The following is a 115,343-nucleotide window of genomic DNA, read 5'->3' on the forward strand; positions in this document are numbered from 1 at the left end:
CCTCACTCGTCGGCGCATCGGATTCCGTGGCTTCTGACGAAGGTGCGCACCTGGGCGGATTGGAGCTTGAGGTGCGTCACGCTCTGGCCGAGGACGTCCGCCCGCGAGGTCCCGCCGTTCCTGTGTGGTTCGGGGTTTGCGCGGCGCGGACCGCTGGGTCATCGAAGGGCCGCCCGCCGCACCGGCACCGCTTCGTCTCGCGTCTCGCGGGCGAGGAGGTGGTCGACGCCGATGCGGGCGGCGTAGCTTCGGTTGTGTTCGGGGTGCAGCGCGAGGCAGGCCACCGCCCCCGTCGTGGCCGGTCTCCGCCGGTCAGCGTGACCTGGTTGTGTAGAACTGCTCGGGATTGGACGGCGCGGGGTTGGGATAGATGTAGGAGTTCGGCATCGACTCCGGGACGTTGTGGAAGTCGTTTCGGACGATGCCGTAGCCGTCGACGGGTACGCTCACGCCCAGGACGTAGAACTCGTCCGCGGCGATCTGCAGGATCTCCTCCATGAGGCTCTTGCGGCGATCGGGTGCGACCGTGAGCGTCAACTCGTCGTACAGCTTCATCTGCCGCCTCGCCGGCTCCGGCGGTGTCTCCAGCGGTCCGCTCGGTTCGACTCCGGGTAGCCGGCGGTACCACGCCTGCCAGGCCGAGGCGTACACGGAGTTTCCGTCGAACGGAAAGTAGTAGCGCGGATCGAGCACCACGGCCTCGCTGACACCCCCGCCGAACCGGTGGATAGTGGCGTCGAAGTCAGCGTTCGTCCGTACGCGCTCCTCCCACAGGGACCGGTCCATGGCGGTGACGTGCACGTCGACACCGACCGCCTTCCAGTGCGCCTGTAGAAGCTGGGCCATGTCGACGAAGATCGGGCGCCCGTTGTCCAGGTCGATCCCGATGGTGACACGCTTGCCGTCGGGGCCCAGGCGGAAGCCGCTTCCGTCGCGTTCGGTCAGGCCAGCACGGTCGAGGTGATGGTTGGCCTTTCCGAGGTCGTGCTCGAGGTACTGCGTCGCCAGTTGTTCGTTGTAGTACTCCGAACCGGGAAGCGGGGCGACCTGAAACGGCTTTCCCTGCCGGAGCAGCACGATGTTGATGATCTCCTGGCGGTTCAGGGCGTGCGACAGCCCGATGCGGAAGTCCTTGTTGCCGAAGACCTTCCGCTTCGCCGGGTCCTTGTGGGTGAGGTTGAGTTGAATCGTGGCGACGTTCGGCTCGACGGGGGTCGTCTTGTAGAAGTCGTAGCCGCCCTTCTCCCGTCCTCTGGCAAGCACCGGCTTGTTCTCCGGGACTGCGAAGAACTGGTCCTCCATGTCGATCTCGCCATTGACCGCAATCAGGGTCAAGGTGTCGGTGCTGTCTCCCTCGAGGAAGCGGTACTCCAGGCGGTCGAGGTAGGGGAGTTGTCGGCCCTCGGGGTCGACCTTCCAGTAGTACGGGTTGCGTTCGGCGACTGCCCGGCCCGACGCGCCACCGGGCACCTGGGTGAAGGTCCACGGGTGCAGCAACGGCTGGTCGGCAACGGCGTAGCGAACGCTGTCGTCGTCGATCCCGCCCATGCTCTGGAAGAGGTGGACCCAGTCGGGGGCGCCGTGCTTCTTGGCGAGGTCGTCGACGTTGTCGTTGTACTTCTTGTGGAACCTGCTCAGGTAGTGCTTGGCGTACCTCACTGGGGCATCGGCACCTGGCTGGGCGAGCTTCTGCAGGAAGAGCCCATGTGGCCGGGGGAACTGGAAGATCACCGTGTGCTCGTCGAGCTTCACCACCTTGCCGACCTGGTTCTCGACCAGCATCCACGACGGCGGAACAGGCGTCAGCTCCTTGTCTAGGACCACGTCCTCGTACCAGAACATCACGTCGTCGGTGGTGAACGGTCTCCCATCCGACCAGCGCATACCGGCGCGGAGCTTGAAGGTGTACGACCGGCCACCGTCACCGATCTCGAACGACTCGGCCACATTGGGGATCGGTGTGGCCTTCCAGTCGGGGGTCCAGCGAACCAGGCCTTCGTAGCCCTGGAACCGGTTCAGTTGTGAGAAGGAGCCGGACCCGCCCGTCACCCCCATTCGCCAGGACCCGCCGTAGGTGCCAACCCTGTCGGCCGGTCGCACCACCATCGGCGTGGCTGGAAGGCGTTTGGCGACAGGTGGCAGGTCGCCGCTCTTCACTCGGCCGGCGAGCATGGGTGCTTCCTTGTCCCCGCGCGCGGCCGGGCCGCCTCCCCGGTCCTTCTGGTTCGGCTTGGTGGAAAGGGCTTCGCAGCCGGTGAGGGAGGCCCACGCGAACAACCCCAGTGCGCCCGCGCCTGCACTCACGAAGCGGCGGCGGCTGATGGGAAAGAGGGATCTACCACTGCTCGGTTCTTCGCTCACGTCGTGGCTCCTGACTTTCCGAGCGCGCGAAAACCCAAGATCGCTTCGGAACGTACTGTGCGTATGTTTGTCAGTCAATTTGTCATGTCTGGCAAGTTGCGGACATGGTCAGGCCGTCGCAGTGAGTGCTCTGCGACCATGGACCGGCGCGCACATGGCAGGAGGAACGCATGCGAGAGACGCTCCGTACCGTGTCTATGATCGACGCCGTGTGCGACGCGATACGCGAACGCATCCTCGGCGGACAGCTCGATCCGGAGGAAGTGCTCTACGAACAAGCGACCGCGGACCTTTACGGCGTCTCCCGGCCGACCGCCAAGGCAGCCATCGACAGGTTGGTGAGCAGCGGTCTTCTTCGGCGTTCGGCCAACAAGTCGGCTCGGGTGCCTCGTCTCACCGAGGAGGACGTTCACGACCTGTACGTCAGCCGCCTGATGTTGGAGAGCCAGGCGGTCGCACACCTCGCGGAGCAACGCCTGGATCCGGTCGCGGCGAAGAAGGCGCTGGCCGAGTTCGACCAGGCGGTGAAAGAGGGATCCGTTCAGGGGATCGTGCGTTCGGACATCGCGTTCCACTACGCGTTCGTGGAGCGACTCGGCAGCCCGCGAGTGCTCAGGATGTACGACTCGATCATCGGTGAGGCACACCTGTGCATGGTGGTGAAACAGACCCACCATCTGCTCGGCCCCAGGGTCATCGCAAGGGAACACCGAGAGATCTACGGCGCGGTGGTCGCTGGCGACGCGGCGACGGCGCAGGCGAAGCTGGCGAAGCACCTGAACCGTTCGGAGAACGTGATCCGCTCCCACTTCCGGGAGACCGACACATCGAGGTGACCAAGCGAGGCCGTGGACTCCTGGGGCGCCGCGGTGGCCCCGGAACTCCGCGGTCCGGAGAGAGGTGAGCGTGTTGTCATCTGCTGCTCTTCCGGCATTTCCCTATGGTGCTGTCTACTTTCGGAAGACCAACCCGCCCTGCGCCGACTGGGACCGCGACTACCAGACCGCGGCCGACGACGGACACAACGCGTTCCGGCACTGGTTCCTGTGGTCGGCTGTCGAGGTGACGCCGGGGGAGTTCGACTGGTCCGACTACGATCGGCAGCTCGATCTCGCGGCCGAGAACGGCATCCGGACGATCGTCGCCGAGATGATGACCTCGGCGCCGGAGTGGGCCTTCCGGTCGCTCGCGCACGCTCGGTACGTACGCCGCGACGGCACCCCCGTTCGTTCCGGGATGAGTCCGAGCTGCGCGGTCGGCGGGTTTCCGGGACTGTGTCTCGACAACGCCGACGCACGCGAACGCGCCGGTGCGTTCCTCACGGCCCTGGTGACGCGCTACCGCAACCATCCCGGCCTCGGTGGCTACGACATCTGGAACGAGTGCGGATACGCCGAGGACGTCTGCTACTGCCCGGCGACGGCGGCGGCGTTCCGTTCCTGGCTACGGGAACGATACGGTGACCTGCGGACGCTCGGCCAGGCGTGGGGGCGCTACAGCTACGCCGAGTGGGACGACATCGAGCCACCGCGGACGGTCGAGCCGTACGCCGACGTCCTGGACTGGCTCGAGTTCCGTCAGGACAACGCCTACCGCCTCATGCGGTGGCGCGCCGATCTGATCCGCGCGCTCGATCCCGACCATCCCGTCACCGCGCACGGTGTGGCCGGGAGTCTCACCCATGCCGCCCCGCGGGGGACCGACGACTGGCGGGCCGCCGCAGAGGTGGAGTCGTACGGACTGACGTGGGGGTCGAGCCGGCACGGCGACGAACCGTGGAAGCAGATGCACGCCATGGATCTCGTGCGCTCGGCGAGCCGCGGAAAACCGTTCTGGCATGCGGAGGCCTACGCCGGGCCGCTGTGGATGCAGCCGCAGGTGGTGGGAAAGCCGCGCGACGAGGGCCGGATCGCGTCGGTTGAGGACGTCCGCTACTGGAACCTCGCCAGCTTCGCCTGCGGCGCCTCCGGGCTCTTCTACCTGCGCTGGCGGCCGCTGCTCGACGGCCCGTTGTTCGGTGCGTTCGGGGCGTACGGCATGGACGGCTCGCGCACGCCGCGCTCGGACATGGTGTCCCGACTGGCTCGTTGGGCCACTGCGCCCGAGCAGGAAGGGCTGTGGCGATCCCGGCCGGTGCCCGCCGAGGTCGGCATCGTCTACTGTCCGGAGACGCAGATCTTCACCTACGCCCAGCAGCGCAGCACCGACTTCTATGCTCGTGCCGTTCAAGGCGCGTACCAGGGCTTCCTCGCCAACAACATTCAGGCGTCCTTCGTCCACGTCGACGATGTCGTTTCTGCTGCGGCTGACGCCGAGGGCGGTGAGACGCGAATCCCGAGCGTGCTCTACCTGCCGTACCCGGTCATGCTCAACCGCGCGACGACCGAATGCCTCGCAGCCTGGGTGGAGGCAGGTGGCACTCTCGTGACCGAAGGTTGCCCGGGCTATTTCGCGGACCTCGGACGGGTCGGGACTTCGCAGCCGGGCAATGGGCTGGACAAGCTGTTCGGCGCTCGGGAGACCTACGTCGAGTTCACCCCGGACCTGCTCGACGATCTGACTTTCTCGATCGACGGTTCGACGGCGCACGGCGGAATCTTCCTGCAGGCGTACGAACCCACCACTGGCACGCCCGTCGGATGGTACGCCGACGGTCGCGTCGCTGCCGTGGACCACCAGATCGGCGCCGGGCGTACGCGCCTGGTCGGCACGTTCCCCGGTGCGGGTTTCGGACGCCATCACGACCAGGGAACGCGGAGCTACTTCGCCCGCCTGCTGGAATGGGCCGGCGTTCGCCAGCTCGTGCGCGTCAGCGAGTCGCGGGTGATCGCGCGGGTGCACGACGGCGAAGGTGGCCGGTACCTCTGGTTGCTCAATCCCGGCCACGAACCGGTCCGGGTGACCGCTACCCTCGCAGCGCACGTACCCGGGTCAAGCGGGCTCAGCGTGCGGTGGGGCGACCCTGCCCGGGTTGGTCTCGTGGACGGGCGATCGGTCGATGCCACGATCGGGGCCCGCGACGCCGTACTCTGCGAGGTGTGAGCCGGGGCGCGGCGACTGCGAGAACCACGGCAGGGCGCTCCTGTTCCATGAACGGTGTCGGGTGCTCTATCGTGGCCACGCGGCCGATCACGCTGGCCGGACTCCGAGCCGTACCCCACCCACGCTGGGTTGCGGTGACGAGGACAAGGGTCACCGACTCGCGTGCTGCGCGCCGCATGGGATTGTCTCCGTCATCTGAGCCGGTGAGCGTGGGTCGTCGGCTGACAGGATGACGTCATGACAGCGGAAAGGCCCGCAAGAAGGCGATTCGCGCCCGCGTCGCCGCGACCGGTGACTCCTACACCCGGGCCCGCAGGAAGATTGCCGGTTCGCCCGGCAGGACTCGCCAACCACGTCGCGTCGCGGTGTTCGGCGCCGGCTACATCGGTCTGGTCACCGGTGCCTGCCTCGCCGAGCTGGGTCACCAGGTCGTCCTGCGTGACATCACGCCGGAGAAGATCCGGATGCTGCACGCCGGCGAAGTCCCCATCTTCGAGCCCGGCCTGGGCGACCTCCTGGCCGCCAACAAGGAGCGGCTGTCGTTCACGATCGATGCGGCCGAAGCAGTACGAGACGCCGATGTCGTGTACGTGTGCGTCGACACGCCCCCGACGGCGTCCGGTGATGCGGACCTGTCCCGAGTCTGGGCGGTCGTCGACTCGCTCAAGGGGGTGAGTTCGGAACGGCTGGCGGTGCTCGTCATGAAGAGCACTGTGCCGGTCGGCACGGGGGACCGCGTTCGCGCCGCGATGGATGAGGCGGGGCTCGCCAACGTCGGTTATGCGGCTAACCCGGAGTTCACTGCTGAAGGCAAAGCCGTGCACACCTTCCTGCACCCGGACAGGGTGGTGATCGGTGCGGCGGAAGCGGAGGCGGCGCGACTCGTGACGGCTCTGCACGAGGGCGTGGACGGTCCTGTGGAAGTGATGGAGGTCGCGGACGCCGAGATGGTCAAGCTGGCCTCGAACGCGCTCCTGGCCACGAAGATCAGCTTCATCAACGAGATCGCGACGGTGTGTGAGGCGACCGGTGCCGATGTCGAGGCTGTCGCCAAGGCCGTCGGGATGGACCACCGCCTCGGCCCGCACTTCCTGAAGGCGGGTCTTGGGTACGGCGGGTCGTGTTTCCCGAAGGACTCCCGCGCGCTGCGGGTGATGGCCAGGCCGGAGCTGACGCGGCGATCGTGATCACCGAGTGGCCGCAGCTGAAGGAGGTCGGCTGGCCAGCGGTACGGAACGCGATGCGTAATCCACTGATCTTCGATGGCCGGAACCTCCTCGACCCGAAGACGATGCGCGGCCTCGGCTTCACTTACGTGAGCGTCGGTCGGCCGTAGGGACTGGGCCGCGGAGTTCACCTGTTCGGCGCTGCACCACCGTGGCGCGCTCCGCTCGGAGTTCGCCAAGGTGGTGCTGCGTGCCGGCACGATCCCCTGGCCGAGTGGGGTGATGTCGCGTGGCAGGGACGGATCTACCACTGACCCGGCTCGCTTGTCGGCTGCCTGTCGAACGCGCTGGGTGGTTGGTCAGGTCGGTTCGTTGTCGAGGTCGACCCGGCGGTCGGTCGGGTGGGGAGGGTTGGCCCCGTTGGCCTGGGTTGGGATTCCGGTGAGCCGGCACAGGGCGGTGAAGCCGTCGTCGGTGCCGGGCCAGTGTCGGCGTACGGCGTCGATGCCGGCGCGACGGACGACCGAGCGGAGTACGGCGGCGACGATGATGGCGTCGTCTGCGTAGCCGAGGACGGGGATGAAGTCGGGAATGAGGTCGATGGGCAGCGCCAGGTAAGCCATGAGCAGGGTGAGCCGGATCCGGACGCCGCCTGGGAGGTCGGCGTCGGTGGCCAGTCGACGCAGAAGGCGGAGCAGGTCGGGCAGGATGCGCAGCGCTTCGGTCAGCAGTGAGCCCTTCGGGCGCAGAACGGCGAGCGCGGCGATGAGGAGCAGCCAGGTGGCGAGTAGGGCGATGCCGATCCCGATGGCGATGTTGATCCACACGTGAGGTTCCCGTCCTGGTCAGTCGTGGGTCGCGGCGGTCGGCTGCTGGTGTGAGGCCTCGGCCCGGTCGCGGCGTGCGGTTGGGGCGGTGTCGTCGGTGTCTTCGGTGTCGGCGTGGAGTGCGGCGGTTTCGAAGTCGGCGAGTGCTTGTCGGCACTGCTCGACTGCTGCGCGTGCCTTGGCGCCGGCCGGGGCGTCGAAGTAGTCGCGGGCCTGGATGGCGGCGAGCCAGCGTTCGAATCGTTCGAGGTCGGCCTCGGACTCCTCGACCTCGGTGTAGGTGGCTTTGCCTCGCGCGGTCTCGGTCTCGATCTCGGTGAGGAACTGGGGTACCCGTTGGAGAACTTCGGCGTACTCCTCGTCACGGCCGGCGCGTTGTTCTTCGACCAGGGCTGCGTGCTCGGTCGGGTCTGTCAGCTGCAGCCGGAGGACGCGGGAGTGTCCCCCCTGGGCGCGGACTCTGGCGTCGAGGCGGGCCACGGCGTTGGCGACGTGGGGGAGGTCGGGCAGTAGGCACACCGACTGTTGGAGGTAGACCGCGCCGAGCTTGCGGAGGTTTCGCCAGACGTGGACCCGTAGGCTCGCGATCTTGCCTGTGGACACGCTGACGAGGAGCCAGGTCTGCTCATCTGGGTCGGCCTGCATGTAACGAACGTAACAGTTGTCTGTTACGCTGGCCAGCGGCACTGGACTGACGGGGACTCCCAGTAGGGCAGGAGGCCTCACCGTGTCCGACCTGGACGTGTCACACGTGTTCGCGGCAGCGCCCGATCGGGTGGCGACCGATCGGGTGGCGGCCGATCGCCGGGAACCGGATCGGATGCTCGGCGGCGTCTGCAAGGCTTGCTCGGTGGCCCGACGTGTATCCGCCCGAATCTCGGTGTCGCACCCGCGCCGCCGAGGGCTGCAGAACGGTCACTGACATGTGGAACGACTTCGACAACATCCTCGAGCTGGTCATCGGGTTCACCGTTGGCGTCGCAGCCTTGTTGATCCTGCTCGGCTGGATCGAGGACCGCCTCAAACGCGACCCGGACCAGTACCCGCGCTAGCGTGTCGTGCCGACCATTCTCCTGGTGATCGTTGCGACGTTCTGTACGGCGCTGCTGTCGGCGGTAGCGGGGTTCGGCCTACTTGCCGATCACCTGGATGGAGCCTTTGTCTGAAGGTGGGAGAGGCTGTCCCGGATATCGGCGAGAGCTGGTGTCCGTACGAGATACAGGACCCCGAGGTATGACGCCAGGCAGACCGAGCTCGTAGTCCCGAGGGCGAGGAGAGCATGTACGGCGTTGCTCACCGGTATCTCCCGTACGACTAGCCAGCAGGCGGCGGTTGAGACTGCGGAAGCGGCCAGGACATCGCGTGTCGTTCGTCCCAGTACACGCAGCCCGACCGCCCGGTGCCGCCGGGCGGTCAGCACGCTGAGTACGGTCGCGGCCAGGAGCATCGACGCCGAGGTCGCGAACGCCAGACCTGTGACGCCGAAGCGGAGGCCGAGTGCGAGGTCGCCCACCACGTTGACGGCCATCGCGCAGAAGCCCGTCCAGACGGGGGTGCGACCGTCGCCGATCGCGAGGCAGGTGCGGGCGACGACCTCGCGCACGGCCAGCGCCACGAGGGAGACCGAGTACGTCGCGACGGCGACGCTGGTGAGAGAGACCGCACGCGCGTCGAAGTTCCCTCGAGCGAAGAGCAGGACGACGACGGGCTTTGCCGCGACCGCGAGCAGGATCACGACCGGACTGACGAGGACGATGACCACACCGAGGACACGGTCGGTTGCCCGGCCGAGTTGCTCCCTCCGCTCCGGCGTCCCGAGCGTGCTGAAAGCTGGGAACAACGTGGTCGTGAACGCGGTGACGATCACCACCTGAACCAAGGTGACCACCCGCCACCCGTAGCTGAGCGCGGCGATGGTCCCGGCGCCCTGTGTCGATCCGACCGCGCGGTCCACGATCGTGTTGAAGTTCAGGAGCGCGTTGCCCACCACCAGCGGAGGCATGAGCACCAACATCTCGCGGAACCCGGGGTCGCGGATGCGCAGCGAAGGCCGCAGGCTCAGCCCGATGCCACGTACGGCAGGCAGCTGGAAGGCCAGCCTGACCGCCGAGCCGGCCACGAACCCGACCGCGAGCGCGGCACCCCCGAACCTCGCACCGAAGAAGCCCGCAGCGGCGATCATGACGATGTTGAACGGAATACCCTGAAGGGCCGCCCAGAAGAACCGGCCGTGTGCCTGGGCGGCACCCGCCAACAGGTTCGTGGCGGCGATGAACAACGTCGCGAGCAGCACGATCCTGGTGAGCCGAACCGCTTCGTCCATGGCCGCCGGGTCGAATCCCGACGCGAGAACAGTCAGTAGAGGTCTTGCCGCGAGGAACATGATCACAGACCCCGCGAGCAGCACCAGCGTGGTGACGGTCATGGCCACGCGAACTGTCCGTTGGGCCCCGCGAGAGTCGCTCGCGTCCGCGGCCCGGGACACGGTGGGAATGATGGCACGCGACATGGCGCCTGATATCAGCCCGAGGACAAGGTTCATGAGGCCCTGTGCCACCAGAAAGGCGTCGACCGACGATGACGTGCCGAACACCGCTGCCATCACAGCGTCGCGGGCGAAGCCGAGCACCTGACTGACGCTGGTCAGTACCGCGATGAGCACGGTAGCGCGGACCACGGCTCTGCGGGTTGTGGTCATTCTGACGTGCCCCGGACGGATGCCGGGCCCCGCCCGAACCCAGCCGCAGGCCCCGGTATGCCGACCGGGGACGCGGCTGCCATCGATGTCACCTCTATGCACTTTCCGATAGCGCCCGACTCAAAACAGCCACCATGCGAACCCGGTCTGGCGCTGTCGGTCGCCGTGGACGGACTTCATGCCGGCAAAACGTCGCGCCAATTCGCGCCCTTCAACTGTCGCGGAAGTAGGGGGAGGGGGACCGGCCAATAATGCCCTGCACAATAATGCCCTGCACAATAATTCCCTCTACATTTGTCGCCGCAGCCATGCGAAAAAGCCCGTGCAGATTACGAAATCGCCGATTAGTTGACTCTCAGGCCTCATCTAGCCAGCAGTACTTAGGCTGCCCCTGGAAACTGGTACTCCTTGTATGAGGTGACAAATGGCAGTCGGCCAAGAAGCAGATCAATCGAGCGTGATCATCGTGGATGATCGTAGCTACCTGCGAAAACTCGTTCGGACTCGCTGGCTCGACGAGCACGACGACCTGGTCGCTGTCCTCCTCGAGTACGGCTGCGACCGCCACCCCGAGGACACCATCGTGGTGAGCGAGACAGTTTCTCTTCTCCTCACCGGTCGGTCGCTACTGGTGGAGAGTTTCCAACCGCGGTGGGATGCCAGGCTGCTTGCCCGGTTCGTCCGACCCCACCACGACACGCTTGGGCTGTCCATCCCGAGCAAGATGCAGTGGGTGCTGCACACCGTGGGCAGACCCCGGATCTACACCGCGGCAGTCGCAGCGGCTGTGACTAGGCTGTTCGGAGTCCAGGGCACCTTCTACCGGATCGCTGGTGACCCGGCACGACAGATCGACGGTGGATGCCCGCCGTATCAGGACCGACTGCTGCCGCCATTCCACCCGGCCGAAGCGGTCGAACTGTGCAACGAACTCCAGACAAAGCTCGGCAACCCCGTCGCCATCGCCGACATCAACGACTTCGGCGGCTCGATCCGGGCCGTGTCCAGCAGGTCTTTGCCGGCAACGACGCTCAAGCGGGTACTCGCCGACAATCCAATGGGCCAACTCCGACGCGGCACACCGTTCATCCTGGTCCGCGCCACCTGACACTCGCTTTCGCCCAATGACGCACCTGACACAGGGCTGTGTGATCAATCCGATCACTGCGTACCGGCCTCGGTCACCCGATGAGTGGTGTGTCGGTTATTGTGAGCCCGGCGGCCGGTAGTTGGTCGAGCGCTTTGAAGCTTCGTCGATCTGCTCCGGTGTCAGCAGCACGGTCGTTCTCACGGTGGCGCCGCCCGCTGCGTCCACGACCATCGCCACCGCTGCGGCCGCCTCGTCGTCGGGCAGGTCGAGGATGGCGAGTACGTCGTGCTTGCCGAAGCAGAAGTAGTAGGCCTCGAGCTTGCCGCCGAGGCTGCGAGCCAGGTCCGAGATGGCGTCTCGCCGGGCGATGCCTCCCTTGCTCCGGACTCCATCGGCGCCCTCACGGGTGTATGTCGACTGGGTGAGGTACTTCGGCATGTCCCCCCTTACGTTGTTCGGGTGGTGATCATCGGCCCGCCTCGGCCGTCGTCCTGGGCACGCGGTCGCAGGTGCTGCGAGAACCAGTCGACGGCGGCGCGAGCGGCGCGGTCGAGCTGGTCTGTGTAGGCGGCGAAATGACCGCCGGGGAAGAGGTCGAGCCGCTTCGGTTCGCCGGCGCGGTTGTAGGCCCCCAGCGCCAGGTCCGTCGGGGTCACCGTGTCGCTGTCGCCGACGAGCATCAGCAGGGGCGTCGGCGCGACCCGCTCGATGAACGAGCCGGGCTCGTACTCGGAGAACAGTTCGAGTGATCGCAGAGTGATCTCGTTACGCCACCTGCGAAATCGCCACTGGTCCTCCGGAGGTGACATCCGCCCGGTGAAGAACTCCCACGCGTCGGGGCTCGCGTGGGAGGCAGCGCCACCTGCCGCCGGGTCCGCAACCATCGGCACCATCTTCGGCGGTCCACCGCGGTAGCGCTCGAGGCGGTCGGCGTCGAAGGCGCGGCGCTGGCCCGCCAACGCCTGTGGCGGGATCCTGCGCAACGTCGACTCCCATCCGCTGATCGTCGGCACCTGGGAAACGACGCAGCCGACCCGACGATCAATCGCGCCCACCACGATCACGTGCCCGCCCGCGTAGCTCGATCCCCACACTCCGACACGGCCCGGATCGACGCCATCGAGGGTCTGGGCGAAGGTGATCGCATGACGGTAGTCCCGCACCTGTACCCACGGATCGAGCTCCTGGCGTGGCTCCCCGTCGCTGTCGCCGAAGTTGCGGTGGTCGTATGCGACCACGGCGTACCCGGCGCTCGCGACCGCAGCTGCGTACTTGTCGAGGTAGAACTCCTTGAGACAGTTGTAGCCGTGCGCCATGACCACCACCGGGGCCGTCGAGCCGCCTGGCTTGGGGCGATAGAGCCAGCCGCGCAGCGTGGCGCCCTCGGCGTCGAACTCGACGTCGCCTCTGTCGTAGGTGGCGCTCTCCTCGGTCACGGCAGAAATCCCGGCAGGCGAATAGTTTGCGCCCATCTGAACAGGGTGTGTCGGAAGCAACCATTCCGCATCCCCTGTCGGCACCCCGAATCCGGGACCGAAGCCCGTAAGGTCACGATGGAACGAAGTTCGCAGACGGTGAAACCTGCGCCATCGTTGTGTTCCAGTGACAAGCTCACCTTGTCAAGGACGGGCCGGTCAGCCGGTCGCCGGTTCGCCCATGCCGGCAGGGCGGGCTTGCGTCGTCAGCACCTCGATAGGACTAATCGCCGTCCGGTTTGAACGACACCCGCTCAGGATGAGGGGCCTCCTCCTATCGTGGACGCGCTGGACGCGCTGGACGCGCTGGACGCAATGGCCAGAGGCTTGCCGTGGCCGCTGTCATGTCCGCGTCATGACGCCGAGGGGGGCCGAGGTCGATGGTGATCTCGGCGCCGCCGGCGGGCGCTTCGCTGAGCCGGAGCGTGCCGCCGCTGGCGTTCGCGGCGCGCCGTACGATGTCGAGGCCGAGTCCGGTCGAGCCGGCACCGCTGGCGCCGCGGGTGGTTGGATCGCCGCTGCTGGACGAGAGTCCGGGACCGGCGTCGCGTACGACCAGCCTGGCGCCGCCGGAAGGCCGAGCAGACAGCTGCACGGCGAACGGTGTTCCATCCGGGGTGTGCGCGAAGACGTTACCCAGTACGGCGTCCGCGACGGCTGCGAGATCGGCTGCCGGCAGCGCGACGCATATGGGACCGTCGTGAAGACCGGGTAGGTCGAGCTCGACTGTCCGGTCGGTGTCGTCTGCGAGGGCCGACCAGAATTCCACGCGGTCGCGGACGACTGCGGCGGCGTCGCACGTCCTGGGAGAGCTGCCAGGTGTATCGGCCGAGGCGGATTCGGACCGGCGGGCGTCACGGATCGCCTGGTCGACCGCGCGCTCGAGCGCGTCGAGGTCGCTCCCGATCCGCTCGGCCTCTTGCGGATCGCGAAGAGACTCGGCGTCCAGGCGCAGGGCGGTCAAGGGCGTTCGTAGCCGGTGCGACAGGTCAGCGGCCGTTTCGCGTTCGGCTCGGAGCAGCTCACGGATCCGCGAAGCCAGGTGGTTGAGGGCGGTCGCGACGTCGCGGATCTCCGGAGGACCGGCCGCCGCCCGGGCTCGGGCCTCCAGGTCGCCGCGGGCGAGGCGGTGCGAGACTCGAGCGGCCTCCGTGATCGGTCCGACCATGCTCACCGCCAACCGGTCGGCTACGACGACACCCACAGCGACCAGCATGATTCCCAGACCCAGCAGGATCAGCCAGATCGTGGTCACGCCGCGGCGTAGGTCGGACTTGGGCACGACCGTGGCGATCACGGCCGGCCCGGTCGGCGCGCCCTGCACCGACACCAGGATCTGCTGACCTGCGGGCACGTCGACCGAGAGGCTCCGACCGCGTGCGGCCAACTCGACTGCGGGGGTACGAGCCACGGGTGCGCCGAGGACGGTTCCGTCCCCGAGAAGCACGGTGACAGGGTGCTCCGCCGTTGCGTTCACCTGCTCGACGGTGAGCCTGAGCGCGTCCGTGCTGGTGGCCGTCGCGACAGCCGAGGTCAGGGACTGCAGCTGGGAGATCGCGGCATCCAGGGCGCGGTCGGCCGCCACTGTCCGGACCAGAAGCGCCAAAGGCACCAGGAAGGCCACGAGCACGAGCGAGGTGATGGCCGCGGCCAACAGCGCCAGTCGTCGTCTCATGTCACCCCGCTCCGATCGGCTGCTCCCGCCCGACGATCAGTGCGGGGGGTCGGGTGTTTCATAAGTGGCGCCGGTGGAGCGAGCGGTCCATCCGCGTGTGGCTGGCTGTCGGCACCCATGTGAATCTCCCCAGACCTGCGCGCCGAAATCCCACCCGCGTGGCTCCCCGCATACTCCCCGCTCTCAGGTCCACCTGATCGCCGCCTGTTCGGCGAACACCATCAGGGCTGGTGAGGCGGAGGAAAGACAAGCCCATAGCGGCTTGTACGGCGCCGACGGCAACGCTGCCAGGCACGAAGCGGGGGACCGCGACTCAGGCGGTGGTTGTGAAACTGTCCCTAGTGCTCGGGAGCCACAAGCTTCACTCCGACGCCGCGCATCGTGTGCAGATATCGCGCCGAGGCCGCCGTCTCACCGAGCCTCCGGCGCAGCCAGGCCACGTGGACATCGACGGTCTTGTCCGCCCCGCCGTACGGGATCTGCCAGACCTCCGCGAGCAGTTCGCGTTTGCTCACCACCGTCCCGGCACGGGTGGCCAGGTAGAGGAGCAGATCGAATTCTCGTGGCCTCAACGTCAACGCTCGCCCGTCCAACGAGACCTCACGGGATCGCGGGTCGACCCGCAGGCCGCCGACCTCGACCGCCCGGTCCTCGGTGTCCGGCCCGGGCGCGCGTCGCAACACCGCTCGGATCCGAGCGTCAAGTTGTCCCGCGCTGAACGGTTTGACCAGGTAGTCGTCGGCGCCGCGGTCGAGCAGCCGTACGATCTCGCTCTCCGTGTCCCGGGCGGTCGCGACGATCACTGGGGTACTACTGACCGCGCGCAGCATGCGGAGCATCTCCGCGCCGTCGACATCCGGGAGCCCGAGATCGAGAACCACGAGATCGAGGCGATCGTCCAGTGCAGCCCGCAATCCGGACATCGCATCGGCCGCCGAGGCGACCGCGTGACCCCTCTCGGACAGCGCGCGACTGAGCGCGACCCGGATCGTCGCGTCGTCCTCGACCAGCAGCACCTGTGCCACGCCTGCACGCTAGCCGACAGGCCGGCCAAGCTCATTTGCCCACGCCTGTTCCTACCATTCGTTTAGCCAACCGTTAGCGTCCCGGCTGTCACACTGACGAACGTGAACGTACTGTCCCGTCGTGCGCGTTCTTTGCTCACCGTCGTCGGCTGGCTGGCCACCGCGGCCGGCGCCGCGACAGTGGGCACGTTCGTGGTTGGCGCGGCCAGTTCGAGCATTCTCGGCGGGACCACCGTGCCCCTCAGCCAAGATCAGGTCACCCGGGCCCTGGCGGCCGCTACCGCGAATCCGACCGTGCCCTCGGCCACCTCAGGTCCCGCCCAGGGCACTACGCGCGCGCTCGGGACGCCTGGCGGGAGCGTGATCGCACGCTGCTCGGACGACCAGGTGACGCTGGTCTCCTGGAGCCCCGCGCAGGGGTACGACACCGATGACGTCTGGCGCGGTCCCGCCACCACAGCCAGCCTGACGTTCGAAAACTACGAAGCCGAGCTCGACGTCCAGGTCACCTGCAGGGCAGGCGTGCCGGTCGCCCGCACCGACAATGACACCGACAGCAACTGACCGTTACAGGGTCACTCCAGCCTGAGGAGCTTCAGAGCGGGCTGGTCGATGATCCGCTCAATCTTGTCCGGGTCGAGCGGGGGAAGGCCGGGAATGCCGGGGACCCTGGCAACCGCACGGAGACCGTCGATGGAGTCGTTCACGGTGGTGAAGGGGTAGTCGCTTCCGAAGAGAAGCTTGTGGGTGACTCCATAGTCCTGGGCGAGCCGGAGGCTGTGCCACAGCTGGAACGGCCTGTAGTGCAGGGCGGACACGTCGGCGTAGACGTTCTGGTGCTTGCGGATCACGGCGAGGCACTCACCCTCGTACGGGTGGCCCATATGCGCGAGCACCATGGGTAGCTCGGGGTGCCGGATCGCGACCTCGTCGAGGTGGACTGGCCGGGCCCAGTGAAGCACCGCGGTCGAGACGAAGGTTGTCCCCGTGTGGACGAGCAGGGGCAGGCCGTGTTCCTCGGCGTAGGCGAAGAGTGGATCGTACGCCGGGTCGGCAGGATCGAAGCCGGCATACATTGGCATCAGTTTGATGCCTCGCAGGCCGAGCTCCTGGTGGCCGTAGCGCATCTCGTCCTGCCAGCCGGGCTGGGTCGGGTCGACCGAGAGGTAGCCGATGAGCCGGTCCGGTTCCCGGGCGACGAGATCGCGGATGGAGGTGTCGTCCACCCAGAGCCCACTGCGCCGTGCCTTGCCGCCGATGACGATCGTGCGGGTGTCGGCCGGGCTGGTGTTGCGGTAGTGCTCACGGTGTGTCGTAAGGTCCACTTCACCGCCGTGGGCGCGGGCAGACTCGGAGCGGAACGGCTCGCCGATGTGCTCGGCACACCCGAACGCGTGGCAGTGCACGTCGACGATCATGAGCGATCTCGCCTCTCCCAACCTGGGGCGAACATGTTCCAGAAGCCGGACCGTGGAGGGTGTTCTGCGAAGACGTCGTCGTCGAGCTCGATACCGATGCCAGGCTTGGCCGGCAGCTGGATGCGACCGCTGCTGATCGGCAGGGCGCCTCGCAGAGCGTGGGCGACGTAGTCCTCCAGCAGACTGTCGAACGTCTCCAGTACGAGAAGTTGTGGCATACCGAGGGCAGCATGGACGGTCGCCGTCGTACAGAACGGCGAGTTCGAGTTGTGCGGTGCGACCAACATGCCGTGCATCTCCGCAAGAGCTGCGATCTTGCGGATCTCCGTGTAGCCGCCTGCCATGCACAGGTCAGGCTGGATGATGTCGACGGCGTCGCTTGCGAACAGGTGTCGGTACTCGTAGCGATTGTGGAAGTGTTCGCCGCCGGCGATCGGCATGGCTGCGCGCAGGCGGAGCTCTGCGTACCGTTCGATGTGCGTCCACGGCAGGGGTTCCTCGAACCACCCGATGTCGTACGGCTCGAGGTCGCGCACGAGGCGCGAGGCGGTGGGCATGGCAAACCGGGCATGCCCTTCGACGAACAGGTCGACATCCGGGCCCACCGCTTCGCGAACCGCGGCCACGATGTCCAGGGAGAGGGTCCGCTCTTCGCGAGACAGCGCCTCAAGTCCGGTGCCGAAGGGATCGAACTTCAGTGCCGAGAAGCCCCGCCCGACGGTCTCCCGAGCGCGCTTGGCGAACGACTCGGGTGAGCGTTCACCGGTGTACCAGCCGTTGGCATAGACCGGAACGCTGTCACGGCACGCTCCGCCGGTAAGGCGGTACACGGGAACCCCCAGAGCCTTCCCCATGATGTCGTGGACGGCCTGGTCGACTCCGCTGAGTACGATCCCGCCGATGTCACCGCCTCGCAGGAAGTCACCCTGATACATCCGCAGCCATATCTCCTCGACGTCGAAGGGATCGGCTCCGAGGAGGTGTCGTTCACCCATCGCAACAACCAGGTCGCACGCCTGCTTGCCGCGGTAAGGATGGGTGATCTCACCGACACCGGTGAGCCCCTCGTCGGTGTGCAGGCGTACGAAGGAGAAGTCCCGCCAGGCCGTGCCGAGCGTCAGGGTCTCGACCCGGCTGATTCGTCCCGCGTGAGTTGTCGGCCGGCTCCTGTCGACTGTCAGCATCATCGGGTCACCCCACCCATGGTCCTCGCGACGCCGGCCTCCTCGACCCCGTCGAACTGCAGCGTCTCGAGCACAGCTTCGCGGGTTGCCTCGAGGAGCCGATCGACGTCGTCGTCGGTGTGGGCGTACGACACATGGCTGCGCTTGAGTTCGAGAGGGAGTTCGAAGACGCCACGCTTCACCAGTCGACGGCGGTACCCGACGAACAGATCCCCACGGTTTGCCAGTAGGTCTTCGTAGCTTCGCGGCACTCCGCCGGACATGAAGTACGTCACGAAGATGGAGCCGTACCCAGTGACAACGGCTGGTACTCCGATCTCGGCGTACAGGTCGCGCAGCGCAGTTCGGATGCGCCCGCCGAGTCCGAAGATGTGCTCGTGAACCGGCTCGTTGCGTAGCTTCGTCAGCGTGGCGACCGCCGCCGCAACCACGGCCGGCGCCCCGTTGTAGGTACCCGCGAAGAACGCCGGTCCGCCCGGGCGCGAGCTGAACATGTCCATGAGGTCCGCTCGCCCGCCGATGGCGCCGATCGGATAGCCGTTCGCGATCGCCTTGCCCAGGGTCGTCAGGTCGGGAGTGACCCCTGAAATCCGTTGCCAGCCTCCCAGGTCATGCCGGAACCCTGTGATCACTTCGTCGAAGACCAACACACTGCCGTGCTTCTGGGTTGCTTCGCGGAGGGTCTGCAGGAAGGAAGGCGTAGGCAGCAGACATCCCACGTTGTGCGGAACGGGCTCGACGATGACGGCCGCGATGTCTCTTCCGTGGGCCTCGAACGTCCTACGCACCGCATCCTCGTCGTTGAAGGGCAGCACCAGTGTGGCTTCGAGCACCTCGGGGAGAATCCCGGCAGAGATCGGGTCGTGGCGCCCCACACGCCCGGGAGCGGAGATGACGTTGAGGCTTACCGAGTCGTGCCATCCGTGGTAGCAGCCTTGGAACTTCACCACCAGACGGCGCCCGGTCGCGGCTCGTGCCACCCGAAGGGCATGGAAAGTAGCCTCGCTTCCGGTACTCGTCAGGAGGGCCTTTTCGATGCTCGGCACCAGGTCGACGAGGACTTCTGCCAGTTGCACCTCTGCGTCGGTCACACCGACGCCGCACAGGTCGACAGTCCGGGCGGCGTGGGCGACCGCGGCCGCCACGTCAGGATCGTTGTGCCCGAGGATCGGAGGCCCGAACGCAGCGTGGAAGTCGATGTACTCCTTCCCGGTATCGTCCTGGAACCGGGAACCTCTGGCGCGGGTGATCACGAGGTCTTCGAGGCCCGGGATGGAACGCTGACCGCTGTTCACACCGCCCGGCATGACCGAACGCGCCCGTGCGGCGGTCGACTCGGACACCCCTCGACCCGAACAGGAGCTTGCCATCCTGGATCCCTTCTCTTCGTTGCCGCACCCAGTTCCATTCCCCGGGTCTCATGCCAGCGGACTTTCCGTGCCGGGTTCGGTGCCGATGCCGGCGGTGAATTTCGTCGGGTCGGGTACGGCAGTCCAGGTGCCGCCCTGGTGGATGGAGGTCTCGGACACGATTCCGGGGAGGGTCATGTTCAGGGCGGCGTAGACGTCGACGGGTATCGAATCCTCTGGCGGCAGTCCCTCGCGTACGGTTTCGATGAAGTCGAGGATCGGCCAGGCGTCCGAACCCCAGTGCCCTGCGCTGGTTGGTGGTTGTGTGTAGCGGGCGGGTAGGAAGTCGGTGGCGTAGGTCTCCAGCGGTTCCCACGCGCCCTGGGCGCTGCGCCCCCGCACGTACACCCGCGGGGCCTGATCTGTCGCCCGTGCGGCCTCGTAGGCGCCGGTTGTTCCCTGGAGGGAGTAGTAGTCCATCAGGTGTGGCCGGTTGGAGAGCATGTCGAGCCGTGCGCGCAGTAGGGCGCCGCGGCGGGTGCGGGCGAGTAGGAGCACGGTGTCGTCGATCTCGTGCTCGGGTGCGGTGTGGTTTCCCGTGCCCACACAGCTGACGGAGACGATGCGGTCGTCGAACCACTGCAACAGCGGGCCGAGGCTGTGGGTGGGGTAGGTGAATCCGTTGCGGCCTGCCTGCCAGTACGACCGCCAACTGCGTTGCCCGCTTGGCGTGCGCTGCAGGTCGCGGACGTCGTGGAGGTATTCGCCCTCGCCGTAGTAGAGGTCGCCGAAGACGCCGGCCCTGGCCATCGACCGGACGATGAGGTTGGCGCGGATGTAGCAGTAGTTCTCCGCCATGGCGTAGGTGGCGGTGCTCCCGCGGACGGCACCGACGAGCGCCTCACTCTGCGGCAGGCTCACGGCGGCGGGTACCTCCGACAGCACGTGTACGCCGGCTTCGAGCGCGGCGATGGCCTGGGGCGCGTGGTGGTGTTGCGGTGAGGAGAGCACCACGGCGTCGACGCGTTCGAGCAGCTCCTCGAAACTCGTGCAGGCGGCCGGTACGTCGTGTTCTCGGGAGAAGCGTTCCACCGCGGAGGGATCCGGGTCGTAGACGGCTTCCAGCCGAGCCGTCCCGGTCGATTCCGCCGCCCGAACCCCGGCAACGAAACCGGCGCCTCGTGCGGCTCCGGCAATGCCAATCCGAAGTGAGTCTCCGCTCATCGTCCATTTCCTTCGCGGGCCGGGGTCCGAAGTAGGAGAACGTCTCAAGTGCCGTCTGCTGGGAGGACCCACAAGGTCTCCGGCTCAGCCATTGCGTCCCCGAGCAGCGACGGGAGGAGTCGATCCGTCGCCTACGAGGGCTATCCCCACGCCAGAGACCTTCGCTGAGTGGAGGGGATCTCCATTCATTGGGTGCGCCCATTCATGCATGATCGAGCAAGGGGGGTCAAGGAGATCGCGAGCCCGTTCCGGAGACGGTCAGTTGGAGCCTTCATCCATCCCCACCAATGTGACTCCCTCCTGGCCAAGAAGACGTGAGGGTCGTCCGGGCCCGACTACTGGTGGCTGTCAGCCTGTGTTGATGCACCGTGGAACGTGAGGCGGCCGAGAGATCAGTGGCCGACGCCTTGACAGCCGAGCCATTCCTTCGGTGTGAACGGGACCTTGAGTTGGGTGCAGATGGTTCGCCAACGCTCCAGCATGCCTTCGGCCCAAAGGTGCGGAACGAAGCCGACCTCGAGATAGGACTTCAGTGCAGGGAGTCGGAAGTCATCGGTTTGGAGGTAGATGCACCTTGCGCCGGCCTCCAGGAGTCGGGCTGTCGCGACCGCGGTGATGATCCGGCCCAGACCATGCCCGGCGTGGTCTGGGCTCGCAGCGATCCAGCCCACTTCGTAGCCCTCTGGGTACAGGTCTTCGACCGGCCGATGATGCCCCATGCAAGTGGCCACGAGTTGGTCGCTTGCCTCGTGGACGACCACGGTCCATCCGCCTGGAACCACTGTCGTGGTCCAGTGCAGGACCTTCTCGTCGTCCCATGTACCCAGCCCGACCCGTGTCATCAGGCGCAGGAAAGCCTCGGCGTCGTCATCGCCGCCACCTCGCAGTTGGTACCCACGGGGCGCGTGCATCAGTGCGCCGGCTGGTCGGAGGCCGGCCGGCCAGAGCATACGCAACTGGCGGTACGGAGGTTCGTCTGCGGGCGCGACGGATCCGGGCTCAGGAGGAGCGTCGGACTCTTCAGATGTCACGGCTCACCTCGTCTCGTGTCGTGCTGGCTGGTAGTCGAGAAGGGCTTCCAGGAGCTGAGCCTGAGCTTGGAGGGCCAGGCCGGTCTCATGAACCCGGTGGTGGGGGAGACGGTAGCTGGGTGCGCTGACACTGATCGCATAGCGCGCTGTTCCGCTCGCATCACGTATGGGTACGGCCACGCAACGAAGTCCTTCGACCGATTCCTCGTCATCGACCGCATAGCCGCGTTCGCGGATTTTCGCGAGTTCGCGGTGGAGGTCGTCGAGCCCGATCAGGGTGCGGTGAGTGAGTTCTGCCAACTCGTGTTCGAGCAGGATCCTCTCGGCGTCGGCCGCCGCCAGGGTACTGAGAATGGCCTTGCCGAGTCCCGAAGCGTGCCAGTTGTCCGTGTCTCCGATACTGGCGCCCTTCCGGATCTGCTGTGAGCTCTCCAGAGCGTGGACGATGACCAGGTCGTCGCCGGCCTTCGCGCCGAGATTCACCGTCTCGTCCAGTTCCTGGACCAGCCGGGCCATGACTGCTGTGGCGGCGCCCATGAAGTCGCGCGTCCCGATCGCGGCGCGCCCGAGCATGAACATCCGAAGCCCGATGCGGTACTGACGACTCACCGGGTCACGCTCGAGGAGCCCGTGAGAAACGAGGCTCCCGAGATAGCGGAACGTGGTCGCATCACTCAGACCCGCCTCCGACGCGACCCGGGACAGCGGCGCCGGCCCAGCAGCCAGGACCTCGATCAGTCGGACGACCCGGTCGACACCCTGAAGCCCGCGATCCTCGCGAGAGTCCGCAACTTTTGCCACTGATGCCTCCTCTGCTTCTACTCAGCGAAAGGAATTTCGGGCCCAGGCTACGGATGAGCACGGAACACCAGCGGCGGTGGGTGCCTTCGGAGCTAGGTGGTCTACCGGTCGGTGACCTTCGCGTCACCCCGGACGTACGTGAGTGCGAGGCCTCGCCGACGATGCGGGGTGGTGTTGGGCGCGCTGCCGTGGACGGTGCAGCTGTGGTGGAAACTCACGCCTCCAGGGGGCAGGACCACTGGAACGGCAGAGGTGAGGTCGACGCCCAGTACGTGCAGCAGGTGGTCACCTCCAGGCTCGTGGGGTAGGACGCCACCCTTGTGGGACCCAGGCACCATCCGCACGCAGCCGTTGTCCTCTGTGACGTTGTCTATCGCCACCCAGCAGGTGACGATCGCGGGTGGGTCGATCCATGGTTCGACGTTGGTCCAGTAGCCGCTGTCCTGGTGCCACGAGACGTGCGACCCATGGAAGGCAGGCTTCATCAGCACCTGGTCCTGTAGGTAGTGAACGTCCTCGGTCTGCATCAGTTGCCGTGTCACGTCCAGGATCTGCGGGTGCTGCGCGATCGACGCGATAACGTCGTCGGCCTGCGCCGCCATCATCAACTGCCAGACCTTGTCGCGACGGGACACACCCTCCAGGGTCGCCGCCGCCGTTTCCATTCGGACGGAGACCTTGGCCGCATCGCCTTCGGCCGACGCCAGGGCGTCGATCCGATCGCCCACAGTCGTGACCTCCTCCGGGGAAAGAAGAGGCCCATAGACGAGGAAGCCATCCTCGCGGAATCGTTCGCACTGCTCTGGTGTCAGCGTTGGCATCTCAGTCCTCCGGTGATGCTGCGGGAACTGCCCGTTCAAGGTCCGGGACTTCGGGTCTGTCGTGGAACGCGATGAGCTCTCCACGCTCGAACCTCCCGGCGTCGAGTGGAGTGATGTCGATTCGTTCGGGGCGTCCGAGTACGTCCGAGAGGTCGATGTCGCCTCGCCCCTCGACCATGAGTGCACGGATGGTGCGGGCCACACCCGCGTGGCAGGTGATGCCGTGGCCGTTCATGCCCACGGCGTGCCAAAGGTTCCGGACCACTCCGTCGCGGGAGACGATGGGAAAGCCGTCCTCTGTGGTCCCGTACACACAACACCAGCCGTTCAGGAACTCGCTCTTCGGCAGATGCCAGTAGCGGCGGTAGACGTCGGCGACATCCGCGGGGTAATCGTCGTCGTTCACCCTGTTGGCGTTGTCAGGGTCGACGGTGAAGCCGGGCTTGGTCATGTGGTGGTGCTGGCCGAACAGGAACGTTCCACCCTCTTCTCCGCGGCACCACACTCCTTCACCTCTGACCTGCTCGGGTACTCCGGTCAGCGGTCCGCTCTCTATGCCGTCATCGAAGGCGGTTGCCACGCAGACCTGGATACGTTGGGGCGTCAACGCGAGCTTCCGCCCAGCCAGAGCCGCCACCTTCGCGCCCCAAGGCCCGCCGGCGTTGAGAACTTCTCCCACATTCCATGCACCGCGGCGGGTCACCACCGTAGCTATCCGATCTCCGTCCGTTCGCAACTGGAGTACCGGTGTGCCATGTAGGACCTCGACCCGGCCCGTGTCGACAGCAAGTCGCTCGTAGAGATTGACGAGGCGGTAGGGATTGACAAAGCCGTGATTCGGATAGACGGCACCGCCGAGCACCCGGTCCGGTTTGATCCAAGGGAAGCGGCGAAGCAACTCGTCCCGGTCGAGGACCTCGCGGTGGTACAGGCTGTCGGGCCTGTCTGGGCCGAACCTGGTCGCGAAGGGATCCTGCAGAGGAGGAAAAGTGTTGCCCTCGTAATAGACCGCCAAGGATCCCCAGGGATGGAAGCCGATGTCGTAGCGACGTCTGAGCTCCCGGACCCGCGCGTCGCCCAGGAGTGTGTAGGCCGCGTAGATGTCGTGGAAGTCGCACAGACACAGGACACCCGCAGACCCTCCCGTGGTGCCGGACGCGGGTACCGACTTGTCGAAGACGACGATCCGCGCCGAGGTCGCCTGGGCGAGCTCGTAGGCGGCCGACAGACCGATGACGCCGCCTCCGATGACCGCGATGTCGGCGTTGGCAGTCATCGCCGTCTCCTTTCCACTCAGTGGAGAGCTGTCTTGCTGAGTGGTTGCATCAAACTCTCGCCTATGGGAGTCGTCAAGATCGGGGACCCGTTTCGGCGACCCTGAATGGCGAGCCGGCGGCGATGTCGCCTCCGGCGGAACCCCTGCATCTTGCTGCGGCGGGCTCTTGCTGACCCCGGGACGTCGCTGTACGCAGTCGTCGCATGGAGCCTCGGCGCGGGGTGGCAGCAGCCCCTCGCAAGAGGCGTCGCCCTGGCTCTTGCCAGCGCTGCGTACCGGGACTACCTTGAGGCCCACTTTCACCGGTTAAAAGTCATCTCCGGTAATCAGAGTTTGGGCGATGCGCCAAGGAGTGGCCATGGGTCCAAGGAGCGGCATGGGAACTGACAACCGGACCAGCCGTCGTCTCAGTCGGCGCCCACGACGCCATGCCACCGCCCGACGGAACCTGCGGAACGGGTTGCTCTTCATCTCTCCGTGGCTCGTCGGCCTGGTCGTGTTACAGGCATACCCCTTCTTCATGACGGCGTACTACGCCTTCACCGACTTCGACGGACTGAACTTTCCGCCACACTGGATTGGTACACAGAACTTCAGCACGCTCTTCAGAGCCGACCCACAGTTCTGGCCGTCGGTGACGAACACCCTGTGGTGGGTCCTCACCAGCGTGCCGACGTCAATCGTCGTGGGCGTGCTCCTGGCTCTGCTGCTCAACCGTCGAGTCCGAGGACTCGGAATCTTCCGGACCGTCTTCTACCTTCCGGCGATGGTTCCCTTCGTCGGAGGATCGGTTCTGTTTCTCTGGCTGTTCAACCCGGCCGGTGGCGCCGTCAACAGCATCTTGGGCGGGCTCGGCTTGGGGAGCCCGGGCTGGTTCTCGGATCCGGGCTGGGCCAAACCGACACTTCTCCTCCTGCAACTCTGGCAGGTGGGACCCTCGATGATCATCTTCCTGGCCGGCCTTCAGGACATTCCAGCCGAGCTTTACGAGGCTGCATCGATCGACGGCGCCAGCGCCTTCCGGAAGTTCTGCTACATCACTCTTCCCCTACTGACGCCCGCGATCTTCTTCAACCTCGTGCTCGGCACCATCTGGGCCTTCAGCTACTTCACCCAGGCCCTCGTAGTCTCGGCCGCGCCCTCCAGCCTCGGCGGCGCCCACGCCCCGGGTGGGCCGGCAGACTCCACCCTCTTCTACTCGCTGTACCTCTACACCCAGATCTTCCAGAATTTCCGCCTCGGCTACGGGGCGGCCATGAGCCTGCTTCTCACCCTGGTCGTGATCATCCTCGCGGCGGTTCTGTTCCGAACCGGAAGGCGGTGGGTTTTCTACTATGATCACCAGGCCTGACGACGCGAGCACTCTGGCGACCGTTCCTCAGCAACCACTCCCGCCGGCGCCGGCCCCGGGGAGGCGGCCCGGAGCGCTCATCCGGGCCGGAACGTACGCACTTCTGGTGGCCGCCGCCGTGCCGTTCCTGTTCCCTGTCTACTGGCTCGCCACCGGCATCTTCAAGCCAAGCAGCACGCTCCTGCAGACACCCCCCGTATGGTGGCCGCCCGCTTGGACCCTGGCCAACTTCCGATCCCTCGCCGGCTACACCGATGTCAACCTGGGCGATTACACGCTCAACACCCTCTACATCAGTGGCTTCAGCGTCGTAGCCACCCTGGTCTCTTCGTCGCTGGTCGCGTACGGGTTCTCCCGCATCAGGTTCACCGGAAGGAATGTGCTCTTCGGCATACTCATCGCGACGATGATCCTCCCGACGTGGGCCACGCTCATTCCGCAGTACGTCCTGTTCAAGTGGCTCGGATGGCTCGGAACCTTCAGGCCCCTGACCTGGCCCTACCTTTTCGGCGACCCGTTCACCATCTTCCTCCTCCGCCAGTTCATGCTGGGAATTCCGTCGGAGCTGACGGAGGCGGCAAAGATCGACGGCGCCAACGAGTTCACGATCTACCTGCGCATCATGCTGCCACTGCTGAAGCCGGCGCTCACCGTAGGTGCGATCTTCGTGTTCATCAACACGTACAACGACTTCTTCGGGCCGCTGATCTACCTGACCGACTCGGGAAGGTACACGCTGTCGCTGGCGGTCTTTCAGTTCGTTCAACTTAGGGGAGCGCCGGACATCGGTGCGATTGTCGCCTTCACCGCTCTGGTGACGACTCCCTTGGTGGTCCTGTTCTTCTTTGCGCAGCGCATGCTCCTCGCCGGAATCAAGTTGTCCGGCCTCAGGGGCTGAGCAGAAAGAAGGTCCGTCCCATGCGCCGGTTGCACATCCTTCTCCTCGCCGGGCTTCTCGCACTCCTCTCCTTGCTTGCCAACTGTGCTCCGTCACAGCAGGCAAAGAGTGAGAGCAATGACCTGACAGCGATGACCAACGCGAGTATCTTCGCCGGGCTGACACCGGCCTCCCTCAAGGAGAAAAGCACTATCTCCTCGTGGTATCGCATTTACCACCCTCTCTGGCAGAAGAAGTTCCCGAAGCTGAAGATAAAGGAGGTCAAGGTCGCCGACGACAATGCTGAGGTCACCAAGACTCTGCTCGCGGTCAACGCGGGCAACCCGCCCGACCTGATCGGCGTCCACGGGCAACTTCCGCAACTCGTCAAGCGCGGTGCCGTCGAAAACCTCGACAAGTACTACGAAGCTGCAGGTATCAAGCCCGACTATTTCCTCAAGCCGCTCGCGGACTATGTGCGCTACGACGGCCATTGGTATGGTCTTCCGGGCGCGAGCAACCCAACCACCGGTACGATTCTTTACGTCCCGAAGGTCGTTCAGGCGGCTGGTGTGGACCCGAACCACATGCCCAGGACCTGGGACGAGCTGTGGACAGCGACGAAGAAGGTAACCAAGTTCGACGCGAAGGGGAACGTCCAACGCATCGGCCTTCCTGTGGACACGGGGCTGACCTGGGTCAATCTGTACTGCGGTCGGCAGGTTACCTACGACCAGGCGACAAACAAGTTTCACGCTGACGACCCGTGCGTGAAGGACTACTTCCGATTCAACAAGCGCCTGGTCGACTTCTACGGCGGAATCCAGAAGTACACGAAGTTCATCAGCGGCGATCAGACGGTATGGAACTGCTCGCCGAAAGCCTACATTCCCACCGGGAAGGTTCTGTTCAGCCTCGACGCCTACTGGTCGGGTGCGCAGATGGATACCTGCTACGACGTCGTGTGGAAGCTGGCGGCGCCACCGACTCCGCACGGAAAGGCCAGTGAGTGGGCGGCTCTGGCCCCGGTGGCATGGGTGCTTGCGATCCCCCGTGGAGCTGACAACCCGCAGCTTGCCTTCGACTTCGTGAAGTACACCGTGTGGGAGCACGGCGATCTGCTTGGTCCGACAACGAACGGCTACGTCCGGCCGGAGCAGGCACAAGCCTGGGGCGACAAGCTCATCGAGACACAGGCGCAGATCCGCAACAAGAACGGCTACGAGGGCAACCCGATGGCAGACGCGATGAAGCTCGTGACCAAGGGCGCCGAGCTCGGCCGTGCGATCTACCCCAAAGACGCAGCAGCACCCTACTTCTCGGAGCAGATGGCGCGAGCTTGGGAGCAGGTGGCATACAACAGGTCTACTGTCGATGATGCTCTGGATCGGGCGCAGAAGCTGATCGAGGCCAACCAGAAGCAGAACGGGTCGTGACCCTCGTCCGGGATCGACGCCGGCTCGATGCTGGCGGCAGCGCGGCTGGACCATCCCGGCGCGCGATGCCGGCCGGGCGTCGGCGATGCTGTGGGCGTGGAGTACGTGTCCAGAGTGCCGCGACCGCCGCTGGACGGGCTGATCGACGACCTTTACTACCTGGAGGGTGCGTCGCCCTACGCCCGGCTGACGCTGCCGCCGATGCCGGCGGCGTTGCTCATCGTCAACCTTGGGGCACCGTTTCTCATCCGCGCCGGCACCGACATCGAGACGGCCGAGTACGCCGACGGCTGCGTGGTCACCACGCCCACCCGCGCGTTGGAGTTCGGCTACCCACTCCGGACCCGGTCCGTCGGCGTGCACTTCAAGCCGTGGGGGCTGGCGCCGTTCCTGCCGATGCCCGCGGCCGAGCGGTGTGACCGGCCGGTGACGGTGGAGCAGGTTTGGGGCCGGCCCGCCATTGCTGAGCTGCGAGACCAGCTGGCCGCGGCGGACGGACCCCACGAGATGCTGACGCTGCTCGAGGAGGAGTTGATGCGGCGGCTGTGCCAGACCCCCGGCTTGGGGCTGGTCCGCCAAGCGAGCGGCGTCATCGCGGCGACCGGCGGGGCGGTGGCGATCGGCGACCTGGGTGTGGCAGCCGGCGTCAGCAGCACTCATCTGGCACAGCGGTTCAAGGAACTCATCGGCGTCACCCCGAAGCGGCTGGCCCGCACCCACCGGTTCGCCGCCACCGTGTTCGCGATCAACCCCGCCGGACCGATCGACTGGGGCGACCTCGCCGGCAGGGCGGGCTACTTCGACCAGGCTCATTTCGGCCACGAGTTCCGGGCGTTCACCGGGCTCACGCCGACCCGGTACATCGAAATCCGGCGGCGGTTCCTGCGCGAACATCCCGGCCACGTAATGGACAGCTGGCCGCTGCCGGCCGATTGATTTCCTACAAGAGCGACGGCTCAGGACACGCTAATTTGGGGCATCCCCCAAGCAGAGGAGCGCCCCGTGGGCCAGGTGGTCATGTACAGCTCGGTGTCGGTCGACGGCTTCGTCGCGGACGAGAACGACCAGCCCGGACCGCTGTTCGACTGGTTGTCCAGCGGTGACGTGCCGTTGGACGAGAGCGGCGTGCTGAAGGTGTCGCAGACGTCCTACGACTACACCCGGCCGTACTGGGACCAGATCGGGGCGACAATCGTCGGCCGCCACGTCTTCGACATCACGGACGGCTGGGACGGGAAGCCTCCGGGCGGGATCGACCACGTGGTCGTCGTGACGCACCGGCCGGAACCCGAGGGCTGGGACCCCGAGGCGCCGTTTCACTTCGTCGACGGCGTCGAGGCAGCCGTGGCCAAGGCGCAGGAGCTTGCGGGTGACCGCATGGTCGAGGTCGCCGCTGGCGACGTCGGTGGCCAGGTGCTTGCCGCGGGCCTGGTCGACGAGGTGCGCATGGACGTCGTACCCGTCGTGTTCGGGTCCGGCAAGCGCTACTTCGGGTCGGTCGACGCGCAGCACCTCTTGGAGGATCCTGACGTGGTGATTCAGGGCAACCGGGTGCTTCACCTGCGCTTTCGGGTGCGCCGTTGACCGACTGAGCGGGTGCAGCCCGAACGTAGCGTTGGTTGGGCTATGGGGATAGAAGTCCAACCTCCCTCGAAACCCACCGCCGGGTTAGCGTCGGCGTCATGGGACAGGACACCGGCAGCCCAGCCGATCGCCATGCGGACATTCGGGACTTTCTCGCCGGTCGACCCGTTCACTCCACGGGTCGTGCAGCGACTCGGCGCCAAGACAGTGATCGTCGCGGGCCTTGTCTCCATGGCGCTGGGGCTCGCCGTGATCGCGTTGACGTCGACCACGACGCCCTTACCAGCCCTCGCGGCACTGATGGTCCTGGTCGGAGTGAGCGGCCCGCTGGTCATGCCCCCGGCCACGGCCATCCTGCTCGACAGCGTCCCGCCCCCCGGGGCGGTGTGGCGTCAGGGGTTTCAACACCAGCCGCCAGGTCGGCGGTGCCCTCGCGGTCGCCGTCTTCGGCGCACTCCTGGCTCAAGGAGCGTTCATGTCCGGGCTACGCGCCAGCCTCCTGACCGCCGCAGTTGTTGCGCTGCTCACCGCCGCTGCCGCGACCGTCCTGCGACCTGTCCGCCACCACACCGACAAAGACACCCCGCCGGCCGCACTGACCGCCGCACAGGCCGGCATGTCAAGGGAAGGAGCAGCCGCATGAGCGACTGGCCCGACGAACAGCTCGACCACATCGGCGCATCCGACGAGCTCGATATCACCACCCGCCGCGGGGACGGCTCCCTCCGCCCCTGGGTGCCGATCTGGGTCGTCCGCGTCGGCGACGACCTCTACGTCCGCTCCTACGGCGGTATTGACGGCGCCTGGTTCCGGCACGCCACCGCCAGCGGCACGGCCCGCATCCGAGCTGGGGGCCTCGAACGCGACGTCATCCTCGCGGAGCCGGCTGAAGCATCGGTGCATGAACAGATCGATAGCGGCTACCAAGGTAAGTACGGCCGCTACGGCGGCAGCCCCGTCACCCAGATGACCAGCCTGGCCGCGACCGCCACCACCGTTCGGCTGAACCCGGCATGACCACACCTGCGCGCACAGGGTCGCTTCCTGCCGGCTGCCCGGCAGAGGGGATGGCCTTCCACAACGGCCGCTTGCCGTCGCCGACCCATACCGACACGCAACAGGAGGCACCATGAAGTTCACCCGGAGCGGCGGCCAAACCGCCACCGGCCCCGCCGACTGGTTCACCGGCACCGTCTACATCGACAGCATCCGCAGCCCCGACGACCAGTCGGCTGTCGGCTGCGCGCACGTCAGGTTCACGCCCGGTGCCCGCACCGCCTGGCACCACCACCCCAAGGGCCAGACGCTCTACGTCACCGACGGCATCGGCTACGTCGCCCGCCGCGGCGCCGACGGCGCCTCCGAGGTCGAGGAGATCCGTCCCGGCGATGTCGTCTACATCGAGCCGAGCGAGGAGCACTGGCACGGCGCCACCCCCGACCGGTTCATGGCCCACGTCGCCATCCAGGAAGCCGACGAGTCCGGCGAAGTCGTGACCTGGCTCGACCACGTAACCGACGCCGAGTACGGCGCCTGAACAACGCCACCCAGGCGTGCTCGGTAGCGCTACGCAATCCCGCAGAGCTCATAACCGAAGGAAGAACAGATCCATGATCTTGAGCGAGACGTACACGCTGTCCAACGCGGTGACCATCCCGAAGCTGGGGCTGGGGACGTGGTTCATCGACGACGACAAGGCAGCACAGGCTGTCAGAGAGGCCGTGGCGGCCGGGTACCGCAACATCGACACCGCCCAGGCCTACGGCAACGAGCGCGGGGTGGGGGAGGGCGTCCGTACCAGCGGTATCCCGCGCGGTGAGCTGTTCTTGTCTACGAAGCTGGCGGCCGAGGTCAAGAACTACGACGACGCCGCCGCCGCGATCGACGGGTCGCTCGCCACGCTCGGACTCGACTACATCGATCTGATGCTGATCCACAGCCCGCAGCCCTGGGACGACTTCCGCGGTGGGGACTACGCCGAGGGCAACCGCGAGGCGTGGCGCGCGCTCGAGGACGCCTACAAGACAGGAAAGCTGCGATCCATCGGCGTCTCCAACTTCGAGCAGCGAGACCTGGAGAACATCCTCGGGACCTGCACGGTGGCGCCTCACGTGAACCAGCTGCTCGTGCACGTGGGGAACACCCCGGCCGAGCTCATCGCCTACTGCGAAAGCAAGAGCATCCTCGTCCAGGCCTACTCACCGATCGCCCATGGCGAGATCCTCAAGAACGCAGAGGTCGCCGCCATCGCGAAGCGCTACTCGGTGACCGTCCCACAGCTGTGCATCCGCTACACCATTCAACTCGGCACCGTGTCGCTGCCGAAGACGGCCAACCCTGACCACATGCGCGACAACGCCAAGGTCGACTTCGTCATCTCGGACGAGGACATGGACATCCTGCGCAGCCTGCGGTTCCAGGACTACGGCGACCACAGCGCATTCCCCGTCTTCAGCGGCAAATAGCGCAGGTCACTTTCCCACCACGGCCAGCCCGTAGTAGGAGTCCCTCCAAGGGATGACAGACTCCCTCTTCTCGGGGAGGCAAGCAGGCGCGGCACGCTGAAGAGTCGACGCATGCACTCATCTCGTCAGGTCGTCCAGACCCTGCCACGACCCGCCGGTGAACTCATGGTCACCGGCGCGCGGCCGGGCGGTTTTCGGACGCTGGTCGAGCTGACCCGTCCGTGGTTCTGGCCGGTGTCGATGGTGCCGGTGGTCATGGGCATGCTCTTCGCATACAAGGCCCCGGGTGAACCCGCGGCCGACCTCCAGCCCGGGCGATATGTGGCGGCGCTGATCGCTGCTGGGCCGCTGCTGTGGTCCTCAGTTCTGGCTGTAAATGACGCCTTCGACTTCGAGACTGATCGCCTCAACGAACGGCGTCGGCACTCACCACATGTGCGGGGCCAGCTCCAGAGGCGACAACTCCTTGGGTTCGCGGCCTTGGCCGGAGGCGCAGCATGTCTCTTCGCGGCGTGGAGCGGTGGGTTGATCTTTACGGCGGGAATGGCCGGGGTTCTGGTCCTCGGCTGGATCTACAGCGCACCGCCGGTTCGGCTGAAGGGCCGCCCGGTCTGGGACGTGGGATGCAATGCACTCGCGTTGGGCGTGCTCGGTCCGATGGGCGGATGGGCCCTGACGCGGTCGGTGGGGGAGTACCCGGTCTCGCTTGCGATCACAGGGCTTTTCGCCGGCGCTGCTCTGTATCTGCCGACCCTGGCCATCGATGTCGATGCCGACCGCGCAGCCGGTATTCGAACAACGGCAGTGAGATTCGGCCTGACCGTTGTGGGGGTTCTCGGGATCCTCAGCTGGACGGTGGCCGTGCTGCTCACTGTGCATCTGACCACGCGCGGACAGGTACTGCCACGGCAGCTCCTCCCGACACAGCTCACCCTCTCCTCCCTGCTGTGGCTGGCGTACGTGTTCCTCAGCCGCAGACCAACGATCCGCCGACTGGCCATCCTCTCCGCCGCGCTGGGGGTCGCGTTCGTCTTCTTGTGGATCCCTGCGTAGAACGCAGGTGCTTCTGGCAGGTCAGAGCGGGTACGCCCGGGGGCTTCGAAACTCCGCTTCGCGCGGCCGCCGCGTCGCGGGGGAGGGGCTACGTGGCGATGCTCGCTCTGGTCCGCAGGTAGATCGATCCCGAGGGACGCCGTGGCGGTCCAGGGAATCAGCGAGGCAAGGATCGACGTCTTGGCATCGCAGGACCAGAGGCCCACATTTAGGCCACCGGTCGTCAATTCGTAGCCCGGCGGCCGCAGCATCGGTTTTTCGGTGCATGACAGTGTGACTGCAACCAGGCGGCCTCATGTCCGTCTTCGACAGCCTCCGTACTGCGGGAGAAAACAGGACGTCCGGGGAGATCGGGGCGAACACCAGCACCTGGGCGCGGATCCTCGGAGCGGTCGAGGTGGATCGTACATTCGGCCCTACCGCCGACTGCCATGATCCCCTCCTGCCTTCGTGGCTGTAGGGCCACCGTGGTGGTTGTTGAGGTGTCTCGCCGTCGGGACTGCACCAGTCAGGTGCTCGGGAGACCATCGGTGGGGTTGGAGGGGCACCAACTCATCGGACGGCTGTACTGCGTTGTGGGTTCAGCCGATGACGAACCGCGATGAGTCGTGTGTAAGAACGGATGCGTGCTCGGGCGTCCTTCTCCAGAAGGGACATTCATGCGAGCCGTCATTGTCCGAGACCGCGAAGCCGGTCTCGCAGGGCTGTCGCTGACGGACATGCCTTACCCTCATGCGGCCGAGAATGACGTCATCGTGCGGGTGCACGCCGCGGGTTTCACCCGTGGAGAGCTGGACTGGCCGGCCACGTGGACCGATCGCGCGGGCCGGGATCGGACGCCGAGCGTGCCCGGGCACGAGTTGTCGGGTGTCGTCGAGGAACTGGGGTTCGGCACGACCGGTCTGAGTGTCGGCCAGCGGGTGTTCGGCTTGGCTGACTGGGCCCGCGACGGTTCGCTCGCCGAATATGTCGCGGTTGAGGCCCGCAATCTCGCGCCGCTGCCGGCGGACGTCGACCATACCCTGGCTGCCGCGTTGCCGATCTCGGGGCTTACCGCCTGGCAGGGCCTGTTCGACCACGGCCGCCTGGCGGCGGGTCAGACCGTGCTGATCAACGGCGCCGGGGGCGGGGTCGGTTCGATTGCGGTACAGCTTGCCCGCGAGGCGGGCGCCCGTGTTGTCGGAACTGGCCGGTCTGCCGACCGTGACCAGGTGCTTGCGTTGGGCGCCGACATGTTCCTGGACCTGCAGGCGGAGAAGCTGGAGGACGTCGGCGAGGTTGACGTTGTGTTCGATGTGATCGGCGGAGACATCCTCGAACGATCCGCCACGGTGGTACGGGCCGGGGGAACGCTTGTGAGCATCACCTTGCCGCCGAAGGGCCGGCCCAAGGACGGGCGCGCGGTCTTCTTCGTCGTCGAGCCCGACCGCGTGCGGCTGTCCGAGCTCGTCACACGGGTGAGGGAGGGCAGGCTCGTACCCCTTGTTGGCGCGGTCCGGCCGCTCGCCGAAACGTCCGCCGCGTTGGCCCCTGCCACGCGTACGCCGGGCAAGACGATTATCCGCGTCGCGGAAGACTGAACAGGTTGAACGCCCGGAGATGGCCCTGAGCCACAAGCAGGTCAAGGCCATCCTTGCGAGCACTGGTATAGGCGCTGGATCCAAGACCATCCGCACCAATCTCGCGAAGCGCTGCCAGCGCGCAGGTTCGACGTAGGACTGCCTCGCGGTGCCCCTCGCACCGAGACACCGTTTTCAGTGGTGAGCTCGGTGTCGCTGGCCGGTGACTTGCGTGCGAGTTCCGCGGGGTCAGATGATGCCGCCGTTGACGTATAACACCTGGCCGTTGACCCAGCGGCCCGGCCCGGCAAGGAACGCGACCGCCTCGGCGATGTCCTCCGGAGTACCCAGGCGTTCCAGCGGAGGCGCCTTGGCCAGGTTCTCGATGGTGGCCTGGTCCTTGCCCTTCAGGAAGAGACCGGTCGCGGTCGGCCCGGGCGCGACACACAGTGATGTCCCGGCCGCGCAACTCGCGGGCGAGGATCAGGGTGATCGCGTCCACCGCACCCTTGGAAGCCGCGTACGGCGCGTACCCAGGCATGGCGAGCTTCTTCACGCTGGTGGAGAAGTTGACGATCGCCCCGCCCGACCTGAGTCGGCGAGCGGCCTGCTGGTCGACCACGAACGTGCCGCGGATGTTCGTGCGGTGCATGCGGTCCAAGGCTGCCAGGTCGAATTCCGCGACCGGGCCGAGCAGCATGATCCCCGCGGTGTTGACGAGTACGTCGATGCCACCGAACGCCTCCTCCACCGCGTCGAACGCCGTCGCCATCGCCTCCTCGTCGGCCACGTCGCCGGTGACGGCCATCGCCTGACCGCGTCCTCGGGTGATGGCGTCAACGACCTCCTCCGCACGGGCGCGGTTGCCGACGTAGTGCACCGCGACGGCCATGCCGTCGGCAGCCAGCCGCTTCGAGACCGCCTGACCGATGCCGCCGGAGCCGCCGGTCACGAGGGCGACGCGAGTTGGCTGCTCCGGCGGTGTTCCCGGCTCGGTCATGGAGTTCCCGTTCCCCCGCCGGCCGCGTTCATGCCGGGGGAACGGAATCCCCGCGCGTCGGGCGGTCGTAAACCGAGCCGTCGGTGTGAGCGAGCCGCCGGCCGGAACCGTCCCCGGGCGGCGGGCGACGATCTCCCGCCGTCACCGAGATCATCGGGTGTGCGGGTGTGCGGCCCCCCGGTCGAACACGATCGGTGCGGGGTGACAACACGGATCACCGTCCACCACAGAAGGCGAACGCCTTCTGGAGCTGACATCGGCCGCAGACGTTCGCTATCTGTGTGACCATGCCGAGCGGCCAGGCGTCGGCAAGGAGTAGCGGGCCACCTGTGAAGTAGTGGCAACACGACCGGGCCAGAACGGGACCCCTGGTCGAGGGCGTCGTGGATCGGTGCGGGTGACGCTTGACAGATGACAACACACGGGATTCGACCTACGCAGGAGTGGCCGCGGCTGTTGCTGTCGGGCTGGACCGCCACCCGGGACACACTGCACATGTGGACACAAGTCGTCGGCAAGATCCGCCTGGCGCACGCGCCGCTGGTCAACCACTGGTGGCAGGTGCCGCTGTATGTCAGTCCACGAGGCCTGACCACCTCGGCGATCCCCTACCTTGATCGTTTGTTCGACATGGAGTTCGACTTCCTGGACCAGCGACTGCGCATACGGGACAGCGCCGGAGGGAGCCGCCAGGTCAGTCTGGAACCCAAGTCGGTAGCCGACTTCCACGCCCAGACCCTGAACGCCCTTGACGAACTGGGCATCCGCACCACGATTCAGCCGCACCCAAACGAGGTGGAACCCGCGATCCCATTCGCCCAGGACACCCGCCACGCCTCCTACGACGGAGAGGCGGCCCGGTTGTTCTGGCGCCAGTTACTCCAGGTCGACCGAGTGCTGCACGAGTTCCGGTCGTACTTCACGGGGAAGGTGAGTCCGGTGCACTTCTTCTGGGGAAGCTTCGACCTTGCCTGTACCCGCTTTTCAGGGCGTCCGGCGCCGACATACCACGGCAGCGCGCCGAACATCGGCGACTGGGTGATGGCCGAGGCCTACTCACAGGAACTAAGCAGCTGTGGGTTCTGGCCCGGTGGAAGCGCCGAGGGCACCTTCTACTCATACGCCTATCCGGAGCCCGACGGCTTCACGCGGTCCCCGATCTTGCCGTCCGAGGCCTTCTACGGCAAAGAACTCGGGGAGTTCCTCCTTCCGTACGAGGTCGTGCGCCTGGCCGACGATCCCGACGCCACGCTCATGGACTTCCTGCAGACCACCTACGCAGCCGCCGCAGACCGCGGCAGCTGGAACCGAGCCGCGCTTGAGATCGATCCCTCGCGATGGGCCCGGTCGCGCGTCTCCTGGTAGAGCAGACACCTCGAGCACGAGGATGATCAGGCGCGGACGCCTCACGGCGTGCCAGGCACGACGGACAGGTCGCTCCAGGGGGGTAGCCGACCTGCGCCTCATCATCGACGGGCGCGACAGCGACGAGCTGGTGTTCGTCTCGCCGGAGGGCTCGCCGTTGCGGTGGCCAACTTTCATGCACCGGCCGGAGTCCTTGCGCGATCGGTGAAGGCCCATGACCCGAGACGGGTGCCCTGGCCGGAGCGGCGGTGGTCGTGTCCTGTGTCCGGTGTCGATCGCCATCCAAGGGCGTTGGTGGCCAGCACGCTTGGGGGATGCGTCGATTCAGAGTACGTAGGGTCGAGATCAGAGCGGAGGGAGGCCTGGACGATGGCAGGGAGCCGTGCTGATGGTTCAAAGCAGTCCTGGACCGGCGTGTTTGGCGTACCTACTGATCTCAGTCACGGCCGCGTTGTAGGGATCTCCGGTGGCTACGGCGCTGGGTGAACTCGACACCACGCCTGGCCAATGAGTTCCGCTGTTGATCAGATGCGGCCGGATCCCCCGCTCCCGGTAGTGAGTCATTTGTGGCGGCATAGCACGTACGAAGCGTTGCTGACCACGGCCTTGCTATTCGGCGTGGCGACCATTGTGCGATGGGTCATCGGTCCATCACCGGTCTCACGTGCGATCCCTGGTATTCACCTCGAGCTGCTGGTGGTCGGCTTCCTGGTGGGCCTCCTGATCTCCGGGCTGATCCTCAGCCCGCTGGGGAGGGCCTCCGGCGGACACATGAATCCTGCCATAACTCTGGCTATGTGGCGTTTTGGTGTCTTCCCGGGACGTGGGGTTGTGCCTTACTGGGTCGCTCAGCTGGCGGGATCTCTCCTGGGCGTGCTGCTGGCGCGTGTGGTTTGGGGTCGCTCCCTCGCCAGGCGTCCGGTGGCCTACTCCGTCCTGAGTCCGGCGCCAGGGTGGTCCAGCGCCTCGGTCTTCGTGGTCGAGGCCGCCTGCATGGCTGTGATCATCTTGCTGGTCGGGATCTTCCTGTCCGTACCTCGGCTGGCCCCGTGGGTGCCGTGGTTGGTCGGTGGGCTCATCGGCGCGGCCATCGTTGGTCTGGGCACTGTTACCGGCCCAGGCGTCAACCCCGCCCGTCAGTTCGGGCCGGCTGTCTTAGCAGGGCACTACGAATTCCTTGGTGCCTATTTGCTTGCGCCGTTGGTCGGTGCAGTCGTGGCCGCGTGGCTGTTCAATCACTTCCACCACCGCAAGGTGCCGACGCATCGGCTGTGCGGACCAGATCCGATCACCGATGCCGCGCACTCCGGTCCGACTTGATCCGCCTGAATCATGGTGAAAAGTGCTGATCTCCGCGCTCCCTGTGTCGTTGCCGCCGACCGTCGTACGGTGAATGGAGAGCCTGCAGACGGCGATCAATCGAGATGCAGGGTGGCTCATTCCACGGGCACGATGACGGCGTTACGCGCGCACACCCGAGGTGGCTCCGAGGTTCTGGTTTACGAGTCCGCGCCAACGCCATGCGCCGGGGAACGGCAGGAGGCTGATCACGATCAGCGCGGCGGCGATCACGTTCTCGGGGTTGTGGTCGAGGGTGGTGAGGGCGTCACCGCACTGCCGGCCGGTGACGAGGCGTACGAACTTGCCCCTTTCGAAGGCAGCACTGCCCTAACACGCAGGGAAGACGATCGCCAGCGCGACACAGGGGGTAGACGACAATGACAAGAATGACCCTCGACGATCTCATGGTGTCGTCGGAGACCGCGGTATCAGGCGCCGCATTGGAAATGGCAACCGCCTACTTCTCTTCCGCTATGCTCAACCACTCCTTACGCGTCTACGTGTGGGCAGCGGCCCACGGCACGTCGCAGAACATTCACTTCGACCCGGAACTGCTGTTCGTGGCGTCGCTGTTCCACGACATTGGCCTGGTGCCCGAGTTCGACAGCCACGCCGTCTCCTTCGAGGAGGCCGGCGGTCAGGTGGCGCGGGTGTTCGCGGCAGGCGCCGGATGGCCTGCGGAGCGCCGCGAACGTCTGCCGGAACTGATCAGCCGGCACGTACTAGGAGACAGCGTGGACCTGTCCATGGATCCCGAGGGGCACCTCCTGGCGCGAGCGGCCGGCGTGGAAATCACCGGCAGACACGCGGACGACTTCTCACCCGGGTTCAGAGCCGAGGTGCTGCAACGGTATCCCCGGCTCAGCTTCATCGAGGAGTTCCTGGCCCTCTCCCATGAGCAGGCACAGCGCAAACCGGACAGCCCGCCCGCAACCTGGATACGGACCAACCTCGACGCGAGGATGGCGGACAACCCGCTGGACGACTCCTCACTCCGGCCGCCGGCCGGAGACTGAGCCGGACCGATCAGCAAATATCGAACGTCGTGGCGGCGTCTACGGAATGTCGATCACACAGGCTGGCCCCGCGCGCCGAGGGCGAAGGCGTGGCCTCACTGGGGTGGCATGCGAGAGGTATCATGCATCTTGCTCGACCTCACAGATCGGATGGACACGCTGATGTTCAGCAGCTTCCCCGATCACCGGGGCTTTCGCTAGCTCGAGCTCGTGGCCTTCACAGCCTCGCGAACGAGATCGGCCACGGCCTTCGGCTGCGACAGGGGGACAGCGTGCGAGGCATCCACCTCGACGGTGAATGCGCCCGCCCGCTCGTATGCGAAACGCTGAGCTTGAGGATTGATCGAGTTGTCCCCTGTGGCCACGAGTGCCCAGGCCGGTTTCACCTTCCATGCGGCGGCCGATGCCGGCTCTGACCACGCGGACCGAACGAGTGGACGCTGCGAGACCGCCAGAACGTTGGCGATCTCGGGCGGCAGGTCTGGGGCGAAGATCGACGGGAACGCATCGGGCGAGATGGAGTCCTCGACTCCAGGCTCACTCGGGCCGGCCAGAGGGAAACGCATCGTCCGCAGATGGCGTGTGACGGGCGCAGCAGGATAACGACCCTGCAGGTCGTCGAGGCTCTCGCCTACGTCCAGGCAATGGGCCGCCACGTAGACGAGGCCCACGACGTTCTCGGCCATACCGGCCACAGTGATCACCGCACCGCCGTAGGAGTGGCCGACCAGTACGACAGGGCCCCCAAGCTGTCTGACGAAGGAGGCGGTGTAGTCCGCGTCGTAGGCCAGACCGCGCAGCGGGTTCGCAGGGGCCAGCACGGGGATCGCGTTGTTCTGCAACTCGGTGACAACGCTGGACCACATCGAGGTGTCGGCGAACGCGGCATGGACGAGGACTACGGTGGAAATCGCCTCATTGGACATGACGGTGCTCCTTCCAGTGACTACTTCCCTGCCCACACGCTGGCGACACGGGCGTCAGCGAACCCGTGCGACCGGATCTGCCACGCGGGCTGCCGGTGGGGCGGTGGACGTAGAGCGCCATCATGGCCGCCAAGATCCCAGGTAAGGCATTTAGGCCGTTTCGACACGACCCGCAGACCGATTGCTTACTGGCTGGGTAGACAGATAGGTGTCTATCCTGACCATCCCGACGCAACCCAGCCCTTGCTGTGCCGCATGTAGTGGCGCACCCGAAGAGTTCCAAGAGCGGTTACCCGTTCTGCGACCTTCGCGTTCGACGAAGCGGTCCTACACCGCAAATGGGCGTCTAACAGCAGGCTGGACAGTGCCGGCTGGAGATCCTCTCACTGAGAGAACGTGTTCCGGCCGGGGAAGAAGTCGGTCGTGAGCCTGTGACGATCGCGACGTTGCCGGGGGTTGCCCAGTGCATCAGAGGTGAGCAATGCTGAATCGCCGCATAGTAGTGATCAGTGACATTCGCTCGCGGAGGTTAACAGGTTGACCAGGTTGTTGCACAGTTCAGTAAAAATGCCAACATCTACATCTGGTGACGAAGCGCACCATCGCCGGGAGGCCTGGCTGCAGGCGACTGTGGAGATCACCTCGGCGATGCTGGCAGGCACCGGCACGGATGAGTTGTGGTCCCTCATCGCGAGCAGGGCTCGCGCGGCCTCAAACGCGGACGTGGCCCTCGTCATGTTGCCCACCGACGATCCGAACTGGCTGACAACCGTTGCCGCGGCCGGCGAGGGCGCCGACACGCTACTGGGCCAGCGGGTTCCTCTGAACGGTTCAATCACCGGACTGACCTTGACGGGCGAGCCACAGCTTTGGAAGGACTGGGCCGAACACACCGACCTCTATCCTCCGGCGCGCTCATGGGTGGCTCCCTTCGGTCCGGGCATGGGCGTGCCGATGGTGGACCCTGAGGGAGTCCGCCTGGGCGCGCTCGGTGTCGCCAAGCGACGGGGCCGGCCCAACTTCGACGACCTGGACGTGGCAATGCTCAGCTCGTTCGCCTCGCAGGCCGTCCTGGCAAAACAGCAGGAAGAACACCGTGCCCAGGCCGAAGGTTTGCGCCTGCTGGAAGAGCGCGACCGGATCGCCCGCGACATGCACGACCACGTCCTCCAGGAACTCTTCGCCGCCGGGATCAGGCTGCAAAGCATGGCCGCTGCTGCAGACGCCGAACCCCGTGCGCAGCTGCGGCAGCGACTGCTGGAGACGGTGGCCACGCTCGATGACGTCATCGGCCAGATCCGTATGACGATCTTCGGACTTCGACCCTCCCCGGTGCCGTACCAGCAGCCCGGTGATGGCGTGCGGCAACGAGTGCTGGACGTCGTTCGCGACGCCACCCCTTCACTGGGGTACGCGCCGTCGATCCACTTCAACGGCCCGATCGAACTGGTCGACGACGCCATTACCGGCGATCTCCTCGCGGTCGTCCGCGAAGCACTGTCCAACACCGCTCGGCACGCCCATGCCACCCAGGCCAGCGTCGACATCACCGTCAACGGCAGCGGGCTGACCGTCCGTGTCTGCGACAACGGCCGCGGCATCGGCGACACGACCCGACGCAGCGGCCTGCGCAACCTCCGTGTCCGCGCCGAACGCCACCACGGCACGTTCACCATCGACAGCCCCGGCGAGGGCGCCGACCTGACCTGGAACGTTCCTCTTCCTCCCGAACGGGCTGGCGACCCGGTTTGACGCCCCAAGCGCCCGCCTTGGTTGGCCTTGGACGGGATGGTGGCCTGATCTGGCGGCGGCGTAGGTAGGCCAGGTGGCCGGGCCCTGGGCTGACAGAGGGCTGTCTGGGGCGTCCTGACTTCCGTCGTTAGGCCCGCTTGCGGCTCTGGGTGGAGAACGACATGCTGATCTGCGAGATCCGCTGTGCGGGTCGACTTCTTGACCCGCTTGCCGGTCGCCGGTTGCCCCCACCCGGTCCCGCCCAGCGCCGTGGTCTCCTACTGGCAGGCGACCTCTGCTCCCTGGCCCAGATCGACGCCCACCAGCCGCCTGCACATCGGCGCCGACACCTGACCGACCGGCACATCGTGCGCACCGGCATCGTATGGGTGTGATCCCCTGGCCTGGCTGATGCGGACACGGAGTCGGCCACCTGAACGGTCTGCCAGACCCGCCACGCTATCCCGGCCAGCCACGAATGCGGCGACCGTCGCGACACACCAGACGACAGGAGGGACGTAAACCGCTCCGCGCGTCCTGGGGATCGCAAACCAGAGGACTGGGGATCGCAAACCAGAGGACTGCTCTGAGGCGGGCCGGCCAGGGCACGTCGTGGGCGGCCGAGGCGGTGTCTTCGAAGGTCAGGTGGAGTGCCAGAGGTGTTGGACCCGGTCCATGGATGGACGTTTGGCCCCACCACCGGCTGCCATGATCCCCTCCTGGCTTCGTGGCTCCGCGGCCAGCGTGGTGGGTAGTGCCATGTCGGTGTCGGGCGCCGAACGTATGGCCGCGGGCATGGTCTGCGGGCAGGGGCAGGAGCGCGGGGAACAGGAGCGCGGGGAAACAGGAGACCAGCCATGATCGGAATGAGGGTCGCCGCCGGCCTGCTGGCCGTCGTCACGATGACCGGAGTCGCGGCCTGCTCCACGTCGGACCAGCCCGCCAACGCGAAGATGTCGACTGCCGCCGTTGCATCCAAGCGGCCCACGGAAACCCTCAAGCCACTGCTCGAGCAGAACCTGCCGAATGTGAAGGGCAAGACATTCACCTCGGCGATCGTCGCCTTCCCGCCCAACGCACGTGCGAAGCCGCACCGGCATGGCGAGGCGTTCGTCTACGCCTACGTGCTCGAAGGCACCGTGCGCAGCGAACTCGCCGGCAAGCCCGTGAAGACCTACCGCGAAGGCGAGAACTGGGTAGAGCCGCCGGGCGCCCACCACGTCCTCACCGAGAACACCAGCCGGACCGAACCGGCCAAGCTCCTGGTCGTCTTCGTGTCCAACACCGGAGACAAGCTCAAGGTCGACGACCCGGGCTCGTAAGTGCGCAACGGACGGCATGAAGTCCACACGAGACCCACTGACTGACTGGGAGTTGCCAACGAGGGATGCGGCCCACGGACCCGGGGGAGGGAATCCAATGAGGGGAAGGCACGGTGAGTGAGCAGTTCGACGCGATCGTGGTCGGAATGGGGCCGGGCGGGGAGACCGTCGCGCAGACGTTGATGGACGCAGGCAGGCGTGTCGCGGTCGTGGAGAAGGAGCTCATCGGCGGCGAGTGTCCGTACTGGGCCTGCATGCCGTCCAAGACGCTGCTGCGGCCAGTGGAGGCCCGAGCGGAGACCTCCCGGGTGGCGGGCGTCTCCACACCTGCCCTCGACTGGACGATGATCCGGGACTATCGAGACGTCATCGTCGGCCATCTCGACGACAGCTCTCGGGTCGCGGCCTACCGCAACGACGGCGCCACGGTCGTCAAGGGAGAGGGAAAGCTTGCCGGTCCGGGAGAGCTCAGCGTGAACGGCGACCGGCTGCAGGCGAGGGACATCATCCTCAGCACCGGGTCTCGGCAGGCCTGGCCACGGATTGACGGACTGGAAGAGGTCCCGGTCTGGACCAACCGGGAAGCCACGAACCTGACCGACATTCCCGCCCGGGTACTTCTCATCGGCGGTAGCGCGGTCGGGATCGAGCTCGCGACCTTCCTATCTCGGATGGGTAGCTCGGTCACCATGCTCGAGCGTGGACCACGGCTGCTCATGCGGGAGGTTCCCGAACTGGGCGAACGTGCACTGTCTGCGCTCGGTGGGGTGGATGTCCGCCTCGACTGCAGAGCCCAGGTGGTCCGCCGCGATGGGACAGACACGGTGGCCGAGCTCGACGACGGCACGAGCGTGCGCGTCGATGTGATCGTACTCGCCAGCGGACGAATCCCGAACTCCGATCTCGACCTGAAGACCGTGGACGTGAGCACCGGCCCGCACGGTGAGGTACCGACCGACGACCACTGCCGGGTCACCGACGGACTATGGGCGGTCGGAGACCTGACCGGTGTCGCGATGTTCACCCACACCGCGATGTACCAGGGTCGTGTCGTCGCCGACAACCTCCTTGGTAGACCGCATACAGCGAACTACCTCGGCATTCCCCGAGTCGTCTTCTCCGAACCCGAGATCGCTGCTGTCGGTCTCACCGCGGACGCCGCCCGCCGGCAGGGCTTCGACGTCGCGACCTCCCAGGTTGAACTGCCCGAGGTGATCCATCGACCCGAGACGTACGAGACGAAGCCACGTGGCACTCTCGGCCTCGTCGCCGACCGCCGGCGGAGGACTCTCGTCGGCGTGTGGGCGATCGCTCCACAGGTCGGGGAGTGGATCCACACTGGCGCTCTGGCGATTCGTGCGCAACTTCCTGTTGACATCCTCGTTGATGGCATAGCCCAGTTCCCGACCTTCAACGAGGCCTACTACGCAGCTGCGAGTGCCCTGCGCCTGTAACGCCTGGAGCACGGGAAAGTACGTGCTGCCGGTGTCACCCGCTGCTCTCCGCACCGCGGGACGACCGGCCGACGCGCGAGGTGTTCGGCGAACGGGAGATCGGCAACGGCTCCGGAAACTGACCATGACACGGATGGAGACTCCACCATTGGTGCCCGACACGACCGGTCCCATCGCCGTCTATGGTCATCTGGCGACTGCTCGGCGGGCCGGTAGGGTTGTGAAGTACAGCTGAACGAGGTCCCTCGCAGGGGAGGGTTGCGATGTCCAGTTTGGAATCGAAGAGTTTCAGCACACCGGATGAGACCCGGAGGTTCGCCGACAAAGGGGCCGCTGAGATGGTGGTGCTCGCCGGTGACACCGTCTTCAAGGACCGGTTCGAGCCGGGATGGCGTTGGTCTGAGCACGTCCGTCCGCTCGCTGGAACCGATACCTGTCAGTCCCCGCACCTGTTGTATGTCGTTTCGGGGCGAATGCACTTCTTGATGGACGGTGGCACCGAAGGCGAAGTGGGCCCCAACGAGGTCGCACGGATCGAGCCAGGTCACGACGCCTGGGTGGTTGGGGATGACGCGTGCGTTCTCGTCGACTTCGGGGCCAGCGCTACGTATGCGCTGCCGGCTCAGAGAACAGCAGGCGCTAAAGCATAGACGCCCGTCTTACAGGGCCGTCCTTCCAGTCGGGCAAGGAGTTCCGTTCTTGCGCGCGTGTTGGTTGGAGGCGTCGTCGCCGATCGACCGTACGGTAGTCCTCCCATGCGAATGGGCGGCCCGGAAACCCATCAACACGCGTGGCTCGGCGGCTAGCGGCGTACGGGATCCTCTTCGGACGCCGACATGACATCACGTCGGCGGCTGCGTGCCCACCAAAGGTAACCGGCGCCGAGCGCGATGGTGCCCGCGCTGGTGAGGCAGGCCAGGTCGTCGACGACCTGGCCTGCCGGTGACAGGTCGCCCAGGCGGGCCACCAGGGCAAGCCCCAGCAGGATCACGCCGAGCCGGACGAGCAGGCGAGCTGCTTCCACTGCCATGTCAGTGCACCCCCAACAGGTGGTCGACGTCGGGGACCCGCTCGGGAAAGAAGCAGGCCGTTCGGTGCCCGTCGCTCACTTCGGTCAGAGGGGGCTGGCTGGCTCGGCAGCGAGCTTCGACGAAGGGGCAGCGATTCTGGAACACGCATCCGACCGGCGCGAGAGCGCTGTCGACGGATCCTTCGGCCGGCTCGCGTTGCCTGCGCCGGGCGAGGGCGGGATCGGGTACGGGGATCGCCTGCAGCAGCCGGAACGTGTAGGGGTGCCGAGGGTTATGGATGATCTGCTCGGCCGGACCCTCCTCGACCAGGACGCCGTAGAACATCACGACGATCCGGCCGGCCTGGGAGAAGTACCGCACCACGCCGAAGTCGTGGCTGATGAACAGGTAGGCGAGTTGGCGCTCCCGCTGGAACGACAGCAGAAGATCGAGGATCGCCAGCCGCATGGACACGTCGAGCATGCTGGTCGGCTCGTCGGCCACGACCAGCCGCGGACGCAGGCTCATCGCCCGGGCGATGGCAACACGCTGCCGCTGTCCGCCGGACAGTTGGTGCGGATAGCGGCAGAGGAACGCCTCGGTGGCGTCCAGGCCGACTTCGCGCAAGATGCGGACCAGCTCTTCCCGTACGGTAGATCGCCGGGCGAGCCGGTGGTGAAGAAGGGCAGGCCCGAGGGCATTTTCGATGGTGAGACCCGGGTTCAACGACGCGTAGGGATCCTGGTGTACGACCTGGACGGCGCGCCGGTAGGCCCGGAAATCCTTGCCCTTGAAGGATTTGACGTCGCGGTCTTCGAAGCGGACCTGTCCGCGCGAGGGCGTCTCCTCACCAATCACCAGTCGCCCGAGGGTGGTTTTTCCACACCCCGACTCACCGACCACCGCCAGCACGTCGTTGTGCTCCAGTGACAAGCTCACCTTGTCAAGGACGGGCCGGTCGCCGGCGGTGGTGGGGTACCAGTGGCTCACCGCATCGACGTCGAGCAGGCTCATCGGGTAGTCCCCTCGAGGAGGTTCTCGTTGACCACATGGCAGGCGACGGCGTGACCCGAGCGGTCCGCCACGAGTGGAGGCTCGGCCTCTCGGCAGATCGGCATCGCGAGGGGGCACCGCGGTGCGAACCTACATCCGCGGGGGAGTTCGGCGAGGTTGGGAACCTGCCCTGCGATCGGTCGTACGTCCAGGCCTCGCGCGAGCACGCTGGGAATCGCCGAGATCAGCGCACGGACGTAGGGGTGCCGGCGAGCGTCGGTGAAGATCTCGTCGACGGTCCCGGTCTCGACCAGCCGACCGGCGTACATCACCGCGACCCGGTCGGCGAGTTCGGCAACCACGGCCAGGTCGTGAGTGACGAACACGATGCTCAGGTCGAGCTCGGCGTGCAGGTTACGCAGTACGTCGAGGACCAGCCGCTGGTTGAGCACGTCGAGCGCCGTCGTCGGCTCGTCCAGGACCAGGAGGGAGGGATGCAGAAGCAGGGCGATCGCGATCGCCACCCGCTGTTTCATGCCGCCGGACAGTTGGTGCTCGTACGCCCGCCAGATCCGCTGGGTCGGCAGGCGCACCATGCCGAGAAGCTCCTCGAAGTGCGCGCGGCCGGCCGCCACCGACTCGAACACGCCTTCGTGTGCCTCGAGTAGATCCTCGACCTGGCGCCCGACGGTGGTGACCGGGTTGAACGAGTTCATCGCCGCCTGGAAGACGATGCTGACCTCGGCGGCTCTCAGGTGGTTCAACTGCGACCGGCTCATCGACGCGAGGTCGCGGCCGCGTACATCTACCCGCCCCGCGGTTATGCGACCCGGCGGCGGGATGACGCCCAGCATGGAGTAGGCGAGCGTGGACTTGCCACAGCCGGACTCCCCGACGATCGCGTAGATGTCACCGGACCGCACCTGCAGGCTGACGTCCTCGACTGCCCTGATGGCACCTGGCCCACTCCCGAAGGAGACGGTGAGGTCATTCACCGAGAGGACCGGCGTGTGCTGGTCTGAATCGTTCATCGGACGCCTCCCTACTGGACCCGCAGCCGTGGATTGAACAGGCTGTCCAGCGCTCTGGAGAAGAAGACGAAGGCGACCTGCAGAACGACGATCGATGCCATCGGCGCCAGTAGGTAGAGAATGCTCTTGCTGGTGTAGAGGGCGCCCTGGCTCATGGCGAGGTTGATCATGATGCCCCAGTTGGTCCCGCTCAGCGGCGCGACGCCTAGTAGGAAGAGCCCGACCTCGGCATAGATCGCGCCGGTGATGCCGAGCAGGAAGTGGATCGCGACGTAGGGCCCGACGTTGGGGAGGAGTTGGCGCCCGACGATGTTGCGGAGTGGCAGACCCTGGATCCGCGCTGCCGCCATGAAATCCATGGTGCGCAGACTGATCGCCTGCGATCGTACTGCCCGGGCAAGGCCGGCCCAGCCAGTGACCGAAAGGATCGCCGCCAGGACGAACGGGTTGGACGAGTGGATGACCGCGGCTATCACGATGATCAGCGGCAAACCGGGGATGGTGAGCGCGATATCGACGATCCGCATCACCACGACGTCGACCCAGCCGCCCAGGTAGCCGGTCACCAGACCGATGACCACGCCGACGAAGGTGGTGATGGTGGCGGCGAGCAGGCCGACCACCATGATCGGCCGTGTGCCGACGATGATCTCGGCGAGGATGTCCTGGCCGAGTGTGTCGGTGCCAAGCAGGTGCTTCGGGGACGGCGGCAGGTAGCTACCGTCCTGGTGTCCGAAGGTGCTCAGGTGGACGAACATCGGGCCGAAGATGGCGACCAGGCCGTAGCAGAGGATCAGGATCGCGCCGAGGAGGGCGGACTTGTCGGCCCACAGGATTCGCCACAGGTCCCGGGAGAAGTCCTTCATGCCATCGTCCCTCCGACCGGCACCGCACGCTCCTCCACGTCCCGCGGATCGTCCGCACCGGCCTTCCGCCCGGCCCCCGGTTTGGCGATACGCGGGTCGATGACGGGATACATCAGGTCGACGAGCAGGTTGGACAGCACCACAGACGTCGTGATCAACACGAAGCAGCCCATCATGAGGGAGTAGTCACGAGAGTTGACCGCCGTCACGAGGTAGTAGCCGACACCTGGATAGTTGAAGAACTGCTCGATGAAGACCGATCCCCCGAACATGAATCCCAGCGACAGGGCGAGCAGAGTGACCTGCGGCAAGAGTGAATTGCGGCCGACGTAGGACTGCATGATGCGGCGACGTCCCAGGCCGCGTGCCTCGGCGACCCGGACATACTCCGCACCCAGCGTCGAGATGGCGCTTCCCTTCATCTGCAGTGCCCACCCCCCAAAGCCGATCAGTGCGTACGACGCGATTGGTAGCGCCGAGTGCCGCACCACGCTGGCGACGAACGGAAGGTTCCAGCCCACCGGAATCCCCGCTCCGTATGCCCCGCCCTGGGGGAACAGGTGGTGGATGTCGGTGAGGAAGTACAGCAGCAGGATTGCCACCAGGTAGTTGGGAACCGCGCTGAGGAACGACACCACCAGGGTGACCACCTTGGTGAACCGGCTCGCCTGGGCTGTGGCCATCACCGTGCCCACGGCTATTCCGATCACGAAGCTCACGATCAAAGCCACCCCGACGGAGAAGACCGTCCACGGCAGTGCGCTTGCGATGATGTGCGACACCGACTCGCCGGGGTGACTGATCGACGTACCGAAGTTGCCCTGGCAGGCGTTCCAGATGTACTGGAAGTACTGCTTCCACGCCGGCGAGGTCGGCATCACCCCGTAGATCGCGTTGACCTGCTGCTGGATCTCCTGCGTCGTGAGGTTGCCCTGCCGCGACAGTTGGTTGACGAGGTAGTCCATCACGTTGCCCGGCATGAGCCGGATCATGAAGAACGACAGCGAGATCACCACGAACACGGTGAGGAGAGCCGTCGCCACTCTCCTCGCGAGGTAGGAGATCACCAAGCCTCCCTGCGTTGCGCCGACCGGACCCTACTTGGGTGAGATCTCACCTTTCTCCTGACCGACGACGACCAGGTAGTTCCCGTTGGTCATCTGTCGCCACAGCGGACTCGACTCAGCGGGCCACTTGAACTTCTTCGTCGAGAACGCGATCTGGTTGGCGAAGTCGGCGTACTCCAGGTACGGCACCTGCTGGTTGACAAGCTGTGCCCAGCTCCAGGTCAGCTCCTTCATCCGGGGACCGGACGCCACCTGATGGACCTGCTTGTCGAGCTCCTGCGGCACGTTCACCACGCCGAGGCCGGGGACGTTCACCTTCGGTCCGAACCCGAGTCCACGCCTGCCGGCACTGGACCCGGTGGCCGTGAAGTTGTTGGCGCTGCCCATCGGTGACTGCTGGAAGTCCAGCAGCGGGTTGGGACTTCCGCCCGTGCAGCAGAACGCGGCGACCTGGAAGTCGCCCGCGTGCAGGTCCTCGCTGTAGCTCACGCCCTCTACAGTGCTGAGCGTCGAGTCGATACCGAAGCTGTCGAGCGCGCTGTCGGCCACCTTGAATGCCGCGATCTGGTCGGTCCAGCCGCTGTTCATCTCCAGCGTCACCTTGAACGGCTTACCGTCCGGTGTGAACCACTTACCACCGGTGCGGCGGAAGCCGGCCTCTTCCAGCAGGGCGGCTGCCTTCTTGGTGTCGTACGGGTAGGGGTTGAGCGAAGCCAGTTGATCCTTGGTGAGGAACTGCTGCGCCACCTGGTCGACCAGACCCTCGGGGATGCTCGGAGCGACCGCGTGTGGCTTGGTCTTGCCCCAGGCCAACTCGTCCATCTTCTGCCGGGGCAGGGCGTAGGCCATCGCCTGACGAACCTTCACCGAGTTGAACGGCGGCTTGGCGCCGTTGAAGACGATCTGGCCCTGAAAGGTTCCGGGCACGGAGAGCAGGTGAGCGTCAGGGTTCTGCAGCCATTGGCCGACGATCGCCGACGGCATGTAGAGCCAGCCGCTGGAGAAGTCGGCCGTGCCGCTCAACAGGTTGGAGTTGACCTGCGGTTGCTGGTTACCGAGGTAGCGGATCTCCTTGATCGTGATCTTGTCGGCGGCGTAGAAGCCGTCCCACTTGGCGAGCTTCTGCTCCTGGGTGGTCATCCCGACCAGCTTGTAGGGGCCGTCACCGACCAACGTCTTGGGGTGGACCTTCGCGAGGTTCTGCAGGGCGCTGGTCATCTTCTTGTACGCCGGGCTCTCAGCCGCTGCAGCCGGGTCGGTGCGGGCCTGGGTGAAGTAGCTGTCGACCGCCTGCTTCAGCTCGGGAGTGACGTACTTGCCCCAGACGCTGGACGGGTAGGGCATGACGCCGTTGAACAGGTCGTTCTTGACCAGGACCATTGGAATGCCGGGACGTGCGGTGAGCACGACCGACTTGGCTCCCTTGGCGGTGACTTCGGTGATGTCATTCCAGATGCCGGCCTGGGTGAGGGCGTCCAGGTAGAGGGTGTCGACGACATCCTTGCTGGTCACCGGCGTGCCATCCTGCCAGGTGGCTTTGGGCTGGAGGTTGATCTGCAGTTGGCGTCCGTCTACGGACCAGCTCTGCGCGAGTTGCGGGGTGAAGGAGTCCAGACTCGGCCAGTTCTGGATGGCCAGCGGGAGGAAGATGAAGCCGCCGGCGCTGGACGGGAAGTTGAGATTGGTCGACCAGGGGTTGTATCCCCACGCCGTCCACGGGCTGGCGCTGCCCATCACCAGCACGGTGTCGGGCGCCGTGGTGTTGCCCTTGGCGGCGTTCGAAGCGGTGGGGGAGTCGGTGCAGGCGGCCGCAGCTGCGGCGATGACGATGGCCGCGAGTACCGCTTGCAGCCCGCGGCTCAGTCGGCTCGTCTGCCGCTGACGACCGCGGGGCTGACGTGGCCGTAGCACGGTGTGTTCGAGCCAGGAGCCCGGTGATCGCGGCGACCGTGTGATGCCCATGACGCCCTCCTTGCCGAAGCGTGGCGGACAGGTAACTAGCGGCTCGAACGCAGCCGACATCCGCTGGTCGGTTGCGCGCGGTGAGAGGGCAGACCCGTCCCGGGTCGGCGCCGTGGACCAGGTGTCGAGCTCTGGTTGCACCACTCTGCGAAAGCTTTGTTCGGACGTTCGGAGCCCACCGCCGGGCCGCCGCGCGAGCAGCAGGTCAGTGAAAGGGGGATCTGGTCCACGTTCTGCGAGCGCGACGCTAATGGGGGGTGTCAAACCTGTCAACGAAGCCTTGTCCGACGCTTTGTGCAAGCGGGATCGCGTTTTGTGCAAGCAGTCTGGTGGTTCACCTGACCGGTGAAGGAATGCACGGAGGGGTTCGTCAGCGGAGTTGGAGGCTGACCTGCGAGGTTGCCCAAGATGCCCAGCGGTGAGCCGGGAGAAGGATTCGTGCAACCGGCGCGAGTAGCTGGGGTCGGCCGATATCGGCGACGTCCAATAACGGCTGGTTCCGCGGATGCCGTGATGTCGGACTCGAGTGGCCTACGAATAGCTCAAGTGCGGGAAACAGGAGATGCCCGGAAGGACCCCGGCGTGCGTCCGGTGAGCCGTCTGACGTGTCTGGTGAGATGGCTGGTGGAGTTGTAGCCGCACGACTCGGCCACGCTGGCCAGGGGCGCGTCTGAGTTGCGGATCGCAGCCAGCGCGCGCTGCATCCGAAGTTGCTGCAGGTGCTCCATCGGGCTCCTCCCGCGCAGCCGCGCGAACTGTTCGCGGAGAACAGCGGGGGACACGTGCAGCTCCTCGGCGATGTCCTTGATCATCACCCTCTGGCTGGAACGCTCTTCCAGCAGCGACTCAGCATCTCGCACCATGCGTTCGGCCGGGCTCAGCTGCTTCTCGTCGGTGCTTCGTTGGATGAGGACACGCACCACGCTCATCAGGGCGTCCGTGAGCTGGCCGGCCGAATCACCGCACTTCAGCCACTCTCTGGCGGCCAGGGCAAACAGATGCCGCAGGGTGCCGTGTTCGTCGTCGAAGATCACTCGCGAGCTGGGGCCGAGGTCGGGTGCGTCGACGCAGAGGAAGTAGTTGGCATAGGCCGTCACCGCCTTCTCCCAGTGCACTTCGCCGGGACGGGTGAGGACGATCATGCCCGGTTGAGTCCAGTAGGTTCGGCCATCGGCCGGGCACCGAACGCGTCCCTGTCGGTAGTACGTGAACTCCCACGACTGGTGCTGGTGGGCGGGGAAGTCGCGGCCCTTGGAGGCCTCGTGGTGGCCGGCGGCGATGAGCACCCACCCGGTCGTATCAGCGGTTGAGGGGCCAGACGTTCCGTGCATCTTCTCCTCCCGGCGGCAAACGTAGTTATGCCGTCGGCCGCGAACAACGGGACGGCCCTTCAGACGTCCGCAATCGGAAGTACTCGGTTCTGCGAAGGCACGCGATTCGTGCAAGCGGCTCCGCGCTTTGTGTATGGCGTACCGGATGTCGCTGCGGGAGTGTCATGGTGAGGGCCCGCGCCCAGATCCGCGCGAAGGTCGACCGAGTACGTGGGTGCCGAGAGCAAGGGATGGCAGGACATGGAGATGGAGACGGCGCTGAGCGAGCTCGGCGTGAACGACGATCTGCTCGACGCGAAGACGAAGGCGCAGCTCGACAACGACGGGTTCGCACCACTTCCCGGGATCCTGTCGCCGGAGCAGGTGGCTGCGTTGAGGAAGCGGCTGGCCGAACTCTCCCGCATCGAGGGGAGCCGGGCGGGGGAGGAGGTGCACCAGGAGGCCGGTACCGAGCGACTGTCGGATCTGGTCAACAAGGACCCGATGTTCGAGGTGTGCTTCACCCATCCGGTGGTGCTTGCGGCCGTTCGCCATGTGCTGGGGGAGTTCCGGCTTTCCTCGCTCAACAGCAGGGCGGCGTTGCCGGGCCGGGGTCACCAGGGGCTGCACGCGGACTGGGGAGTTCTGCAGGAGGGGCAGGGCTACCAGGTCTGCAACTCGATCTGGCTGCTTGACGACTTCACCGCCGAGAACGGCGCGACGCGGGTGGTGCCGGGCTCGCACCGCAAGCGTGGCATCGGGCCCGCCGACGAACTCGACGGCGACCCGCGAGCCACCCACCCGGACGAAATCCAGTTGATCGCGCCCGCCGGAACGGTGGTCGTGTTCAACAGCCATCTGTGGCACGGCGGTACGCGCAACAACAGCGACCGGCCCCGCCGCGCGTTGCACTCCTACTTCACCAGGCGCGACCAGCCGCAGCAACTCGACCAGGCCGAATACCTACGTGTACGCACCCGCGACCGGCTGAGCCCCGCGGCCCTGTACTTGCTCGGCGTGTAGGTCCACACGGTTTCGACCGGGATCGATCAGGTGGAAGACGTCCCGGTAGCCGACCTCAATGGCTGGCAGGGGGCCTTGCGCGACAAGCTCTGGGACCTGCATTGAGGCCTGGCGTACAGGTCGATCTGCTTCCTCGGGTCGTCATGGAGAGCCAGGAAGACGGTTACACCCGATCCTTGCTTCACTATGAGACAGAGCCGGGGGTTGTATCGAGCGCCTGGCTGCTGGTGCCCAAGAGCTCGGCGAACGGTCGTCTGCCCGGTTCCTGGCACTCCACGGTCACGGAAGGGGCAAGGACGACGTCTTGGACCTCGGTCAGTCGATGCCTTCGACGATGCGGAAGTCGCGCTCGACGCCGTCGGAGAGGGCGACCAGCGCCTCCTGGTAGGCCGCACTCTCGTGCGCCGCGACGGCCTGTTCGAAGCTGTCGAACTCGACCAGGACGGTGCGCTCGGCGATTCCGGCGTCATGCGCCACGACCCGACCGCCACGGACGAAGGTCCGACCGCCCCCGGCCTTGACGGCCGGCCCGGCCAGCTTGTTGTAAGCAGCCAGCTTCTCAGGGTCTGAAATGGTGCGGTAGGAGCTGACCCAGTAGCCCTTGGGCATGGAACCTCCAGTGGTGGGATGAGTGCATTCTGACTTACGGGTTGGTCTCGGACGAGCGTCGGCGGGCGAGAGCGAGACTTGTCAGCGTCGTGATCGCCATGGCGCCGATGCCGACCAGCGCCGCGGTGGTGTAGGCGCTGTCGTCGGGGAGGAGGTGGCCGGGGTCGGTGCCCGCGGCGAGGATCAGGCCGCCGATGGCGCTGCCCAGGGAGTACCCGACGCTGCGGACGACGTAGTTGAAGCTCATGGCGCTCGACGTCTCGCTCTTGGGGGTGACGGCCAGGACGACGCCGGGCATCGCGGCCGAGAAGCCGCCGACGCCGAAGCCGAGCACGCACATCGCCGCGAACAGCTCGGCCAGGTCCGACCGGGCCGCCGCGAACAGGGCGAACCCGCCGCCGACCACGACGGCGCTGCCGGCCAGGAGCAGGGGGTCGGCGATCCGCGTCCGGACCCGCGGCGTGAGCTTGCCGGCGACGAACCCCAGCACCGAGAACGGGATGAGGACCAGCCCGGCGACGAAGGTCGTCAGCCCGAAGCCGTAGCCGGCGCCGTGCGGCGTCTGCGCGTACCGGGTGATGAGCGTGAGCAGGAGGTACATGCCGATCCCGCCGACGAACATGGCGAGGTTCGCCCCGGCGACCGCCGGGTGCCGCATCGCCCGCACGTCGACCAGGGGCGTCGTGCTGCGCAGCTCGATGACGGCCCAGACGCAGAGCAGCACCACCGCGACGACGGCGAGGCCCGCCGCCACGGCGAGGTGCCGGCTCCACAGATTCCGTTCGCCGGCGAGGAACAGCACCAGGAGCAGCGCAGCGGTCAGGACGACCGCGCCTGCCACGTCCACGTGGGCGGAGCGGCCTTCGGGGGCTTCGGGCATGGAGCGCCACGCGGTCAGGAGGGCGGCGGCGGTGACGACCAGGCCGAGGCCGTAGGCGGCCCGTACCCCGCCGAACTCGGCGAGTAGTGCGGCCAGCGGGTAGCCGACGCCGGCCCCGATGATCGAGACCACCGAGATCAGGGCGATCACGGCCGCGCTGCGCTCCTCGGGGAGGTGGTCCCGGGCCACGCCCATCATCAGGGCCGTCAGCCCGAGCCCGACGCCCTGGGCCGCCCTGCCGGCCAGCAGCCACGCGAACGGCAGCGGCAGCACGGTGAGCGCGCTGCCGGCGACGACGACCGCGAGCGTGGCCAGGATCGTGGCCCGCCGGTGCGGGCCGGCTCCGAGCCGGCCCAGGACCGGCGTGGCGACGGCGCCGCTGAGCAGCGCGACGGTCAGCGTCCACTGCGCGCTGCCGAGCGAGACGTGGAACGAGGTCGCCACGCTGGTGATGAGCGGCGTCCCGAGGCTGGCGACCGCCGCCACGACCAGAGCGATGAACATCAGGGCGGGGACCAGCAGCCGCGCCTCGGAACGCGCCACCGGGGACGCCTTCACCGCGACCCCGCCGACCGGCTGCCCGGTCCCTGCTTCCGCCCTTCGCGGTCCTGGCTTTCGAGCTCTGCCAGATGTTTCAGCGCCGGGAGGGCCGCCACCAGCGCCTCGACCTCGTCGGCGGTGAGCTGGCCGATCAACCGCTCGAACGCGTGGACGCCCGCCTGACGCCGCGTCCGGACATAGGAGGCGCCGGCCTCGGTCAGGCACACCAGCGTGACCCGCTTGTCGGACACGTCGCCCCGCCGCTCGACCAGGCCGGACTCCTCCATCACCCGGACCAGGGCGGTCATCGCGGGCTGGGTGACGCCCTCGACCGCGGCCAGATCGGTGATGCGCCGCGGACCGGCCCGGTCCAGGGTGGCCAGGGTGGCGGCGGACGTCAGGCTCATGTCCCGGGGCAGGCGTCTCGCGGCCCTGGTGGCCAGGCCGTAGAGGGCTGCCCCGATCGCGGCGGACGAGCCAGGAGGGGTGTCTTGACGACTCACGCTCGAAGCATAGCATTTTTATATACATAGTTTATGGAAATGGTCGACTGGCACGGCGGCCTCGATCCGCACCCGCGACGGCGGCCGGCCATCGCGCTCGGCTGATCCGCGAAACCGAGATCGCCCTCGACGTGGCCGCGGCCGATGCTTGGCTGCGGCGTTGACCGTCCACCGCGCCGATGGACTTGACCGGGTCGTAGACCTGGTCTATCCAGGCCGACGAGGCAGCGTACGGGAAGATAAGCCTGACCCGGTTCTGTTGCAGTCGGTATGGCGATGACAGGTGAAGTCGAGCTGAGCCCCACCGGATGGGTGCGAGAGCAAACCGAGAAGATCTTCGAGACGGGCACCACCGACAGCGTGGACATCAAGGGCCGGCCGGTCATCCTGCTGACCACGCGCGGCGCGAGGACCGGGAAGCTCCGCAAGGTGCCGTTGATGCGAGTCGTGCACGAGGGTGTGTACGCGATCGTCGCCTCGCTCGGCGGCGCTCCTAAGCACCCGGTCTGGTACTACAACGTGAAGGCCGACCCACACGTAGAACTGCAGGACGGCGCCATCTCCAAGGACTACGTGGCGCGCGAAGTCACCGGCGAGGAGAAGGCGATCTGGTGGGACCGCGCGGTCGCGGCGTACCCGGACTACGCGGACTACCAGAAGAAGACCGACCGTCAGATCCCGGTCTTCGTCCTCGAGCCGGCCACGGACTGACCTCGATCTTTCGTGCGCCCAGCAGAGCTGGAGGCGACGTCGTGACGTAGCGGTTGTTCTTGTGGTTCGTATGCACGTCGTCTCTGACGGTGGGAGTCCCGGTCGGTCGCCGCAAACCTGACGCACCACTGCTGGCGCCGCTCGACCGTTGCGCTAGCAGGGCCGGCTACAGCACAAAACCGCAGGTCAAACCTCATATAGCAAAGTGAAGGCCCGGACCAGATGGTCCGGGCCTTCTGTGGTAGCGGGGCAGTGTTGTGTTTCAGGACATCGGAAGGCGTGTCTCAGGACATGCGAATTGGCGGCCGTTGAGTGTCGGTCGATGTCGAAGACGCGTCCTGTGATCACCGCTGCGTACACGCAAATTCCCGGATCGTCATGGCGCGTGGAGGCAACTCGGCGACTGGCGCTTCGCGACGATCGCCCGCCGACAGAGCCGCCGAGGACGTGCGGCTGTATCGGACGCTCTGCGACGGCGCGGCGCACGGCCGGGTCGCCCCGGGGTTCGTGTGGTGGCGGGTTGAGCGTCGGGCTCGTCGGCAGGCATGGAAGGGGAGTACTGAACTCGGCGGTCTACGATGGTTCATGAGCAGCACGGCGGCCCGGGCGGTGCCTGCCCCTTCCATCGCCGATTAGGAATCTGGTTGATCACGTGGCGGATGTGGAGCTGGAGCTGAGGCGGGAACTGGAGGAGCTGCTCCGGTCCGCTTGCCGTATTGCCGGGGCCGGCCACGCCGCGCTGGCGCTGGCCGAATCGGACTGGAATGTCGCTGAATTCCTCACCTGTGACCATGACGTACCATGTGGACCTGACGTCGCCTGGCCTTCGGTGAAGGAATGTCTTGACTTGACGCCGAAGTCGCAGCAAGTCGTGCGAATTCCTGCACGCGGAGACGCGCTTACGGAACGTCCACCGAATCCCCAGATCGCGAGCTTGCTGGCTGTGCCGGTCCGTCTGCTGGCTGAGTCATACGGGTGGCTGTGTCTGCTGAACAAGGCTGGTGACGCCGACTTTACCGACCAGGATGAGGAATTGGCCGCCGAGTTCGCTACCTCCGCGGCCAGGGCCGTCGAGATTTCTCGACTTCGCCGGCAACAGCGCCGACGAGAACGGTGGCTGAAAGGCGCGTCCGAGCTGACGACCATGCTGCTGGGTGAGGTCGACCTGTTCGAGGCGATGGGGCTGGTCACCCGGCGCGTACGCGAAATCTCCGGTGCGGAGTTCAGTTCAGTCGTCCTGTGTACTCCGGAGGACTGTTCTGAGTTCGCCTACAACGCGGTTGACGGCCTCGGCCTGGAGGGCTCCGCGGTTCGAATTCACCGGCCGGGCATCGCGGCTTCGGTGATTGAATCCGGGCGTCCCGTCGTCACCAATGACGTCACGCAGGACAAACGCTACAATCCGCCCGTGGAGTGGCAGGAACGCCTGGGCGTCCTCGGGCTTGCCATGTTCATGCCGCTGACCGCATCAGAACAGGTGCTGGGCACTCTCGTCGTCGGTTGGCGGAAGGGTTCGCCGGAGGAAAGCATGGCCGCCCGCGAAGCCCAGAATGTACAGATCTTCGCCGACCAGGCGGCACTTGCGCTGCAGCAGGTACGGGTGCAACATGAGCGGACACGTCACGAGTTGTGGGTCGAGGCCACCTCAAGACTTGCCAGTCTGCTGCTTCGCGAGGTCGACCGCGACGAGGCGATGCGCCTGGTGGTCAGTCAACTGCGCGGGATCTCCGGCGCCGACTTCGGTGGCATCCTCCTCGTCGATCCGTCTGACACCGACAGCGTCCATACCGTCGTGTTCGAGGGGGTGGGCATACCGGGTGTACCGTCCGACCTGAACATTCCGAGGCAAGGCCTCGTGGCCTCGGTCATCGAATCGGGCCGGCGCGTCGTCAGTGCCGACTACGCCCGCCTGGAGGGTCACCTGCCCCCTTCCGAGTGGCAGGCCGCGCTGTCCGTGGTGGGGTTGGGCATGCTCATTCCGCTGATTGCCGACGGCCAGATGCTGGGCGTTCTGTTCGCCGCTTGGCGGCGCGGGTCGCCCCACGAGAACATCGCAGCCGGCGAGGTGGAGCAGGTGCAGACCTTCGCCGACCTGGCCTCGCTGGCTCTGCAACGAGTCCGAACACAGAACGACCATGAGGAACTCCTCCTCCTACAAGACCGTCAGCGGATCAGCCGCGACCTCCACGACCACGTGCTCCAACACATGTTCGGTATCAGCCTCCGCCTCAAGAGCGCCCTCGATCTACAGGCCGATCTGGAGGCGCGGCAACGGGTGGGCGAAGCGATCGAGGATCTGGACGAGACCAGCCGCCAGGTTCGTGCCGTGGTATTCGGACCTTCGCATGACGACGTCGGCTGAGGGAGTTCGGGCCTCCGAAGCGCTATCGGTCAAGCTCGAGTACGCCACGTGTGCCTTTTCCGTTCTGTCGAGCTGGCCGAGCAGGGACCGGCGGCCGCTTTGCCCAGGCCGTGGAGCAGAGGCACAACGTCGTCACGTAACCGGTGGGCGTGTCGGCGTGCCTTGCAAGTTGGCTTCGACACCCGTGGCTTACACGGACACCGCGTGGGCGGACGTGCGGACGGCGCCGGCCACGATCTGCTGGCATCTGCGTCACCGCCACAGTGTGCAGGTACCGTCGGCCACGGTCAGCCGCTACCTGAGCAGGCGCGGGATGGTCGTGCCCGCCCGGACAAGCAGGCCCCGCTCCTCCTACATCCGGTTCGCTCGAGTTAGGTGAGCACAGGTGGACGCGCTTCGTACCCCGTCCCGAACCTTGGGGTACTGCGCCTGCTGAGGCTTCAGTGTCGGCTCGCCTGACACGCGACCGCTCACTGCGTGACCCAGCGTCGTGGCCAGACGGGAACCGGTGGTCGACCTTCGGGGCGACTCCCATGACTCCAGGTGAGTCTCATAGGGTGGCCGGTCGGTTGCCGGTGCCTTCGCCTCGGGAGAGGCGTGACTGGAGTTCGTGGTGGGCAGTGCGAGCGAGTTGAGTGACCGTCCGGCTTCGCAGCGTTTCCGCCGTTGGTTGTTGGAGGGTTTGCCGCACAAGAGCAGGCGGTTGGCTCCGCATCCGGAGCCGGCGGCCGCGCATTCCACGAACTCGTGGTGGCAGGTGATGTGCCTGACCGGGTTGGACTATTTCTCCACGCTCGGTTACCAGCCTGCCATTGCTGCTCTCGCCGCGGGACTGTTGTCCCCGTTGGCCACGCTGGTCCTGGTGCTTGTCACCCTCGCCGGTGCCCTGCCGGTGTATCGCAGGGTGGCCAGGGAGAGCCCACACGGCATGGGTTCGATTGCGATGCTGGAACAGCTCCTGCCGTTTTGGCGGGGCAAGCTCTTCGTCCTGGTCCTGCTTGGATTCGCGGCCACGGACTTCGTGATCACGATGACGCTGTCCGCGGCGGACGCGACGGCGCACGTGGTGGAGAACCCGCACGTGCCACAGGCTCTGCACGGGCACGAGGTGGCCATTACCCTGGTTTTCCTGGTGATTCTGGGTGCTGTGTTCCTCAAAGGCTTTCGTGAGGCGATCGGGGTCGCGGTGGTGCTGGTGGCCACCTACTTGCTGCTGAACGTCGTTGTGGTGGTGGCCGGGCTGTGGGAGGTGGTCACCAGCCCGCACGTCGTGCTCGACTGGGGCCGGGCGCTCACCTCGCAGCACACCGATCCGCTGATGATGGTGGCCGTGGCGCTGGTGGTGTTCCCGAAGCTGGCGCTCGGGCTGTCCGGGTTCGAGACCGGAGTGGCGGTCATGCCGCACATCAAGGGTGATCGGGACGACACCGAGGAACAGCCCCACGGAAGGATCAGGGGAACGAAGAAGCTGCTGACCACTGCGGCGCTGATCATGAGCGCCTTCCTCGTAACCAGCAGTATCGTCACCACCCTGCTAATTCCCGCCAAGGACTTTCAGCCCGGCCAGCCCGCCAACGGGAGGGCGCTTGCCTACCTCGCCCACGAACACCTCGGCAGCGTGTTCGGCTCGGTCTACGACCTGTCGACGGTGGCCATCTTGTGGTTCGCGGGCGCGTCGGCGATGGCCGGCCTGCTGAACCTGCTACCGCGCTACTTACCGCGGTACGGCATGGCCCCGCACTGGGCGCGGGCCACGCGGCCTACGGTGCTCGTCCTCACTGGCGTGGCGTTTCTGATTACCTGGATCTTCGACGCGGACGTGACGGCCCAGGGCGGCGCCTACGCGACGGGCGTGCTCGTGCTGATCACATCGGCAGCTGTGGCGGTGATGATCGCCGCCCGGCGGGCACGCGAACACGGTTGGACAGTCGCGTTCGGGATCATCGCCGCGGTGTTCGTCTACACCACATTGGCCAACGTCGTCGAACGTCCCGACGGGGTGAAGATCGGGGCGTGCTTCATTGCCGCGATCATCGTGGTGTCGTTCCTGTCCCGGTTCCTGCGCGCGTTCGAGTTGCGGGTGACCGACGTCGTATTTGACGAGACCGCAAAGCGGTTCGTCCGTGACTGCGCCCGCCGGCGGATGCGGCTTATCGCCAACGAGCCCGACGCCCGGGACCCGGCGGAGTACCGAGACAAGATTCGCCAGATGCGCGAGGACCACGATCTGCCCGACGAGGACGACCTCATCTTCGCCGAGGTCGTCGTCGGCGACCCATCGGATTTCGAGTCCGAACTACGCGTCCGCGGCGAGGTCCTCCACAACCGCTACCGAGTGCTGAGGATGGAAAGCTCCACCGTCCCCAACGCCCTTGCCGCGCTCGTCCTCCACATCCGAGACCAGACCGGTACCCGACCCCACATCCACTTCGAGTGGACCGAGGGCAACCCGGTCACGCACTTCCTCCGCTTCTTCCTCTTCGGGGTCGGTGAGGTCGCCCCCGTCACCCGCGAGGTCCTCCGCGAGGCCGAACCCGACCCCTCCCGTCGCCCACACGTCCACGTCGGCTGAGCGGCCAACGAACCAGCCGCCGGGGAGGCGGTTTCAGTAAACCTGCTGGTTCGCAGCTGGCCGACCGGTGTAGGGCGGTGCTGCTCACGACGCAGCACCTGGACGAGGCCGACCAACTCCCCGCCCGGATCGCGATCCTTCATCAAAGTCCCGGATCTGGATCAACGCGCCATTGACGCACGCAGGGCGAGGGCACCACCACTTCATCGGCTGCCTCGTCGCCGAAGTGGCGCTCGCCCGGTTCACGCGGCGCATGGCGGTGGTATGACGAGCCTCCGCCGGCCCGACGGGGGGCGGGCCGGCGGAGGGACCTGAGTGAGTCGCCCTAAGTATCGACGTTCGCGGTCTCATGATCGTGCTGGGTGCACGCAGGACGTACCGCAGGGTCTTCGATACAAGCGACAACAAACCTTCGTTCGCATCAAGTGGGCCAATCCTTGCCCGGAGCTTCCTTGATGTGATCTTGGTGCTGGCGGCTCCCTGGTGTGGAGAGGAAAGCTCGGGCACCATGGTCCTTTGACCGTGAGGATAGTACTACCAAGTTAGTAGTACATTCTGGGTGGGTAGTTCGGCCGATGACTGGAGGCGTGAGTGGCGGGATCGCAGATGCGTCCCCGCGGCGGACTGGAGCGGGAGGTGCTGGCGTGTCTGGCTGCGGCCGACAGGGCGTTGTCCGCTAACGAGGTTCTCGCCGATCTCGGCGGTGGTTTGGCGTACACGACGGTCATGACCACGCTGGGGAGGCTGCACGCCAAGGGACTGCTGTCGCGGCAACTGGACGGTCGTGCCTACGTCTACACGCTCGCAGCCGACCCCGGGCAGGTCGACGAGGCGATGGCGGCGCACCGGATGCGTCGTGTCCTCGACAGTGGGGGCAACCATGCTGGTGTGCTGGCGCGGTTCGTCGAAGACCTCTCACCCGAGGACGCTCAGGTGCTCGCCGCCCTGTTGGCCCCGACGTCACGAGACGAACGCAAGGGCTGACGTGGATTACGCCGCCTACCTCCCTCTGGTCGTCAGTGTCCTGCTCTGGCTCACCGGCGCCTCGCTCGGGCGGTGGTTGCCGCCGCCTACGGCGGTTCGGCTGTTGACCGCGGCAGCATTGGTAACGGCGCTGTCGACGGGCTTCGTCCTGGCCGTCGTGGCGTTCGTCGTGTTGGCCCGTATTCCGTTCGTCGCCGCTTTGGGGCACTGGTCGGTCGCGAAGCTCGGGACAGGCGATCGGATACCGACGGCGATTGGTGTGGCGGCGGGAGTCATCGTGGTTGCGTTGCTCGCGGCCGCGATCCGGCGCCTCTTCATCGCCGGGCGCGACCTCGCCGTGGCCGCCATCACGTGCCGGCAGCTGGGTCCCGCGGCGGACGGGCTCGTGGTTGTTCAAGACGAACGACCCGACGCCTACACCCTGCCATCCGGCCTCAGCGGCCGGGTCGTCGTCTCCACCGCCATGCTGCGTGCACTGCCCGCGGGTGAGCGCCGGGTCCTCCTCGCGCACGAGGCCTCACATCTACGCCATCGGCATCACCTCTATGTCCAGGTTGTCGAACTGTCAGCCGCTGCCAACCCACTGCTGCGTCCATTGGCGACTGCCGTCCGTGCTGCGATCGAGCGGTGGGCAGACGAGGACGCCGCCGAAGAAGTTTGCGACCGCCGGCTGGCGGCGCGGGCACTGGCCCGTGCGGGACTTGCGCGTTCCGGCTCACTGCCGGGCGTTGCGCTGGCCGCCGCCGCGTCAGCGGTCTCCGACCGTGCCCGGGCGCTTCTGGGTGAGCCACCCAGGCGTCGGCGGGGGCTGGCACTGGCGGTCGCCGCGCTTACTGTCGTCGCCCTCGCCGCATCCGCGGAGACCGCCAAGGACACCGACCACCAGTTCGAGATCGCCAAGGCCGCCTACATCCGCACCCAACCAGGGAACAGACACGCATCCTGCACGGCGGCCAAGGCACGCGTTGCCGCCACCCAGGACGTCCCGCGCTGGACGACATCCGGGGTGAGCCACTCATGCAACAGGCCGCGGCCGTTCATAGCTTGACTCCGATCCGTGCGGACGGACGCCCTCACGACAGCGCCTCCTCGGCTCCGAGACTGTCGACAGCTTCTTGAGCGGGCTGCGCGGCTCCAGCAGGCTGCGTGTTGTCGACGGTGCCGGGATCGGCTCACCTCCCGGTGCCGTCGGCGGAGTGCGACCGTGCGGCCGTGGGCCGGCGCGATCGGCGGATCTCGAGCAGTACCGATACCAGGGAGAGGATCACGATGACCGCGACGATCGGGAGCAGGTAGTGGTCTACGTTCGGGACCGAGGAGCCAAGCAGATAGCCCGCCACGGTGACGCCGACCGTCCACACGGTGCCACCCAGCACCTGCCAGGCGGTGAAGGTACGGGTGGAGACACCGACGGTCCCTGCGAGCGGGTTCATCACCGTGCGCACCAGCGGGATGAACCGTGCCAGCACCAGTGCTTTACCCGTCCCGTACCGGTCCAGGGCCTGGCGCGCTCGTTCGATCGCCTGCCCCAACCTTGGGCGGTCAGGTCGATCCAGCAGCCTGGGGCCGACCGTGCCGCCGATCCAGAACCCGGTCTGGGCTCCTAGCAGGGCTCCCGCAACCGCGGCGGGGAGCACCGTGGTCAGCGAGAGATGAACTGCCGAAGTCGAGGCCGTGGCACACAGCAGACCGGCGGTGAACAACAGGGAATCGCCCGGCAGGAAGAACGCGACCAGCAGCCCGGTTTCGGCGAACAGAACCAGGAAGACACCCAGCGCGCCCAGACTGGCCAGCAGGCTGTGCGGATCCAGAAGGTTCATCCAGTTCCCTCTCTCGGCTCACCGGCCCTGACGCGGGCTCAGCGAAGTCTCGTCGGCACCACAAATGAGCGGGACAGTGTGTCGTACTAGGCCCATCAGACAGAGCGGCTGCTCGATGCGGGCGGAGACCGGTACCTGCAAGGTTCCCCACCGACTCGAGCAACGGTGATGTGCACCTAGTGCCCGGCGCTGCTCCTGGCCCAGCGACGAATGCGGCCCGCGAGTCGACGTCCAGTCCGGACCGGTCGCTTCCACACGTCGCCATCCGGAGCGCTGCCCTTCGCGCCGGGAGTGCGCCGTGTCGGCAGCGACAGGGCTTCGACGGCTGGTGTGCCGTCGGGCGTCGTGGTGATCGTGGCCGGGAGCCGTACGAAGGCGGTGTTGGCGGTGAGGCGGACCTCCACCGACCAGCGTCCTGGATCAAGCTCACCGTGATGGCGGGCCGACAGGATGGTGCCTGCGGCGGCTGTCGTTTCGGCAGGGGTGAGTACCGCGGGGAGGGTCACCGCGGAGTCGGCGTCCGTGTTCTGCGTCAGCCGCAGGGCGCTGCTGCCGGTGGCCGGCTGTGGCACGACGGCCGTGAGCGGGACGGAGATGTGCAGGTCCAAGCTGCCGTCGTCGTAGCTGATCTGCGGCAGGTCCCGCATGATGTGCACACTGTGGAGGCGGTCGGTGTGGTTGCCGACGTCGAGGGTGAGGTTGCCCTTGTCGGTCCAGTAGGGCGTCACCACTGTGTCCGGGTTGGAGAGTACGGCCGGGGCACAGTGGAACGTGGCTACTTCGGAGCGATGCGATCCCAGCCGGGTTTCCTTCGTCCAGCCACAGCTGGTGATGCGAACGAAGAGATCCCAGGTTCCCTTCGGGAGCGGCCGTCCGCTCGCGGCGTTGGCGATGTCGATGGCGGCCCTCGCCTGGAACACTTGTCCGAAGACCGCACCGTGCTCGGCGACTGGGTGGCGGGTGCGGTTGAAGGTGGTCGGGAGCAGGTATTCGGCCCTGGTGTCCCGGTCCCTGGCGAGTACGTCGACCTTGCTTTTCTGCAGCCGGGATGTGCAGTCCAGGTCTGCTTCGGTGAGCGCGGCCTGTCCGGCAGGCGACAGCATGGAATTACGTCGAGTCTGTCGCGGCCGTCGCGGTGGGCGAACGTGAGCAGCTTGTCACCGTTGCGTAGCTCGGCGGTCAGCGTCAGCTGGAGTGCGCCGTCCTGCCATCCGAGGTCGTCGAGCTCGGCCGCGGCGGCGATGTTGTTCTCCCAGTCGGCGAAGCTGAGTAGATCCTTCAGGAGGCCGGCTTGGGCGAGGCTGCCGATGACACGGTAGGTGGGGGGAAGCGTCGCTGCGACGCCGGGCCCGAACCGTTCGGCGACCACCAGCCGGACCTCGTCCAGGAGGGGGCCGCGTTGGCCGGCGGGGGTGTCGAGCAGGCGTTTGCCCCTCAGGCGTTCCAGCATCTCCACCCGATACCAGCGGCGATAGAGGCGGTCGCGTAGCGGTCCGGGTTCGGTGTTGGCCTCGACGATGTCCAGGGCCTCGCGCAGAAAGCCGAAATAGCTCTTGGGATCGAGGCACTCGAACCCGGCATTGGAGTCGTCGTCACGGCGGACGTGGTAGTAGCAGACGTAATCGCTGAGTACGGAGATGGTGTCGGCGGCGAAGTAGGCGGCGATCACGAAGACATGGTCCTCGAGCCGGCGCCGGCCTTCGGGAAAGCGGAGACCGTGCTTGTCGAGAAACGCCCTGCGGAAGAGCTTGTGTGGAGTGAGGCTGTCGATGAGCGGCGAGTCGGCCAGGGTCGCGGCCGGGTAGGTCTTGCGGAACAGTTCGCGGGGGACGCCGCGGCCCTTGCCGACCATCTTGCCGACAACGATGTCGGAGTCGTTGGCCTTGGCAAACGCGTACATGCGGCGCAGCGCCTGCTGGCCGAGCAAGTCGTCGTTGTCGAGGAAGAAGACGTACTCGCCGTGCGCCGCCTCGATGCCGACGTTGCGTGGCCTGCCGGACCATCCGGAATTCGCTTGGTGGATCACCTGGATGAGGGGGTGTGTCGCTGCGAGGGCATCCAGGCGTCGTGGACTGTCGTCGGTGCTGCCGTCGTCGACGAAGATCACCTCGAACTCCCCGGCCGGCATGTCCTGGTCCAGCAGCGAGGCGATGCAGTCCTCCAGATAACGCCCCGGGTTGTACACCGGGACGATCACGCTCACCTTGACTGCAGCCTCCCGCGCGGAAGCGGCCTCCGGTGTCGAGGGGCCCTCGGCAGGCGATGTCTGGGACGTCATGTCCGGCCCTCACTCATCTGGTTGCTGGTGATCGGCGGGCACACCCGGGCGCTGAGAGCGGCGACCAGGAGGAGCCGGCGTGATCTACAGAGTCGAACTAGCAGCAAGGCTCATGACTCGTTCGAACATGCGTTTGCCCGCTTCGGTTCCCGGACTCATCTGCCCGGACTTGTGCTACTACGGTCGTGGTAGTTCCCAGAGACTACTACAGACTTTGTAGTTGAGAGCCTGATGACCGTCGCCGTGACGGTGACCGTCGGATCGACCTGGGCGTTCCTCGGAGTCATCCAGGACGTCCTGAGTTCCGCTCACCTGCCTTCGCGCACCGGGGACACAAGGCTGGATGTGCCCCCAGCGGGCCGGCGCTACCACCCTCATCGCCTCTCGACTGGTCGCTGCTAGCCGGGAGGCCGAGGAGCTTCGTCCAGGACGAGATATCGAGATGCACTGCGGCCCTTCGCCTACTAATCCTATTTGTCTGGGAGGGTATGGACACCGGGGCGAGGTCTGTGGTTTGGTGTAACCGTGGTTGCATCAGAGTCCGGCTCTGGGAGTTGGGTGTTGCTCGTCTATCGGTTGCCGCGGGCACCTTCCACTCCGCGGATCGCGGTGTGGCGCAAGCTGCGTCGCCTCGGTGTCGCGCAGCTGGGGGACGGGGTGGTGGCGTTGCCCGCCGATGCCCGAACCCGTGAGCAGCTGGAGTGGATCGCGGGGGAGGTACGGGAAGCCTCGGGCAGCGCCGGTGTCTGGCTGGCCCGGCCGGGATCGAACGCGCAGGATCGCGAGCTGGCGGAGTCGATGGCGGCTGCGCGGGCTGAGGAGTACCAGGCGGTACGTCGGGAGGCGGATGCGGCGTTGACGCTCGAAGACAGGGACCGCAGCCGAGTGTTGCGTCGCCTGCGCGGAGAACTCCGACGCATCAGGCGTCGGGACTTCTTTCCACCAGGCGAGCGTGACGAGGCGGTTGCCGCCGTCGAACTGCTCGCCGGCGAGCCCGCAGGGTCGGCTGCCACCAATGTGTCGGCGGTCCGGAAGCCGGTGAGGCGAGCGTGAAGTGGGCGACTCGGCGGGGAGTGCACATCGACCGTGCCGCCTGCGCGTGGCTGATCCGCCGCTACATCGACCCCGACCCCCACCTTCGTCTTCGTCGACGACCCCAGCGAGGTTCCGTCCGATGCGACACCGTTCGACATCCCAGGCGTGGAACTCTCCCACCACGGTGACGACTGCACATTCGAGACCCTGCTTCACCGGCACGAGCTCACCGACCCTGTGCTGTGGCGGCTCGCTGCGCTGGTCCACGAGGCCGACCTCGACGACGGACGGTACGACGCCCCCGAGGCGGTCGGCTTCGACCTAGCCCTGCGGGGCCTGTCCATGGTCGAGCACGACGACCAGGTTCTCGAGATCATCCGACCGGTGTTCGACGGCGCCTACGCGTACTTCCGTCGTGAGCTGCTACTGGGTAGGGAGCCCTCGTGAGTGCCGACGAGCAAACCAACACCGACTTGGTTCGTGGCACTGCCGGTAGGTCGCGAGGTACCGGCGACGTGGTGCCGTTTCGGCAGGCTGTGAAGGTGTGGTTCGCGATCTCGTTGCAGACGTTCGGCGGCCCCGCCGGGCAGATCGCTGTTATGCAGCGCACTCTGGTGGAGCAGCGGCGCTGGATCGGACAGCGGCGGTTCCTGCACGCGTTGAGCTACTGCACGCTGCTGCCCGGCCCGGAGGCGCAGCAGTTGGCGATCTATGTTGGCTGGTTGCTGAACGGGCTGCGCGGTGGGCTGGTCGCCGGGGTGCTGTTCGTCCTACCCGGCATGATCGCCCTTCTCGGACTGTCGGCGGTCTACGTCGCCGCCGGCGACTCCACGGTTGTCGCCTCGCTGTTCGCCGGGCTGGCTCCCGCGGTGCTCGCCATCGTCGCTCAGGCCGTGCTCAGGGTAGGCCGGCGCGCACTGGGAAGCCCTGGCCTGGTGGCTGTGGCGCTCACGGCCTTCGTCGCGCTGTTCGCGTTCGGTGTGCCGTTCCCCGCCGTGGTCGCGTCGGCGGCCGGTGTCGGCTGGGCGCTGGGCCACTGGCGACCAGACGTCATGCCCGCCACGACACGCTCGAACGGCGACGACCACGGCACCGAACCGCTGATCCCCGACGACGCGTTGCACACCGACCGGCCCAGCACCGCCCACAGCGTCAAGGTGCTCGCCGTCGGGCTGCTCGCCTGGGCCGTGCCCGTAGCGGCGGTCGTCGTCCTCACCGGAACCGGCAGCGTCTTCACCGAGCAGAGCCTGTTCTTCTCCGGGGCCGCACTCGTCACCTTCGGCGGCGCGTACGCCGTCCTGTCCTACGTCGCCCAACAGGCGGTCCAGGTGTACGGCTGGCTGGCGCCTGGAGAGATGGTCCGAGGCCTCGCCCTGGCCGAGACCACCCCCGGGCCATTGATCATGGTCGTGCAGTTCGTCGCCTTCGTCGGCGCCTACCGCGACCCCGGGCCGCTCCACCCATGGGTGGCTGCCACGGTGGCCGCGCTGCTCACCACCTGGGTCACCTTCGTGCCCTGTTTCGTCTTCATCTTCCTCGGTGCCCCCTATGTCGAACGACTCCGCAACAACCACGCACTCACCCACGCCCTCAGCGGGATCACGGCAGCCGTGGTGGGTGTCATCGCCAACCTCGCGGTCTTCTTCGCCCTACACACCCTGTTCGCCGACACCGCAACACTCACGCCGGGCCCACTCCGCGCCGAAGTCCCGGTCCTGCCCAGCGTCCAACCCATGGCATTCGCGATCGCTCTGGTCGCCGGGTACCTCCTCCTCCGCCGTAACTGGACAGTCCTGCGCACCCTCGCCGTCTGCGCCGCCATCGGCCTAGTCACCGGCCTCGTCACCACCAGCCTCGGCCAGTAGCCGCTGGGTGTAACTGGTAGCTCGACTCGTTAGGCCCGAACAACCCAGCGCAGCTGCAGCAAACGTAACCTTCTGCTGTGCTGGGCCGCACCACATCGGATCGGCTGGACTGCTGCTGGACTGGACCGGCCGTTTCCGATCGTGTGTCTCCTCGGAATTGTCATGAGTTCCCGCACCGACCGGCGACTCCTCGACGCCGCAGTTGTGGCGGTAGTAGTGGTCTTGGCTGTGGCGGTTGGGTTGATCCGCCATGAGCAGCAGGTAGTCGGGGTGGCGCTGCCGCGGAGCAGCCAGGCCAACGGCCGAGCACCGACCCGTTCGCCACCGCAGCAGGGAACAGGTAGTGCGTATGGCTGGTGCCCGCCGGACAATCGTGGGCCCCTTTGCTACTTCACCGATCCCTCGAACTGAACATCCTCACCAAGGGTCGAGTCGGCGTCGTCCGACATCGGAGGTGACACCTGCACCGTGACGTCACCTGCCAGGTTCTTGGGTATGAAGCAGCCCCAATTCCCGAGCCGCATTTGCTGGCAATGCGGGTCACCTGGCGTCGGCCGGGTAGGTGCGGCCAGCGCCGGCGGCCATGAGGACGTCGACGAAACCGACGCCTCGGGGAGCTCTGCCGTCACAGGGTCACGTCGTTGGTGAGGTGGCCCGTGTCGCCTAGCGTCAGGCGCTCACAGAGACTTACGCCCGGGACCAGTCCGAGGTCCGTCGCCTCGACGCTGCGGTCGGGACCGATCTGCACGGTGGTCGGCCAGCAGGAGACGCCATAGCGGCGGGCGATGCTCCGCTCGGGATCGGCGACGAGCGGGAAGGGAAGCTGCTCACGCTCAGCGAGCTGGGCAACCTGCTGCGGGCCTTCTCCGTCCCCGATCCCGAAAATGTGGGGCCGGTCCGCCCGACCCGTCTCGAGCGCATCACGCAGCTGGCGGAGCTGTTCGACACTCGGCTCAGAGCACGACGTCCAGAAGCTGAGCACCACCGATCCGCCGCGCAGCCTGCGCAGCGCCAGCTGCCTGCCGTCGCCGAGCCGGAGAGGAGCGTCCGGCGCTCGACCGCCTGTGGGCACCGCCAGTCGCAGGGGCCACCAGGCGACCTTGCCTCCGGGCTCGAGATGTTCGTCGAGCGCCCTGGCGAGCTTCGCGGGATCGAGCGCCTCCTCGTCGTGCCACCGGACCAAGCCGTTGGGCCCGACGAGCACGGTAGTCGACCGGTTGGAGATCCCGAATGTTTCGGCCCAGCTGCCCGAGGAGTCCTCGGTCAGCAGCACGGTCGCATCGCCACCCAGGGGTGCCTCTGCGGCGCGTGCGAGTCCGCCCGGCCGTACCACGCCGAGCACGATGAGCGCGGCGTCGCGGAGTCTGGTGGCGGCCAGCGCTTCGGCAATGGTCCGCGCTGCCTCGGCCCATGGCCGTTCGGCGAAGTGCACGAGCAGGTTGGTGGGCCCCTGGCGCGGTGCGAGACCGGACGCCCAGGGATCGTAGTGACCGACGACATTGACCCCTTCCTCCGGCCCGCCCGCCAGCAGCGGAAGCAGGGGCCTGCGGCACGGCGCGGACGGGGTCGGCGGTCCCGTCAGAAGAGGGAGGAGTGCGACGACGAGGGGGCAATCCTCGGCTGCCACCGGCACGAGGCCACCTCCGCGGGTGACCCTGGTGCCCTGAACCGACAGGCATCTTTGGATCGCCGCGATCGGCTTCTCGGTCACGAACCTGTGCTCCTCGTGGTGACCGTCCCACACGAACCGGTCGATCGTCCCGCCCGGGATCCAGCTCTCGAGCGCGTCGGCACGGCTGTTGAGGTCCGCCCGCCGCACCGTCACGGGGCGGGACGGCGCCAACGCGACAGTACCGGCAACGACGACCCCGTCGGCGCGGATCTGCACTCCGGTCAGCGCGACACCGGGGTCAGCCGGATGCAGAGCGCTCATCATCGTCTTGAGGTATCGGCCGATGTCGAGCGCGTCGCGCAGATCTGCCGGAAGCGGATCCAGCTTGGCCTGGAAGCCCGCCTTGATCGCGTTGCGGGCGGCGTCATTGATCAGCGACTCGAAGGCGAACACCCCGTGCAGCCCGATTTCGGGATCTCCGACGAGCGCGGGCCGGACCTGCCCGCCGACGACCTGCAGCGTCACTGCCAGCTGAACCGAGAAACTGAAGTCGTCCGTTGTGGAAAGCGGCCCGACGCCATAGGTGATGCCGCCGTCGCCGCCTACCGAGAACAGGATCCGCCCGGGTTGCAGGTCGAATGTGGCGCCGTTCCAGTCCGGGCGGATACTAATGCTCCAGAAGGTCCCCGAGCGCTCGTAGTCGGGTGGGAGCCCGCCGAGCAGCTCGCGGTGGAGCAGACTCAGCAGGTAGTCCCGTCCGACGGCGACCGCGAAGTCGGCTCCATCGGGGAGGAACCGCGCGCCGACACTGCCCGGGCCCTGCGGGCCGGGGGGCCTGTCGCTGAGGGTGAACAAAAGCATCGCCGACGGGCGCGCGCCCGTTGGCTGAAGCTTGTAGTCGAACCGATAGACCTCCGGCGGAAGCTGTAGCTCGGCGCTGACCGGCTCGCTGTCGCTGTGGAAGGCGTTGCGCACGATCCGCTCCACCAGGATGCGCTGCTGATCGGTCAGCGTGGTTCCTGCCGCCGGCTCGAACCGGACCTCGGATTCGGCGCTGTGGTCTAGACCCAGGAATGTCCTTCGACGCGGGGGGAGCGGGTGCCATTGCCACAGGACGGTCCGCACGAGCCCGGCCGTCAGATACAGGTCACCGTGGAGGAACTCGGGTAGCTCCGCAGGCGTATCGCGCAACCAGGCCCTCAGCCGGAGTCGGGCGCTGATCCTCGGCCAGCAGGTCGGCCGCCCCCAAGGACTGAGCGGACCTCCCCGGGCGACCCTCCTGACCGGCTCCCGGCTGCGCGACCAGAACGTGTCGGCCACTGCGTCCACCGGGAGTGCGACGGTCGGGGTGGAGAGTTGGACCTCGACGGTCGTGCGGACACCGGTCCGTTCGGCCTCCGGAATCGGATCTGCTGCTCCCCGGTAGGTGTCGTCGACGCGGACGGTCAGGCTGTGACACAGCCGCGGGTAGGCCTTGTTCTCGTTCTCGTGGATCGCCGCCAGGACGCAGTTGACCAACCCGATGCTCACCTCGGTGGCAATGTCGTACTCACCCGTGACACTGGCCACGTCTGCACCTCCCCTACTCGAGCCCGGCGGGAAGCTCGATCTTGAAGTCCCCAACGGCCCCGGCTAATCGGAGTAGAGCCCCAGCGCCTGGAAAGTGAAGTCGTCCGGCGACGAAATGCTGGCCACGAACCTGTACACCCAGTTTCCCGAGTCGGGCATGATGAAATTCCCCGTTGGCGAGACTTTCGGCTTCGGAACGCCGTTGACGCTCCCTGTCATTGCGCAGTTGACCATCCAGGCACCGATCTCGCGCTCGTCGAACGAGAACACAAAAAGATCCCCTTGCTGCGTCGCGGTCTTGGTCTCAGGTGTCGTGTGACCGGGCCGAAGGAATGTGAACTTGACGTCGCCAACCACCGTCAGGGGATAGACCACCTGAAGGCTGAACTCCAGCGCCGGGAGCGTGACTGGTTCTAGACCGCATACGGTGTCGCACCCCGCGAAGCCCAGGAACAGCACCACTACCAGCACCAGCAGTGGCAGGATTAGAGACAAGTTGGACACGGCTGCCGCCCCTCCGTCATGCGAGGCTCCCCACCAGCACGACTGCGCCGGCGACCATGGCGGCATCCGCGAAGTTGAAGGTCAGTAGAGCTCGCAACGCGATGAAGTCCACGACCGCGCCGAGCACTAGCCGATCAACGAGGTTTCCGGCCGCGCCACCCGTGACCAGACCCAGACCGACGGCCCCGCCAATGCCCAGCGAAGACCAATGCACCACGACCAGCAGCCCCGCACACGCGAGCGCTGCAGCCCAGACCAAGATCGCCCAGCGGACAGGCAGCGCGACCACAGCCCCTCGGTGATTGAGCACCCACCTCAAGGCAGACCGCCAAGCAACCCGGCGCAGGTCGCGACCAGCGAGCAGCCGTCCCGCAACCGCCTTCGAGAGCTGGTCCACGCAGACCGCCACAGCTCCCGCCGCAAGGAAGGCCACGGCAACCTGAAGCATCATCAGCCTCCCGCTGGGGACATCTCATCCAAGGTGCGATCTTCCATCTGGGCGACCACTCCACCCCGGCCACCGAACATCCGAAACGTCTGCCGCCATCTGCCTTCCCCACATCTGCTCCAGACGGGTAATTCCGTGCGACAGATGTTGGGCGACCGCCGAGAACTAACCTCCAGCGGTCACAGCACCTACTTACCACCCCAAGTCGAGCAGTGCGGTGGATTTACAAAAGGATGGGCGCGGCGGCATAACTCGCAAGATGTCGTCGGGAGAGACCTCAACCTCGTGGCCTCAGTCTTGGCCTCATTCGCCTACGTTCGTCGCCGGGCTCATTGTCAGAGCTTTCTGGTTGTCAGTGGTTCAGCTTCGACACATCGGGGGAGTATCTCCTGGTTGCCTCTCGCCAACTTTCGGGGACGGCCACAGCGGAATGGCCCGCCGTCACGTGACCTCGAACGGCTGTCGTCGGTTACTTGCATTTGGAGGCAGCGGCCGGATGCATCCCAGATCTAGTACTCGCCCTCGATGACGTGGACCCACTCGACAACCCGATTGCTACCGGCCGGGGCAGAGCCGTCTGCGCCCGTGAAGAGGAAAGCAGCGGATCCGAGTTCCTGCGGCACTCTCCTGTGGACCCGCCGAAGCGAGCGGCCCCTGCACGAAGGTGGGATGTACGGCCCGCCCCGGGCGCGGTGTTCCGGTGGCTGGGGGGAGTCAGCCGCACCGGCCCGGGGCGGGGTCTCAGCGTGCTATCTGCTCGGCGCACCGCTCGCACAGCGGTACGAGCCCGGCGGCTTTGACCAGGGCGAGGTACTTTTCGACAGTCAGGCTCAAGCCGTCGTCACAGATCACTGTGTCGAGGTCGCGGACCTCACCGCACCGGAAGCAAGTGAGTGCGGGCACGGTCTGCCTCCGCACGGTGTAGTGGGATCAGGGTGGGCTTTGGGACACGCCTGGCATGGCCACTCGCTTCGCTTGCCGGGGTGGCAGGTTCGCAGTTGCTGTGGACGGTGGTCTTCGCGGGGCGTTCGAGTGCACGGGCGAAGTTGCGGGGCTGGCCGTTGCGGGGCTGGCCGAGTGCGTGATCGAGATGCCAGGCATCACACACCCCGCAGCACGCGGCGACGTTCGCGCGCTATCACGGCCTCGAGACACAGGCGCGGCAGATCCCCGGCCTGCCGCCACGCGGCGGTGTCGATTCCGATGGTGCGGCCGACGATCCAGCACATGCTCAGCAGTGCAGCTGCCCGGAGTTGGTATGCGGCAGTGGCGCCTTCGTGGTCGAGCGCGTTGATGGCCTCATCGGCCTGTTGGGGGAGCTCGGCAGCTTCGCTGTACTCGACAGGTCGCCGAACGACGTCAACAGCGACGGCATCGCCGAGTCGAAGTCGCGCGGCACCATGGCGAACTGGGGCGCAGACCCATTCCTCGTTGCCGGTACAGCTGATGAGGTAGTTACCCGGCGGCAGGAGATGATCACGGGGGAAGGTGATGTGGATGGACATCAGACGTCCATGACGGGTCGAGGTCCAGGCCCTGAGCGGAGGGTTCCGGCTCTGCTATCGGGCTGCATCCCGGTTGTTCGAGGTGCCAGAGGGGGCAACCTTATGGCTAAACCGGCCAGGCCGCAGGGCTTTGCTCAGATCTGCCCAGGCAATTAGTGCCCGACTACAGGTGGCGGAGGGTGGTTCGGACCGGACTCTCCGCCGGACGAGGACGTCGGGGACCGGCTGGTACGCAGTGCGGCGGGGTGGGGCCTGGATCTGAAGGCGGTGGAGGAGTCGGACCTGCTGCGGTTGGTCTCGGTCTACCCGGAGGCAGCCTCATTGGAGGACCACCTTCTGAGTCTGCGCAGGAACATCGAGGAGTTCTCGCCAATCCGGCTGGTCATCGACACACTGCCGCGCTGGAGCGGATCGTGTCTCCCCGAGGGCTCCTGGACTTCGTGATAGCCCTTGGCGCGGTGCTACGGGAGCGCGAGATCACCACGTTGCTAACATCCGCACCGTCCGGCCGCTTCACCTCCACCATCATCCCGGCCATCGCGCTGGAAAGCACGAGCCTGGCCGACGTAGGTATCAACATCCGCTACGTCGAACACGCCGGCAACATCCAGCGCGCCGTCGCCATCCTGCAAACCCGTGGATCCGGCCACGACTCCGCCGTACGCCAGGTCACCATGGAAGCCGGACGAGGGATGCGGATCGGCGACCCACCCCACACCGCCCACCTCCTGCCCAACGAGGGCGGGATGTCAGGGGCGAACCCGACGACTCCAAGATGGGGGTCCTCCGAGCTGGAGTCTGAGCTGGTGCATCTCGCCCATGGTCGGATCGGATCTCCGGCACCAGGGTTGTTGATCGGAGTCTGACGCCTACCCGCCCCTGGTCTGATGCGATCCTCATCGGGCGCGATGGGGCTATGCGGTGGGCGCTTGTGAAGGTGAATCCGGCGTATTAACTTATGGGAAACTCACCCTCTCTTGAGCAGCCAGGGGAGGCGGGCACACCGGCGGCCAACGCAGAACCCAGCCGTTGACGGAGGCCGGTCGTCTCAGGGTGCGCCAGGGGGACGACCGGCATGGCGGGGGCGCCGGTTAAGCCTTTCTGGGGCAAGGATGGAAACCGGTCCGCTCTCCCGCCACATCGCGGACGCAGCCCGAGAGCTGCAGGATGAGACCGACGCGCAGGCCACCTTGGACAAAGCTGTCGGACTGGCCGTGCGCCTGGTAGGCGCCGCCGAAGACGCAGCGATCTCGCTGGTGCACCGTGGCGGCCGAATTGATACCCCGGCCGCCACCAGCGACGTGGCGCGCAGGGTCGACAAACTGCAGTACGAGCTGGACCAGGGGCCGTGTCTTGACGCGATCCGCAAGGAAGAGCTGGTGCTCGCACCAGATCTCGCGACGGACACCCGCTGGTCTCAGTGGGGCAGCCGTGTCGCCTCGGAAACCGGAATCCGCAGCATGATGTGCCTTCGCCTGTTCACCTACGCCCATACCGTCGGAGCTTTGAACCTCTACGCCCGCTCTCGCAATGCGTTCGGCAGGGATGACATAGAGCAGGGTCAGGCGCTGGCAGCGCATGCTGCGGTGGCGGTCGTCGGCGCGCAGAGGATCGATCAACTGAGCGTGGCCTTGGATACCAGAACGGTGATCGCGCAGGCCCAGGGCATATTGATGGAGCGATATCGGTTCACGGCAGATCAGGCCTTCAACGTGCTTGTTCGTGTGTCGTCCCAGGCCAACGCCAAGCTGCGAGATGTGGCGATAGAACTCGTCGAGACGCGTCGAACCCCGGGGCACAAGCCACCGGAGCCCCCCTGACGCCGACGGCGTTCGGTTGCGCGAACGATCTCTTTGGAGGACATCTGCCAGCCGCCGTCAGCTGATGCTCTGTGCGGGCCTGACGTCCTCCGGGCTGCGCTCGGGGGCAGACCAGCAGTTTCCCTCTGGGGGCACCGACTGGGGCGCGGGCGCTGGGAGTCGTCCTCGACGTGGCCTCACCTGCCGCGGTTCGCGGCACCCGTTCTGCTGGCCTCGCGGAGGGTTTGTTGCTCCGGGCTGAGCGTTGCAGGTTTTGTAGGCGCCGTGATGACGTTGACACTGCAGGGCGTAACTGCGAAGGAGAAGCCGGAGCAGACAGCTGAGGCGGAGATTCGGCGGCGACTCAGCTGAGGGTCAGGACTGCAGTGCCGTACGGCGCGATGGGCAACTCCACGAGGTCGGCAGCGGATGGGCTGACAGCGCCGACGTCGGTCGCGCTCGGCGATCGGAGCACCGCCGCAGTGATCGAGCGAGTATGGGTGCGGACTACGACCGATGAGGCAGGGGTGGCGTTCACCAGCGTGACCTCGCTGGGAAGGTCGGCTTCGAGGTCGACCACGACGGGGGCGTAGACGCCGACCACTGCGCGACCGAGTGCGTCGTGAACGGCGCGGACGGTGGTGTAGCCGCGTTCGGTTCCGGTGACCTCGATGCTGCCTTCCAGTACCACCGGGGCGAGGTCACGCCACCAGCCGATCAGACCGGTGAGCGCCTCGGCCTGGTCGGCCGGCAGGTCGGCGAGCCGCATCGAGATCTGCGGTACGGAGAACATGCCGGCGTAGATCTGCTGCGCCACTGCCTCCGGTCCACCGTTCGGGCTCCACATCATCGGGTCGGTGTGGACGACCTGCCCGACCGACAGCAGTCGGCAGTCGATGGTGGAGCGCAGGTTGACCACCGCATCTGCTGGGCAGTCACTGGCCCGCAGGATCTGTCCGAAGCGAGCTATGGCCGGGCTCACATACGGCTGGCGGAACTCGAAGACAACGTCGCCATGGCCTGCCTGGTCCAACCTGGTCCGGAGAAGACCGAGCAGGGCCGCCATCGCCTCACCGACATCGTGGATGTCGCCGACCGGTGGCGTGCCCTGATAGCGCATCGCGGTATCCAGGAAGTCGATCTTGAGGCCGTCGATCTCGTAGTCGGTGACCAGGCGCAGGCAGACCTCAGCGAGGTGCTCGCGGACCTCACGATGCCGCGGGTCGAGAACGAAGCAGTCGTCCGGCGTCCGCCTCTGGGTGGCGTACTTGGCCAGATCGGCGTACGCGTCGCTGTTCGTGCCCAGCAGTAACGGAGCCACCCAGAGCACGACACCGGCACCGAGTGCTCGGACGCGTCGAACGTGGGCCCGTAGGTCGGGGAACTTGTCGGGGTCCGGCACCCAGTCCCCGCAGCCTTGGTAGCCGCGTCCGACGGCCAAGCGCTGCCAGCCGTCGTCGATGAACACCGTGCGGCAGCCCATGGGCACCGCCAGAGCCGCCTCGGACTCGATCACCTCGGCGCTGATGTCCTGGGTGAAGGTGTACCAGGTCGAGTAGACGGGCTCGGTCGCCAACGTTGGTGCCGAGAGAGCAGGCGTGTCGATCCGGGCCGACATCCAGCCTGCCAGCCGCTGGACAACCTCCGACACGGATCCACCGGCCGCGGTCAACACCATCTGAAGTCGCTGCTCATCGGCGGCGGCGTGGAGCTCGACGGCGAAGGTCTTGTGCTCCTCCGACACGCCGTACCGGATCGTCAGCTCGTCGACCGGCCGATCGGCGGCCCAGCCGAACAGGACCTGACCGTCGGCGTTGTAGAGCGCACCCATCGGCGCGGAGTGGACCAGACTGGTGACCAATTTACCGGCCCAGTCGGCGGGCAGCGTCCGCATCGACCCTTGGCTCGGGTGCCAGTATCCGACGGCGTCCCCGAGCTCGGCCTCGAACCGCACGCTCAGCTCGGCCCCTGCGGGGGCCGTCAGCGTTACCGGGACGCCGACCTGAGTGGGAGGTTCGGTGCTCAGGTTGGTGCCGGGTCCGAGACGCAGCAGAGTGACGTGGGGTAGGACGGTGGCGGCGTCGACGAGCATCACCCGAGGATTCTAGGACGTACCTGCATACGGGTCAGCGCAGGAGCAGCTCATCGACCCCAACCTGGAATGACGGTCGGCGGTGTGCCTGGCGAGCCCGGCTGTGTTTGAGGGGTCGAGCCCGGCGGATGGTCAGGCGGTGGCGGACGGCAACGTCTCGGTCTCCACCCGGAGCCGGGAGTCGTGGCTCGGCATGATGTGGATCGTGCTACCTGGTCTGAGGTCGAGCCGTCCGGCAAGGCCGCGGGTCACCTGTGCCCACGCCTCCTGCTCGCCGATCTGCATCTCCACCCGGACCTCGAAGCCCAACCTCACCACGCGGGTGACTCTCGCCGGTGTGGAGCCGGCCCGTGGCTCGATCGAGAGGTCGATGTCGTGTGGTCGGTACAGCTGGCCGTCGATCTCTGTGACGGGGCCGAGGAACCGCATCACGAAAGGGTTTGCCGGGTTGTCGTAGATGTCGTGCGGGCTTCCGGCCTGTTCGACCACTCCGTTGGCGAGGACGACGATGGAGTCGGCGATCTCGATCGCTTCCTCCTGGTCGTGGGTGACGAACACTGTCGTCACGTGCACCTCGTCGTGCAGCCGTCGGAGCCACGCACGGAGTTCCTTGCGTACCTGAGCGTCCAGCGCGCCAAAGGGTTCGTCGAGGAGAAGCACCTCGGGCTCGACGGCGAGTGCCCGGGCGAGCGCCATCCGCTGCCGCTGCCCTCCGGACAGCTGCGCGGGGTATCGGTTGGCCATCTGCTCGAGGTGGACGAGTTCGAGGAGTTCGGTGACGCGCCGGCGGATCTCATCCTTGCCGCGCTTGCGTACCTGCAGGCCGAAGGCGACATTGTTGAAGACCGTCATGTGCTTGAACGCGGCGTAGTGCTGGAAGACGAACCCCACGTTGCGCCGCTGTGGCGCCACGCGGGTCGCGTCCACGCCGGAGATCCGTACTGTGCCCGAATCGGGCTGCTCCAGCCCGGCGATCACGCGGAGCAGGGTCGACTTCCCGCCGCCGCTGGGTCCGAGGAGCGCGGTGAGTGAACCGGATTCGACCGTTGCGGAGACATCGCGCAGAACCGGTGTGTCACCGAAGGACTTGTTGATGTTGCGGACTTCGATAGTCATCAGCTGCCGCCCTTCGGCCTGAGCAGTTTGGTCACCAGGAGGGTCACGATCGCGAGCAGCGCGAGAGCGGTGGCCGCGGCGAACGCGGCCGGCTGGTCGAAGTTCTGGAACCGCTCCTCGACGAAGAGCGTGAGCGTCTGAGTCTGACCGACGAGGCGGCCCGACACGACTGCGACCGCGCCGTACTCGCCCAGGGCCCGGGCGAGGCAGAGGACGACACCGTAGCCGAGTGCCCATCTGATGCCGGGGAGCGTGATGCGGCTGAAGGTCTGCCAGGAGCCGGCGCCGAGGGTCTGTGCGGCCTGCTCCTGCTCGTCCCCGAGCTCTTCGAGCACGGGGACGACCGCGCTCACCACGAGAGGGAGGGAGACGAACACGGTCGCGAGCACCATGCCAGGGATCGAGAAGATCACCTGGATGCCGCGTGACTCCAGCCAGCCACCTATCGGTGTGAATCTGCCGTACACCAGGGTGAGGGCGAGGCCGACCACCACGGGTGACACGGCCATCGGCAGCTCGATGAGGGCTGCCAGCAGCCTCTTGCCGGGGAACTCGTGACGTACGAGTAGGAGCGAGGCCCCGACCCCGAAGGCGGTGTTGGCCCCGACCGCCCAGGCTGCGACGACGACGGTCACCCGGAATGCGTGCACGGCCTCAGGGGAGGTCAAAGCTGTGACGAACGGGCCGATCCCACCACCGAAGGTGCGCCAGGCGATCAGGCCGACCGGCAGAACCAGGAGAAAGAGCAGGTAGACCAACGCGAGCGTCCGCAGCCAGTACTTCGCGGCGGCCGGCCCGGACGTGCTGACTCCCGTCGCTCCACCGCTAGCCACGGCGAGCTCGCCAGCGTTGAACGAGGTCGAGGAGGATTAGTACGAGCATGGCGACGACCAGCAGTACGGTCGACACTGCCGCGGCGCCGATGGGATCGTCACTCTCGATCTTGCCGAAGATGTTCACTGCCGCGACCTGGGTCTTGAACGGCAGGTTGCCCGAGATGAGCACCGTCGAGCCGAACTCCGCCATCGAACGCGTGAACGCGAGCGCCGTGCCTGCAGTCATCGCTGGTAGCAGGTTGGGCAGGATGATCCGACGGAAGGTCAGCCAGCGTCCGGCGCCCAACGACGCCGCGGCCTGTTCCATCTCCTGGTCGAGTTCGAGCAGGACCGGTTGCACGGTTCGTACGACGAACGGCAGCGTCACGAACAGCAGGGCGGCCACGACGCCGGTTCGCTTGTAGGCGAGGTTGATGCCCAGGGGGCTGTTCTGGCCGTAGAGCGCCAGCAACACCAGCCCGGCAACGATCGTGGGCAGCGCGAACGGCAGATCGATCAACGTGTCGACGACGCCCTTACCCGCAAACTGGTCGCGAACGAGTACCCAGGCGATGACGGTCCCCATCACCAGGTTCACCACAGCGACGATCACCGAGGCGCCGACCGTGAGTTGTAGCGCGGCCCAGGAGTCAGGAGTGGTGACCGACCGCCAGAAGTAGCCGGGTCCGTGCCCGGCCGAACGCCACACGACAGCAGCGAGCGGAATGAGAACGATCAGGCTGAGATAGATCAGTGCCGTGCCCAGGCCGAGCGCCGTACCAGCCCGGCCACGAAACGCGAGCCCAAGGTTCCGGCCGGTGCCGTCGGCCTGGGACGACGGCACCGGCTCACCCGAGGTCGGGTCTCGGGGCTTGTTCGTGAGTTCCTGGATCGACTCCGGCACGGTTCTACTTCTTCACCGACACGCCCTTGTCGCGTTCGATAGCCGCGACCGCGCCGTTCTGGGTGTCGAAGAACTCCTTCATCACCGTCGGCCAGCCACCCAGATCCTTGATCGTAAAGAGGCCTGACGGAGTTGGGAACTTGTCGGCACCGGGGACGCCGTGCTCGACGGGCCGGTAACCGTTCTCGACGAAGATCTGCTGAGCCTGCCTGGAGTGAAGGAAGGCGACGAACGCTTTGGCTTCCTTCGGGTGCTTGCTCTTGCTCGTCACAGCGACCGGGTTCTCGATGAGGATCGTCGAGTCGGGCAGGGTGTAGTCGATGGCCTGGCCGTTCTGCTGGGCGAAGATCGCCTCGTTCTCGTAGGCCAGCATGGCGTCGCCCTTGCCCGACGTAAACGTCTGCAGAGCCTTCCTGGCCGAGTCGTCCTGCACCGGCACGTTCTTGAACAGGCCCTTGAGGTAGGTGATCCCGGCCGCCTTGTCCGCGCCCTTGTCCGACACCGCGCCGTACCCTGCCATCACGTTCCACCGGGCACCGCCGGAGGTGAACGGGTTGGGCGTGATCACCTCGACTCCGGACCTGGTGAGGTCCTCCCAGCTTCTGATGTGCTTGGGATTGCCCTTTCGTGTAGCGATCACGACCACGGAGTCGGTCACCATGCCCTTTGTCGCACCCGCATTCCAGCTCTTCGCGACCAGGCCGGCGTCGACGAGTCGCGTCATGTCCGGCTCCAAGGAGAAGGCCACCACGTCGGCGTTCAGGCCCGCCGCCACTGCGCGGCTCTGGTCGCCGGATGCCCCATAGGACTGGGTGAAGGTGACGTTCTTACCCTCGGGCGTGGCCTGGAAGGCCTTGATGATCTTCTCGTAGGCAGCCTGCGGAGTGGAGTAGGCGACCAGTGACAGCGACACCTTCTTGCCGTCCGAGCTGCTGCTCGCCGACGACGCGACACCACTGCCGCAGCCGCTGGCCGCCAGTGCAACGGCGGCCAGTGCCGCCCCAACCACGAAGGTCCTGGCCCTGAGTCCCATGAGCTTCCCTACTTTTCATACCGAAGCGATAGGGAAAGTTAGCTGAATCTCTGCCGCCGCTCAACTGGAGCACATCGGGCGGACAGAACGCTCACGATGCGCAGTCGTCCGGTACGTACGAAAATATGACAATGCATGGCAAACGGCTACTGGCGCACGGCGGAGCCTGCATGACTGGTTCGCTGCGTTCAGGCTGCGTTCAGGCTGCGTTCAGGCTGCGTCGGCTTCGTCCGCAACGACGCCGGTCGGCCGGGTCTGCCGCTCAGCCTCACCAAACCACTCGGAATCGGCGTCCTGAACTCCCGGCACAAGGCGACCGGCGAGGTCTTCCCGGAGGCGGGTGCCCACCATGACCACGCTCAACCGGGCCGCCGCGCAGACGGCGGTGGCAGCGGCTGTGCGATGCGCGACCGAAGTCACCGGGTTCGGACTGCTCGGTGCCCTGTACTAGCTAGGGCGTGTCCGGATCTCCATCGCGGCAGCAGGATGAGGCAGGCGATGAGGACTTCGGAGCGGTAGTAGGCGGCTCGTTTGGCGTAGCGGGTGGCAAGGCCGCGGAACTGTTTGAGGCGGTTGAAGGTCGTCCAGACCAGACCGCTGTGCCCCTATCCACTGGTCGCCCGCTACGACGGCCACGGCAGCACCGACGTCGCGGAGAACTTCACCTGCGCCCGAAGCTACGGGAGGAGCGACAACAGCAGCTTGGCGCGTTCGATGGCGTCGTCGAGGAGTTCGACGTGCTGGCTGGCCCAGTCGAGTCCGGCGAGGATCCGGTGGCACAGACACGCCGCCACGACGTCCGCGCTGGTGAGTTCGCCCGCGTGCTCGACGACGACGCGCCGATGATCCGGATCGGACAGCGACGGCAGCAATGCCAGCAGGTCCGCCGCTACGGTGCCCGTCCCGAAGCCCTCCAGATCCACGACCGCACTGAGAGCGTCGCCGTCGAAGAGCATGTTGCGGAACGTGAAATCGCCGTGAGTCAGCTCACCGGTCGGCAACGCGGGCACCGGCTTGGGCAGGACGGCCAAGGCCTGCCGGGCGTACGCACTGGTCGCCGGATGGAACTCGTGCTCGCCGATCCCGCCGTTGAGGAACGCCGTGATCATCGCGGACCAGTCGCGGTCGGCCGGCGGGCGAACCGAGCGGTGCAGTTCGGCTGCGGCCAGGGCGGCGTCGAGTTGCCGCCGGTTCGGCTCAGTCGGAGACGTGCCGCCCGCCCAGGAGGTCAGCAGGTACGAGCGGTCCGCGGACAGCGAGCCGCAGCCGATGACCTCCGGCGTCGGGTAACCGAGCGTCCGTAGCTCCTGAGAAACAGGCACGAGGCGGTTGAGCTGCTCCCGCCACCACGCGCCCTCCTTCGCCTTGAGGACCGCGCGCAAAGCGCCTCGCCCCACCAGCACAACGGTGTCGGAGTACCCACCGGTCAACCGGCCCAGCACGGTCCACGGGCCGCCGGTGTGCGCGGCGATCGTGGCCAGGTCCTCACGCTCCAAGAGCGGCGGAGGAGGACCGGGCGTATCCACCCGCAGGATTCGATACCCCTGCTTCGACGCGGCCCGGCTGGTCGGGAATCCGCCGTCGCTCAGCCAGCGCTGCAGGGAGTCGGCTCCCATTGCCTGCTTCACCACGAGCCAGGCCCGCGAGCCGGGATCGAGCCGCGCCAGCCAGTCAGCCAGCAGCTGGTGGAGCGCATCCTTGCCGATCTTGATCGGCGGATTGCTGTAGAGGCCGCCGAACCGTAGCGACGGGGGAACGTCTCCGGGCTCGGCGACCACGACGTTGGGGAGGTCGCGAGTGTTGGCGCGGGTGAGGTCGAGCGCCCGGCGGTTGACGTCGACCGCCCAGACGCCGGCCAGCGGCTGACGGAGCGCAGTGGCGACCGCTATCGGACCGTAGCCCGTACCCAGGTCGACGACGCCGGTGTACGGGTTCGGCGCGGCGACGTCACGCAGCAGTACCCGCGTTCCCCGATCGATGCCGGAGGCCGCGAACACGCCCCGATCGGCACGAAGCTCGACCTGCACGTCGGGCAGGCTGAGCTGCATGGTCGTCGGCGCGGAACGACCGGAAGGCTCCACGTCCCAGTAGCCGGTCATCCTGCCGAGAGTACTCCGCGCGCCCCCTCACCCAGCCGTCTCGAGGATGGCTCGAAGCGCGGCGATGTGACGTGTGTACGCCGACCGGCCTCCCCTGGTCAGCTTGAGCCACACGTGGTGCCGAGAGTCGGTGAGCACCCGCCGCTTCTCGACGTAGCCGGCATCCTGCAGGTGCGAAAGCTGCTTGCTGAGCGCGGACGCGCTCACCCCGATCTCCTTCTGCAGTGTGCCGAACTCGACCTCCTGCGCGGCATGGAGCAGCGCGCAGATGCGCAACCGGTTGGTCGGGTGGATCACCGGGTCCAGGTCCGCGGCGGTGGCGGGAGCCACGCGGCGCGCCACCGTCATCGCCCCCGGCCGGCGGCTCTTGCCGGGACTGAAGGATCCGTTGAGCCAGACGATCATGCGCACAACGTCCTTGACACGCCACTGCGGCGTCCGCATGCCGGACAGGCAAGCGGTGGGAGTGGCCGATCCTGGACCGGATCCTCCGTCAGGTAGGCGTTGCGGCTCGAAATTTCACGCCGAAGTGGAGATGGTGTCGGGTCGACTCGAGCAGAAGGAAGTGTCGAACATGGCAAGAAGCGGTGGACTGGACCGGAGAACGTTCCTCTACGGATCGGCACTCACTGCCGGTGCGGTGACGCTCGGCGCCTGTTCGTCGAGTAGTGGATCCGGCGGAAGCGGCGCCAAGCCCGGCGCAAAGGCGAGGAAGGGAGGCTCGGGCAGAGGTTCGGAGACCAAGCCGCTGCCGGCGCCCGCGAAGTTCCAGGAGTCACCGACGCTCGCGGCGCGCGTCAAGTCCGGTGACCTTCCGGCGCTGGAAAAGCGACTTCCGCAGGAGCCGTACGTCGTACCTCATCGTTGGCTGGAGCCTGGGAAGTACGGCGGCAACCTGCTGCTCGCGGTGCCCACCGCGAACGACCTGCAGATCCGACAGTATATGTACGGTCACTCCCTGCTCCGGTTCGTCAACGACGGCCTGGACATCGTGCCCGGCCTGGTCGCGAGCTGGGAGTCCAACGCCGACGCCTCCGAGTGGACGCTGCACTTCCGGTCGGGCCTGAAGTGGTCGGACGGCCAGCCGTGGACCACCGCGGACATCATGTTCTGGTGGGAGGACATGGTGCTCAACGAGGAGCACCCCGATATTCCTCCCGACGAGGCGAAGTCCGGCAAGGGCACGATCATGAAGCTCACGGCCCCGGACGAGCGCACGTTGGTGATGAAGTTCGACGCGCCTGCTCCACTGACCGCCGCTCGACTGGCCGGCTACGTCAACCGCGGTAACGGCACGACCTGGATGGAACCCAAGCACTACCTGAAGCAGTTCCACCCTCGTTACAACAAGGCGGTGTCGAAGAACTGGGCCACCGCCGACGGTGAGTTCGAGAAGAAGCGGGACTACTCCTCCAACCCGCAGTCTCCGACGATGACCGGTTGGCGCCTCAAGTCCTACCGGGACGGTCGTCAGGCGATCTGGGAACGAAACCCGTACTACTGGTGCATCGACAAGGAGGGTCGCCAACTTCCCAACATCGACACGTTGACGTTCTCCGTGGTCGAAGACCCCGAGGTGGCACGCCTGCAGATGCAGGAGGGAAAACTCGACTACGTCCACGGGCCGTTCAACGGACTTACCCTTGCCGACATCTCCGGGTTCAAGAAGGCCGAACAGCGCAGCGGCCTCGACGTCTTGTTGTGGGACGGCGGCAGCGGAACCGGGTCGATGTTCTTCTTCAACTACGACCACAAAGACGCCCCCATGCGGAAACTGATCCGCGAACCCAAGTTCCGCCAGGCCCTGTCGCTGGCCACCAAGCGGGACGAGATGCAGAAGTCGATCTACTTCAACACCGGCGAACAGACGACCGGAACCCTGAGCCCGAAGGCGGTCGAGTACCAGGTCAACGATCAGGGCAGGAAGGTCTATCACGACTGGCGGGACTCGTTCGTCAAGTACGACCCGGAGAAGGCGAAGGCGCTGCTCGACCAGATCGGTGTTGTCGACAAGGATTCAGACGGCAAGCGAGAGATGCCCGATGGAACCAAGTTGAAGATCCGTGTCGACTTTCCCGCCGACACCACCAAGGACCACCAGCAGAAGAACAACCTGCTCAAGCGGGACTGGGAGGCCATCGGTCTGACAGTGACGCTGAACCCGATTCCGCCCGATGCGTTCGGTGACGAGTGGGCGTCCGGATCGCTGGATTCCCAGGCCGCCTGGGAGGTTGGCAACGGGCCGGACCACTTCGCTCAGCCGGCTTGGCTCCTTCCCATCGAGCCGACTCGGTGGGCACCGCTCGAAGGGCAGTACTTCGCCCTACGCGGAACGCCTCAGGAGCACGAACAGCGCGACGTCGACCCGTTCAAGCGCACACCACCGCGGATGGAGCCGGACCCGAAGGGGCCGATCGCGAAGATGTGGAAGCTCTACGACCAGAGCAAGCTGGAACCTGACGCGGTGAAGCGTCGGCAGTTGGCCTGGGAGATCGACAAGATCCACGTCACGGACGGGCCGTTCTTCATGGGTACGGTTGCCAACACACCCCAGTTGGTCCTTGCGCACAAGGACCTGCGCAACGTCCCGCGGAAGGAGAACCTTGCCCTCGGGGGCTTCGTCAATCCGTGGCAGCATCCGTCACCTGCGGTCTACGACCCGGAGGCATACTTCTGGGCCAACCCGGACCAGCACAGCTGACCAGGAAGGCAGTCGACCCCGCCGGTCGTTACCGGACGCCGCCGATTGGCGATATGCACGCGGTGCAGGCCGCGGAGATCCTCGCCGGGCGTCGTATCGGGGTCCGGCTCGAAGGCGCCACGTGGATGTTCTACGACCTCGACACCCGTGAACCGGCTCAGCCGGGGCCAGATCAGGTGGTCACACGCATGCGTGCGGGTTCGCAGCTCCTCTGGTCGCCCGGGCCTCGTCGCATGCCCATCAGCGTTGGGTGGGTCGTTCGGCCATGTCTTGGGTGCCGAGCACGGTGAGCAGCTCAAGGTGTTCGGCGTCCTCGGTGCCCGGCTGGGCGCTGTAGATCATGATCCGCAGGTCGCTGCCGGCCACGGTGAGCACGTCGCAGTCCAGGGTCACCGGGCCGACCCGCGGATGGTCGATGGTCTTGCGGGCGGCCTCGTGGTGGCCGACGACGCCGGTGTCCCACAGCACGGCAAACCGGGCGCTGCTGGCGCGCAGGTCCGAGATCAGCCGCCGCAACTGCTGGTCGTCGGTGTAGCGGGTTGCGGCCTCGCGGAGGTCGGCGACCAGGGCGACCTCCAGGTCGTGTTTGGCCTCTGGGGTGTAACGGGTCCGGGTGGGGGCGCCGAGGAACTGTCGCCAGACCGCGTTCCGCTCCCGCCCGCGCCAGGCGGAGGGGTCGCCCATCAACGCCCCGTACGCCGGGTTGGCAACCAGCAGCGTCCAGGACGCGTCGAACACCGCCACGGGCGTCCCGGTGTGCCGGTCGAGCAGCCGCTGCACACTCGGGGTGACGTAGGCGGGGACGCTCCGCGAACCCGGCGCGGCGAGCCCGGCCAGCCGGAACAGGTGCCCGCGCTCGGTTCGCGACAGCCGCAAGGCCCGGGCCAGGGCCTCGACGACCTGCGACGACGGGTTGGCCGCCCGTCCCTGCTCCAGCCGGGTGATGTAGTCCACCGAGATCCCGGCCAGCAGGGACAGCTCCTCACGGCGCAGCCCGGGCGCGCGCCGGTGTCCGGCGGCGGGCAGGCCCACGGACTCCGGATTTACCTGGTCACGCCAACGGCGCACCGCCTGCCCGAACTGAGTGGTCGTCATCTCCCCCAGTCTCCCGCACAGCGCCCGCGGGCTGCCTGGCACCGGTGGTCCTAGGAAGATGAGACGACTGGTTGGCAGCGCTCCGCGGCGGCAGCGTGGAGGCATGACGACAACACTGATCACCGGAGGCAACAAGGGCCTCGGCTTTGAGACCGCGCGGCGGCTCATCGCCGCGGGCCACAGCGTCTACATCGGCAGCCGCGATCCCGAGCGCGGCCGCCGCGCCGCCGACCAGCTGGGTGCCCGGCTGGTCACCCTCGACGTCACCGACGAGGAGTCCGTGGCGGCGGCCGCGAAGAACATCGAGGCCGACGGCGGGCTCGACGTGCTGGTCAACAACGCTGGCATCGAAGGACGCACGCCCGACGGGCGCGTCGTCGACGCCGCGGCGACCACCGCCGACCTGATGCGGACCTTGTTCGAGACCAACGCCGTCGGCCTGGTGCGCGTGACGCACGCCTTCCTACCGCTGCTGCAGCACTCGCCGGCCCCGGTGGTGGTCAACGTCAGCAGCGGCCTGGCCTCACTCAGCCACGTCACCACCCCGGGCACCCCGACCTACGCCTTCCCCGGCATCGCCTACCCGGCCTCCAAGGCCGCGGTCAACATGATCACCGTGCAGTACGCCAAGGCGTTCCCGGCGATGCGTATCAACGCCGTCGAGCCCGGCTACACCGCCACCGATCTCAACCACCACACCGGCACCCAGACCGTTGCAGAAGGCGCCCAGATCATCGTCCGCATGGCGCAGGTCGGCGCCGACGGGCCCACCGGCGGCTACTTCGGCGCCGACGGCCCGCTTCCCTGGTAGAGAATCGACCGGCGTGGCTGTCACGAGATCAAGAAATCGACCCATACCCGGCATCTACCAGCTCGCGCGGACTTCTCGACGAATCCGACGTCGAACCACGGAGACGACGCGCCGACTCCGTAACGGATCGGCCAGGGTTCGGCTCTTCGGCGCGTCAAGAGCGCATCCGCGTCGCTCCGTGTTCAATGCCGCGTAGTAAGCCGTTGAGCGTGCTGCGCCGGGTCTGAGGATCCGGGCGCATCTCGCGTCCGCGGCAACATCCAATACCCCAGCTAACGGACCTTGCCTCACCGACAAGCTCGTCATGGCGGCGATCGGGACTCGGGCGTCTGAAGATGCTTGAGAAGATCCGCCGGCCGTGTAACGGTCCGGGGTGTGAGCCGGGGCAGCATCGGATGCCTGCTGAGATAGTCCTGCTGGTCCTTTTCGCTCATCTGACGCAGTACGCACCAGGCCTGAAACCGCTACACAAGCGAGCTGGTCTGTGCAATCGGGGGTGTCCGATTAACGGTGGATCGGGCCCGGCCGGACCCGATCCACCGTTAATCCCAGTGACAGGTTTGATGGGTCCGGCGGGTTCGTTCCACCTGTTTGTTGCCCCGCGGTGGCTACTGTCTGTAGTGCGGCTCGCCGGACCCATCACGACCGGCCGGTGTGGCTTAACGGTGTGGCTTGAGAGGAGCGTGGCATCGCTCCCCGACTGGGATGTGCCCTCCGACCCGTCCGTGCTCCCCGTTTCGGCTGAAGGAGAACACGGCACCCATGGTGATTCTTGGGATCGATGCGCACAAGCGCAACCACACCGTCGTCGCGGTCGACGAACCCGGCCGCCCACTGGCATCCAGGACGATCGGCACCACGACCGCAGACCATCTTCGGGTGCTGTGCTGGGTTGACCAGTTCGGCCCAGACCGGCGGTGGGCGGTGGAAGACTGCCGCCACCTGTCGCGGCGCTTGGAGCGGGACCTGCTCGCCGCGGGCGAAACCATCACCCGTGTGCCGGCGAAGCTGATGGCCCATGTCCGAGACTGTTGATGGGACGTTTTCAACCCGAAGCAACAGTCTGATCGAGAGGTTGCGCCGTGGCGGGACGTACCCATCCGCACCTGCCGGTGGGCGACGCGGCGTCCAAGGACGGCGGAATGTGGCGGAACGCGAAGTCGGCGCTGTCCGGGATGTTACGTGACTTCCACGGTGTGGACCGGGCCGTGTATCAGGCAGTGGCGGACATACCCTCTGCACACCTGGACGGCCCGGTTCGCCGACTGTCGAACGCAGCCAACCACTCGTTCCTGTGGATGGGCATTGCCGGCGCCATGGCCGTGCTTGGTGGCAGCCGGGAACGCGTAGCTGCCGTCGAAGGCACGCTGGCGATCGCGGTGACTTCCGCGATCGTCAATCTCGGGGTGAAACCGCTGGCCGGGAGGGCGCGGCCGATGAGAGGCCCCAACGCCTCGGCGAGCCGGCACGTACAGATGCCGGCCTCCAGGTCGTTCCCGTCCGGCCATGCCGCGTCGGCGTTTGCGTTCGCACACGCGGTCGGCAGACACACGCCGGTACTGGGGGTGCCGATCCACCTGCTGGCCGCAGCGGTGGCCTACTCGCGCGTCCACACCGGAGTGCATTATCCGGGCGATGTGGTGATCGGCGCGGTGGTGGGATCTTCGACCGCGGCGGCAGTGGGAGCGGTATGCGATCGGCTGTGCGGACTGACCAGCCATGCGAGGCATGGGTGATCAGCGTCGTCACTCATCAGGAGAGGTCTCCGGCGCCGGTTTCTCCTGCAACCAACGTGGCTTTCGCGGGAGTGGGAACGGCGCCGATGGCGACATGCCCGGATGTCGAGCGGAGATCCGTACTCGTAGGGCGCCGGGCCGGATCGCGATCGTCACCGGCGACTCCAGGTCTACCGCCTCGCCGTCGACGCCGGCGTGAACGGTATCCGCCGCGATGACGTCGAGACGGGACGCAGTCCACGCCCGCGCGGGCGGGTGGGTGCCGTCTCCGGGCGCATGGAGGACGATGACCCCCAGCCGACCTCCGTCAAGGCGCGGGCGCGTTCCACGGGCGAATGGACGATCCAGCGCGTAGGGATTGTTCGAGACGAGCACGAGGGTGAGCTGACCGGTCTCGCGTCCCGCGTCGTCGATGAGGCGTAGCGATGGTGCTCGTCCACTCGGGCCGAGCACCTTGCCGGCGGTCTCGATGAGCGTGCGCACCTTGGCATCGCGGTAGCCGGGACTGCGGACCGCGTCTCCGTAGATGCCGAGTGAGACGTTGTTGAGGAACATCCGGCCGTTCACGTCGGCAACGTCGACTCGTCGTTCGATGCCGTCGGATGTGAACGCAGCGAGTGCTCCGAGGACATCGTGTCGTCGTACGCCCAGGTCCAAGGCGAAGTGGTTCCGCGTCCCGACCGGGATGCACACGAAGGGAATCCCGTGTGCGGCCGCGACGGAGGCGACTGCCGCCAGCGAACCGTCACCGCCCGCCATCCCGAGGGCGTCCGCGCCGGCCGACACCGCCTCCTGCGCCAGCTCCCGCGGATTCTGGCCGGGGGGCAGGACGACGGCCTCGATGTCGCGTTCGTACGCATGGTCCGCCAGCGCGACACGTACGGCCTTGCCGTCGCCGGACCTCGGGTTGATGAACAGCACAGGATGACGCGGTGCCGCCGAAGGTCGCCAGCCCTCGCGTAAGAACACGCGGCCGATGGTCTTCATGAGGGGTCCGGGCTCGTCAGCTCCCTACGCAGGCGGCAGTTGCTTGTCGATGCTTATGTCCACGATCGCGCACGCTGCATGAATCTCCCGCCTAACTAGGGTCCTCCAGTTCCGAGCACTTGGTCCCAGCGCGGGACGAAGGGCGGCGATCCACGGATGGACGTTCGGCCCCACGGTCCGTTGTCGTGATCCCCTCCTGGCTTCATGACGAGGTGGTGAGCGTGGTGAGTAGGAGCCGGGACCCTGTGGGCTCGGGCGCGAGTGCTCTGGACGCGGACGGAATGGGGGTAAGCCATGCGAGTTGTCGTGGACCTGAACCGATGCCAGGCGTACGCGCAGTGCGTGTTCCTCGCTCCCGAAGTCTTCAGGTTGAGCGGTGACGAGATCGTGACCTACGACCCGAACCCCGACGACACAGGTCGGCTGCAGGTGCGGCGAGCCGCGGCGGCGTGCCCTGTGCAGGCGATCCTGATCGACCGCCTGGACAGGGCGGAGCCGGGTGCGTCGCCATGACCGTTGCGGCATCGGTTGCGGAGCTGGTGCGGGAGTTCAGAAGTACCGGCCGGATCGTCATCGTCGGTGCCTCACTCGCCGGACTTCGCGGTGCTGAAGCGTTGCGCGAGGAGGGCTTCGACGGATCGCTGACCATCATCGGGGATGAGCCCTACGAGCCCTACGACCGCCCTCCGCTGTCGAAACAGGTACTGAAGGGCTGGGTGCAGGCCGACCACACGAAGCTCCCGCGCACACGGGAGGTGGACGCGCATTGGCGGCTCGGTGTGGCGGCGACCGGGTTGGACCGGACCACCAGGACGGTGCACCTGGCAAACGGTGAGCAGGTTCAGTACGACCGCCTGCTGATCGCAACTGGCACCCGGGCGCGGCCGTGGCCGAACCCAGCCGAGGCCGGCCTGGAAGGGGTGTACAAGCTCCGTACCAGCGAAGACGCGGCGAATCTCCAGCGGGCCTTGGCGTCGCAGCCCGCACGCGTCCTGATCATCGGAGGCGGGTTCATCGGCTCGGAGATGGCCTCGGTGTGCCGGGAACTCGGACTTGCGGTGACAGTTGCCGAACGGGGCCCGGCACCGCTGGTGGGCGCCCTGGGCGGAGTGATCGGAGAGATCGCGGCGCAGATGCAGCGCGACCATGGCGTGGACCTTCGGTGCGGGGTGGGCGTCTCCTCACTGGAAGGCGACGAGAGCGGGCACGTGAGGCGGGCTCATCTGTCCGACGGGAGCACCGTCGACGCGGACGTGGTGGTCGCCTCGCTGGGGTCGATCCGAAACGTGGAATGGTTGGAGGGCTCCGGGCTGGCAGCCGGGTTCTGGGGCGTCGGCTGCGATGCGGGCGGTCGCGCCTTCGACATCAACGGCGTGGTGACCGACAGCGTCTACGTGGCCGGGGACGTCGCCCGGGCCCCACACGTGCTGTATGAGTACCAGTTTCTCGCCATGGAGCACTGGGACAACGCTGTCCTCGGTGCCGAGGCCGCGGCTCACAACATGGTCAACTTCGAGCCCGGCTATCGCCCGCACCTGCTGCTGCCCAGCTTCTGGTCAGGTCAGTTCGGCGTCAACGTCAAGTCGGTCGGGGTGCCGCCCTTCGGCGACGAGATCGCCTTTACTCAGGGGTCTGTGGGAACGCGCCGCTTCGCCGCCGCCTACGGCCGGCGGGGCCGCATCGTGGCGGCGGTCACCTTCAACCAGGGCAGGTGGCTGGAGTACTACGCGCAGCTGATTCAGGAGTCTGCACCGTTCCCGCCTCCGCCACCGGGCTGGGACTCGTCAGAGGACGCGAAGCCGATGCCGGCCGAGTTCCCCGAACCAGGCGTACCGACCGCGATCCCCGATGTCGTCCTGACCGGCCACGACCCGAGCGAGCGAACGGCCGAGTTCCGTCCACGAGGGGGCTGACCAACGGAACCTGACCAAACGACAGACCGAACAGCGCAGAGAAAGGAGGGAGCCTCATGGTCGAGGAAACCCCGTGGCAGCAGTCCCTCCGCTACGTCAACCGGCCCAATCCGTACCCGTTCTACGAAGAACTCCGCAACACCCCGGTGTCGCGACAGCCGGACGGGTCCTATGTCGTCAGCACCTATCGAGAGATCGTCCAGCTGTTGCACGACCCCCGAGTCACCTCCGATCCCAGGAAACGTCCCCCGGAGTACCAGTTCGTCAACCCGTTCGATGGAATGATCATCGCCGAGGACCCGCCCGAACACGACGTGGGCCGTCGGCGGATGATGCGCCACTTCGGCCCACCCGTCTGCCCGCACATGATCGCCGACCTGGAGCCCGAGATCAGCCGCATCACCGGCGAGCTGCTGGACAAGATGATCGGCAAGACCCGGATCGACCTCGTCGAGGAGTTCGCGTTCCCGCTGCCCGTGACCATGATCTGCAAGGTCCTGGGCGTTCCGGCAGAGTCGATCCCTCGGTTCCACGGCTGGATCGAGAATGCCCTGGATGGGGTCGACTTCGGCCCGGAGGCAACCGATCCGGAGCAGCTGCGCCGCGCGGAGAAGGGCGTCGCCGAGGTTGCCGCCTTACGTGAGTTCATGACGGCCCTGCTGGACCAGTACGCCAAGCAGCCCGGCCCCGGCATGCTCTCGGCGATGGTCCACGAGAAGGACCCCGAAGAGCGCATGGCCCATGGCGAGCTGGTCAGGAACGCGATGCTCATGCTCTTCGCCGGGCATGAGACTTCGGTCAACCTGATCTCCCACAGCGTCCTCACCATGCTGCGCCACTCCCAGGTGCATGACCAGCTGCGCCGTCGACCGGAGTTGGTGGTGCCTGCGGTGGAGGAGTTCCTACGCCTGGAGTCCTCGGTCCAGATCTGGCACACCCGGGCAGCGCTCGGCGATATCGACCTCGCGGACACCACGATCCCGAAGGGCTCACCGATCTTCCTCGCCTACGGGTCGGCGAACCGCGACCCCGAGCGGTTCGTGAACCCCGACCACCCGCATCTCGAGCGCCCGGACAACGAGCATGTCGGTTTCAGCCAGGGCATCCACTACTGCTTCGGTGCCCCACTCGCCCGGCTGGAGGTACAGGTCGCCCTGAGGGAGTTCGTCCGCCGGGTGGAGAACCCGCGGGTCGTCGAGGACCCGCCGCCGTACCGCCGCAACCAGATCTTCCGCGGTCCGTACCACCTACTACTCGACATCGACGGGATCCGCGACTGAGTCCGCTTCCGCAAGAGGATCTGCGATGCGAGCCTTTCAGCTGGTCGAATGGCAAAAGCCTCCTGAGCTGCGGGAGGTCCCGGTGCCGAGACCTGGGCCAGGCGACGTCCTGGTGAAGGTCGCGGGTGCTGGCGCCTGCCACTCCGACCTGCACATGATGCATGCGGCCGGACCCGCCCCCGGAAACCAAACCAGACTGCCCTTCACGCTCGGCCACGAGAATGCCGGGTGGGTGGAAACGCTCGGGCCGGGCGTCGCCGGTTTCGTGCCCGGCGATCCGGTGATCGTGTACGGGCCCTGGGGATGCGGGCTGTGCCTCAATTGCAGGCACGAGCCCCGTGGTGAGCACTGGCAGACGTCGTTTCGCACCCCGTCCGGCACCACGCGCTCGGCTGAGGCTCATGTAGTGGACGCGGCACGGCCACGCACCCTGCCTCGAGCGGTCACCTCGACCGGCGAGCGTGTTGCCCTGTGCGAGTCGCGGTCGTCGCTGAGTCGTTCCACCCGCAGGTCAACGGGGTTGCGAACTCCGTAGGTCACCTGGTGGACCATCTTGTCGCGCGCGACATCAGGCGCTGGTCGTCGCGCCCGGTCCGGGTGCGGAGCCGGTGTTGCTGGTCATCAGTCGTGCCGACTCGACCCGGTCTGACCGGCGAGTTCGGTCGTGCACTGAGCCCAGGTCACAGGTTGCCCCCAGAAACCGGCCAGCGTGTCGAGGAAGTCATGCTTGCGTCGCTGGTCGCCGTCATAGGTGTCGACGCCTTCGAGCAGCACTGAGGCCGAGTAGCCGCGCAGTCTGATCTCGGTCAGGGCCGCCAGCACGCACACCTCCAGTACAAGCCCCATGATCACGACCGGTCCGCTGCGGTCCGGCGGACCGATCGTTGTGTCCAGCCAGGTCGCGAAGCCGGCTGGGTCGGGCCGTGCGGGTCCCGGGATGGCCTCGGCGCGTCCGCCGCCGTCTCGCACCCAGGTCGGCGCGATGGATGCCTTCACCCACGTGCCTGCACTGGACGCGATCCGGTCCCGGCGGGCCTGATAGGACGGTATTTCAAGATCCGACTGTTTCGACCGATCCGAAAGGCGTTCATGAGCGACACCGTTTTCTTGCGCACGGCGGGGCCTGGGGATGCCTCGGCCCTCGTAGCCGTTATTGGTGCCGCCTTCGAGCAGTACCGTGGCCAGCTGGTCCCCGAGTCGGGCGCCTTCCGTGAGACGACCGGCACGATCGGCCGCGAGCTCGCGGCCGGGACCGGCGCCATCATCGCCGAGCAGGGCGAAGATGCACTTGGTTGCGTAATGCTCAAGCCGGTCGACGGCGATCTCTACTTCGGGCGCCTGGCAGTGACCCCATCGGCACGTGGTCGCGGTATCGCCCGGCGCTTGGTCAAGGCCGTTGAGGACGAAGCGATCCGGCGAGGGCTGGCGGGTGTCAGGTTGGGCGTCCGCATCGCGCTGACCGAAAACCAGCGACTGTTCACGTCGTTGGGCTTTGTCGAAACGTCACGCGAAGCTCACCCCGGCTTCGATCACCCAACCTCAATCAACATGCGGAAGGCCTTGTCGGCTGACCGTATCGACCACCATGCACCTCACCCCACTCAACCGGTGCGCCCGGAGCCGCTCTGAGGCCGTCGCGGTCCTCCTCGACCCCCTACCCGCTGCCGGTAGCAGGCGGACCCCTCTGACTCTGACATCGGCGCTCCGCGAACGAGCCGACGGCGCCTCTGTGACGCCGAGGCGGCGTGAAGTCGTGGTGACGACGTTTGCCAGAGGCATCGCTCGAAGGTCACACGGCAAGCTGGAATCAAGGTCAGGTGATGGCAGGCGGCACCCATCGTCGCGGACGAACTCGCCGCCGTACGCAACGAGCCCACCCCGCACAAGGCGGGATGATCGCTGACCGAGCTGACCAGGGTTGTGATCGACCTCGGCCAATACTCGTCAGCGGTCCAGCTCAGGGTCGTAGGAGCAGAAGGTCCGCGGCGAGGACAGCTGCACGTACCGGCCGGCCTGGGTGGTGGTAAGCAGGTTCCACGTCTCGCGGCCGGTCTGGTCCAGCCGCGTCAGTGGGTCGGGATCCTCGGGCGAACCCGTGAACGAGAACGTCGCACGCGGCGATCGCCTCGCACATCTCTTCGCCCACGACATCGCGCCGTGGTGCGTGCGGACCTCGTGCCGGACGCCCAGTGCCGGCCGCAGCAGGAGGTGCAGGATCTCTGGTACCTCGATCAGCAGCAAGTGCGTCCGGGTCACCGCGCTGCGCCCGTGCCGCCGGCGGCGGTGACCCCGAGCGGCAGCCTGATTCCGGTGTCGGGAACGGCGTCCGCCGGTTGGTACCGGATGGCCAGCGCGGGCGTCCTGCGGCGTACCCCGCCGTCGTGCCGGGAGTGCATGGCGGCGTCGAGAATGCCGGTGGTGAGCAGGGTGCGCTCGATGGGATACGGCGGCACGCCGGACAACAGCATGGACTCGATCTGGCGGTCGAGGAAGATGAAGTGTCCGTGCGGGTCACCCTGCAGCCACATCTGGCAGGACATCTCCTGGTCCGGCCCACGACAGGCGGCGCCGAAGTTGCGGATCACCTCGTCGAAGTGGACCGCGGCCGCACGGAGCCCGTCGGCGTACTCCACGAGAAAGACGTCACTGACGCTGCGCCGCGCCTGCTCCTCCTGCTCGGGAGTCAGGTCGAACCTCGCCAGCGCGCGGGTCAGCAGGTCGGGGTCGACGGTGCCGTTCCTGCAGGCCTCCACCGCCGCCGGCCCGGACAGCGTTTGTACGGCCGACACGCCGGACTCGCCGCCGGCCCGGCGCTCCACATGGCACTGCAGGCCCTCGAGGGTATGGAAGCCGTACCCCTCTGTCCCTCCGTACCCCAGCGCTACCGCCCCTGTCATCGGTGCGCCGAGGGGCCACTGCGTACCACTCGGGATGCGCCACGCGAGCGGTATCGTCGACCCGGCCAGCAGCGGGATTCCCAATCGACGACCGGTGTCGACCATCGCCTGCGCATCCGGGAACGACCAGGCCAGGTGCTTGTCGGTGAAGACGGGCACGGTACGCCCGGCTCCCACCATCGTGGACACCGCCGAGTCGAACAGCCGCCGACGCGGGTAGAGCGTCTGGCCGAACTCGTTGCGCTCGTAGTCGCCGTGCTCGCCGATGATGACGACCCCGTCGACGTTGACACCGGGCCTCCCGCAGCCGATCGCCTCGGCGACGGTGGGGTAGCGGGTGACCTTGTTCCGATCGGCGATCTGCACGCCGATGTCCGGGCGGAACTCCTTCCTCACGTGGCCGCCGAGCTGCTCGAGGTACATCGAGACGACCTCGACGCGGGGGATGACGTGCTCGCCTCCCCACTGGTAGCCCTCCATCAGCCGCGTCCCGAGCACGTCGGCGTGCGAGGCTGCGAAATAGGTCGTCGCGATCAGCGCGACAGTCGGCCGTGCCATCTCAACCCTCCGCCCAAATCGGCGAGCTCCAGGCCCAGTGGCTGTTGGCTTGGCGTACCCGAAACGTGTACCAGTCGCTGGTCATGGACTCGTCCTCGATCTCGACCGTGGCGCCGCGGCCTGTGTCGGCGACCGCGCGGGAGAGCCTATACGCGGGGAAGACGAGCCCAGCCACGCAACCGCAGCGTCCGCCCGGAACTCGCCGACCGCGATAGGCGACCTCTTCCCCTTGATCGTCGCCACGACCCGGCATGCCCCCTCCGTTCCCCGGCGAACCCGACCACGATCGGGTTTCCGGTGACCGCGTACACCTGCCGGGACCGGATCGCGTCCAGTGCAGGCGGTGGAGGGTGCAGCGCGCCCCGTAGCGCCGCTGCAGTGCCGGATCGAGCACACGGGCGAGCTCGTCGTCGAGGTGATCGATGGCTTCTTGATGTACCTGCGGGTTGGTGGCCTGCATCCAGCGCCGAGGGGGTGAGGTCGGCGCGGAGTCCGACGAGCGAAGTGCCGGTCGCCGCGGGCGACTCCGCCGTTCCAGTCGACGATTCCGCTGATCTGCCCTGCCTGGTCGAAGAGCACGTTGAGCGGGGGGCAGTCGGGATGCACAAGATCGTCACCGGTGAGTTCGTCCGGTCCGTCGCGGCCGGCTTCGCGGATCCGGTCGAGCATCCGCCGGGTCCTGGTGTCGTAGTCGACGAGGAGGTCATGCCGCGGGTACTCGAGGGAGCCGCGCTGCAGCCACAGTTGCTGTGCGGGTACATCGGGACGGGCGGCGAGCGCGTGGGCGAAGTGTTCGTTCATGGCCAGCATGCCTCGACGACGGCGGCGTTGGCGACCTTCGGTGGGGTTGCCGGGAAGGCCTTCCTGCAGGACCAGCATCTTCCAGTAGCCGTCGTCGAGAGGGATCGGTTCCTGTCGTGGAACCCGGTAGGCCCCTCCTGCGCAGGGATTCCAGCACTTCGGCGGTCTGCTGCATCCGCTCCAGTGGCGCATTGGTCCTGGTGATCACGCCTTCGTGGCTGTCGGGCCAGCGCACGTAGCAGGCTCGACCGCGAGGTCCCTGCCGACCTTGAGGTTCACGTGGTGCTGGACAACGCCTCCACCCACAAGACCCCGGCGATCAAACGCTGGTTCGCCGCACACCCCAGGTTCGCCCTGCACTTCACCCCGACCAGCAGCTCCTGGCTCAACCTGGTCGAACGCTGGTTCGGCGAACTGAGACCCGCCGACCAGATCCTCGACTCCATCGCACGCTACTGCACACGCATTAACGACTCACGACACTAGGGGGCCGGTCGCACTGGCAGACTGCGATTCGCACCCCGTCCCGCACCCCAAGTGTCTCGGCGCCACCTCGACGCGATGACTCGAGACCCGCCGCTAAAGGACGATGAGCCGGCCGGCGTGCAGCCTGCACCTTTCGGGGTGCGCTTCCCACCACGCGAGGGGACTGTCTCTATCCGCCGATCTGCCTGTGGCAGCTGTCCTGAGCTTGCAGCCCTCCTGGTAGCGCCGCACCAGTTCCACCGCGGAACGCATCCCGGGTAACACCGCTGGACAGCGGCTGATCCCAACGTTGCCGTCTTCTCGTCGTCGACAGTCGTCCTGACAGGACGCTTCCAGAGCTCCTCCTACGCTGATTTCTTGGCATTTGATTTCGGAGCTGGCCACTGATGGCCGACCCCGGCCGCATCATTGACAGCTCAGTCCGACGAACCTAGCTTCTCGGGAAATCGATTACTCGGTGCGAGGAGACTGGTAATGAATCGACTTCCTCCCCCTCCCGGCCGACCGAGCTATTCTCGGCGCAAATTCCTCGGCCGTGTTGGTGGTGCCGCCCTCGTGCCGGCGTTCGGTTCGGTCCTGGCCGGCTGCGGTGGGGAGGGCGATACCGGGCCGGGAGGTGCCACCTCCGGCACGGTTACCTTCGTCTATTACGGCGATGCGGAGTCGCAGAAGGCCTACGACAAGCTCTTCACAAAGTTCCGCGCGAAGTATCCGGACATCACCCTGAAGGCTCAGGGCATCGCCGCAGACTCGTGGGCCGGCTTCGCCAACACGGTGGCCACGCGGCTAGCCGGTGGCCAGTCGCTCGACGTGGTACAGATCGCGACCGAGGGTCAGCGGATCTTCGCCTCGAAACAGCTACTTGAGCCGCTGGATCCTTATATCAATAAGGACAAGGCGGCAGTAGACGCCTACTACGCCGACACGCCGCCCAACCTGCGGAAGTGGCTGAAGGAGTACGCCTCACCCGACGGCAAGACCTATTTCATGCCGGGCGGGTACAACACAATGGCGATGTATCTGAACACCGAACTCTTCGGCAAGGCCGGGCTGGACATCCCTCAGGCATGGACCTGGGAGGAGTTCCGGGCGGCCGGCAAGACTATCAAGGAGAAGACCGGCGCATTCCTCACCGTGGCCGGGTCGGGCTACTTCACCGACGTGATGACCTGGCTGACCAACAATGACACCTCGACGCTCAGCGCGGATTGGAAGACCGCGCAGTACGACTCGCCCGCCGCGGTCGAGGCGCTGACGTTCGCCCGGTCGCTGGTCGTCGACGGCCTGGCTCCCAAACCTGGCGGCAACCTCGAGGCACCAACGCTAATGGCTCAGGGCAAGCTGGCCACGTTCGGCGGCGGACGGTGGCCGACCAATGACCTTCGCCGGGTCAAGTTCGTAGACAAAGTGAGGCTGGTCCGCTGGCCGAAGAACGCCGGCGTTGGTTCCCCGGTCGGTTGGGACGCTTGGCCGATCTTGAAGCAGTCGAAGAACAAGGACGCGGCCTGGACCCTGATCAAGTACCTGATCTCGGAGCAGTTCGGCGACGCAATCACCATCGGCGGCGGTGGCGCCGTTCCGGCCCGGATCTCCGACGCGACCGGTGCGGAGTTCCTCAAGGACGCGCCGCAGAACACCGAGTTGCTGGTCGAGCTGCTTAAGGACGCGACGCCGATCCCGGGGCCGGATCGCGGCGCGGAGTGTCAGAAGGTGATCGAGGAGGCCTGGCTGCAGGGGATCAGCGGCACCAAGGAACCGCGGGCTGCACTGACCGAGGCCAACAAGAAGCTGCAGGACCTGTTGAAATGACCGTGGCAACCGACGTCGCGGTGCGCGATCGCCACGATACCGGGCGAGCAGGCCGCCCGGCCGGGAGCGGCCGGGCGAACCCATTGGCGGGCTGGCTCTTCCTGTCCCCGTCCCTGCTGCTGTTCGCCGTGTTCATCCTCGGCCCCTTCATGGTCGGGCTCGGCATGTCGCTGTTCTCCTACGACCTCCTGACCCCGCCGAAGTTCGTTGGCCTGGACAATTTCCGCCGGGTTGTAGAGGACGGCCTTCTGCTGCACTCGCTGCGCAACACCTTCGTCTTCGCGTTCGCCTCCATGGTCACCCACCTCGCCGGCGGTCTGCTCCTCGCGATCGCGGTCAACCGCGGCATCAACAAGGTGCTTTCCTACTTCGTCCGGACGGCGGTGTTCTTCCCCTTCCTGATTTCCTGGGCGGCAGTCGCGCTGCTGTGGAAGTACGTGCTCGACCCGACGTTCGGCATCTTCAGCTACTACCTCAAGGAGCTGAGTATCGATCCGCCGGGCTGGTTCACCGATCCGGCCTGGGCGCTGCCGTCGATCATCGGTATCGACTTCTGGCACACCATCGGCTACACGTTCCTGATCATGCTGGCCGGGCTGCAGACGGTGCCGTCGGAGATGGTCGAGGCGGCCCGCTGCGATGGGGCGAACCGATTCCAGACGTTCTTCCACATCACCTTGCCGATGATGTCGCCGACCATGTTCTTCGCCTCGGTGATCACCTTCATTGGCGCGTTCCAGATCTTCGACCCGATCCAGATCATCACCCGCGGCGGGCCCAATGATTCCACTATCTCCGTGGTCATGTACCTGTACCAGACGACCTTCCAGGCATTCCAGGTCGGCTATGGGTCGACCATCGCACTGGCCGTGTTCGTGGTGATCATGGGGGTCACGCTGCTCCAGTTCTGGGGCTCGCGGAAGTGGGTGCACAACGCATGAGCACGACCGAACCGCACCTCTCACGGGCCCGCTACCACCGGCGGCGTCCGGTCCGGGCCGGCCGGCTGCTGATCAGTGTGGTCCTGGGGGTGATCGGTGTGCTGATGGTGGCGCCACTGGTCTGGATGATCTCCACGAGCCTGACCGAGCCGGCCGAGGCTTTCCAGCTGCCGCCGCGGTGGCTGCCGGTCCCGTTCAGCCTCCAGAGCTTCACAGACATGGCTGGCCTGATGCCGATCGGCCGAATGGCGCTGAACAGCCTGATCGTTGCCGTGATCAGCGTGGCCGGTTCGCTGCTCACCGCCTCGCTGGCCGCGTACTCGTTCTCCCGGATCGAGTTCCGCGGCCGCAACCAGGTGTTCCTGCTGTTGCTCAGCGCGCTGATGGTGCCGGGTCAGCTGACGATCATTCCGATCTTCATCCTGATGCGTCGGCTGGAGCTGGTCGACACCCTGGCGGCGCTGTGGCTGCCAGCGTTGATCAACGTGTTCGCGATCTTCTTCCTGCGCCAGTACTTCAACACGATCCCGCGAGAGCTGGACGAGGCCGCCCGGATCGACGGCGCCGGGCACCTGCGGATCCTGTTCCAGATCATGATTCCGCTGGCAGGCCCGGCGCTTTCGGCGCTGGCCATCCTGGGATTCGAGTCCTCCTGGAACAACTACTTCGGCCCGCTGATCTTCCTCTCCACACCGGAGAAGATGACGTTGCCCATCGGTCTGGTCACCCTCTCGGCTGGGCAGGGCGGCGGGCCGGCCGGCGTGGTCTTCGCCGGGATCACGATCGTCGTAGTGCCGACGCTGATTGTCTTCATCGCGTTCCAGCGCGCATTCATCGAAAGCGTCGCCTCGGTCGGGATCCGCGGATGACCATGGAATCGCGGGGATGGCCAGTGCTGGACGACGCACCCAGACGGCATCCGGATCCGCTCCGCCGGGCCGCCATGCTGCTGTGGCCTAACCTGCCGGTGCTGCTCGCGGGCTCCGGCCTGGCGGTGCTGCCGCTCGGCCTGGCCCGTGTGCTGGCACCGGTGCTCGGGATTGTCGGTACGACGATGCTTAGCGTCGCCTTCCTGCTCGCCGTGGCGCCACTGCTGCAGACCGCGATGGTGCTGCTGGCCGGTGATCACCGAGGCATCGGCGACCTGGCTCGCGGGCTCAATCGGGACCTCAGAGCGGCCCTGCCGATGGTCGCGCTGCCGGCAGGGGCAGCTGTGCTGACCGTTGCGGCGGTCGAGACCTGGACGGTCTACGGGCAACTCTGGGCGGTCGGTTCGGCGGCCGCCTGCGCAGCGGTGACCGTGATCGCGACGGCGATCATGATCGTCGCGCTGCCGTATCGGCTGCATGCTGATCAGCTACCTGGGGGCTGCCCGGCCCGGGAGGCCTGGCTGGTCGGCCTGTACGCGGCCACCCGGCGTCCGGTGCCGGTGCTCGGCACGCTTTGCGCGGTCGGCCTGTTCGGCTCGGTCCTACCGTTGGTCAGCCTGGCGCTCGGCTTCCTCGGACTCGGCCCGCTCGCGCTGCTTTGGGCTGCGGCTGCCACCGCCACCCTCGACCACGGCCGGGCCCTCCTCGACCGCCTCACCAATTCATCCCAAGTAGTTTGAGACAGGACGACCATGACTGCTGCTGACTGGCCGGTGCTCCGCTCCTACGACGCCGCTCACTTGGACCGCATCGCGCTGCCGCTCGGTGGCATCGGCACCGGCACGATCTGCCTTGGCGGCCGGGGCGACCTGCGCGACTTCGAACTCGGCAACCGTCCCGCCAAAGGGTTCCGACCCGACGTGATGTTCGTCGCTGTCCGGGCTGCCACCGGGAACGGCCACGTGGAGACGCTAGTGGTCGAGGGACCGCTGCCAGTCGAGGAGTACGAGGGCGCGTTCGGCTCGCCGGCACCCAACCACGGTCTGCCCCGCTTCGCCGAGTGCGGGTTCGATACGGCCTACCCGTTCGGCCAGGTCCGGTTGCGCGACAAAGCGTTCCCGCTCGAGGTCACAGTGCAGGGCTTCAACCCGCTGGTGTTCGGCGACACCGCGATCAGCAGCCTTCCCGTGGCAGTGTTGCGCTACCGGCTGCACAACCGAGGTGACGAACCGGTGCACACCACCATCGCCATGTCGATGAGCAACCTCGTGGGAGCTAACGGGACCGCGGACGAGACCGGCCACAACCAGAACACCAAGCGTGAATCCGGGGCACTACACGGCATCACAATGACGGCTCAAGCCCTGCCTGACGACGCAGAGGCCGCAGGCGAGCTGACGATGGCGATGATCGCGCCCTCCGACGCCAATGTCAGCCACCGCACACGGTGGGCAGACCTGAGCTGGGGCGGCTCGCTACTGGACTTCTGGGACGACCTGACCGACGACGGCGTGCTGGGGGAGCGGGAGTCGCAGATCGAGCGTCCGGTGGCGTCGTTGGCCGCGATGCTGGACGTGCCCGGCGGGGGGACGGCCGATGTCACGTACCTGCTCACCTGGAACTTCCCGAACCGCCGCGCCTGGAGCGGTTCCGGAACGCACCTGGGCGAGTACGGCGACACCGTGATCGGCAACGCCTACTCCGTCGCTCATCGGGATTCGTGGGCGACCGCCGTCTTGGTGGCCGAGCGGCTCCCCGAGCTCGAAGGCGTGACGCTTGACGCGATTCGCGCAGTGGTCGACACCGACGCGCCGGTGACATTGCGGGAGGCGGCTCTGTTCAATCTCAGCACGTTGCGCAGCCCGACGGTGTTCCAGTCCGCTGCCGGGGACTACTACGGCTGGGAGGGTGTCGGCGACCGGGCCGGCAGCTGCCACGGCACGTGCACTCACGTGTGGGGATATGAATTCGCGACGTCGCTGCTGTTCGCGCCCGTCGCGCGGTCGTTTCGGACCACACAGTACGCGCGTTGCACCGACGAGTCGGGCCTGATGAGCTTCCGCGCGGGCCTGCCGGTGGAGGACTCACGGGTTTGGCGACTGGCTGCAGCGGACGGCCAGATGGCGTGTCTGGTCCACCTCTACCTCGACTGGAAGCTGAGCGGAGACCGCGACCTGCTTCGTTCGTTGTGGCCGGCAGCACGCCGAAGCCTGGAGTTCTGCTGGATACCCGGCGGTTGGGACGCCGACCAAGACGGCGTCATGGAAGGCGTCCAGCACAACACCATGGACGTGGAGTACTACGGGCCGAATCCTCAAATGGGGTCGTGGTACCTTGCGGCGCTGCGAGCGGCGGAGGAGATGGCCCATGCCGTCGGGGAATCCGACTTCGCCGAGCGCTGCCACGCGTTGTTCGAGAACGGCTCGGCCTGGCTGGACGGGAACCTCTTCAACGGCGACTTCTACCGGCACGAGGTGCGCCCGGTCGCAGACGCCGACAAGATCGCCGAAGGCCTTCGGCACCACAGTATGGGGTCTGCCAACACCGTCGACCCGGACCTGCAGCTGGCTGACGGATGCCTGGTCGACCAGCTCGTGGGTCAGTACGCCGCGACGCTGACCGGCCTCGGAGCACTCCTGGACGACGAGCACGTTCGCTCGGCGCTGCTCGCCGTCCACAAGCGGAACTTCCGCCGCGGGTTCGCACACCACTTCAACCCCATGCGCAGCTTCGTCCTCGCAGACGAGGCGGCTGTGTTGATGTGCACCTACGACGACGACAAGCGTCCGGTGCGACCGTTCCCGTACTTCGGTGAGGTGATGACAGGATTCGAGTACACCTTGGCCAGCGGCCTCCTGCAGGTTGGCGAAACCGACCGGGCCATGGAGATCATCGACGCGATCCGGTCGCGGTACGACGGACGCAGGCGTAACCCGTTCGACGAGGCTGAATGCGGGCACCACTATGCGCGGGCCATGGCCAGTTGGTCAGCGTTCACGACCTGGAACGCCATCAGCTACTCCGGCGTCAACCAGGTCCTGACGGTGGGGGAGCGGCGCGCATACGGGCCGGCGTTCTGGTCGACAGGTTCGGCCTTCGGCACCTGGGAGCCGAGCACCAGCGACGGACCAGGCCGGCTGCGGGTGACAGGAGGCGACCTGCCCTTGAAGGCGCTGGAGGTCGCCGGCCGTACGTACCAACCGCCCAAGGCGGTGCTGCGCGCTGGGGAGGTTTGGAAGGTCACCTGAGCAAGGTCGGGTGGACCAGTATGGACCTTGATGAGGGCTCTGGTACCGCCAGAGGTCGTCGGCCGATCACACCGCCACGCATGCCTCGTCTTGTCGATGTCGCCGAGGCGGCCCAGGTGTCGGTCGCCACCGTGTCCAGGGCCCTCAACAACACTCGTTCGGTAGATCCGGCGCTGGCCGATCGAGTGCGAACTGCAGCCGCGGAACTCGGCTACCAGCCGAACGCGATTGCAAGGAACCTCAGGCGGCGTGGCACACGGGTGTGGGCACTGGTCATCCCAAACATCGACAACCCTTTCTATACGGCACTCGCCCGCGGAGTGGAGGAAGCCGCCTCCGAACTCGGCTTCTCCGTCCTGCTCTACAACACTGACGAGGACGAGGGACGCGAACACCGCTACCTCGACGTGGCCGGGCAGGAACGTGTGGCCGGCGCAGTCCTCGTCCCACGCGCCAGAGACTCCGACGTCTCCAGCCTGCTCGACGCAGGAATCCCGTTGGTGGTGGTCGATCGCCCACTCGACCGGGGTGGAGATTTCGTGACCGCGGCGTCCTTCGAAGGCGCGGAGACGGCCACAGAGCACCTGCTGAGCGAGCAATGGCGTCGGCCGGCGTGCATCAGCAGACCGGCCGACACACCGACCGCAGAGCAGCGGCGACAGGGATACCAGGCCGTCGTCGATCGCCACGGCCTCCCGTCAGTCGTCTGTCAGATCCCCTTCCATGCAGAGGAAGGTGTCGCGATGGTCGACGAACTGCTGGCCGGTGAGGATGCTCCGGACTCGTTCCTGACTGTCGACTCTATGTTGGCCCTGGTTGTACTCCAAGCCCTGCGCCGCCGGCGACTTCGGACCGGCCGTGATGTCGGTCTGATCAGCTTCGACGACGCCGTCTGGGCGCAGGTGGTCGAGCCTCCTCTGTCTGTGGTGGCCCAACCGGCGTACGAGATCGGGGTGGCGGCTGCGCGCCTGCTCTCGGAGAGGATCCGAGATGGCTTCGACGAGACCGGAGCCCGGACCGTGACTATGCGCACCACACTGATCGTGCGAGGCAGTTCCCGACCTCCGCCCTCGCCCCGCGGGTGACATGGTTCTACGACCACGCACCGAGACGCCCTGTCGGAGGCGAGTCGGGTGGCGAAGGTCGACCTGCTCCGTCGCCTCATTCTCGTCGCCGGTGGAAGGGAGATGGGCCCATCCCGACCGGACGCTGTTGAGTGGCCGCAGCCTAGCTAAGCGCTATATACCCTCGGAGTGCTAGACCTTTCCCCGGCGAACCGGCGGCCACGGTCAGCCTGCTACTGACTCGGCGGGAAACGTTCGTGCTGGCCCCGCTCTTGCTACATCCGGTTCGCCGCCAACCTGCCCAACCATGCCGGGGTGGACTTCATCCACTACCGGCTCACCCGACCGGACGGACGGCCCGGAAGGGTCTCGGCGGAGCCGAACCGGTTCATCCCATACGTCACTCATGAGCGATTCGCGTCCGGCCGCGTTGCCGTGGTCGCGGGTGCGCTGAGTAGCACTGGGCGGATTAGATCGGAAACGTCCGTCCGGGGCGCCCGAGCGCCCCTGGCGGAGCTGGAAGGTAACCCTCTGATTCCGTCGTTAGGGGCCGGTCAGGCCTGGAAGGCGAGCAAAGTCTGCTACGGGTTGACTGCTCACGTGATCCATCGCGGGGAGGGGCGTCAACCACTGCTTGCATGCTGGCACGACTCGGGCCCGCAGTGACAGTCCCGCACGGGGGCCCGACTTCCAATCGCGGCGGTGCCATTCGACAAGCAGACCTAGCGGGCCCTCCGGCGACGGGGCACTGAGCGACGAGCAAGGACGAAGCAGAAATCGGGATCAGCCAGTCACCTTCATGCGGCGGAGGGTCCGTAGGGCTGCCAGGTGCGGTGGAGCGGGCGCCGGGCGTTCGGCCAACTGCGACTATTCGGCCGGCGGCAGTCGGTCTGACCCAGCGCAGTGCTCATGGCCGGCATGTCTGGCATCCCGACAGCGGCGTGGTCTTCGAGGCTGGCGTGAACCTCAGGGCGCGTTCGGTAGGTGTCCGTACGGTCGTATCTTGGCGTTGAACGTATTGCGGGTCGCGCATAGAGGTGATCGCTATGGCGGGACAGGTACCGCCGGCGCCCTCATCGGGCGGCGTCGGCCTTCGTCGGGACATCAGGCTGGTGGGTCTGACCTGGATGTCGGTTGGCTCGATCATCGGGTCGGGCTGGCTATTCGGGTCGCAGTTGGCTCTGAAGGCCGCGGGGCCGGCGGCGCTCATCTCGTGGGGCATCGGTGCCGTAGCCATCATCATTCTTGCGCTGGTGCACGCCGAGCTAGGGGCGATGTATCCGGTGGCAGGCGGCACGGCTCGGTTCCCTCACTACGCCTTCGGTGGTGCGGTCGGAGCATCGTTCGGTTGGTTCTCCTGGTTGCAAGCGTTGACCGTGGCGCCGATCGAGGTCTTGGCCATGATCAGCTATGGCCAGCACTACGCGTTCGCCAAAGGCTTCATGACGCGACGCGCTGGGCAGAGCGTGCTCACTCCGTCCGGCATCGTGGTTGCGGTCGTCCTGATGGCGATCGTCACGTCGATCAACTTCCTCAGCATCCGCAAGCTTGCCAATACCAACAGTGCTGCCACCTGGTGGAAGGTCGGCACTCCGTTGCTCACGATCATGGTGATCGGCATCGTCAATTTCCACGCCGCGAACTTCACCGCTGCCGACGGGCTCAATCCGTACGGAGTGCGCGGGATGCTGGGCGCGGTGTCGACCAGTGGCATCGTGTTCGCCTTCCTAGGCTTCGAACAAGCCGATCAGCTGGCTGGTGAAAGCAGGAACCCGAAGCGGGACATTCCGCTGGCGGTGATCGGATCGATTGTGATCGGGGCGATCATCTATATCGGTCTGCAGTTGGTGTTCCTCGGTGGCCTGCCGGCCAGCCAGATCGGTACCCACTGGTCGACGAGTGCGTACACGGCGATGACCGGGCCGTTCGCACAGCTGGCCTCGCTGGTCGGCCTCGGCTGGCTCGCGGCCATCCTCTACATCGACGCGGTGATCTCCCCAGGCGGCACCGCGCTGGTGTACGGCGCATCGAGCTCTCGGATCTCGTATGGTCTTGCCCGTAATGGATATCTCCCAAGGTGGTATCAGTCGACCGATCGGCGTGGGGTGCCATGGCTGGGGTTGATCACCGCGTTCGTGATCGGCTGCGTCTGCTTCCTACCGTTCCCCAGTTGGCGATCACTGGTCGGTTTGATCACCGGCGCCAGTGTGTTGATGTATGCCGGCGCGCCACTCTCCTTCGCCGTGTTCCGCAAGCGGTTGCCCGATGCCGAACGCCCGTACCGACTGCGTGGTGGTGCGGTGATCTCGCCAATCGCGTTCATCGTCGCCAACTTCCTGATCTTGTGGTCCGGATGGGACACCGACTGGAAGCTCGGAATTGCGATCTTGATCGGCTATGTCATCCTGGCTGGGAATCGGGTCCTCCGATTGAACCCGATTGCACCCGAGCTGAACTGGCGTGCCGCCCAATGGCTGCCGGTCTATCTAGTCGGCCTCGGGGTGATCGTCTACCTCAGCGATTTCGGACCACTCAAGCATCCGATCCTCCCACTGTGGCGGGACCTGGCCGCGGTCGCAGCATTCAGCTTGATCATCTACTACTGGGCACGCGCCGTGGCCCTGCCGACGGAACGGATGAAGACGATGCTCGATACGATCGTGCGGCCGGAGAGCAGGACGTCCTCGAAACCGTAGACTTTATTTGGACAAGCTTCAACGGGTGAGGGTCGACCGCACGGGTCGTCCCCCCGTCTGCTTGAACCCCTGGTGCCGAAACTTCTCGATCGAGGGCGCCGAGTTGAGTGACAGACTGGGCATGGCTGAGCTGTCACACCTGTCACTCAACCCGCTCCGACCTGGTGACGCGGAAGTGACAGCGGTGTGACGGGCGAATGCCCCCGCAGAGCTTGCCACTCTCTTAGCAGTGAGCACAATGGGCACCGCAACCGCAACCCGTGTAGGGGTCCGGGTGATAGCCCGGCAGCGCCTGGGAAGCGCTGGTGTCCAGATGGGGGGACGCCGGGTGCGGCAGCCCGGCGATGTCGAGACCCGGATTAGATGAATAGCGCGGTCAGGGTGTTGATGAGCAGTGGCACAGCCGGCCCTGGCGAGCCTCTTGAACGGCCGGGCGACCATGAGTGTTCAGCGTGGCCGTGGGCAGGCTGCGTGGTGGGATGTTCCCGGCTGGCGGTCGGTCAGCTCACGGCCATGTCGCGCAGTGCCTTGATGTAGCCCAGGCTGTAGGCCCAAGCCGTGCGCCCGTCGCCGACCATCTGAGGTACGTGGTCCGCGATCAGGATGCCGTCGAAGTCGACCGCCACCAACGTACGCATCAGGGTGCGCATGTCCGCATATCCGTCGTCGACGAAGGTCTCGGTGAACGTCGGCAGTGGCGCGCTCACGTTCCGGAAGTGGACCTTCCACAGCTTGCCCAGACCCGCGAAGGCCCGCGCCGCGTCGTCCACCGACCTTCCCATCAGGTCGCCGCCCTCGAGCCATGTCCCCATGCACAGACACACACCGACGTTCGGGCTGTCCGCGATCTCCAGCGCGCGTACGTATCCGTCGTACGTCCCCAGCACGCACCGCGGGACGCCGCCGAGCTCGACGGCCGGCGGGTCGTCGGGATGCATGCCGATCCTGACACCGACCTCCTCGGCGACCGGAGCGACCTGGCGGATGAAGTACGTGTAGTTGTCCCAGAGCTCGTCCTCGGAGTAGCGACGGCCGTGCGTGAGCGGCGGAACGAACTCCTCGCCGCCCCAGTAGCCGTGCGCCGTGTCGAGGTCGACGTGCCGGGCCGACGCGTCACCTCGTGTCGTTTCGCGTGCCGAGCTCCAGATCCCGTTGCCCATGTGGGCGTACGTCGTGTAGTCGATGCCCAACCGGCCGAGCGAGCGGAGGTACTCCTTGTACTGCCCGATCTTCTCGTCCCGGCCCGGCAGGTTGAGCGTCACCTCCGGCATGTTGTGCACATGGGAGTTGCCGATGTTGGCGAGCATGAGACCGGCGGCCTCGACGCGGGCCTTGACCGTCGCGAACAGATCGTACGTGCCACCTGTCGTGCTCACGCTCACGTAGTCGACGCCGAGCTGTCGGGCGAACGTCAGGTCTTCATCAGTGAAATCGGGCCGCAGCTGCATCGAGATCTTCATGCCGTTCCTCCGGTCCACAGCTCGGACAACGTGCCGGCCGCCACGATACTGAAGACGATGCTGCCGCCCGAAGTCTCGACGGGCAATGGGGGTCGTTAGGCCGCGGGCCTTCGGTAGACCTTACGGCGCACGTTGGTCCAGGTGATCTCGGGTGGCATGGGCCTTCATCACTGTTGGCTGCCTGGTGCGGAGCGCGGCAGTTGGATGCCGAAAACCGCACATCGACGTGGCCGGATCCGGCCGACGAAGAAGTCGTGCGAGCACGGGCCAGACCTGCCTGGCGTGCCTTCGATGGACGAGTACGCGGCCCTGCAGGCCTGGAAGGGTGTTGTCGGTGCGGCCCGAGTCGAGCCGATGGCCAAGGTCCACAACCCGATCTGGAAGGTCACGGGCGAGGACGGGCGAGAGTGGGTGCTCAAGCACCTGCCGGATTGGCCACCAGGAGTTGGTCCGGTCGAGGAGTACCGGGTGCTGTGTTACCTGCAGGCCAGAGGGCTGCCCGTGGCAGCGCCGATCGTCACCGATGACGGGCTGATCGCGTACAACGCCGACAACCTCGGCACCGACCCGAACGAGAAACAACCGACCGGCGCCGACGCGTACGCGCTCATTCCCCTCCTCCCAACGACCCTGGGCTGCACGAGTCACCGGAACTGGCGCACACCATCGGCGGCGGCATCGGCCGGCTCGACCGGATGCTCGCCGAGTGCCCATGGCACGTGACGTCGTTCACCGACCGAGCTGGACATGCCGGCATGGGCGTACGGCGTCACACTCGCCGTGCGTGGTGTAGGTGGCTTCCTCGTATTCGGCCAGGGGTCCGTTGCGGGTCCAGTCGGTCAGTCCGAACACCCGTTGGCCCACGGTGAGGCCGGTGGTTCCGTAGCCGAGCTCCACCACGACCCCGGATAGCTCGTGTCCGGGGATGCCGGGTGTCCGGTCACGGCCGGCCCGATCGGACCACATTCCCGGCCAGTCGAGCTCTCCGGGAGTGAAGCCCGGGGCGTGCACCCCGCGGCCGCGAACACGGACGAATGAGACGGACTGTCTGCCAGCCTGGCCCGTTGTCACCTCGACGGCATCACGGTGCGACTATTGAAGAAGACGTGTACTTGCCTACCGCTGGTCGGCAGAACCTCCCAAAACGACCAGTTCAGCGCCTGGGGACTTTGGGAGGGCAGTTCCAGGATGGCACTCTTGTTCAAGTTCGAACTGTCCACCCACAGTGTCGACAGCTACGACCACCTCCTCCTGATGTTGGAGGAGGCCGGCGCGAGCTCTCCCCCGGGACGCCTTTACCACGTCGCCTACGGGCCCAAGGACCGGCTGAAGATTGTCGACGTCTGGGACTCACCACCCACAATGGGCCCGGGTCAATTCCAGGAATTCGCCGAAGCACTCCTCCCCGCCCTCAAGGACGTGGGGATCGTGCTGCAGGAACCCGACGTCCACGACGTACACACCATCATCCAATCCAAACGAACAGCCACTAGAGGGCCCAGGCGGTTCTTGGTCAAGTTCGATCCACCGGGGATGACCGCCGGACAGTGCGACGAGATCGCCAACTCCCTCGACGAAGCAGGGCTCGGCGCACCGGCTGAGCGCCTCTACCACGTCTGCTACCGCGAGGATGACGAACTCCGCACCATCTCCGTCTGGGAAGGCGAAGAAGCACTCCGGGCCTACTTCGACCAACTCGCCCTTATCGCGGTCGATCTCGGGCTCACCGAGGTCGCACGAACGGAGCCCGTGATCGAAGAGGTCTACCACATCATCGACGGGTCACCCTGACCTCCTCCCCATCCGCCTCGCAACCGGCCAGACTGAAAGCCCGAGTGGAGCGGTCAAGGGTCTAAGATCGCGGAGCCACGCCCCACGTCACTGCTCGTCGACCTTTCGCGTCAAGACTCGGCGCAGGCGGAGCCAGGCGGCTGGGACCGAGCGACCACTCACTCTGATGGCAGGTTCCCATCTCACCCCGAACCATCCTGACTCTGCTGCCACTCGGCGGGACGGGCTGCATGCGGCCCGAACGCAGGCCGTGATCAACCGTGAGGGTGGAGGCAGCGCCGACTCCCGCTGATGGACAGCATCCGCGCCGCGTACGCTGAAGCCCGAGGCCAGTTTCTCC

Annotated in this window: 104 protein-coding genes and 5 pseudogenes; 58 read left to right on the forward strand and 51 right to left on the reverse strand. The window is 66.6% G+C overall.

What is annotated here, in order from left to right; genetic code table 11:
* Positions 1–312 precede the first annotated feature (312 nt).
* Positions 313–2,361 carry an ABC transporter substrate-binding protein gene (locus tag BLU27_RS16555; protein ID WP_157728586.1) on the reverse strand — a complete coding sequence of 683 codons (2,049 nt, stop codon included), beginning with the start codon at positions 2,359–2,361 and terminating at the stop codon, positions 313–315.
* A gap of 197 nt (positions 2,362–2,558) precedes the next feature.
* On the opposite strand from BLU27_RS16555, the gene BLU27_RS16560 reads away from it, so the two are divergent.
* The 4 genes from BLU27_RS16560 (at position 2,559) to BLU27_RS31270 (ending at position 6,739) form a co-directional block, all read left to right on the forward strand.
* Positions 2,559–3,197 (forward strand): GntR family transcriptional regulator, encoded by a 639-nt coding sequence (locus tag BLU27_RS16560; RefSeq protein WP_241828021.1) that lies wholly within the window; start codon positions 2,559–2,561, stop codon positions 3,195–3,197.
* 70 nt (positions 3,198–3,267) lie between these two features.
* Positions 3,268–5,403, forward strand: coding sequence for a beta-galactosidase (locus BLU27_RS16565; protein ID WP_172804972.1), 2,136 nt, complete (start codon positions 3,268–3,270; stop codon positions 5,401–5,403).
* A 365-nt stretch (positions 5,404–5,768) separates the two neighbouring features.
* Positions 5,769–6,590, forward strand: coding sequence for a UDP-glucose dehydrogenase family protein (locus BLU27_RS16570; RefSeq protein ID WP_197681460.1), 822 nt, complete (start codon positions 5,769–5,771; stop codon positions 6,588–6,590).
* Complete coding sequence (locus BLU27_RS31270; RefSeq protein WP_197681461.1) at positions 6,587–6,739, forward strand: hypothetical protein; 153 nt, start codon at positions 6,587–6,589, stop codon at positions 6,737–6,739. The genes BLU27_RS16570 and BLU27_RS31270 overlap by 4 nt, the downstream gene beginning before the upstream one ends.
* Before the next feature lie 189 nt (positions 6,740–6,928).
* On the opposite strand, the gene BLU27_RS16575 is transcribed toward BLU27_RS31270, so the two are convergent.
* Positions 6,929–7,396: a YkvA family protein gene (locus tag BLU27_RS16575; protein ID WP_092654596.1), complete on the reverse strand. Its 468-nt coding sequence runs from the start codon at positions 7,394–7,396 to the stop codon at positions 6,929–6,931.
* An 18-nt stretch (positions 7,397–7,414) separates the two neighbouring features.
* Positions 7,415–8,041 (reverse strand): Chromate resistance protein ChrB, encoded by a 627-nt coding sequence (locus tag BLU27_RS16580; protein WP_197681462.1) that lies wholly within the window; start codon positions 8,039–8,041, stop codon positions 7,415–7,417.
* Positions 8,042–8,319: 278 nt separating this feature from the next.
* Here BLU27_RS16580 and BLU27_RS30905 point away from each other — a divergent pair, with 278 nt between their 5' ends.
* Positions 8,320–8,448, forward strand: coding sequence for a hypothetical protein (locus BLU27_RS30905; RefSeq protein WP_277869236.1), 129 nt, complete (start codon positions 8,320–8,322; stop codon positions 8,446–8,448).
* An 89-nt stretch (positions 8,449–8,537) separates the two neighbouring features.
* On the opposite strand, the gene murJ is transcribed toward BLU27_RS30905, so the two are convergent.
* Positions 8,538–10,094 (reverse strand): murein biosynthesis integral membrane protein MurJ, encoded by a 1,557-nt coding sequence (murJ, locus tag BLU27_RS16590; protein WP_092654598.1) that lies wholly within the window; start codon positions 10,092–10,094, stop codon positions 8,538–8,540.
* Positions 10,095–10,551: 457 nt separating this feature from the next.
* Between murJ and BLU27_RS16595 the strand changes: the two genes are divergently transcribed.
* Positions 10,552–11,202, forward strand: coding sequence for a hypothetical protein (locus BLU27_RS16595; protein WP_241827469.1), 651 nt, complete (start codon positions 10,552–10,554; stop codon positions 11,200–11,202).
* A gap of 96 nt (positions 11,203–11,298) precedes the next feature.
* Here the strand turns inward: BLU27_RS16595 and BLU27_RS16600 are convergent, their stop codons facing one another.
* From BLU27_RS16600 to BLU27_RS16615, 4 genes are all read right to left on the reverse strand, one after another.
* Complete coding sequence (locus tag BLU27_RS16600) at positions 11,299–11,622, reverse strand: GYD domain-containing protein (RefSeq protein ID WP_092654599.1); 324 nt, start codon at positions 11,620–11,622, stop codon at positions 11,299–11,301.
* Positions 11,623–11,630: 8 nt separating this feature from the next.
* Entirely contained in the window at positions 11,631–12,620 is a 990-nt protein-coding gene (locus BLU27_RS16605) for an alpha/beta hydrolase (protein WP_197681463.1), read from the reverse strand.
* A gap of 313 nt (positions 12,621–12,933) precedes the next feature.
* Entirely contained in the window at positions 12,934–14,334 is a 1,401-nt protein-coding gene (locus tag BLU27_RS16610; RefSeq protein WP_092654601.1) for a sensor histidine kinase, read from the reverse strand.
* Between the two features lie 338 nt (positions 14,335–14,672).
* Complete coding sequence (locus BLU27_RS16615; protein WP_092654602.1) at positions 14,673–15,359, reverse strand: response regulator transcription factor; 687 nt, start codon at positions 15,357–15,359, stop codon at positions 14,673–14,675.
* Positions 15,360–15,461: 102 nt separating this feature from the next.
* On the opposite strand from BLU27_RS16615, the gene BLU27_RS16620 reads away from it, so the two are divergent.
* Entirely contained in the window at positions 15,462–15,923 is a 462-nt protein-coding gene (locus tag BLU27_RS16620; protein ID WP_157728587.1) for a hypothetical protein, read from the forward strand.
* Between the two features lie 11 nt (positions 15,924–15,934).
* On the opposite strand, the gene BLU27_RS16625 is transcribed toward BLU27_RS16620, so the two are convergent.
* From BLU27_RS16625 to BLU27_RS16660, 8 genes are all read right to left on the reverse strand, one after another.
* On the reverse strand, positions 15,935–16,777 hold the full coding sequence (locus BLU27_RS16625) for an amidohydrolase family protein (RefSeq protein WP_092654604.1): 843 nt from the start codon (positions 16,775–16,777) through the stop codon (positions 15,935–15,937).
* Entirely contained in the window at positions 16,774–17,964 is a 1,191-nt protein-coding gene (locus tag BLU27_RS16630; protein WP_241827470.1) for a mandelate racemase/muconate lactonizing enzyme family protein, read from the reverse strand. Before BLU27_RS16630 ends, BLU27_RS16625 begins: the two co-directional genes overlap by 4 nt.
* Positions 17,961–19,268 (reverse strand): aspartate aminotransferase family protein, encoded by a 1,308-nt coding sequence (locus BLU27_RS16635; protein ID WP_241827471.1) that lies wholly within the window; start codon positions 19,266–19,268, stop codon positions 17,961–17,963. The genes BLU27_RS16630 and BLU27_RS16635 overlap by 4 nt, the downstream gene beginning before the upstream one ends.
* A 111-nt stretch (positions 19,269–19,379) precedes the next feature.
* Positions 19,380–20,534 (reverse strand): Gfo/Idh/MocA family protein, encoded by a 1,155-nt coding sequence (locus BLU27_RS16640; protein WP_092654606.1) that lies wholly within the window; start codon positions 20,532–20,534, stop codon positions 19,380–19,382.
* 392 nt (positions 20,535–20,926) lie between these two features.
* Positions 20,927–21,565 carry a GNAT family N-acetyltransferase gene (locus BLU27_RS16645; RefSeq protein ID WP_157728588.1) on the reverse strand — a complete coding sequence of 213 codons (639 nt, stop codon included), beginning with the start codon at positions 21,563–21,565 and terminating at the stop codon, positions 20,927–20,929.
* Positions 21,566–21,568: 3 nt separating this feature from the next.
* On the reverse strand, positions 21,569–22,366 hold the full coding sequence (locus BLU27_RS16650) for an IclR family transcriptional regulator (protein ID WP_092654608.1): 798 nt from the start codon (positions 22,364–22,366) through the stop codon (positions 21,569–21,571).
* A 101-nt stretch (positions 22,367–22,467) separates the two neighbouring features.
* Positions 22,468–23,187 carry a phytanoyl-CoA dioxygenase family protein gene (locus BLU27_RS16655; RefSeq protein WP_092654609.1) on the reverse strand — a complete coding sequence of 240 codons (720 nt, stop codon included), beginning with the start codon at positions 23,185–23,187 and terminating at the stop codon, positions 22,468–22,470.
* Position 23,188: 1 nt separating this feature from the next.
* Positions 23,189–24,463 carry an NAD(P)/FAD-dependent oxidoreductase gene (locus tag BLU27_RS16660; protein WP_092654610.1) on the reverse strand — a complete coding sequence of 425 codons (1,275 nt, stop codon included), beginning with the start codon at positions 24,461–24,463 and terminating at the stop codon, positions 23,189–23,191.
* A 520-nt stretch (positions 24,464–24,983) separates the two neighbouring features.
* Between BLU27_RS16660 and BLU27_RS16665 the strand changes: the two genes are divergently transcribed.
* From BLU27_RS16665 to BLU27_RS16710, 12 genes and pseudogenes are all read left to right on the forward strand, one after another.
* Positions 24,984–25,814, forward strand: a complete 831-nt coding sequence (locus BLU27_RS16665) for a carbohydrate ABC transporter permease (RefSeq protein ID WP_157728589.1) — start codon at positions 24,984–24,986, stop codon at positions 25,812–25,814.
* A 106-nt stretch (positions 25,815–25,920) separates the two neighbouring features.
* Entirely contained in the window at positions 25,921–26,712 is a 792-nt protein-coding gene (locus tag BLU27_RS16670) for a carbohydrate ABC transporter permease (protein WP_157728590.1), read from the forward strand.
* Positions 26,713–26,732: 20 nt separating this feature from the next.
* Positions 26,733–28,127 (forward strand): ABC transporter substrate-binding protein, encoded by a 1,395-nt coding sequence (locus tag BLU27_RS16675; RefSeq protein WP_092654613.1) that lies wholly within the window; start codon positions 26,733–26,735, stop codon positions 28,125–28,127.
* Between the two features lie 96 nt (positions 28,128–28,223).
* Positions 28,224–29,063 (forward strand): helix-turn-helix domain-containing protein, encoded by an 840-nt coding sequence (locus BLU27_RS16680; RefSeq protein ID WP_241827473.1) that lies wholly within the window; start codon positions 28,224–28,226, stop codon positions 29,061–29,063.
* 66 nt (positions 29,064–29,129) lie between these two features.
* Complete coding sequence (locus tag BLU27_RS16685; protein WP_092654614.1) at positions 29,130–29,711, forward strand: dihydrofolate reductase family protein; 582 nt, start codon at positions 29,130–29,132, stop codon at positions 29,709–29,711.
* 132 nt (positions 29,712–29,843) lie between these two features.
* Positions 29,844–30,074, forward strand: a pseudogene (locus tag BLU27_RS31275) (hypothetical protein); the annotation flags it as partial.
* A gap of 112 nt (positions 30,075–30,186) precedes the next feature.
* Positions 30,187–30,354 carry a hypothetical protein gene (locus BLU27_RS29130; protein ID WP_157728591.1) on the forward strand — a complete coding sequence of 56 codons (168 nt, stop codon included), beginning with the start codon at positions 30,187–30,189 and terminating at the stop codon, positions 30,352–30,354.
* A complete protein-coding gene (locus BLU27_RS16690) occupies positions 30,351–30,728 on the forward strand; it encodes a DUF2255 family protein (RefSeq protein WP_092654615.1) in 378 nt (125 codons plus the stop codon). Before BLU27_RS29130 ends, BLU27_RS16690 begins: the two co-directional genes overlap by 4 nt.
* Before the next feature lie 112 nt (positions 30,729–30,840).
* Positions 30,841–31,248: a (R)-mandelonitrile lyase gene (locus BLU27_RS16695; protein WP_092654616.1), complete on the forward strand. Its 408-nt coding sequence runs from the start codon at positions 30,841–30,843 to the stop codon at positions 31,246–31,248.
* 73 nt (positions 31,249–31,321) lie between these two features.
* A complete protein-coding gene (locus BLU27_RS16700; RefSeq protein WP_092654617.1) occupies positions 31,322–32,176 on the forward strand; it encodes an aldo/keto reductase in 855 nt (284 codons plus the stop codon).
* Positions 32,177–32,341: 165 nt separating this feature from the next.
* The gene (locus BLU27_RS16705) at positions 32,342–33,229 is read left to right on the forward strand and encodes a prenyltransferase (protein WP_157728592.1); all 888 of its coding nucleotides are present in this window, start codon (positions 32,342–32,344) and stop codon (positions 33,227–33,229) included.
* A gap of 659 nt (positions 33,230–33,888) precedes the next feature.
* Positions 33,889–34,809 carry an NADP-dependent oxidoreductase gene (locus BLU27_RS16710; protein WP_172804973.1) on the forward strand — a complete coding sequence of 307 codons (921 nt, stop codon included), beginning with the start codon at positions 33,889–33,891 and terminating at the stop codon, positions 34,807–34,809.
* On the opposite strand, the gene BLU27_RS16715 is transcribed toward BLU27_RS16710, so the two are convergent.
* Positions 34,787–35,788 carry an SDR family NAD(P)-dependent oxidoreductase gene (locus tag BLU27_RS16715; protein WP_422386046.1) on the reverse strand — a complete coding sequence of 334 codons (1,002 nt, stop codon included), beginning with the start codon at positions 35,786–35,788 and terminating at the stop codon, positions 34,787–34,789. The two genes, BLU27_RS16710 and BLU27_RS16715, sit on opposite strands and share 23 nt — an antisense overlap.
* Before the next feature lie 411 nt (positions 35,789–36,199).
* Here BLU27_RS16715 and BLU27_RS16720 point away from each other — a divergent pair, with 411 nt between their 5' ends.
* The 3 genes from BLU27_RS16720 to BLU27_RS16735 all read left to right on the forward strand — a co-directional run bounded on the left by BLU27_RS16720 (position 36,200) and on the right by BLU27_RS16735 (position 39,510).
* Positions 36,200–37,153 carry a DUF5996 family protein gene (locus BLU27_RS16720; RefSeq protein ID WP_092654619.1) on the forward strand — a complete coding sequence of 318 codons (954 nt, stop codon included), beginning with the start codon at positions 36,200–36,202 and terminating at the stop codon, positions 37,151–37,153.
* 507 nt (positions 37,154–37,660) lie between these two features.
* Positions 37,661–38,473 (forward strand): MIP/aquaporin family protein, encoded by an 813-nt coding sequence (locus BLU27_RS16730; protein WP_092654621.1) that lies wholly within the window; start codon positions 37,661–37,663, stop codon positions 38,471–38,473.
* A 407-nt stretch (positions 38,474–38,880) separates the two neighbouring features.
* Positions 38,881–39,510, forward strand: a complete 630-nt coding sequence (locus tag BLU27_RS16735; protein WP_092654622.1) for an HD domain-containing protein — start codon at positions 38,881–38,883, stop codon at positions 39,508–39,510.
* A gap of 197 nt (positions 39,511–39,707) precedes the next feature.
* Here the strand turns inward: BLU27_RS16735 and BLU27_RS16740 are convergent, their stop codons facing one another.
* A complete protein-coding gene (locus BLU27_RS16740; protein ID WP_092654623.1) occupies positions 39,708–40,436 on the reverse strand; it encodes an alpha/beta fold hydrolase in 729 nt (242 codons plus the stop codon).
* Between the two features lie 630 nt (positions 40,437–41,066).
* Here BLU27_RS16740 and BLU27_RS16745 point away from each other — a divergent pair.
* From BLU27_RS16745 to BLU27_RS16760, 4 genes are all read left to right on the forward strand, one after another.
* Positions 41,067–42,188, forward strand: coding sequence for a GAF domain-containing sensor histidine kinase (locus BLU27_RS16745; RefSeq protein ID WP_172804974.1), 1,122 nt, complete (start codon positions 41,067–41,069; stop codon positions 42,186–42,188).
* Between the two features lie 836 nt (positions 42,189–43,024).
* Positions 43,025–43,489 (forward strand): cupin domain-containing protein, encoded by a 465-nt coding sequence (locus BLU27_RS16750; RefSeq protein WP_092654625.1) that lies wholly within the window; start codon positions 43,025–43,027, stop codon positions 43,487–43,489.
* 113 nt (positions 43,490–43,602) lie between these two features.
* On the forward strand, positions 43,603–44,943 hold the full coding sequence (locus tag BLU27_RS16755) for a dihydrolipoyl dehydrogenase family protein (RefSeq protein WP_092654626.1): 1,341 nt from the start codon (positions 43,603–43,605) through the stop codon (positions 44,941–44,943).
* A gap of 263 nt (positions 44,944–45,206) precedes the next feature.
* A complete protein-coding gene (locus tag BLU27_RS16760; protein WP_092654627.1) occupies positions 45,207–45,593 on the forward strand; it encodes a cupin domain-containing protein in 387 nt (128 codons plus the stop codon).
* Between the two features lie 152 nt (positions 45,594–45,745).
* Here the strand turns inward: BLU27_RS16760 and BLU27_RS16765 are convergent, their stop codons facing one another.
* The 7 genes from BLU27_RS16765 to BLU27_RS16795 all read right to left on the reverse strand — a co-directional run bounded on the left by BLU27_RS16765 (position 45,746) and on the right by BLU27_RS16795 (position 53,203).
* The gene (locus tag BLU27_RS16765) at positions 45,746–45,973 is read right to left on the reverse strand and encodes a hypothetical protein (protein WP_092654628.1); all 228 of its coding nucleotides are present in this window, start codon (positions 45,971–45,973) and stop codon (positions 45,746–45,748) included.
* Between the two features lies 1 nt (position 45,974).
* Entirely contained in the window at positions 45,975–46,967 is a 993-nt protein-coding gene (locus tag BLU27_RS16770) for an ABC transporter ATP-binding protein (RefSeq protein WP_092654629.1), read from the reverse strand.
* Positions 46,964–47,977 carry an ABC transporter ATP-binding protein gene (locus tag BLU27_RS16775; RefSeq protein WP_092654630.1) on the reverse strand — a complete coding sequence of 338 codons (1,014 nt, stop codon included), beginning with the start codon at positions 47,975–47,977 and terminating at the stop codon, positions 46,964–46,966. Before BLU27_RS16775 ends, BLU27_RS16770 begins: the two co-directional genes overlap by 4 nt.
* A gap of 11 nt (positions 47,978–47,988) precedes the next feature.
* Positions 47,989–48,843: an ABC transporter permease gene (locus BLU27_RS16780; RefSeq protein ID WP_092654631.1), complete on the reverse strand. Its 855-nt coding sequence runs from the start codon at positions 48,841–48,843 to the stop codon at positions 47,989–47,991.
* Positions 48,840–49,910 (reverse strand): ABC transporter permease, encoded by a 1,071-nt coding sequence (locus BLU27_RS16785; RefSeq protein ID WP_157728593.1) that lies wholly within the window; start codon positions 49,908–49,910, stop codon positions 48,840–48,842. The genes BLU27_RS16780 and BLU27_RS16785 overlap by 4 nt, the downstream gene beginning before the upstream one ends.
* 30 nt (positions 49,911–49,940) lie before the next feature.
* Positions 49,941–52,016 carry an ABC transporter substrate-binding protein gene (locus BLU27_RS16790; RefSeq protein WP_206744618.1) on the reverse strand — a complete coding sequence of 692 codons (2,076 nt, stop codon included), beginning with the start codon at positions 52,014–52,016 and terminating at the stop codon, positions 49,941–49,943.
* 398 nt (positions 52,017–52,414) lie between these two features.
* Entirely contained in the window at positions 52,415–53,203 is a 789-nt protein-coding gene (locus BLU27_RS16795) for a helix-turn-helix transcriptional regulator (RefSeq protein ID WP_092654634.1), read from the reverse strand.
* Between the two features lie 240 nt (positions 53,204–53,443).
* Here BLU27_RS16795 and BLU27_RS16800 point away from each other — a divergent pair, with 240 nt between their 5' ends.
* The gene (locus tag BLU27_RS16800) at positions 53,444–54,205 is read left to right on the forward strand and encodes a phytanoyl-CoA dioxygenase family protein (RefSeq protein ID WP_092657807.1); all 762 of its coding nucleotides are present in this window, start codon (positions 53,444–53,446) and stop codon (positions 54,203–54,205) included.
* Positions 54,206–54,520: 315 nt separating this feature from the next.
* On the opposite strand, the gene BLU27_RS16805 is transcribed toward BLU27_RS16800, so the two are convergent.
* The 3 genes from BLU27_RS16805 to BLU27_RS16815 are packed head-to-tail and all read right to left on the reverse strand — an operon-like array spanning position 54,521 to position 56,737.
* Positions 54,521–54,814 (reverse strand): DUF1330 domain-containing protein, encoded by a 294-nt coding sequence (locus BLU27_RS16805; protein WP_092654635.1) that lies wholly within the window; start codon positions 54,812–54,814, stop codon positions 54,521–54,523.
* A 34-nt stretch (positions 54,815–54,848) separates the two neighbouring features.
* Positions 54,849–56,237, reverse strand: a complete 1,389-nt coding sequence (locus BLU27_RS16810; protein WP_197681464.1) for an MFS transporter — start codon at positions 56,235–56,237, stop codon at positions 54,849–54,851.
* Between the two features lie 11 nt (positions 56,238–56,248).
* Complete coding sequence (locus tag BLU27_RS16815) at positions 56,249–56,737, reverse strand: MarR family winged helix-turn-helix transcriptional regulator (protein ID WP_241827475.1); 489 nt, start codon at positions 56,735–56,737, stop codon at positions 56,249–56,251.
* Positions 56,738–57,013: 276 nt separating this feature from the next.
* Here BLU27_RS16815 and BLU27_RS16820 point away from each other — a divergent pair, with 276 nt between their 5' ends.
* From BLU27_RS16820 to BLU27_RS16840, 5 genes are all read left to right on the forward strand, one after another.
* Positions 57,014–57,448: a nitroreductase family deazaflavin-dependent oxidoreductase gene (locus BLU27_RS16820; protein ID WP_277869237.1), complete on the forward strand. Its 435-nt coding sequence runs from the start codon at positions 57,014–57,016 to the stop codon at positions 57,446–57,448.
* Between the two features lie 652 nt (positions 57,449–58,100).
* Positions 58,101–59,810, forward strand: coding sequence for a GAF domain-containing protein (locus BLU27_RS16825; RefSeq protein ID WP_092654639.1), 1,710 nt, complete (start codon positions 58,101–58,103; stop codon positions 59,808–59,810).
* Positions 59,811–60,513: 703 nt separating this feature from the next.
* Positions 60,514–62,382 (forward strand): APC family permease, encoded by a 1,869-nt coding sequence (locus BLU27_RS16830; protein WP_338417571.1) that lies wholly within the window; start codon positions 60,514–60,516, stop codon positions 62,380–62,382.
* A gap of 591 nt (positions 62,383–62,973) precedes the next feature.
* A complete protein-coding gene (locus tag BLU27_RS16835) occupies positions 62,974–63,366 on the forward strand; it encodes a BlaI/MecI/CopY family transcriptional regulator (RefSeq protein ID WP_197681465.1) in 393 nt (130 codons plus the stop codon).
* 1 nt (position 63,367) lies between these two features.
* A complete protein-coding gene (locus BLU27_RS16840) occupies positions 63,368–64,414 on the forward strand; it encodes a M56 family metallopeptidase (protein WP_197681466.1) in 1,047 nt (348 codons plus the stop codon).
* Between the two features lie 124 nt (positions 64,415–64,538).
* Here BLU27_RS16840 and BLU27_RS16845 read toward each other — a convergent pair whose 3' ends face one another.
* From BLU27_RS16845 to BLU27_RS31285, 4 genes and pseudogenes are all read right to left on the reverse strand, one after another.
* Entirely contained in the window at positions 64,539–65,186 is a 648-nt protein-coding gene (locus BLU27_RS16845) for a DedA family protein (RefSeq protein ID WP_092654643.1), read from the reverse strand.
* A 176-nt stretch (positions 65,187–65,362) separates the two neighbouring features.
* A complete protein-coding gene (locus BLU27_RS16850) occupies positions 65,363–65,914 on the reverse strand; it encodes a hypothetical protein (RefSeq protein ID WP_157728594.1) in 552 nt (183 codons plus the stop codon).
* Positions 65,915–65,935: 21 nt separating this feature from the next.
* Positions 65,936–66,289: pseudogene (locus BLU27_RS31280) on the reverse strand (glycosyltransferase family 2 protein); the annotation flags it as partial.
* A gap of 215 nt (positions 66,290–66,504) precedes the next feature.
* Positions 66,505–67,464 (reverse strand): annotated as a pseudogene (locus BLU27_RS31285) (glycosyltransferase family 2 protein); the annotation flags it as partial.
* A gap of 558 nt (positions 67,465–68,022) precedes the next feature.
* Between BLU27_RS31285 and BLU27_RS16860 the strand changes: the two are divergent.
* From BLU27_RS16860 to chrA, 4 genes and pseudogenes are all read left to right on the forward strand, one after another.
* Positions 68,023–68,517 (forward strand): Chromate resistance protein ChrB, encoded by a 495-nt coding sequence (locus BLU27_RS16860; protein ID WP_092654646.1) that lies wholly within the window; start codon positions 68,023–68,025, stop codon positions 68,515–68,517.
* Between the two features lie 20 nt (positions 68,518–68,537).
* On the forward strand, positions 68,538–68,687 hold the full coding sequence (locus tag BLU27_RS30910) for a chromate resistance protein ChrB domain-containing protein (RefSeq protein WP_277869311.1): 150 nt from the start codon (positions 68,538–68,540) through the stop codon (positions 68,685–68,687).
* A pseudogene (locus BLU27_RS16865) lies at positions 68,650–68,946 on the forward strand (chromate resistance protein ChrB domain-containing protein); the annotation flags it as partial. The gene BLU27_RS30910 and the pseudogene BLU27_RS16865, both read left to right, overlap by 38 nt.
* 95 nt (positions 68,947–69,041) lie before the next feature.
* Positions 69,042–70,364: a chromate efflux transporter gene (chrA, locus tag BLU27_RS16870; RefSeq protein ID WP_241827476.1), complete on the forward strand. Its 1,323-nt coding sequence runs from the start codon at positions 69,042–69,044 to the stop codon at positions 70,362–70,364.
* Between the two features lie 625 nt (positions 70,365–70,989).
* Here the strand turns inward: chrA and BLU27_RS16875 are convergent.
* From BLU27_RS16875 to BLU27_RS16890, 5 genes are all read right to left on the reverse strand, one after another.
* The gene (locus BLU27_RS16875; protein ID WP_157728595.1) at positions 70,990–73,506 is read right to left on the reverse strand and encodes a TlpA disulfide reductase family protein; all 2,517 of its coding nucleotides are present in this window, start codon (positions 73,504–73,506) and stop codon (positions 70,990–70,992) included.
* Between the two features lie 102 nt (positions 73,507–73,608).
* Positions 73,609–74,049, reverse strand: a complete 441-nt coding sequence (locus BLU27_RS16880; RefSeq protein ID WP_092654648.1) for a hypothetical protein — start codon at positions 74,047–74,049, stop codon at positions 73,609–73,611.
* 16 nt (positions 74,050–74,065) lie between these two features.
* Positions 74,066–74,500, reverse strand: coding sequence for a signal peptidase II (locus BLU27_RS16885; RefSeq protein WP_092654649.1), 435 nt, complete (start codon positions 74,498–74,500; stop codon positions 74,066–74,068).
* A 738-nt stretch (positions 74,501–75,238) separates the two neighbouring features.
* Positions 75,239–75,400 (reverse strand): hypothetical protein, encoded by a 162-nt coding sequence (locus BLU27_RS29135; protein ID WP_157728597.1) that lies wholly within the window; start codon positions 75,398–75,400, stop codon positions 75,239–75,241.
* 197 nt (positions 75,401–75,597) lie between these two features.
* Positions 75,598–76,002 (reverse strand): hypothetical protein, encoded by a 405-nt coding sequence (locus BLU27_RS16890; protein WP_092654650.1) that lies wholly within the window; start codon positions 76,000–76,002, stop codon positions 75,598–75,600.
* Positions 76,003–76,415: 413 nt separating this feature from the next.
* Here BLU27_RS16890 and BLU27_RS16895 point away from each other — a divergent pair, with 413 nt between their 5' ends.
* Entirely contained in the window at positions 76,416–76,868 is a 453-nt protein-coding gene (locus BLU27_RS16895; RefSeq protein ID WP_157728598.1) for an RAD55 family ATPase, read from the forward strand.
* Positions 76,869–77,114: 246 nt separating this feature from the next.
* Positions 77,115–77,822: a GAF and ANTAR domain-containing protein gene (locus BLU27_RS16900; RefSeq protein ID WP_092654652.1), complete on the forward strand. Its 708-nt coding sequence runs from the start codon at positions 77,115–77,117 to the stop codon at positions 77,820–77,822.
* 343 nt (positions 77,823–78,165) lie between these two features.
* Here the strand turns inward: BLU27_RS16900 and BLU27_RS16905 are convergent, their stop codons facing one another.
* The 7 genes from BLU27_RS16905 to BLU27_RS16940 form a co-directional block, all read right to left on the reverse strand.
* Positions 78,166–79,893 (reverse strand): glycoside hydrolase family 36 protein, encoded by a 1,728-nt coding sequence (locus BLU27_RS16905; protein WP_092654653.1) that lies wholly within the window; start codon positions 79,891–79,893, stop codon positions 78,166–78,168.
* 132 nt (positions 79,894–80,025) lie between these two features.
* Positions 80,026–81,009, reverse strand: coding sequence for a sulfate/molybdate ABC transporter ATP-binding protein (locus tag BLU27_RS16910; RefSeq protein WP_092654654.1), 984 nt, complete (start codon positions 81,007–81,009; stop codon positions 80,026–80,028).
* Positions 81,009–81,842, reverse strand: coding sequence for a sulfate ABC transporter permease subunit (locus BLU27_RS16915; RefSeq protein ID WP_092654655.1), 834 nt, complete (start codon positions 81,840–81,842; stop codon positions 81,009–81,011). The genes BLU27_RS16910 and BLU27_RS16915 overlap by 1 nt, the downstream gene beginning before the upstream one ends.
* Positions 81,835–82,728: a sulfate ABC transporter permease subunit CysT gene (cysT, locus tag BLU27_RS16920; protein WP_241827477.1), complete on the reverse strand. Its 894-nt coding sequence runs from the start codon at positions 82,726–82,728 to the stop codon at positions 81,835–81,837. The genes BLU27_RS16915 and cysT overlap by 8 nt, the downstream gene beginning before the upstream one ends.
* Before the next feature lie 4 nt (positions 82,729–82,732).
* Entirely contained in the window at positions 82,733–83,761 is a 1,029-nt protein-coding gene (locus tag BLU27_RS16925; RefSeq protein WP_092654656.1) for a sulfate ABC transporter substrate-binding protein, read from the reverse strand.
* Between the two features lie 677 nt (positions 83,762–84,438).
* Positions 84,439–85,860 carry a methyltransferase gene (locus BLU27_RS16935; protein ID WP_092654657.1) on the reverse strand — a complete coding sequence of 474 codons (1,422 nt, stop codon included), beginning with the start codon at positions 85,858–85,860 and terminating at the stop codon, positions 84,439–84,441.
* Positions 85,861–85,887: 27 nt separating this feature from the next.
* On the reverse strand, positions 85,888–86,265 hold the full coding sequence (locus tag BLU27_RS16940; protein WP_241827478.1) for a transcriptional regulator: 378 nt from the start codon (positions 86,263–86,265) through the stop codon (positions 85,888–85,890).
* Between BLU27_RS16940 and BLU27_RS16945 the strand changes: the two genes are divergently transcribed.
* Entirely contained in the window at positions 86,249–88,561 is a 2,313-nt protein-coding gene (locus BLU27_RS16945; protein WP_338417572.1) for an ABC transporter substrate-binding protein, read from the forward strand. The genes BLU27_RS16940 and BLU27_RS16945 overlap by 17 nt on opposite strands.
* Positions 88,562–88,801: 240 nt before the next feature.
* Here BLU27_RS16945 and BLU27_RS16950 read toward each other — a convergent pair whose 3' ends face one another.
* Positions 88,802–89,656, reverse strand: a complete 855-nt coding sequence (locus BLU27_RS16950; RefSeq protein WP_092654658.1) for a helix-turn-helix transcriptional regulator — start codon at positions 89,654–89,656, stop codon at positions 88,802–88,804.
* Between the two features lie 103 nt (positions 89,657–89,759).
* Between BLU27_RS16950 and BLU27_RS16955 the strand changes: the two genes are divergently transcribed.
* The 3 genes from BLU27_RS16955 to BLU27_RS16965 all read left to right on the forward strand — a co-directional run bounded on the left by BLU27_RS16955 (position 89,760) and on the right by BLU27_RS16965 (position 92,203).
* Positions 89,760–90,467 (forward strand): SDR family NAD(P)-dependent oxidoreductase, encoded by a 708-nt coding sequence (locus BLU27_RS16955; protein ID WP_092654659.1) that lies wholly within the window; start codon positions 89,760–89,762, stop codon positions 90,465–90,467.
* Positions 90,468–91,229: 762 nt separating this feature from the next.
* Positions 91,230–91,502, forward strand: coding sequence for an IS110 family transposase (locus BLU27_RS16960; RefSeq protein WP_157728601.1), 273 nt, complete (start codon positions 91,230–91,232; stop codon positions 91,500–91,502).
* A gap of 47 nt (positions 91,503–91,549) precedes the next feature.
* Positions 91,550–92,203 (forward strand): phosphatase PAP2 family protein, encoded by a 654-nt coding sequence (locus tag BLU27_RS16965; RefSeq protein ID WP_197681468.1) that lies wholly within the window; start codon positions 91,550–91,552, stop codon positions 92,201–92,203.
* Positions 92,204–92,212: 9 nt separating this feature from the next.
* Here BLU27_RS16965 and BLU27_RS16970 read toward each other — a convergent pair whose 3' ends face one another.
* Entirely contained in the window at positions 92,213–93,190 is a 978-nt protein-coding gene (locus BLU27_RS16970) for a diacylglycerol/lipid kinase family protein (protein WP_092654661.1), read from the reverse strand.
* 294 nt (positions 93,191–93,484) lie between these two features.
* Here BLU27_RS16970 and BLU27_RS30500 point away from each other — a divergent pair, with 294 nt between their 5' ends.
* From BLU27_RS30500 to BLU27_RS31290, 4 genes are read left to right on the forward strand one after another with little or no spacing between them, the layout of a single operon-like run.
* Positions 93,485–93,703 (forward strand): ferredoxin, encoded by a 219-nt coding sequence (locus BLU27_RS30500; protein WP_092654662.1) that lies wholly within the window; start codon positions 93,485–93,487, stop codon positions 93,701–93,703.
* The gene (locus BLU27_RS16980) at positions 93,700–95,103 is read left to right on the forward strand and encodes an NAD(P)/FAD-dependent oxidoreductase (protein ID WP_092654663.1); all 1,404 of its coding nucleotides are present in this window, start codon (positions 93,700–93,702) and stop codon (positions 95,101–95,103) included. The genes BLU27_RS30500 and BLU27_RS16980 overlap by 4 nt, the downstream gene beginning before the upstream one ends.
* Before the next feature lie 56 nt (positions 95,104–95,159).
* Positions 95,160–96,383, forward strand: a complete 1,224-nt coding sequence (locus tag BLU27_RS16985) for a cytochrome P450 (RefSeq protein ID WP_092654664.1) — start codon at positions 95,160–95,162, stop codon at positions 96,381–96,383.
* Between the two features lie 25 nt (positions 96,384–96,408).
* Positions 96,409–96,918, forward strand: a complete 510-nt coding sequence (locus BLU27_RS31290; protein ID WP_092654665.1) for an alcohol dehydrogenase catalytic domain-containing protein — start codon at positions 96,409–96,411, stop codon at positions 96,916–96,918.
* Between the two features lie 86 nt (positions 96,919–97,004).
* Here the strand turns inward: BLU27_RS31290 and BLU27_RS29580 are convergent, their stop codons facing one another.
* The gene (locus BLU27_RS29580) at positions 97,005–97,379 is read right to left on the reverse strand and encodes a hypothetical protein (protein WP_092654666.1); all 375 of its coding nucleotides are present in this window, start codon (positions 97,377–97,379) and stop codon (positions 97,005–97,007) included.
* A gap of 93 nt (positions 97,380–97,472) precedes the next feature.
* Here BLU27_RS29580 and BLU27_RS17000 point away from each other — a divergent pair, with 93 nt between their 5' ends.
* Positions 97,473–98,012: a GNAT family N-acetyltransferase gene (locus tag BLU27_RS17000; RefSeq protein ID WP_092654667.1), complete on the forward strand. Its 540-nt coding sequence runs from the start codon at positions 97,473–97,475 to the stop codon at positions 98,010–98,012.
* A gap of 315 nt (positions 98,013–98,327) precedes the next feature.
* On the opposite strand, the gene BLU27_RS17005 is transcribed toward BLU27_RS17000, so the two are convergent.
* Both BLU27_RS17005 and BLU27_RS17010 read right to left on the reverse strand, forming a co-directional pair.
* Positions 98,328–98,639, reverse strand: coding sequence for a hypothetical protein (locus tag BLU27_RS17005; RefSeq protein ID WP_092654668.1), 312 nt, complete (start codon positions 98,637–98,639; stop codon positions 98,328–98,330).
* Positions 98,636–99,838: a hypothetical protein gene (locus BLU27_RS17010; RefSeq protein ID WP_092654669.1), complete on the reverse strand. Its 1,203-nt coding sequence runs from the start codon at positions 99,836–99,838 to the stop codon at positions 98,636–98,638. The genes BLU27_RS17005 and BLU27_RS17010 overlap by 4 nt, the downstream gene beginning before the upstream one ends.
* Before the next feature lie 504 nt (positions 99,839–100,342).
* Here BLU27_RS17010 and BLU27_RS30515 point away from each other — a divergent pair.
* From BLU27_RS30515 to BLU27_RS17055, 9 genes and pseudogenes are all read left to right on the forward strand, one after another.
* Entirely contained in the window at positions 100,343–100,843 is a 501-nt protein-coding gene (locus BLU27_RS30515; RefSeq protein WP_092654670.1) for a hypothetical protein, read from the forward strand.
* A 39-nt stretch (positions 100,844–100,882) separates the two neighbouring features.
* A pseudogene (locus BLU27_RS17020) lies at positions 100,883–101,125 on the forward strand (transposase); the annotation flags it as partial.
* A 474-nt stretch (positions 101,126–101,599) separates the two neighbouring features.
* Positions 101,600–102,934, forward strand: coding sequence for an ABC transporter substrate-binding protein (locus BLU27_RS17025; protein ID WP_092654671.1), 1,335 nt, complete (start codon positions 101,600–101,602; stop codon positions 102,932–102,934).
* Between the two features lie 2 nt (positions 102,935–102,936).
* Positions 102,937–103,875, forward strand: a complete 939-nt coding sequence (locus BLU27_RS17030; protein WP_241827479.1) for a carbohydrate ABC transporter permease — start codon at positions 102,937–102,939, stop codon at positions 103,873–103,875.
* Positions 103,872–104,744: a carbohydrate ABC transporter permease gene (locus tag BLU27_RS17035; RefSeq protein ID WP_092654673.1), complete on the forward strand. Its 873-nt coding sequence runs from the start codon at positions 103,872–103,874 to the stop codon at positions 104,742–104,744. The genes BLU27_RS17030 and BLU27_RS17035 overlap by 4 nt, the downstream gene beginning before the upstream one ends.
* A gap of 23 nt (positions 104,745–104,767) precedes the next feature.
* Positions 104,768–105,484 carry a hypothetical protein gene (locus BLU27_RS17040; RefSeq protein ID WP_092654674.1) on the forward strand — a complete coding sequence of 239 codons (717 nt, stop codon included), beginning with the start codon at positions 104,768–104,770 and terminating at the stop codon, positions 105,482–105,484.
* 12 nt (positions 105,485–105,496) lie between these two features.
* Positions 105,497–107,992 carry a GH116 family glycosyl-hydrolase gene (locus BLU27_RS17045; RefSeq protein ID WP_092654675.1) on the forward strand — a complete coding sequence of 832 codons (2,496 nt, stop codon included), beginning with the start codon at positions 105,497–105,499 and terminating at the stop codon, positions 107,990–107,992.
* 80 nt (positions 107,993–108,072) lie between these two features.
* The gene (locus tag BLU27_RS17050) at positions 108,073–109,077 is read left to right on the forward strand and encodes a LacI family DNA-binding transcriptional regulator (protein WP_092654676.1); all 1,005 of its coding nucleotides are present in this window, start codon (positions 108,073–108,075) and stop codon (positions 109,075–109,077) included.
* 1,025 nt (positions 109,078–110,102) lie between these two features.
* A complete protein-coding gene (locus BLU27_RS17055) occupies positions 110,103–111,752 on the forward strand; it encodes an APC family permease (RefSeq protein WP_092654677.1) in 1,650 nt (549 codons plus the stop codon).
* Between the two features lie 500 nt (positions 111,753–112,252).
* Here BLU27_RS17055 and BLU27_RS17060 read toward each other — a convergent pair whose 3' ends face one another.
* Positions 112,253–113,212 carry a mannonate dehydratase gene (locus BLU27_RS17060; RefSeq protein WP_092654678.1) on the reverse strand — a complete coding sequence of 320 codons (960 nt, stop codon included), beginning with the start codon at positions 113,210–113,212 and terminating at the stop codon, positions 112,253–112,255.
* A 291-nt stretch (positions 113,213–113,503) separates the two neighbouring features.
* Here BLU27_RS17060 and BLU27_RS17065 point away from each other — a divergent pair, with 291 nt between their 5' ends.
* Positions 113,504–113,935 (forward strand): aminoglycoside phosphotransferase/kinase family protein, encoded by a 432-nt coding sequence (locus tag BLU27_RS17065; protein WP_157728604.1) that lies wholly within the window; start codon positions 113,504–113,506, stop codon positions 113,933–113,935.
* Positions 113,936–113,941: 6 nt separating this feature from the next.
* On the opposite strand, the gene BLU27_RS17070 is transcribed toward BLU27_RS17065, so the two are convergent.
* Complete coding sequence (locus BLU27_RS17070) at positions 113,942–114,178, reverse strand: alcohol dehydrogenase catalytic domain-containing protein (protein WP_197681469.1); 237 nt, start codon at positions 114,176–114,178, stop codon at positions 113,942–113,944.
* 231 nt (positions 114,179–114,409) lie between these two features.
* Between BLU27_RS17070 and BLU27_RS17075 the strand changes: the two genes are divergently transcribed.
* On the forward strand, positions 114,410–115,003 hold the full coding sequence (locus BLU27_RS17075; protein ID WP_092654680.1) for a hypothetical protein: 594 nt from the start codon (positions 114,410–114,412) through the stop codon (positions 115,001–115,003).
* Positions 115,004–115,343: the final 340 nt, after the last annotated feature.

Origin of the sequence: Actinopolymorpha singaporensis (assembly GCF_900104745.1) — a bacterium.
Classification (GTDB): domain Bacteria; phylum Actinomycetota; class Actinomycetes; order Propionibacteriales; family Actinopolymorphaceae; genus Actinopolymorpha; species Actinopolymorpha singaporensis.

Bases quoted from the DNA above. Each gene is read 5' to 3' on its own strand.
- BLU27_RS16560 (WP_241828021.1), top strand. From the start codon at position 2,559: ATGATCGACGCCGTGTGCGACGCGATACGCGAACGCATCCTCGGCGGA.
- BLU27_RS16580 (WP_197681462.1), bottom strand. From the start codon at position 8,041: ATGCAGGCCGACCCAGATGAGCAGACCTGGCTCCTCGTCAGCGTGTCC.
- BLU27_RS30905 (WP_277869236.1), top strand. From the start codon at position 8,320: ATGTGGAACGACTTCGACAACATCCTCGAGCTGGTCATCGGGTTCACC.
- murJ (WP_092654598.1), bottom strand. From the start codon at position 10,094: ATGACCACAACCCGCAGAGCCGTGGTCCGCGCTACCGTGCTCATCGCG.
- BLU27_RS16600 (WP_092654599.1), bottom strand. From the start codon at position 11,622: ATGCCGAAGTACCTCACCCAGTCGACATACACCCGTGAGGGCGCCGAT.
- BLU27_RS16610 (WP_092654601.1), bottom strand. From the start codon at position 14,334: ATGAGACGACGACTGGCGCTGTTGGCCGCGGCCATCACCTCGCTCGTG.
- BLU27_RS16625 (WP_092654604.1), bottom strand. From the start codon at position 16,777: ATGATCGTCGACGTGCACTGCCACGCGTTCGGGTGTGCCGAGCACATC.
- BLU27_RS16630 (WP_241827470.1), bottom strand. From the start codon at position 17,964: ATGATGCTGACAGTCGACAGGAGCCGGCCGACAACTCACGCGGGACGA.
- BLU27_RS16635 (WP_241827471.1), bottom strand. From the start codon at position 19,268: ATGCCGGGCGGTGTGAACAGCGGTCAGCGTTCCATCCCGGGCCTCGAA.
- BLU27_RS16640 (WP_092654606.1), bottom strand. From the start codon at position 20,534: ATGAGCGGAGACTCACTTCGGATTGGCATTGCCGGAGCCGCACGAGGC.
- BLU27_RS16655 (WP_092654609.1), bottom strand. From the start codon at position 23,187: ATGCCAACGCTGACACCAGAGCAGTGCGAACGATTCCGCGAGGATGGC.
- BLU27_RS16660 (WP_092654610.1), bottom strand. From the start codon at position 24,463: ATGACTGCCAACGCCGACATCGCGGTCATCGGAGGCGGCGTCATCGGT.
- BLU27_RS16665 (WP_157728589.1), top strand. From the start codon at position 24,984: ATGACGGCGTACTACGCCTTCACCGACTTCGACGGACTGAACTTTCCG.
- BLU27_RS16675 (WP_092654613.1), top strand. From the start codon at position 26,733: ATGCGCCGGTTGCACATCCTTCTCCTCGCCGGGCTTCTCGCACTCCTC.
- BLU27_RS29130 (WP_157728591.1), top strand. From the start codon at position 30,187: ATGTCCGGGCTACGCGCCAGCCTCCTGACCGCCGCAGTTGTTGCGCTG.
- BLU27_RS16690 (WP_092654615.1), top strand. From the start codon at position 30,351: ATGAGCGACTGGCCCGACGAACAGCTCGACCACATCGGCGCATCCGAC.
- BLU27_RS16695 (WP_092654616.1), top strand. From the start codon at position 30,841: ATGAAGTTCACCCGGAGCGGCGGCCAAACCGCCACCGGCCCCGCCGAC.
- BLU27_RS16700 (WP_092654617.1), top strand. From the start codon at position 31,322: ATGATCTTGAGCGAGACGTACACGCTGTCCAACGCGGTGACCATCCCG.
- BLU27_RS16705 (WP_157728592.1), top strand. From the start codon at position 32,342: ATGGTCACCGGCGCGCGGCCGGGCGGTTTTCGGACGCTGGTCGAGCTG.
- BLU27_RS16710 (WP_172804973.1), top strand. From the start codon at position 33,889: ATGCGAGCCGTCATTGTCCGAGACCGCGAAGCCGGTCTCGCAGGGCTG.
- BLU27_RS16715 (WP_422386046.1), bottom strand. From the start codon at position 35,788: ATGACCGAGCCGGGAACACCGCCGGAGCAGCCAACTCGCGTCGCCCTC.
- BLU27_RS16720 (WP_092654619.1), top strand. From the start codon at position 36,200: ATGACAACACACGGGATTCGACCTACGCAGGAGTGGCCGCGGCTGTTG.
- BLU27_RS16730 (WP_092654621.1), top strand. From the start codon at position 37,661: ATGAGTTCCGCTGTTGATCAGATGCGGCCGGATCCCCCGCTCCCGGTA.
- BLU27_RS16735 (WP_092654622.1), top strand. From the start codon at position 38,881: ATGACCCTCGACGATCTCATGGTGTCGTCGGAGACCGCGGTATCAGGC.
- BLU27_RS16740 (WP_092654623.1), bottom strand. From the start codon at position 40,436: ATGTCCAATGAGGCGATTTCCACCGTAGTCCTCGTCCATGCCGCGTTC.
- BLU27_RS16750 (WP_092654625.1), top strand. From the start codon at position 43,025: ATGATCGGAATGAGGGTCGCCGCCGGCCTGCTGGCCGTCGTCACGATG.
- BLU27_RS16760 (WP_092654627.1), top strand. From the start codon at position 45,207: ATGTCCAGTTTGGAATCGAAGAGTTTCAGCACACCGGATGAGACCCGG.
- BLU27_RS16765 (WP_092654628.1), bottom strand. From the start codon at position 45,973: ATGGCAGTGGAAGCAGCTCGCCTGCTCGTCCGGCTCGGCGTGATCCTG.
- BLU27_RS16770 (WP_092654629.1), bottom strand. From the start codon at position 46,967: ATGAGCCTGCTCGACGTCGATGCGGTGAGCCACTGGTACCCCACCACC.
- BLU27_RS16775 (WP_092654630.1), bottom strand. From the start codon at position 47,977: ATGAACGATTCAGACCAGCACACGCCGGTCCTCTCGGTGAATGACCTC.
- BLU27_RS16780 (WP_092654631.1), bottom strand. From the start codon at position 48,843: ATGAAGGACTTCTCCCGGGACCTGTGGCGAATCCTGTGGGCCGACAAG.
- BLU27_RS16795 (WP_092654634.1), bottom strand. From the start codon at position 53,203: ATGCACGGAACGTCTGGCCCCTCAACCGCTGATACGACCGGGTGGGTG.
- BLU27_RS16800 (WP_092657807.1), top strand. From the start codon at position 53,444: ATGGAGATGGAGACGGCGCTGAGCGAGCTCGGCGTGAACGACGATCTG.
- BLU27_RS16805 (WP_092654635.1), bottom strand. From the start codon at position 54,814: ATGCCCAAGGGCTACTGGGTCAGCTCCTACCGCACCATTTCAGACCCT.
- BLU27_RS16820 (WP_277869237.1), top strand. From the start codon at position 57,014: ATGACAGGTGAAGTCGAGCTGAGCCCCACCGGATGGGTGCGAGAGCAA.
- BLU27_RS16845 (WP_092654643.1), bottom strand. From the start codon at position 65,186: ATGAACCTTCTGGATCCGCACAGCCTGCTGGCCAGTCTGGGCGCGCTG.
- BLU27_RS16885 (WP_092654649.1), bottom strand. From the start codon at position 74,500: ATGATGCTTCAGGTTGCCGTGGCCTTCCTTGCGGCGGGAGCTGTGGCG.
- BLU27_RS16890 (WP_092654650.1), bottom strand. From the start codon at position 76,002: ATGTCCATCCACATCACCTTCCCCCGTGATCATCTCCTGCCGCCGGGT.
- BLU27_RS16900 (WP_092654652.1), top strand. From the start codon at position 77,115: ATGGAAACCGGTCCGCTCTCCCGCCACATCGCGGACGCAGCCCGAGAG.
- BLU27_RS16905 (WP_092654653.1), bottom strand. From the start codon at position 79,893: ATGCTCGTCGACGCCGCCACCGTCCTACCCCACGTCACTCTGCTGCGT.
- BLU27_RS16910 (WP_092654654.1), bottom strand. From the start codon at position 81,009: ATGACTATCGAAGTCCGCAACATCAACAAGTCCTTCGGTGACACACCG.
- BLU27_RS16925 (WP_092654656.1), bottom strand. From the start codon at position 83,761: ATGGGACTCAGGGCCAGGACCTTCGTGGTTGGGGCGGCACTGGCCGCC.
- BLU27_RS16935 (WP_092654657.1), bottom strand. From the start codon at position 85,860: ATGACCGGCTACTGGGACGTGGAGCCTTCCGGTCGTTCCGCGCCGACG.
- BLU27_RS16940 (WP_241827478.1), bottom strand. From the start codon at position 86,265: ATGATCGTCTGGCTCAACGGATCCTTCAGTCCCGGCAAGAGCCGCCGG.
- BLU27_RS16950 (WP_092654658.1), bottom strand. From the start codon at position 89,656: ATGACGACCACTCAGTTCGGGCAGGCGGTGCGCCGTTGGCGTGACCAG.
- BLU27_RS16955 (WP_092654659.1), top strand. From the start codon at position 89,760: ATGACGACAACACTGATCACCGGAGGCAACAAGGGCCTCGGCTTTGAG.
- BLU27_RS16960 (WP_157728601.1), top strand. From the start codon at position 91,230: ATGGTGATTCTTGGGATCGATGCGCACAAGCGCAACCACACCGTCGTC.
- BLU27_RS16970 (WP_092654661.1), bottom strand. From the start codon at position 93,190: ATGAAGACCATCGGCCGCGTGTTCTTACGCGAGGGCTGGCGACCTTCG.
- BLU27_RS30500 (WP_092654662.1), top strand. From the start codon at position 93,485: ATGCGAGTTGTCGTGGACCTGAACCGATGCCAGGCGTACGCGCAGTGC.
- BLU27_RS16980 (WP_092654663.1), top strand. From the start codon at position 93,700: ATGACCGTTGCGGCATCGGTTGCGGAGCTGGTGCGGGAGTTCAGAAGT.
- BLU27_RS16985 (WP_092654664.1), top strand. From the start codon at position 95,160: ATGGTCGAGGAAACCCCGTGGCAGCAGTCCCTCCGCTACGTCAACCGG.
- BLU27_RS31290 (WP_092654665.1), top strand. From the start codon at position 96,409: ATGCGAGCCTTTCAGCTGGTCGAATGGCAAAAGCCTCCTGAGCTGCGG.
- BLU27_RS17000 (WP_092654667.1), top strand. From the start codon at position 97,473: ATGAGCGACACCGTTTTCTTGCGCACGGCGGGGCCTGGGGATGCCTCG.
- BLU27_RS17010 (WP_092654669.1), bottom strand. From the start codon at position 99,838: ATGGCACGGCCGACTGTCGCGCTGATCGCGACGACCTATTTCGCAGCC.
- BLU27_RS17025 (WP_092654671.1), top strand. From the start codon at position 101,600: ATGAATCGACTTCCTCCCCCTCCCGGCCGACCGAGCTATTCTCGGCGC.
- BLU27_RS17035 (WP_092654673.1), top strand. From the start codon at position 103,872: ATGAGCACGACCGAACCGCACCTCTCACGGGCCCGCTACCACCGGCGG.
- BLU27_RS17045 (WP_092654675.1), top strand. From the start codon at position 105,497: ATGACTGCTGCTGACTGGCCGGTGCTCCGCTCCTACGACGCCGCTCAC.
- BLU27_RS17050 (WP_092654676.1), top strand. From the start codon at position 108,073: ATGCCTCGTCTTGTCGATGTCGCCGAGGCGGCCCAGGTGTCGGTCGCC.
- BLU27_RS17055 (WP_092654677.1), top strand. From the start codon at position 110,103: ATGGCGGGACAGGTACCGCCGGCGCCCTCATCGGGCGGCGTCGGCCTT.
- BLU27_RS17060 (WP_092654678.1), bottom strand. From the start codon at position 113,212: ATGAAGATCTCGATGCAGCTGCGGCCCGATTTCACTGATGAAGACCTG.
- BLU27_RS17065 (WP_157728604.1), top strand. From the start codon at position 113,504: ATGGACGAGTACGCGGCCCTGCAGGCCTGGAAGGGTGTTGTCGGTGCG.
- BLU27_RS17070 (WP_197681469.1), bottom strand. From the start codon at position 114,178: ATGTGGTCCGATCGGGCCGGCCGTGACCGGACACCCGGCATCCCCGGA.